92 protein-coding genes, 1 tRNA gene and 1 pseudogene are annotated in these 97,199 nt (G+C 64.8%); 17 read left to right on the top strand and 77 right to left on the bottom strand.

All coding sequences use genetic code 11. The features are described from left to right. The 6 genes from ACH2AT_RS00805 to asnB (ACH2AT_RS00780) form a co-directional block, all read right to left on the bottom strand. The coding region (locus tag ACH2AT_RS00805) for an FtsW/RodA/SpoVE family cell cycle protein (protein ID WP_394962694.1) at positions 1 to 1,028 on the bottom strand (1,028 nt) is incomplete at its 3' end. A 211-nt stretch (positions 1,029 to 1,239) separates the two neighbouring features. Continuing rightward, positions 1,240 to 3,483, bottom strand: a complete 2,244-nt coding sequence (locus tag ACH2AT_RS00800; protein WP_394962693.1) for a penicillin-binding transpeptidase domain-containing protein — start codon at positions 3,481 to 3,483, stop codon at positions 1,240 to 1,242. A gap of 59 nt (positions 3,484 to 3,542) precedes the next feature. Continuing rightward, a complete protein-coding gene (locus ACH2AT_RS00795) occupies positions 3,543 to 4,883 on the bottom strand; it encodes a hypothetical protein (protein ID WP_394962691.1) in 1,341 nt (446 codons plus the stop codon). Then, positions 4,880 to 6,622, bottom strand: a complete 1,743-nt coding sequence (locus ACH2AT_RS00790; protein ID WP_394962689.1) for an Hsp70 family protein — start codon at positions 6,620 to 6,622, stop codon at positions 4,880 to 4,882. Before ACH2AT_RS00790 ends, ACH2AT_RS00795 begins: the two co-directional genes overlap by 4 nt. Positions 6,623 to 6,664: 42 nt before the next feature. Beyond that, complete coding sequence (locus ACH2AT_RS00785; RefSeq protein ID WP_394962687.1) at positions 6,665 to 8,143, bottom strand: UDP-N-acetylmuramoyl-L-alanyl-D-glutamate--2,6-diaminopimelate ligase; 1,479 nt, start codon at positions 8,141 to 8,143, stop codon at positions 6,665 to 6,667. 32 nt (positions 8,144 to 8,175) lie between these two features. Next, on the bottom strand, positions 8,176 to 10,008 hold the full coding sequence (gene asnB, locus ACH2AT_RS00780; RefSeq protein WP_394962685.1) for an asparagine synthase (glutamine-hydrolyzing): 1,833 nt from the start codon (positions 10,006 to 10,008) through the stop codon (positions 8,176 to 8,178). 161 nt (positions 10,009 to 10,169) lie between these two features. Here asnB (ACH2AT_RS00780) and ACH2AT_RS00775 point away from each other — a divergent pair, with 161 nt between their 5' ends. Then, positions 10,170 to 11,390 carry an ATP-grasp domain-containing protein gene (locus tag ACH2AT_RS00775; protein WP_394962683.1) on the top strand — a complete coding sequence of 407 codons (1,221 nt, stop codon included), beginning with the start codon at positions 10,170 to 10,172 and terminating at the stop codon, positions 11,388 to 11,390. Positions 11,391 to 11,410: 20 nt separating this feature from the next. Next, entirely contained in the window at positions 11,411 to 13,261 is a 1,851-nt protein-coding gene (asnB, locus tag ACH2AT_RS00770; protein ID WP_394962681.1) for an asparagine synthase (glutamine-hydrolyzing), read from the top strand. Between the two features lie 54 nt (positions 13,262 to 13,315). On the opposite strand, the gene ACH2AT_RS00765 is transcribed toward asnB (ACH2AT_RS00770), so the two are convergent. The 20 genes from ACH2AT_RS00765 to ylxM all read right to left on the bottom strand — a co-directional run bounded on the left by ACH2AT_RS00765 (position 13,316) and on the right by ylxM (position 31,771). Next, positions 13,316 to 13,549, bottom strand: a complete 234-nt coding sequence (locus ACH2AT_RS00765) for a hypothetical protein (protein WP_394962679.1) — start codon at positions 13,547 to 13,549, stop codon at positions 13,316 to 13,318. An 87-nt stretch (positions 13,550 to 13,636) separates the two neighbouring features. Continuing rightward, on the bottom strand, positions 13,637 to 14,890 hold the full coding sequence (locus tag ACH2AT_RS00760) for a cell division protein FtsQ/DivIB (protein ID WP_394962677.1): 1,254 nt from the start codon (positions 14,888 to 14,890) through the stop codon (positions 13,637 to 13,639). Positions 14,891 to 14,924: 34 nt separating this feature from the next. After that, complete coding sequence (gene murG / locus ACH2AT_RS00755) at positions 14,925 to 16,043, bottom strand: undecaprenyldiphospho-muramoylpentapeptide beta-N-acetylglucosaminyltransferase (protein WP_394962675.1); 1,119 nt, start codon at positions 16,041 to 16,043, stop codon at positions 14,925 to 14,927. Between the two features lie 19 nt (positions 16,044 to 16,062). Next, positions 16,063 to 17,406: an FtsW/RodA/SpoVE family cell cycle protein gene (locus ACH2AT_RS00750; RefSeq protein ID WP_394962673.1), complete on the bottom strand. Its 1,344-nt coding sequence runs from the start codon at positions 17,404 to 17,406 to the stop codon at positions 16,063 to 16,065. Positions 17,407 to 17,438: 32 nt separating this feature from the next. Then, a complete protein-coding gene (mraY, locus tag ACH2AT_RS00745; protein WP_394962671.1) occupies positions 17,439 to 18,449 on the bottom strand; it encodes a phospho-N-acetylmuramoyl-pentapeptide-transferase in 1,011 nt (336 codons plus the stop codon). Positions 18,450 to 18,539: 90 nt separating this feature from the next. Beyond that, a complete protein-coding gene (gene murF / locus ACH2AT_RS00740) occupies positions 18,540 to 19,928 on the bottom strand; it encodes a UDP-N-acetylmuramoyl-tripeptide--D-alanyl-D-alanine ligase (RefSeq protein WP_394962669.1) in 1,389 nt (462 codons plus the stop codon). 93 nt (positions 19,929 to 20,021) lie between these two features. Beyond that, a complete protein-coding gene (locus tag ACH2AT_RS00735; RefSeq protein ID WP_394962667.1) occupies positions 20,022 to 22,364 on the bottom strand; it encodes a penicillin-binding transpeptidase domain-containing protein in 2,343 nt (780 codons plus the stop codon). Positions 22,365 to 22,461: 97 nt separating this feature from the next. After that, entirely contained in the window at positions 22,462 to 22,929 is a 468-nt protein-coding gene (locus ACH2AT_RS00730) for a cell division protein FtsL (protein ID WP_394962665.1), read from the bottom strand. A gap of 51 nt (positions 22,930 to 22,980) precedes the next feature. Then, positions 22,981 to 23,904, bottom strand: a complete 924-nt coding sequence (gene rsmH / locus ACH2AT_RS00725; protein ID WP_394962664.1) for a 16S rRNA (cytosine(1402)-N(4))-methyltransferase RsmH — start codon at positions 23,902 to 23,904, stop codon at positions 22,981 to 22,983. 33 nt (positions 23,905 to 23,937) lie between these two features. Continuing rightward, positions 23,938 to 24,357, bottom strand: coding sequence for a division/cell wall cluster transcriptional repressor MraZ (gene mraZ, locus ACH2AT_RS00720; protein WP_394962662.1), 420 nt, complete (start codon positions 24,355 to 24,357; stop codon positions 23,938 to 23,940). Positions 24,358 to 24,600: 243 nt separating this feature from the next. Further along, positions 24,601 to 25,059, bottom strand: coding sequence for an ATPase (locus ACH2AT_RS00715; RefSeq protein WP_394962660.1), 459 nt, complete (start codon positions 25,057 to 25,059; stop codon positions 24,601 to 24,603). After that, positions 25,056 to 25,604: a 16S rRNA (guanine(966)-N(2))-methyltransferase RsmD gene (gene rsmD / locus ACH2AT_RS00710; protein ID WP_394962658.1), complete on the bottom strand. Its 549-nt coding sequence runs from the start codon at positions 25,602 to 25,604 to the stop codon at positions 25,056 to 25,058. Before rsmD ends, ACH2AT_RS00715 begins: the two co-directional genes overlap by 4 nt. Before the next feature lie 48 nt (positions 25,605 to 25,652). Next, positions 25,653 to 27,518, bottom strand: a complete 1,866-nt coding sequence (uvrC, locus tag ACH2AT_RS00705) for an excinuclease ABC subunit UvrC (RefSeq protein WP_394962656.1) — start codon at positions 27,516 to 27,518, stop codon at positions 25,653 to 25,655. A gap of 119 nt (positions 27,519 to 27,637) precedes the next feature. Next, positions 27,638 to 27,901: an HPr family phosphocarrier protein gene (locus ACH2AT_RS00700; protein WP_177522168.1), complete on the bottom strand. Its 264-nt coding sequence runs from the start codon at positions 27,899 to 27,901 to the stop codon at positions 27,638 to 27,640. Positions 27,902 to 28,116: 215 nt separating this feature from the next. After that, complete coding sequence (gene trmD / locus ACH2AT_RS00695; RefSeq protein ID WP_394962654.1) at positions 28,117 to 28,839, bottom strand: tRNA (guanosine(37)-N1)-methyltransferase TrmD; 723 nt, start codon at positions 28,837 to 28,839, stop codon at positions 28,117 to 28,119. Further along, positions 28,836 to 29,366, bottom strand: a complete 531-nt coding sequence (gene rimM, locus ACH2AT_RS00690) for a ribosome maturation factor RimM (RefSeq protein ID WP_394962652.1) — start codon at positions 29,364 to 29,366, stop codon at positions 28,836 to 28,838. Before rimM ends, trmD begins: the two co-directional genes overlap by 4 nt. Before the next feature lie 78 nt (positions 29,367 to 29,444). Then, positions 29,445 to 29,678, bottom strand: coding sequence for a KH domain-containing protein (locus ACH2AT_RS00685; RefSeq protein ID WP_177522170.1), 234 nt, complete (start codon positions 29,676 to 29,678; stop codon positions 29,445 to 29,447). 21 nt (positions 29,679 to 29,699) lie between these two features. Continuing rightward, entirely contained in the window at positions 29,700 to 29,942 is a 243-nt protein-coding gene (rpsP, locus tag ACH2AT_RS00680) for a 30S ribosomal protein S16 (RefSeq protein WP_394962650.1), read from the bottom strand. 118 nt (positions 29,943 to 30,060) lie between these two features. Then, positions 30,061 to 31,386 (bottom strand): signal recognition particle protein, encoded by a 1,326-nt coding sequence (gene ffh, locus ACH2AT_RS00675; protein ID WP_394962648.1) that lies wholly within the window; start codon positions 31,384 to 31,386, stop codon positions 30,061 to 30,063. A 19-nt stretch (positions 31,387 to 31,405) separates the two neighbouring features. Continuing rightward, positions 31,406 to 31,771, bottom strand: a complete 366-nt coding sequence (gene ylxM, locus ACH2AT_RS00670) for a YlxM family DNA-binding protein (RefSeq protein WP_394962646.1) — start codon at positions 31,769 to 31,771, stop codon at positions 31,406 to 31,408. Positions 31,772 to 31,990: 219 nt separating this feature from the next. Between ylxM and ACH2AT_RS00665 the strand changes: the two genes are divergently transcribed. Continuing rightward, entirely contained in the window at positions 31,991 to 32,896 is a 906-nt protein-coding gene (locus ACH2AT_RS00665) for a PLP-dependent cysteine synthase family protein (RefSeq protein WP_394962644.1), read from the top strand. Between the two features lie 66 nt (positions 32,897 to 32,962). On the opposite strand, the gene ACH2AT_RS00660 is transcribed toward ACH2AT_RS00665, so the two are convergent. The 24 genes from ACH2AT_RS00660 to spoIVB all read right to left on the bottom strand — a co-directional run bounded on the left by ACH2AT_RS00660 (position 32,963) and on the right by spoIVB (position 57,315). Next, positions 32,963 to 34,072, bottom strand: coding sequence for a class I SAM-dependent RNA methyltransferase (locus ACH2AT_RS00660; protein WP_394962642.1), 1,110 nt, complete (start codon positions 34,070 to 34,072; stop codon positions 32,963 to 32,965). Positions 34,073 to 34,241: 169 nt separating this feature from the next. Continuing rightward, complete coding sequence (hpf, locus tag ACH2AT_RS00655; RefSeq protein ID WP_394962640.1) at positions 34,242 to 34,754, bottom strand: ribosome hibernation-promoting factor, HPF/YfiA family; 513 nt, start codon at positions 34,752 to 34,754, stop codon at positions 34,242 to 34,244. 216 nt (positions 34,755 to 34,970) lie between these two features. Next, positions 34,971 to 35,330 (bottom strand): cupin domain-containing protein, encoded by a 360-nt coding sequence (locus tag ACH2AT_RS00650; protein WP_394962638.1) that lies wholly within the window; start codon positions 35,328 to 35,330, stop codon positions 34,971 to 34,973. Between the two features lie 16 nt (positions 35,331 to 35,346). Then, the gene (locus ACH2AT_RS00645; RefSeq protein ID WP_394962636.1) at positions 35,347 to 37,044 is read right to left on the bottom strand and encodes an FAD-dependent oxidoreductase; all 1,698 of its coding nucleotides are present in this window, start codon (positions 37,042 to 37,044) and stop codon (positions 35,347 to 35,349) included. Between the two features lie 112 nt (positions 37,045 to 37,156). After that, positions 37,157 to 37,618 (bottom strand): S1 RNA-binding domain-containing protein, encoded by a 462-nt coding sequence (locus tag ACH2AT_RS00640; protein ID WP_394962634.1) that lies wholly within the window; start codon positions 37,616 to 37,618, stop codon positions 37,157 to 37,159. Between the two features lie 76 nt (positions 37,619 to 37,694). Next, positions 37,695 to 38,525: a septum formation initiator family protein gene (locus ACH2AT_RS00635; RefSeq protein ID WP_394962632.1), complete on the bottom strand. Its 831-nt coding sequence runs from the start codon at positions 38,523 to 38,525 to the stop codon at positions 37,695 to 37,697. A 6-nt stretch (positions 38,526 to 38,531) separates the two neighbouring features. Further along, on the bottom strand, positions 38,532 to 38,837 hold the full coding sequence (locus tag ACH2AT_RS00630) for a YabP/YqfC family sporulation protein (RefSeq protein WP_394962630.1): 306 nt from the start codon (positions 38,835 to 38,837) through the stop codon (positions 38,532 to 38,534). A 120-nt stretch (positions 38,838 to 38,957) separates the two neighbouring features. Next, positions 38,958 to 39,203 carry a S4 domain-containing protein gene (locus ACH2AT_RS00625; protein WP_177522595.1) on the bottom strand — a complete coding sequence of 82 codons (246 nt, stop codon included), beginning with the start codon at positions 39,201 to 39,203 and terminating at the stop codon, positions 38,958 to 38,960. A gap of 97 nt (positions 39,204 to 39,300) precedes the next feature. Continuing rightward, complete coding sequence (locus tag ACH2AT_RS00620; protein WP_177522596.1) at positions 39,301 to 39,576, bottom strand: HU family DNA-binding protein; 276 nt, start codon at positions 39,574 to 39,576, stop codon at positions 39,301 to 39,303. Positions 39,577 to 39,615: 39 nt separating this feature from the next. Continuing rightward, positions 39,616 to 40,422, bottom strand: coding sequence for a nucleoside triphosphate pyrophosphohydrolase (mazG, locus tag ACH2AT_RS00615; RefSeq protein ID WP_394962696.1), 807 nt, complete (start codon positions 40,420 to 40,422; stop codon positions 39,616 to 39,618). Positions 40,423 to 40,665: 243 nt separating this feature from the next. Next, positions 40,666 to 41,058 carry a zinc-ribbon domain-containing protein gene (locus tag ACH2AT_RS00610; RefSeq protein WP_394962627.1) on the bottom strand — a complete coding sequence of 131 codons (393 nt, stop codon included), beginning with the start codon at positions 41,056 to 41,058 and terminating at the stop codon, positions 40,666 to 40,668. A gap of 80 nt (positions 41,059 to 41,138) precedes the next feature. Continuing rightward, complete coding sequence (locus ACH2AT_RS00605; protein ID WP_394962625.1) at positions 41,139 to 42,065, bottom strand: nucleoside kinase; 927 nt, start codon at positions 42,063 to 42,065, stop codon at positions 41,139 to 41,141. Further along, a complete protein-coding gene (gene hemZ / locus ACH2AT_RS00600) occupies positions 42,031 to 43,476 on the bottom strand; it encodes a coproporphyrinogen dehydrogenase HemZ (protein WP_394962623.1) in 1,446 nt (481 codons plus the stop codon). The genes ACH2AT_RS00605 and hemZ overlap by 35 nt, the downstream gene beginning before the upstream one ends. A gap of 1 nt (position 43,477) precedes the next feature. Continuing rightward, positions 43,478 to 44,077, bottom strand: a complete 600-nt coding sequence (locus ACH2AT_RS00595) for an MBL fold metallo-hydrolase (RefSeq protein WP_394962621.1) — start codon at positions 44,075 to 44,077, stop codon at positions 43,478 to 43,480. A gap of 29 nt (positions 44,078 to 44,106) precedes the next feature. Beyond that, a complete protein-coding gene (dtd, locus tag ACH2AT_RS00590) occupies positions 44,107 to 44,556 on the bottom strand; it encodes a D-aminoacyl-tRNA deacylase (protein WP_177522601.1) in 450 nt (149 codons plus the stop codon). A gap of 26 nt (positions 44,557 to 44,582) precedes the next feature. Further along, entirely contained in the window at positions 44,583 to 46,748 is a 2,166-nt protein-coding gene (locus tag ACH2AT_RS00585; RefSeq protein WP_394962619.1) for a RelA/SpoT family protein, read from the bottom strand. Between the two features lie 3 nt (positions 46,749 to 46,751). Next, positions 46,752 to 48,785, bottom strand: a complete 2,034-nt coding sequence (recJ, locus tag ACH2AT_RS00580) for a single-stranded-DNA-specific exonuclease RecJ (RefSeq protein WP_394962617.1) — start codon at positions 48,783 to 48,785, stop codon at positions 46,752 to 46,754. 19 nt (positions 48,786 to 48,804) lie between these two features. Next, positions 48,805 to 50,070 carry a hypothetical protein gene (locus ACH2AT_RS00575; RefSeq protein WP_394962615.1) on the bottom strand — a complete coding sequence of 422 codons (1,266 nt, stop codon included), beginning with the start codon at positions 50,068 to 50,070 and terminating at the stop codon, positions 48,805 to 48,807. Positions 50,071 to 50,130: 60 nt separating this feature from the next. After that, positions 50,131 to 51,723 (bottom strand): NAD(P)/FAD-dependent oxidoreductase, encoded by a 1,593-nt coding sequence (locus tag ACH2AT_RS00570; protein ID WP_394962612.1) that lies wholly within the window; start codon positions 51,721 to 51,723, stop codon positions 50,131 to 50,133. Next, positions 51,723 to 53,003, bottom strand: a complete 1,281-nt coding sequence (locus ACH2AT_RS00565; RefSeq protein ID WP_394962610.1) for a YbbR-like domain-containing protein — start codon at positions 53,001 to 53,003, stop codon at positions 51,723 to 51,725. The genes ACH2AT_RS00570 and ACH2AT_RS00565 overlap by 1 nt, the downstream gene beginning before the upstream one ends. Further along, a complete protein-coding gene (gene cdaA, locus ACH2AT_RS00560) occupies positions 52,984 to 53,871 on the bottom strand; it encodes a diadenylate cyclase CdaA (RefSeq protein WP_394962608.1) in 888 nt (295 codons plus the stop codon). Before cdaA ends, ACH2AT_RS00565 begins: the two co-directional genes overlap by 20 nt. A gap of 114 nt (positions 53,872 to 53,985) precedes the next feature. Further along, on the bottom strand, positions 53,986 to 55,101 hold the full coding sequence (ispF, locus tag ACH2AT_RS00555) for a 2-C-methyl-D-erythritol 2,4-cyclodiphosphate synthase (RefSeq protein ID WP_394962606.1): 1,116 nt from the start codon (positions 55,099 to 55,101) through the stop codon (positions 53,986 to 53,988). Positions 55,102 to 55,209: 108 nt separating this feature from the next. Next, complete coding sequence (gene spo0A / locus ACH2AT_RS00550) at positions 55,210 to 55,956, bottom strand: sporulation transcription factor Spo0A (RefSeq protein ID WP_394962604.1); 747 nt, start codon at positions 55,954 to 55,956, stop codon at positions 55,210 to 55,212. A gap of 138 nt (positions 55,957 to 56,094) precedes the next feature. After that, positions 56,095 to 57,315 carry a SpoIVB peptidase gene (gene spoIVB / locus ACH2AT_RS00545; RefSeq protein ID WP_394962602.1) on the bottom strand — a complete coding sequence of 407 codons (1,221 nt, stop codon included), beginning with the start codon at positions 57,313 to 57,315 and terminating at the stop codon, positions 56,095 to 56,097. 170 nt (positions 57,316 to 57,485) lie between these two features. Here spoIVB and ACH2AT_RS00540 point away from each other — a divergent pair. Next, a tRNA-Leu gene (locus tag ACH2AT_RS00540) sits at positions 57,486 to 57,568 on the top strand. Between the two features lie 415 nt (positions 57,569 to 57,983). On the opposite strand, the gene ACH2AT_RS00535 is transcribed toward ACH2AT_RS00540, so the two are convergent. Next, on the bottom strand, positions 57,984 to 59,681 hold the full coding sequence (locus ACH2AT_RS00535; RefSeq protein ID WP_394962600.1) for an FMN-binding protein: 1,698 nt from the start codon (positions 59,679 to 59,681) through the stop codon (positions 57,984 to 57,986). A 165-nt stretch (positions 59,682 to 59,846) separates the two neighbouring features. Continuing rightward, on the bottom strand, positions 59,847 to 60,581 hold the full coding sequence (locus ACH2AT_RS00530) for a TraX family protein (RefSeq protein ID WP_394962599.1): 735 nt from the start codon (positions 60,579 to 60,581) through the stop codon (positions 59,847 to 59,849). Positions 60,582 to 60,757: 176 nt separating this feature from the next. Between ACH2AT_RS00530 and ACH2AT_RS00525 the strand changes: the two genes are divergently transcribed. The 3 genes from ACH2AT_RS00525 (at position 60,758) to ACH2AT_RS00515 (ending at position 62,741) form a co-directional block, all read left to right on the top strand. After that, entirely contained in the window at positions 60,758 to 60,919 is a 162-nt protein-coding gene (locus ACH2AT_RS00525) for a hypothetical protein (protein WP_394962597.1), read from the top strand. Positions 60,920 to 61,028: 109 nt separating this feature from the next. Next, on the top strand, positions 61,029 to 61,712 hold the full coding sequence (locus tag ACH2AT_RS00520; RefSeq protein ID WP_394962595.1) for a TIGR00266 family protein: 684 nt from the start codon (positions 61,029 to 61,031) through the stop codon (positions 61,710 to 61,712). A gap of 171 nt (positions 61,713 to 61,883) precedes the next feature. Then, complete coding sequence (locus tag ACH2AT_RS00515; protein ID WP_394962593.1) at positions 61,884 to 62,741, top strand: helix-turn-helix domain-containing protein; 858 nt, start codon at positions 61,884 to 61,886, stop codon at positions 62,739 to 62,741. Between the two features lie 67 nt (positions 62,742 to 62,808). Here ACH2AT_RS00515 and ACH2AT_RS00510 read toward each other — a convergent pair whose 3' ends face one another. Next, positions 62,809 to 63,666, bottom strand: a complete 858-nt coding sequence (locus ACH2AT_RS00510) for a DUF3737 family protein (protein ID WP_394962591.1) — start codon at positions 63,664 to 63,666, stop codon at positions 62,809 to 62,811. A 213-nt stretch (positions 63,667 to 63,879) separates the two neighbouring features. Further along, entirely contained in the window at positions 63,880 to 65,718 is a 1,839-nt protein-coding gene (gene glmS / locus ACH2AT_RS00505; RefSeq protein WP_394962589.1) for a glutamine--fructose-6-phosphate transaminase (isomerizing), read from the bottom strand. Between the two features lie 305 nt (positions 65,719 to 66,023). Between glmS and ACH2AT_RS00500 the strand changes: the two genes are divergently transcribed. The 3 genes from ACH2AT_RS00500 (at position 66,024) to ACH2AT_RS00490 (ending at position 68,404) form a co-directional block, all read left to right on the top strand. Beyond that, complete coding sequence (locus ACH2AT_RS00500) at positions 66,024 to 66,161, top strand: hypothetical protein (RefSeq protein ID WP_394962587.1); 138 nt, start codon at positions 66,024 to 66,026, stop codon at positions 66,159 to 66,161. A 431-nt stretch (positions 66,162 to 66,592) separates the two neighbouring features. Then, positions 66,593 to 67,612 (top strand): PLP-dependent cysteine synthase family protein, encoded by a 1,020-nt coding sequence (locus ACH2AT_RS00495; RefSeq protein ID WP_394962585.1) that lies wholly within the window; start codon positions 66,593 to 66,595, stop codon positions 67,610 to 67,612. 78 nt (positions 67,613 to 67,690) lie between these two features. Continuing rightward, on the top strand, positions 67,691 to 68,404 hold the full coding sequence (locus ACH2AT_RS00490) for a class B sortase (RefSeq protein WP_394962583.1): 714 nt from the start codon (positions 67,691 to 67,693) through the stop codon (positions 68,402 to 68,404). 197 nt (positions 68,405 to 68,601) lie between these two features. Here the strand turns inward: ACH2AT_RS00490 and ACH2AT_RS00485 are convergent, their stop codons facing one another. The 9 genes from ACH2AT_RS00485 to ACH2AT_RS00445 all read right to left on the bottom strand — a co-directional run bounded on the left by ACH2AT_RS00485 (position 68,602) and on the right by ACH2AT_RS00445 (position 78,263). After that, positions 68,602 to 69,612, bottom strand: coding sequence for a Gfo/Idh/MocA family protein (locus ACH2AT_RS00485; RefSeq protein WP_394962581.1), 1,011 nt, complete (start codon positions 69,610 to 69,612; stop codon positions 68,602 to 68,604). Next, the gene (locus ACH2AT_RS00480) at positions 69,609 to 70,637 is read right to left on the bottom strand and encodes an ROK family protein (RefSeq protein WP_394962579.1); all 1,029 of its coding nucleotides are present in this window, start codon (positions 70,635 to 70,637) and stop codon (positions 69,609 to 69,611) included. The genes ACH2AT_RS00485 and ACH2AT_RS00480 overlap by 4 nt, the downstream gene beginning before the upstream one ends. Positions 70,638 to 70,954: 317 nt before the next feature. Further along, positions 70,955 to 71,890 (bottom strand): type I phosphomannose isomerase catalytic subunit, encoded by a 936-nt coding sequence (locus tag ACH2AT_RS00475; RefSeq protein ID WP_394962577.1) that lies wholly within the window; start codon positions 71,888 to 71,890, stop codon positions 70,955 to 70,957. A gap of 82 nt (positions 71,891 to 71,972) precedes the next feature. Beyond that, positions 71,973 to 72,350, bottom strand: a complete 378-nt coding sequence (locus tag ACH2AT_RS00470; protein ID WP_394962575.1) for a DUF454 family protein — start codon at positions 72,348 to 72,350, stop codon at positions 71,973 to 71,975. Further along, positions 72,350 to 72,685, bottom strand: a complete 336-nt coding sequence (locus tag ACH2AT_RS00465; RefSeq protein ID WP_394962574.1) for a nitrous oxide-stimulated promoter family protein — start codon at positions 72,683 to 72,685, stop codon at positions 72,350 to 72,352. The genes ACH2AT_RS00470 and ACH2AT_RS00465 overlap by 1 nt, the downstream gene beginning before the upstream one ends. Continuing rightward, the gene (locus ACH2AT_RS00460; protein ID WP_394962572.1) at positions 72,685 to 74,346 is read right to left on the bottom strand and encodes an amino acid ABC transporter ATP-binding/permease protein; all 1,662 of its coding nucleotides are present in this window, start codon (positions 74,344 to 74,346) and stop codon (positions 72,685 to 72,687) included. Before ACH2AT_RS00460 ends, ACH2AT_RS00465 begins: the two co-directional genes overlap by 1 nt. Further along, positions 74,343 to 76,076, bottom strand: a complete 1,734-nt coding sequence (locus tag ACH2AT_RS00455) for an ABC transporter ATP-binding protein/permease (RefSeq protein WP_394962571.1) — start codon at positions 76,074 to 76,076, stop codon at positions 74,343 to 74,345. Before ACH2AT_RS00455 ends, ACH2AT_RS00460 begins: the two co-directional genes overlap by 4 nt. Positions 76,077 to 76,276: 200 nt before the next feature. Continuing rightward, on the bottom strand, positions 76,277 to 77,545 hold the full coding sequence (locus tag ACH2AT_RS00450; RefSeq protein WP_394962569.1) for a sensor histidine kinase: 1,269 nt from the start codon (positions 77,543 to 77,545) through the stop codon (positions 76,277 to 76,279). A gap of 4 nt (positions 77,546 to 77,549) precedes the next feature. Further along, positions 77,550 to 78,263, bottom strand: coding sequence for a LytR/AlgR family response regulator transcription factor (locus ACH2AT_RS00445; RefSeq protein ID WP_394962567.1), 714 nt, complete (start codon positions 78,261 to 78,263; stop codon positions 77,550 to 77,552). Positions 78,264 to 78,495: 232 nt separating this feature from the next. Here ACH2AT_RS00445 and ACH2AT_RS00440 point away from each other — a divergent pair, with 232 nt between their 5' ends. From ACH2AT_RS00440 to ACH2AT_RS00410, 7 genes are all read left to right on the top strand, one after another. After that, positions 78,496 to 79,239 carry an ABC transporter ATP-binding protein gene (locus ACH2AT_RS00440; RefSeq protein ID WP_394962565.1) on the top strand — a complete coding sequence of 248 codons (744 nt, stop codon included), beginning with the start codon at positions 78,496 to 78,498 and terminating at the stop codon, positions 79,237 to 79,239. A 6-nt stretch (positions 79,240 to 79,245) separates the two neighbouring features. Beyond that, positions 79,246 to 81,366: an ABC transporter permease gene (locus ACH2AT_RS00435; RefSeq protein WP_394962563.1), complete on the top strand. Its 2,121-nt coding sequence runs from the start codon at positions 79,246 to 79,248 to the stop codon at positions 81,364 to 81,366. A 76-nt stretch (positions 81,367 to 81,442) separates the two neighbouring features. Beyond that, positions 81,443 to 82,057: a DUF6553 family protein gene (locus ACH2AT_RS00430; RefSeq protein WP_394962561.1), complete on the top strand. Its 615-nt coding sequence runs from the start codon at positions 81,443 to 81,445 to the stop codon at positions 82,055 to 82,057. A gap of 276 nt (positions 82,058 to 82,333) precedes the next feature. Continuing rightward, positions 82,334 to 82,657 carry a thioredoxin family protein gene (locus ACH2AT_RS00425; RefSeq protein ID WP_394962559.1) on the top strand — a complete coding sequence of 108 codons (324 nt, stop codon included), beginning with the start codon at positions 82,334 to 82,336 and terminating at the stop codon, positions 82,655 to 82,657. Positions 82,658 to 82,670: 13 nt separating this feature from the next. Next, entirely contained in the window at positions 82,671 to 83,600 is a 930-nt protein-coding gene (trxB, locus tag ACH2AT_RS00420) for a thioredoxin-disulfide reductase (protein WP_394962557.1), read from the top strand. Positions 83,601 to 83,748: 148 nt separating this feature from the next. Further along, positions 83,749 to 84,255, top strand: a complete 507-nt coding sequence (locus ACH2AT_RS00415; RefSeq protein WP_394962555.1) for an AAA family ATPase — start codon at positions 83,749 to 83,751, stop codon at positions 84,253 to 84,255. Positions 84,256 to 84,270: 15 nt separating this feature from the next. Further along, entirely contained in the window at positions 84,271 to 84,621 is a 351-nt protein-coding gene (locus ACH2AT_RS00410; protein WP_394962553.1) for a DUF2200 domain-containing protein, read from the top strand. A gap of 53 nt (positions 84,622 to 84,674) precedes the next feature. On the opposite strand, the gene ACH2AT_RS00405 is transcribed toward ACH2AT_RS00410, so the two are convergent. The 14 genes and pseudogenes from ACH2AT_RS00405 to ACH2AT_RS00340 all read right to left on the bottom strand — a co-directional run bounded on the left by ACH2AT_RS00405 (position 84,675) and on the right by ACH2AT_RS00340 (position 96,952). Beyond that, positions 84,675 to 85,031, bottom strand: coding sequence for an arsenate reductase ArsC (locus ACH2AT_RS00405; RefSeq protein ID WP_394962695.1), 357 nt, complete (start codon positions 85,029 to 85,031; stop codon positions 84,675 to 84,677). Between the two features lie 75 nt (positions 85,032 to 85,106). Next, positions 85,107 to 85,619, bottom strand: a pseudogene (locus tag ACH2AT_RS00400) (DUF5714 domain-containing protein); the annotation flags it as partial. A 307-nt stretch (positions 85,620 to 85,926) separates the two neighbouring features. Beyond that, the gene (locus ACH2AT_RS00395) at positions 85,927 to 86,784 is read right to left on the bottom strand and encodes an AraC family transcriptional regulator (RefSeq protein ID WP_394962551.1); all 858 of its coding nucleotides are present in this window, start codon (positions 86,782 to 86,784) and stop codon (positions 85,927 to 85,929) included. Positions 86,785 to 86,849: 65 nt separating this feature from the next. After that, positions 86,850 to 87,332 (bottom strand): GNAT family N-acetyltransferase, encoded by a 483-nt coding sequence (locus ACH2AT_RS00390; protein ID WP_394962549.1) that lies wholly within the window; start codon positions 87,330 to 87,332, stop codon positions 86,850 to 86,852. A gap of 165 nt (positions 87,333 to 87,497) precedes the next feature. Then, positions 87,498 to 89,159, bottom strand: a complete 1,662-nt coding sequence (locus ACH2AT_RS00385) for a glycosidase (RefSeq protein WP_394962547.1) — start codon at positions 89,157 to 89,159, stop codon at positions 87,498 to 87,500. A 6-nt stretch (positions 89,160 to 89,165) separates the two neighbouring features. After that, positions 89,166 to 90,062 carry an adenylylsulfate kinase gene (locus tag ACH2AT_RS00380; RefSeq protein WP_394962545.1) on the bottom strand — a complete coding sequence of 299 codons (897 nt, stop codon included), beginning with the start codon at positions 90,060 to 90,062 and terminating at the stop codon, positions 89,166 to 89,168. Between the two features lie 105 nt (positions 90,063 to 90,167). Beyond that, positions 90,168 to 91,145, bottom strand: coding sequence for a LacI family DNA-binding transcriptional regulator (locus ACH2AT_RS00375; RefSeq protein WP_394962543.1), 978 nt, complete (start codon positions 91,143 to 91,145; stop codon positions 90,168 to 90,170). 72 nt (positions 91,146 to 91,217) lie between these two features. Beyond that, positions 91,218 to 92,054, bottom strand: a complete 837-nt coding sequence (locus tag ACH2AT_RS00370) for an MBL fold metallo-hydrolase (RefSeq protein ID WP_394962541.1) — start codon at positions 92,052 to 92,054, stop codon at positions 91,218 to 91,220. Then, entirely contained in the window at positions 92,051 to 92,905 is an 855-nt protein-coding gene (locus tag ACH2AT_RS00365; RefSeq protein WP_394962539.1) for a carbohydrate ABC transporter permease, read from the bottom strand. The genes ACH2AT_RS00370 and ACH2AT_RS00365 overlap by 4 nt, the downstream gene beginning before the upstream one ends. Positions 92,906 to 92,910: 5 nt before the next feature. Then, on the bottom strand, positions 92,911 to 93,813 hold the full coding sequence (locus tag ACH2AT_RS00360) for a carbohydrate ABC transporter permease (protein WP_394962537.1): 903 nt from the start codon (positions 93,811 to 93,813) through the stop codon (positions 92,911 to 92,913). Between the two features lie 69 nt (positions 93,814 to 93,882). Next, entirely contained in the window at positions 93,883 to 95,214 is a 1,332-nt protein-coding gene (locus ACH2AT_RS00355; RefSeq protein ID WP_394962535.1) for an extracellular solute-binding protein, read from the bottom strand. Beyond that, positions 95,211 to 95,372 carry a hypothetical protein gene (locus ACH2AT_RS00350; RefSeq protein ID WP_394962533.1) on the bottom strand — a complete coding sequence of 54 codons (162 nt, stop codon included), beginning with the start codon at positions 95,370 to 95,372 and terminating at the stop codon, positions 95,211 to 95,213. Before ACH2AT_RS00350 ends, ACH2AT_RS00355 begins: the two co-directional genes overlap by 4 nt. A gap of 99 nt (positions 95,373 to 95,471) precedes the next feature. Continuing rightward, on the bottom strand, positions 95,472 to 96,185 hold the full coding sequence (locus ACH2AT_RS00345; protein WP_394962531.1) for a tyrosine-protein phosphatase: 714 nt from the start codon (positions 96,183 to 96,185) through the stop codon (positions 95,472 to 95,474). Next, positions 96,182 to 96,952, bottom strand: coding sequence for a metallophosphoesterase family protein (locus tag ACH2AT_RS00340; protein WP_394962529.1), 771 nt, complete (start codon positions 96,950 to 96,952; stop codon positions 96,182 to 96,184). Before ACH2AT_RS00340 ends, ACH2AT_RS00345 begins: the two co-directional genes overlap by 4 nt. Positions 96,953 to 97,199 lie beyond the last annotated feature (247 nt).

Raw genomic sequence — 97,199 nt, 5'->3', positions numbered from 1 at the left:
ATCATCAGGCTGGTGCCGCCGGAGGAGAAAAAGGGCAGGCTGATGCCGGTGTTGGGGATGGTGTTGGTGACCACCGCCATGTTCAGCACCGCCTGCATCACCACCTGCACCGTGAAGCCCACGGTGAGCAGGGCGCCGAATTTGTCCGGCGCATTCACCGCGATGGTGATGCCCCGCAAAAGCAGCAGCACGAACAGCAGGATGACCAGGCAGGCCCCGATGAAACCCAGCTCCTCGCAGACGATGGAAAAGATGAAGTCGTTCTGGGGCTCGGGCACATAGAGGTACTTCTGGCGGCTGTTGCCCAGGCCCAGCCCGGTGGCGCCGCCGGAACCGATGGCATAGAGGCTCTGGATGGTCTGGTGGCCGTCGCCCAGAGGGTCGGCGAAGGGGTCCAGCCAGCTGTTCAGCCGGTCGGCGGCGTAGGGCACAAGGTCGGGCAGGAACACCAGCGCCGCCGCCACCGCCGCGATGCCGCCCCCCGCCGCCATGGCGAACCACCGCAGCCCCGTGCCCCCCACGAACATGAGCACCGCGCCGATGCCGAAGAGCAGCAGCGTGCCGGACAGGTGCGGCTCCAGCAGCATGAGCACCGCCAGCACCCCCAGGATGACGGCGAAGGGCAGCACCCCCACCGAGAACCGCTTCATGCGGGTGTGGTTGAGGGAGATGATGTGGCTGAACACCAGGATGACGGCGAACTTGGCGATCTCGCTGGGCTGCAGCGTGCCCACCGGCAGCACGATCCACCGCTTGCAGCCGTTGTATTCCGGCATGAAGAGCACCACCACCAGCAGCACCACCGAGAGGCCCAGAACCGGCCAGGCCAGCTTGTGGTAGATGTGGTAATCCACCCGGCTGGCGGCGTACATGGCCGCCAGGCCCACCGCCGCGAAGAGCAGCTGGGGCCGGATGTAGGCGTAGGGCGTGCCCCGGCGGTACATGGCCACCGCATAGCTGGCGCTGAACAGCATCACCAGCCCGAAGGCCACCAGTGCCAGCACCAGGATGAGGAAGGGCAGGTCCATGGAAGGCTGGCCCGCACCCAGCAGTTTTTCCAGCCAGGGCGGCAGGGGCCGTTTTTCCCGTTTTGGCCGGGCGCGGCGGCGCGCCGGCTTTGCGGCGGCCGCGGCGCGGGGGGCCGGTCTTTGCGCCCGGGGCGAATGGTTTGAAGCGAACAGGCTGACCGCCTCCTTGCGTTGAGCATTGCCCTAACAGTGTGCGCAGGCTCTGCCCGGTTTAGTCCATCTTCACGTCCTCGTCGGCGGGCACGGTGTAGTCGTAAGAGGTCAGGGTGACACGGCTGCCCCGGGGCAGCCGCTCCCCCGCCGGGCTGCGTTGGGCCACCGCCACCGCCCCCTCCATCTCCGCCGCCCCTTCCGCCTTGATGTTCAGCCCGGCGGCGTGGAGGGTCTCGGTGGCTTCATCCAGGGTCTGCCCCGCCGCGCTGGGCACGGTGGTGACCTGGCGGGCGGCGTTTTCCTCGGTGTAGAGCAGCACGGTGGAGCCCCGGGGCAGCGTCTCGCCCGCCGCGGGGTACTGGCTCTGCACCGTGCCGCCTTCGCCCACCACCCGGGCGGCAAAGCCCGCCTCCTGCAGTTTTGCCGCGGCGGCCTCCGCCGGGAGCTCGGTCACGGCGGGGACCTGGTTTTCCAGCCGCTGCTGTTCCTCGGGGGTGTACTGGGGCTGCACGCCGTAGTAGCGCAGGGTCTCCTCGATGACCTGCGCCGCCACCGGGGCCGCCAGCGCGCCGCCGCCGCTCGCGAAGGTGTGAGGCTCATCCAGGGCGATGAGCACCGCTATTTTGGGGTCGTCCGCCGGGGCGATGCCCACAAAACTGGCGATGCGGGCCTCTTCGTCCTGTGAGTCCAGCTTCTGGCTGGTGCCGGTCTTGCCGCCCACCCGGTAGCCCGCCACATAGGCGTTTTTTCCGCTGCCGCCGTCCACCACGCCCTCCATCATCTGGCACATCAGGGCGCTGGTCTCGGCTCGGATTACCTGGCGGCGCACCGTGGGCCCGGTGGTGCTGACCACGTTGCCGGAAGCGTCGGTGATCTTTTCCACCACATAGGGCTGCATCAAATTGCCCCCGTTCACCACCGCGCAGACGGCGGTGATCATCTGGATGGGGGTGATCTTGCTGGACTGGCCGAAGGCGCAGCTGGCCAGCTCCACCGGGCCCATGCGGCCCGCGGTGTAATACTCCGACTTCTTGGGCTCGGCGGGCAGGTCGATGCCGGTGGCCCCCTGCAGGCCGAAGGCCTCGAAATAATCGCAGAAGTCCTGCACGCCCAGCCGCTGGCCGATCTGGATGAAGCTCTGGTTGCAGCTGTTGGCCAGCGCCTGGGCCACCGTCTGGGCGCCGTGGCTCTTGTGGTTGGCGCAGTGGAAGGCGATGCCCGCCACCTTGTAGGCCTTGCCGCAGTAGAAGGTGCTGGAAGGGCTGACGGCGCCGGTGTCCAGCGCGGCGGCGCAGGTGATGAGCTTGAACACCGAGCCCGGCTCGTAGAGGTCGCTCACCGCCTTGTTGCGCCACTGGGTCTGCTGGGCCAGCTGCAAAGCGGCGGACCGCTCCTCGCCGGAGAGGCTGTCCACCAGGGCGCGGGCTTCCTCGTCCGCCAGCACACGGGGCTCGTTGGGGTCGTAGTCCGGCTTTGTGGAGATGGCCAGCACCCGGCCGGTGTCCACCTCCATCACGATGCCCACCGCCCGCTGGCTCACGTTGTAGGCCTTGACCGCGTAGCTGAGGTAGTTTTCGAGATAATGCTGCACGTTCACGTCGATGGTGAGCTGGAGGGTGTTGCCCTGCACCGGGGGGATATAGGTGTCGTAGCCGGTGGGCATGTCGTAGCCCCAGGCGTTTTTTGCGCTGAGCACCCGGCCGCTTTTGCCGGTGAGCTGCTCGTCGTACTCCAGTTCCAGCCCCGCCATGCCCGCATTGTCCACATTGGTGAAGCCCAGCAGGCTGGCGGCAAAGTCCCCTTCCGGGTACCAGCGCTTGGTGTCCTCCAAAAGCAGGATGCCCTCCCAGCCGTTTTCGGCGCAAAGCGCGCGCACCGCGTCGGCGGTCTGGCGGTCCGCCCGGCGCAGCAGCAGCGCATCGTTGCTGGACCGCTGGGACAATATCTCGTGAAGTTCTTCGTACTCCATGCCCACCAGCTCCGCCAGCGCCCGGCTGGCGGGCTCCACGTCCTCGTCGGCCATCTCCCGGGGCGAGGCGCGGATGGTCCAGCAGGTGGCGTTCACCGCCAGCGGCACGCCGTTCGCGTCCACGATGTCGCCCCGGGGCGCGGGGACCACCGTGTCCCGCAGCTGCTGGCCGCTGGCCCGCCCGGCATAGAAATCGTGATCGGTGATCTGGATGTGCCACAGCCGGGCGACCAGCCCGCCGAAGCACACCAGCGCGAAGAAGCCCGCCACCAGCCTTGTGCGCAGCTTCATGCCCCGGTCCTGGGCGGCCTTGAGCATCGGTTCCAACGCCATGAAAAAAGCCCCCTCTCCCCTGGCATTCTATGCGGGGAGAGGGGGCGGGTATGTGTTTGTCACAGCCCATAGCGGGCGGCCAGTTTGTAGAACCGGCAGTTGCTGACGATGCAGCGGATGAAGGCCAGGGGCAGCACGCACCAGCTGAAGATGGCGCAGAAGGCCACGTCGTCGGTGATGGACGGCATCACGACGAAGGAGACGGGCACCCAGATCACGCTGAGCACGGCGCAGGCAGCGGTGAGGGCAAAGCGCGTCTGCTTTGACTGGCGGAAGTACCATTTGCGGCCGGGCAGGGCGGCGGCCACAAAGCAGGCCAGCAGGCCGGCCGCGCTGGCCGGGCCGACGTTGAAGAAAAAGAGCGCCAGGAAAAACAGCTGGAAGGCCCGCAGTGCCAGGATGCGGTTGGGGGGCAGCCAGCCCCGGGCCTGCATGCGCTGCACCAGCATCACCGCCACCGTCCCCGCCGCGCCGCCCAGAAGGGCCAGCGGCAGGCGCAGGGCGAAATGCAGTTCGTCCAGCACGGCCAGCAGCGGCAGCACGACGGTCATGCCCACGATGAGGGCGACGATGTTGCCCGGACGGGCGGCCTCCTTCGCATTCTGTTCCCGTGCCTTCTGCCAGTGGGCCTGCCACAGCGGGCGCAGCAGGGCGAAAAGTTCCTCGTGGGCCGCGTCCGGGGCCGCGGCCGTTTTTTTTAAGTCGTAAGCATAGGCCAGGTCCACCGCCAGCTTTTCCAGGCAGGCGGGTTCCTTTTTCAGCAGAAGGGCCAGCGTTTCCAGAAATTCCGGGGTGTGCTGAAGCTCCCGGAACTCTTCGCTTTCCAGAACGTCTTTGGCCTGCCAGCGGTCCGCGTCGGGGCCGCAGGCCGCCCGCAGCTGCTCAGCCAGCGCCTGGGCGCGCTGGCGCCGCTGGCGGCTGACCTGCTGGGGCAGATGGTCAAAATCGAACTGCTGCGGCTCGGGCGGCGCCTGCGCCGCCGCGGGAGGCTGTTCTTCCTCGTCGCCCGGTTCCTTTGGCCGCGCGGGAGCGCGGCGGGGGCCGGCCTCCGCCGCGGAAAAATCGAAGGTGGTCTGCTCCCCCGCCTGGCGGGCGGCGGAGCCGTTTTTCTTCATCCAGGCAAGATACGCCGCCTGCTCGGCGGCAAGGCAGCTTTCCCGGGTGCCGGACACCGCCGGCGCCGCGGGCGCGGCGGGGCGTTTTTCCTCCTGCGGGGCCGCCGGCGCGGGGCGGCGGGAGCGCCGGGCGTACTGCGTCGCTTCCTGGAAGGCGGTGTGCAGCCTGTCAAATCCCTCCGGGTCGTCTTCGGGGTGGCAGGCACGGGTCTTTTCGGCATAGGCGTGCCGGATGGCCGCCAGGTCGGTGGTGGGCGAAATGCCCAGTATCTCCCAGAAATTCATTCTTCGTCCTCGCCGCCTTCGTCGTCAAAAAGGTCATCCCAGTTTTGCTCGTCCAGGCCGCTGCCGGCCTCCAGCCGGTCCAGCATCTCCTTGCAGCGGCTCCTGGCACGCAGGATGCGGGCGGGCTCCTGGCTGGCCAGTTCCTCCTGGAAGGCCTCCATCACCCGGCCCACCTGCTCGCGCACTTCGCCCAGGGTCTCTTTCCACAGGCGCTCGCCCCGGGCCAGCAGCAGGCGGTTTTCCTCCCGGTCGCGGGGGTGGATCTTCAGCTTTTGCAGCTGTTCCAGCCGCTTTTTCGCCTCCGCTTCGGAAAGGCCGCTGCCCGCCCCCACCAGCACCGCGCTGATGGCCTTGTCGGTGGAGAGGCTCTCGGCCTCCACTTCCAGGATGCCGTTGATGTCGTAGGTGAAGCGCACCGCCGCGCCCTCCTGCCCCGCGGGGCCGGGCGGCACCGGCAGATCCAGCTCGCCCAGCTTGCGGTTGTCGGCGCAGTACATCGCCTCGCCCTGAAAGATCTGGATGTGCAGCTTGGTCTGACCGGGGCTGACGGTATAATATTTTTCCACCTTGCTGGTGGGCAGGGCGCTGTTGCGCTCGATGATGGGGCTCATGATGAGGTTGTCCTCGTCCGCCGGGTTATGTACCCCCACGCCCAGCGTGAAGGGGCACAGGTCGGTGAGCACCATCTGGCGCAGTTCGGCTTTGCGCTCCTTCATGGCGGCGTAGAGCCCCGCGCCCTGAGCCACCACCGTGTCCGGGTGGCCGGAATCCAGCAGGGGGCGGCCCAGCAGATGGGAGAGGTACTGGCGCACCACCGGCATCTTGCAGCTGCCGCCCACCGGCACCACGCCGTGCAGCTCCCGGGGGGCAAGGCCGCTGTCCCGCAAAGCTTTTTGCAGCGGGGTGCGCATGCGCCCGAAGAGGGTGGCGGCGTTTTCGATGAGCTTTTGGCCGGTGAGGCTCATGGAGCCCTCAAGGCCCGGCAGGTCCAGCACCATCACCGCCATGGGGGCGGTGGTGAGGGTCTGCTTGCACTGCTCGGCCTGGGCCAGCAGGATAGCCCGGGAGCTTGCATCCAGCGCGTCGTAGTCGATGCTGTTCTCCTGGCAGTACATGTGGGCGATGGCCGCGTCCAGATCGCCCCCGCCCAGCTGGTTGTCGCCGCTGACGGCCAGGATGTTCACCACGTTTTCAAAGCAGTCCACCACCGAGACGTCCAGCGTGCCGCCGCCGAAGTCGTAGACCAGAAAGGCCGCGTCCCCCTGGTCGGGGTCGTAGCAGGCCAGAGCCGCGGCGCTGGGCTCGTTGATGAGGCGTTCCACCTTGAGGCCCGCCAGCTTGCCCGCCCGCTTGGTGGCGGCGCGCTGGGAGTCGGTGAAATAGGCGGGCACGCTGACCACGGCCTCCTCCACCGGCTGGCCGAGATAGGCCTCCGCGTCCTCTTTCAGGCGGCGCAGCACCAGGGCGGAAAGCTCCTCGGGCAGGAACGTGCGCCCGGCGAGGGAAAAGCTCCTGCCGGTGCCCATGGCCCGTTTGAAGGCGGCGGCGGTGCGCTCGGGGTGGGTGATGAGCCGCTCTCTGGCGGCCTTGCCCACCAGCACCTCGCCGTCCTCGTCGATGCTGACGGCGCTGGGGGTGAGATATTCGCCGAAGGCGTTGGGCACAAGGCGGCTTGCGCCGTCCTTGTACACCGCGGCCAGGCTGTTTGTGGTTCCAAGGTCAATTCCGATGATGGGCATGTCGTTCGTTCGCTTCCTCGTGTTTCGTTGATTTTCGGGGCTTTATTCCAGCCCGATCTTTTGCGCGTATTCCTCCAACAGCTCCCGCTCCAGGAAGGGGGTCTTTTTGCCCTTGCGGTCGCGGTAGGTCTCGTGGCCCTTGCCGATGACGGCGATCATGTCGCCGTCCTGGGCGTGGTCCAAAGCGTAGTGCAGCGCGTCCAGCCGGTCTGGGATCTCCACATAGGGCACGTCGGGGCGGCCCTGGGCGATGCCGATCTTGATGTCGTTCAGAATGTCCTCCACCTCTTCAAAGCGGTTGTTGTCCTCGGTGAGGATGAGAAAATCGGCCAGGCGGCTGGCCACCTCGCCCATGCCGTAGCGGCGCAGGCGGCTGCGGTCGCCGCCGCAGCCGAAAAGCACCACCAGCCGCTTTGGCTGGTAGGCCCGCAGGGTGGTGAGCAGGTTCTCGGCTCCCGCCTCGTTGTGGGCAAAGTCGATGAGCACGGTGAACCGCTTGCTCACCGGCACCAGCTCCACCCGGCCCTTGACGCTGACCTGCTCCAGGCCCCTGCACACGGCCTCGAGGGGCAGGCCCAGCACCCGGCCCACCGCCAGGGCGGCCAGCGAGTTGTAGACGCTGAATTCGCCGGGCATGTTCACCCGCACCCGGGCGCTGGCCGCGCCGCTGAGCTGGTAGGAGATGCCCAAAAAGTTTTCGCCCCGCTCCAGTTCAAGGCCGCTGCCCATGAAGTCCGCTTTTCTGTGCATGGCGTAACTCACCAGCCGGCAGGTGTGGCCCGCCAGCAGGGTGTTGCAGTTTTTATCGTCCACGTTCACCACGCCCACGTCGCAGCGGCGGAACAGCTGGCCCTTCCAGGCGCGGTATTCCTCAAAGCTCTGGTGCTCGCCGGGGCCGCCGATGTGGTCGGGGTAAAGGTTGGTGAACACGCCCACATCGAAGTGGATGCCGTCCACACGGCTCATCATCAGGCCCTGGCTGGAAACTTCCATCACCACGCTGTCGCACCCGGCGGCAAGCATCTCGGAAAAGAGCTTTTGCAGCTCGTAGCTTTCGGGGGTGGTGTTGACCAAGGCGTGGCGCTCGCCGGCAAAGGCGGTGCCGTTGGTGCCGATGATGCCGCATTTTTTGCCCGCGGCGTTCAGCGCCGCCTGGATCATGTGGGCGGTGGTGGTCTTTCCCTTGGTGCCGGTGACGCCGATCATCGTCATCTTGCGGGCGGGGTTGCCGAAGAGGTTGCAGCTCATGATGGCCAGGGCGTGGCGGCTGTTCTCCACCTGCACCACCGTGGCGCCGGCGGGCATTTCGTCCAGCTTGTGCTGGATGACCAGCACGCTGGCCCCGGCGGCGGCCACGTCTTCGGCGTAATCATGGCTGTCACGGTTGGTGCCCACCACGCAGACAAAGGCAAAGCCGGGCTGCACCTTGCGGGAGTCATAGGCAACGTCCGCCACTTCGGTCTCGGCGTCGCCCTGCAGGACCAGATAGTCCAGCCCTTCCATCAACTGGGAAAGTTTCATAAAATCAGCCTCCCTTTATGAATTGCGTATGCTCAGCGCTTCACAAAATATTCGTCGTACCACACAAGGAACATGAACACGCACCAGATCTGGCGCCAGTTGTCCCGCCTGCCGCAGACATGGTCGTCCAGCAGCTTTTTCAGTTCCTTCGTCTTAAAGAACCGGGCCGCGGCCTCGCTTTCGAAGGCCTTGCGCACCACGGCGGCGTACTGCTCGTCCCGCAGCCAGGCGCGCACCGGCACCGGGAAGCCCAGCTTTTTCTTGTCGGCGGTGCGTTCGGGGATGCTGCGGGCCGCCGCGCCCCGCATGGCCAGCTTTGTGCCCCCGGCGTTGGCGCGGTATTCCACCGGGATGCGCCGGGCCACCTCGAACACTTCTTTGTCCAAAAAAGGCACCCGCAGTTCCAGGCTGTTCGCCATGCTCATCTTGTCCGCTTTCAAAAGGATATCCCCCGCCAACCACAGGTGCAGGTCGGTGAACTGCATGCGGGCGACCGGGTCCAGCCCTTTGGTTTTTTCAAAGAGGGGGCGGGAGAGGTCGGTGGGCTTGACGCGGCCGGTGTAGTGTTTGAGCAGCTTTTTCTTCTGCCGCTCGCTCATCAGGTTGGTGTTGCCGATGTAGCGCTCTTCCAGGGGTTTTGCGCGCCGCACAAGGAAATTCACGCCATGCACCGGCGGCAGCAGCTCGGCCACCGCGCCCACAGCGCGGCGCAGGGGCAGAGGGAGCTTATCGTACCAGCTGACGGTGAAGGGCTCCTTGTAGATGTTGTAGCCGCCGAAGAACTCGTCCGCGCCCTCGCCGGAAAGGCACACCTTCACCTGTTTGGCGGCCTCCCGGTTCACGAAGTAGAGGGCGGCGCTGGCGGCGTCTGCCAGAGGCTCGTCCATGTGGTACTGGATGCGGCCGAGATTCGCCCAGTATTCCTCCGGCTCGATGCGGTAGGCGAAGTTCTTCACGCCCAGAAATTTGCTGAACTCGGCAGCGTATTCCGTCTCGTCGTACTGCTTGTTGGCAAAGCCCACGGTGAAGGTCTTGTCCACCTTGGCAAGGCAGGCCATATAGCTGGAGTCCACCCCGGAGGAGAGGAAGGAGCCCACCTCCACGTCGGCGATTTTGTGGGCGGCCACGCTCTCCTTCATGGCGGCTTCAATCTTATCTTCCCAGCCGGCCATGTCGGGGCCGCCGTCCGCTTCGAACTTCGGTTGCCAGTAGCGGCCGGTGGACACTTCGCCCGCTTGCCAGCGCAGCCAGTGGGCGGGCAGCAGTTTTTTGACGCCCTTGAAAAAGGTGTCCTCCCCCGGGGAATACTGGTAGGTGAGGTAAAGTTCCAGCCGCTCCTCGTTCAGTTCCTTGGCAAAGCCCGGATGGGGCAGAAAGCTTTTGATCTCGCTGCCGAAGAGCAGTTCGCCCCCGTCGTTTGCATAGTAATAGAAAGGCTTGATGCCAAAGGGGTCGCGGGCGCAGAAAAGGCTTTGGCCGGCCTCATCCCAGATGGCGAAGGCGAACATGCCCCGCAGCTTTTCCAGCATCCCCTCGCCCCACTCTTCATAGCCGTGGAGCAAAACCTCGGTGTCGGAATGGTCGGTGGCAAAGACATGGCCCGCCGCTTCCAGCTGGGCGCGCAGTTCCATGAAGTTGTAGATTTCGCCGTTGTACACCACAACAAGGTTTCCCGTCTCGTTGAACATGGGCTGGCGGCCGCCCTCGATGTCGATGATGGACAGCCGCCGGTGCCCCAGCGCCGCCCCGCCGCCAAAGTAGGTTCCCTCGCCATCCGGCCCGCGGTGGGCGATGGCGTCCATCATGGCTTTCAATATTTCCTCACGGCCGGCGCGCCGGCCGCAAAATCCCACGATCCCACACATACTGTTTTTGTTCCTTTCCCCAAAAAGGGCGCGACTGCCCAATATAGGGTTTATTATACTACAAACGGCGGCGGTTTAAAAGGGGGGCGCAAATTGACAAGGGCCCCATAAAAGAAGTAGAATATACGCGACACTGAATTTTCAAAAAAAGGTGATGGATCATGAAAGACCTTCTTCCCGTGCTTTTGGGCAGCGACGCCAACGTCTACGGCATGGCCCGCAGCTTTTACATGGAATACGGCGTAACGTGCCTTGCCATCGGCAAGGGGGCGCTGGCCGCCACCTCGAACTCGAAACTGGTGAAGATGGCGGTGGTGGAGCCGAACCTCGAGGACGACGGGGTGTTCGTGCGCACCCTGACGGAGTTCGCCAAGGCCCACCCCGGCAAAACGCTGGTGCTGGTGAGCTGCGGCGACAACTACACCGGCCTGATGGCCCGGGCCCGCCCGGCGCTGGAGCCTTATTACAAGTTCGCCTGCCCCACCCCCGAGCTGGTGGCGGAGCTGGACACCAAGGAGTTCTTCTACAAGGCCTGCGAGCGGCACGGCCTTTCCTACCCCCGCACCTATGGCTGCACCAGCGAGAACTACAAAACGGTGGAGCTGCCCTTCCCCTTCCCCTGCATCATCAAGGCCAGCAACAGCGTGGCCTACTGGAACTGCCGCTTCCCCCACAAGAAGAAAGTGTTCGTGGCCTACAACAAAGAGGAGTTCGACGCCATCACCGCCGCCATCTACTCTTCCAGCTACCAGGACAATCTGGTGCTGCAGGAGTACATCCCCGGCGACGACAACTGCATGCGGGTGCTGAACTGCTATTCCGGCCTTGACCACAAGGTGAAGCTGATGGCCCTGGGCCGCCCCCTTTTGGAGGAGCAGACCCCCGAGGGCATCGGCAACTACGCCGCCATCATCAACGTGCGGGACGACGAGCTGATGGAGAAGATGCGGGCCTTTTTGGAGGATGTGGGCTGGGAAGGCTTCTCCAACTTCGACATGAAGTACGACGTGCGGGACGGCAAGTACAAGCTGTTCGAGATGAACCCCCGCCAGGGCCGCAGCAGCTTTTTCGTGACCGCCAGCGGCTACAACCTGGCCAAGTGGCTGGTGGAGGACGTGGTGGAGCACAAGGAGCAGGGCCTGACCATCGCCGACGCGCATCATCTGTGGATGATCGCCCCGGCGGGTATTTTGAAGAAGTATCTGAAGGACGAGGCGCTGCTGGCGGAGGCGAAAGAACTGATGCGCCAGGGCAAGGTGAGCCACCAGCTGTTCTGCAAGGAGGATGCGGGGCTCAAGCGCCGCGTCTGGTACATCAAGAACCAGCTGAACAACTACCGCAAATACAAACGCTATTTCGGCAACAAGAGCCTGGTGGACTGACCGGGCAAAAGGAGCAGCCAATGTGTGGAATTACCGGCTTTGTTTGCGCAAAGCACGAGTTTGAAGAAGCAAAAAAGACCGTGAAGGCCATGGCCGACCTCATCGCCCACCGCGGGCCGGACGGCGAGGGCTTTTATGTGGACGGGCAGGCGGCGCTGGGGCACCGGCGGCTGTCCATCATCGACCTGGAGGGCGGCAGCCAGCCCATGTTCAACGAGGATAAGACCCTCGTGACGGTGTACAACGGCGAAATTTACAACTTCATGGAGCTGCGCGAGCAGCTCGCCGCGGCGGGCCATGTGTTCGCCACCCACTCCGACACCGAGGTGCTGCTGCACGGGTACGAGGAATGGGGCGAGGCGCTGCCGGAAAAGCTGCGGGGCATGTTCGCCTTCGTCATCTGGGACAAAGCGAACCGCACCCTCTTCGGCGCGCGGGACATCTTCGGCATCAAGCCCTTCTACTACTACCAGAACGAGGACCTTCTGCTCTTCGGCAGCGAGATCAAAAGCTTTCTGCCCCACCCCGGCTTTGTGAAGGAACTGAACGAGGAGCGGCTGCCGGAGTATCTCTCCATCGAGTACATCCCGAACGCCGAGACCATGTTCAAAAACGTCTACAAGCTGCCGGGGGCCCACCGCTTCACCTTCAAAGACGGCAAGCTGACGGTGAGCCGCTATTACGACATCGCCTACCATGTGGACCGAAGCAAAACGCTGGAAGACTGGAAAAAGGCCATTGCCGGCGCCTTCGCCGAAAGCGTGCGGGTGCACCAGATCGCCGACGTGGAGGTGGGGTGCTTCCTCTCCTCCGGCGTGGATTCCAGCTTCGTGGTAAACGAGGTGGCCAAGGGCACCCCCCACGTGAAGAGCTTCAGCGTGGGCTATGAGGAAGAAAAATACTCCGAGCTGCCCTATGCTCAAGGCTTCAGCAAGGAAATTGGCGTGCCCAGCATTGCCAACAAGGTGAACGCCGACGAGTTTTTCGAGGCAAACCAGACCATCCAGTGGTATCTGGACGAACCGATGCCCAACCCCAGCGAGGTGCCTCTCTACTTCCTGGCCAAAAACGCCGCCCGCTATGTGAAGGTGGTGCTCAGCGGCGAGGGCGCGGACGAGCTGTTCGGCGGCTATCCCCTCTACTGCGCGGCCCATCACTTTGAGGAATACGGCAAAATCCCCCGGCCCCTGCGCAAGGGCGCGGGCGCGGTGGCCAAAGCGCTGCCCCCGTTCAAGGGCCGCCACTTCCTTGTGCGGGGCGCGCAGGAGCCCTGGCAGCGGTGCATGCGGGCGAACTACGTGTTCGCCTCCCCCGCCGAGCGGGACGAATACCTGAAAAAGGACTACCACGCCAAGGCCCCCGAGGAGTATTTTAAGCCCTACTTCGACCATGTGAAGGACCTGGATGAGCCCACCCAGCTGCAGTGGGTGGACATCCACACCTGGATGCTCTACGACATCCTTTTGAAGGCGGACCGCATGAGCATGGCCAACAGCCTGGAACTGCGTGTGCCCTTTCTGGACCGGGAGATGCTGGAGCTGGCCCTCTCCATCCCGGTGGAGTACCGCTCCTCCAAGAGTGAAACGAAGATCGCCCTGCGGGCGGCAGCGCTGGCCGAGCTGCCCGAGAGCGTGGCCAAGCGGCGCAAGCTGGGCTTCCCGGTGCCGCTGAACGACTGGCTGCGCCAGGACAAATATTATCAGATGGTGCGGGAGAAGTTCGAGGGCCCGGTGGCCGAAAAGTTCTTCAACGTGCCCCGGCTTTTGAAGCTGCTGGACGAGCACAAAGCGGGCAAGAACGGCGGCATGACGAAGATCTGGAGTTTTTACAGCTTCATTCTGTGGTACGAGCTGTTTTTCGTGCAGCGGTGAGTGGTTTGCGAAAAGGAAAGGCCCGGGCGGCGTGCCCGGGCCTTTCCATGTTTTTTAATACAGCATCAGCAGGAACAGCACCAGGGTGACCGCCCCCGCCAGGGCCAGCAGGCCGCCCAGAACAGCCAGCAGCAAAAACAGGGTCTGGCGGTTTTCTCCCCTCTTTTTCGCGCCGCGCCACAAAAGGAGGAACACCACCCCCAGGACCAGCCCCAAAATGCCCAGGCCCATGAAGGCAAACATGGCCATCAGGACTGCGTTTAGAAACAAGATACCCATAAACGCCATGGGTTCACCCCCTTTTTTTCAGTATAGCACAAATCCCGCCGCACAGAAGGCCGCCGTCCGATAAAATCGGGCGGCGGCCTTCTGTGTTTATTCTTCCGGCTGGGCGGTACTTTGGGAAGTGCTGTCGGATGCGGACCCGGAAGCCGGCGCGGAAGAGGCCGGCGCGGAGTCGGAAGTGGGCTGCGAGGCGGATGCGGAGCCGGACGCCGCGCCGGAAGCCGAACCGGAGGCCGCGCTGCCGGAGGCGGAGCTGGCGCTGTCCGGCGGCGGAGGCTCGCTCTCCTCCTGCTCAAAGCTGCCGGGGGCGTAGGTGAAGCGGTGGACCGAATCGTCCAGCTGGCTGGAAACATCCAGCGTGCCCCGGTCGGTGGAGCTGAGGTACTCGCCACTCTCGTTTTTCAGCAGCAGGGCGGCCACGCTCAGTTTGTAATCCAGATTGTTGAAGGTGCCCAGCAGCACCTTGATGCGCCCGTCGTAGACAAAGTAGGCGTCGGTGCCAAGGCCCATGTCGATGCGGGTGCAGCTGCCGGCCAGATCCTGGGCGTAGAGCTGCTCCATCAGGCCGGCGATCTGCTCGCTCTGGGCCTGGGTGGTGGTGGAAAGGCGACGCCCGGCGGTGGGCTCGCTCACCCCCAGGCCGGTGATGGCCGGCAGGCCGGCGGGCTGGTCCGGCTGCACCTTCAGAACTTTCAGCCCGTCGCTGAGGATGGCCCAGCCCGCGTCGGTCTTGGCGCACCAGCTTTCGGTGGCGGGGGCCACCTGCACCACCACCGTGTCCGGCAGGCGGCGGCGCACCCGGATGGTCTCGAGATAGGGCAGCTGCAGTTCCATCTCCGCCTGCTTTTCCGCCGCCGAAAAGCCGAAGAGGTTTTCTTCCAGCGGCACAGCCAGCGCGCCGAGGATGGCGTTTTCGGTGTAGATGCCGGTGCTGGCGGGGGTGGTCTTGTCCAGGTTTTCCACCACGACGTGCTTGACCTTGAACAGCACCGTGACCGAGAGGATAAAGCCCACCGCCATCAGAAACACCACAAAGAGGAAGGCCAGCCAGCGCCGCCTTCTGCGGCGGCGGCGCATCTCGCCCCTTGTCATCTGCCGGCGGCGGGCGGGTCCGCTTTCGGGCCTTTTCCTGCCCCCCGCCTTTTTGCGCCGCCGGGGGGCGGGCTCCGGGGCTTGCAGCGGCTCCATGCCCGCCGCGCCCAAAGGCAGCGTCATCTGCTGCATCTCGCCCGCGCCGCGCCGGGGCTGCCTGGGGATGGGGGCGGTCTGCTGGTCAAAAAGCGGGGCCTGGGGCGCAGGCCGTTCGCCGGGGCGGCGCACCGTCCGTTTTTTCTTGTCGCTCACGGGCTGCGCCGCCTCCTTTTCTGCCGGGCGCTGCTCACTGTTCCATCAATTCGGCCAGCTTTGCCCAAATTTTTTCAAGGCTTTCCGGCTCGGCCAGGGCGCGGGCCATCTTGCCCATCACCGCCAGCTTGCCGTTTTCCTGCACCAGCTGCTGCACCGCCTGCACCAGCGCCGCGCCGGTGAGGTCCTTTTCCTCAATGACCACCGCCGCCCCGGCCTTTTGCAGTTCCAGGGCGTTGTAGTACTGGTGGTTTTCGGCCACGTTGGGGCTGGGGATGAGGATGGCCGCACGGCCCACCGCCTCCAGCTCCGCCAGGGTCAGCGCGCCGGCGCGGCTGATGACCAGGTCCGCCGCGGCCAGCAGCTCGGGCATGTTCTCGATGTATTCCTGCACCTGCAGGCGGCTGCCGGGCTGCACGCCCTTTTCCGCCAGCAGCCTGCGGAACAGCTCCACCCCCCGGCTGCCGGTGGCGTGGATGTGCAGGATGTTCCAGGGGCAGGTCTTTTCCCAGGCTGCCAGCTCGGCCACCACCTCGTTGATGCGCCGCGCGCCCAGGCTGCCGCCAAAGCTGAGGATGACGATGCGCTGGCCGGCGTCCAGTTTGGCGCGGGCCAGGTCGCGGTTCTGCATGAAAATTTCGGGCCGCACGGGGTTGCCCACCACGCTGGTCTTTTCCGGCGCGCCCAGCTTTTCCACCGCGGCGGGCACCGCGGCGAAGATGACGTCCACGTCCTTGGCCAGCAGCTTGTTGGTCACGCCGGGGAAGGCGTTCTGCTCATGGATGGCGGTGCGGATGCCCATTTTGGCGGCGCAGCGCACCACCGGCCCGCTGACGTAGCCGCCGCAGCCGATGACCAGGTCCGGCTTTAAGGCCCGCAGCATCTTTTTGGCCCGGGGCCCGGAGAGGGCCAGATGATACACCGCCTGCAGGTTGCGGGCGACGTTCTTGGGGGTCAGTTTCCGCTGGATGCCGTTGACCTCGATGTGGTGGAAGGGATAGCCCGCCTGGGTGACCAGACGGTATTCCATGCCCTCTTTGCGGCCCGCAAAATGTATCTCGGCGTCCGGCCGGTGGGCCTTGATGGCCCCCGCGATGGCCAGCGCCGGGTTGATGTGGCCGGCGGTGCCGCCGGCGGCGATGAGCACGCGCATATCGTTCTCTCCTTTGGAGTCAGGTTTTGTTTGCACGGAACACGTGGGCCTGGCGGGCGGCTTTTTCTTCAGCCTGGCGGGCCTTTCGTTCGGCCCTTGCCTTGTTTGCCGCCCGGCTGACGCTGAACACCACGCCCATCTCGCCCAGCAGCAGCAAAAGGCTGGTGCCGCCGGAGGAGAAGAAGGGCAGGCTGATGCCGGTGTTGGGGATGGTGTTGGTGACCACCGCCACGTTGAAAAAGAACTGGAAGCCGATCTGCGCCATGACGCCCACCACAAGAAGGCAGCCCGCCCGGTCAGGGGCGTTCACGGCCACATAGATGCCCTGGGCGATGAGCAGGGCAAAAAGGGCGATGCAGAGCAGCGCCCCCACAAACCCCAGTTCCTCGCCCAGGATGGCGAAGATGAAGTCGTTCTGCGCCTCGGAAAGCCACAAATGCTTCTGGGTGGAGTTGCCCAGGCCCACCCCGAACCAGCCGCCGGAGCCGATGGTGTAGAGGCCCTGGGCGGTCTGCATGGTGGAGTCCAGCACGTCGGAGAAGGGGTCCAGCCAGCCGGCAAGGCGCTCCTGCACATAGCCCTTGCTGGTGATGAGCAGCAGGGCGATGCCGCCTGCCGCCGCGCCGCCGCCCACGCCGAACCACATCAGGTTCGCCCCGCCCACGAACATCATCGTGGCGGTGATGCAGCACATCAGGATCATGGCGCTGTTGTGGGGCTCCAGGCGCAGCAGCACCAGGATGGGCAGCAGCAGCACGCCCGGCAGCAGGATGCCCTGGCGGAAGCTGCGCATGCGGCTGCGGTTCTGTTCAAACAGCGCCGCCAGCAGCAGCACGATGGAGAGCTTGGCGATCTCGCCCACCTGCACGGTGGGCAGGCCCTTGATGTTGATCCAGCGGTGCACGTCGTTGATGGGCGGCATGAACAGCACCGCCACCAGCAGCACCAGCGTGACCCAGTAGAGAGGCCAGGCCAGCCGAAGCAGCCAGCGGTAGTTCACCCGGCTGATGACAAGCATGGCCGCAAAGCCCGCCACCGCATAGATGGCCTGGCTGCGGATGTAGTGGTAGCTGTCGCCGAATTTGTAGTAGGCGATGGCGTAACTGGCGCTGAACAGCACGATAAGGCCGAACGCCAGCAGCACCACCAGGTTCGCCAGCAGGCCGCCGCTCAAAGGGCCGGGGTCCCTGGTGAACATGGCGGGCCAGGGCATTTTGCGGCGGGACGCGCCCACCGGGCGCATGCGGCCCGAACGCGCGGGCGCGGGCCGGGGCGCGGGCATGGGCCGCGCAGGGGCGGGGCGGGAGCTCCCGGACACAGGCGGGCGGCGCAGCGGACGGCCGGACATATCTCTTGTGGACACGGCGGCGCGCCCCCTTTCTCAACGTCCAGAGATCACAGGTAATAAACGTAGGCGAACAGCACGCCCAGCGCCGCGGCGCCGAAGGCGATGAAGCTGAACACGCAGTCGATCTTGACCTCGCTCCAGCCGCGCATCTCAAAGGCGTGGTGGATGGGGGTCATTTTGAAAAGGCGCTTGCCGTGGGTCAGCTTGAAGTAGGCGACCTGGATGACCACCGTGGCGGCCTCCCAGATATACACCGCGCCAAAGAAGAAGATGAGCTCCGGCCGGCCCATGGCATAAGCGATGCCCGCCACCGTGCCGCCCAGGAACATGCTGCCGGTGTCGCCCATGAAGGTCTTGGCCGGATAGAAGTTCCAGAACAGAAAGCCGGTGAGCGCGCCCGCCATGGCGGCGGCGAAGATGCTCAGGTTGAACTCGCCCAGAAGGCTTGTCAGGGTCAGAAAGCCCATCATGGACACAAAGGTCACGCAGCTGCACAGGCCGTCGATGCCGTCGGTGAGGTTCACCGCGTTGACGATGCCGATGATAAGGCCGTAGGACAGCGGGAAGTACAACAGCCCCAGGTCCACATAGCCCAGGCCCGGCAGGGTGACAAAGGTGGTGAGGGTGCCGTTCATGTGCAGCGCGAACAGCAGCGCGGTGGTGATGAGCAGCTGCGCCGCGATCTTCTGCATGGCGCGCAGGCCCAGGTTGCGTTTTTTGACCACCTTGATGAAATCGTCCAGAAAGCCCACCATGCCGAAGGCAAAGGCGGAGAACATGGCGATGTAGAGGCTGCGGGCGGTGGGGCTGCCCAGCAGTTCAGGGGCGCTGTGCAGAAGGCTCAGGGTCGCCAGAGCCACCGCCACGGTGGAGGCGAAGATGAAGCACAGGCCGCCCATGGTGGGAGTGCCCTGCTTTTTGTTATGCCAGGTGGGGCCTATCTCCTTGATGGTCTGCCCGAAGTGCAGCTTGTGCAAAAAGGGGACGATGACGATGCCGGACACCGCCGAAAGGACGAACCCGGCGAATGCCGCAAGGATGAGCGCATAGCGTGCCATACTTTAAAAACTCCCTCTCACTTTTTGCCGGGCTTGGGGCCCGGTGTGACGCCGCGGCGCACAGGCCGCCGGAAAGATACCCGTCTTATTTTATTGCAAAGTTTCCTCGCCGTAAAGGGCTTTCAGGATATTTTCCAGCTTCATGCCCCGGCTGGCCTTGGCCAGCAGCGCGTCGCCGGGCTTCAAAAGGCCCTTGAGGGCCGCAAGCGCCGCGGCGGGAGTGTCGCAGTGCACCGCCGCAAGGCCCGCCTTTTCGGCCTCCTCGGCCATGGCGCGGCTCTCGGGCCCCAGGGCCACCAGCCCCGCAAGGTGCGCTTCGGCGGCCCAGCGGCCCGCCTGGCGGTGGGCGTCTTCCGAGATGGCGCCAAGCTCCAGCATATCCCCCAGCAGGGCGTATTTTTTGCCGGAACCTGCGTCGAAGGCGCTGAACATGGCAAGGCTGGCCTTCATGCTGTCCGGGCTGGCGTTGTAGCAGTCCTCCACCACGGTGAGGCCCGCCTTTTTCACCACATGCTGGCGCATGCCGGTGGCTTCGTAGTTTGCCAGCGCCGCGGCGCATTTCGCCTTGTCCAGCCCAAGGCGGCTGGCGGCGGCATAGGCCGCCAGGGCGTTGTAGACGTTGTGCCGCCCCATGGCGGGGATGCGCACCGCAAAGTGCTCGCCGCCGTCCACAAGGGTGAACCGCTCGCCCTCGGGGCTGCTTTCGATCTCTTCGGCCCGCACGTCGGCCCAGGGGGCTTCGACGCCGTACCAGACAGGCGCGAGGCGGGCGGGGATGAGCCCCTGCTCCTTTGCCTTGCACAGGTATTCGTCGTCGGCGTTCAGGGCCAGGGGCGCGCCGTCCGGCAGGCCGGCGCAGATCTCCAGCTTGGCCTTGAGGATATTCTCACGGCTGCCCAGGCTCTCCATGTGGGACACGCCGATGCAGGTGATGATCCCCGCCGAGGGGCGCGCCGCGCGGCTGAGGCGCTCGATCTCGCCCAGCGCGCTCATGCCCATCTCCACCACGGCGTACTGGGTGGTGGGCAAAAGGCGGAACAGGGTGCCCGGCACGCCGATCTCGTTGTTCTGGTTGCCCTCGGTCTTGATGGTCTCGCCAAAGGCGGAGAGCACCGCATAGCAGAACTCCTTGGTGGTGGTTTTGCCCACGCTGCCGGTGACACCGATCATTTTGGGCGCAAAGAGCATGCGGTAGTTGGCCCCCATGCGCACCATCGCCCTGTGGCTGCTGGGCGAGAGCACCAGTTTTTGGGCCGGGACGCCCTCCACCGGGTGGTTCGCCACCACACACAGCGCCCCGCCCTCGATGGCGGCGGCGGCGTAGTCATGGCCGTCCACCCGCTGGCCGGGAAAGCAGACGAACACACAGCCCGGGGCCGCCTTGCGGCTGTCGGTGACCACGGCGGTGACGGGCTCGCCGCCCAGGCTGCCCGCCGGGGCAATACCCGCCAGAAGCTGATTCAATGGGATGGGATACATGGTGAAAGACCTCCCTTGCGGGGGCGCGGGGCGCCCTTCTTGTCCGTTTTTATTACTGTATGCGGCTGCCGGCCCAGGCATGTGTACAGGCCTTCAGCCTTCCGCGCCGGTGACGGTGAGGGTGATGACCGAGCCCATCCTGGCCTCGGTGTTCTCGGCCACGCTCTGGGCGGTGACGGTGCCCTCCTCGGCAGAAAGCGAAGCGTTCAGGCCCGCCGCGCTCAGGATCTGCCTGGCCAGCGCGGCGCTTTTGCCCACCACGCTGGGCACGGGCACGGTGGGGACGTCGGCGCTGTCGGTGAAGAGATAGACGGTGGAGCCCGCCGGCACCTTTTCACCCGCCGCGGGGCTCTGGGCCAGCACCAGCTCGCCGGTGCCCACTCTGCGGTGGGCAAAGCCCTTTTTGTTCAATTCCACCTGGGCCATGTCCCACTGCTGGTAGCTGGGATTGGAGGGATTGACCAGATTGGGCACGGTGACGCTGCCGGTGGGCAGCAGGCTGGGGTCGGTCTCGATGCCGAGGTACGGCGCGACCTCGCTGATGATGTTGCCCACCAGAGGGGCGGAAAGCATGGAGCCGAACTCGGTCTCGGCGTGGGGCTCGTCCACAAAGGCCAGCACCAAAATCTCCGGGTCGTCGATGGGCACCACGCCCACGAAGCTGGACACCTTCTCGTATTCGTCGGTGGTGCCCTCGCGGGGGCCCTGGTCCAGCTTTTCACTGGTGCCGGACTTGCCGCCGATGTGATAGCCCGCCACGTAGGCGTTGCGGCCCGCGGCGCCGTCCGCGCCGCCGCCCACCACGGCCTCCATCATCTGGCGCAGGGCGGCGCTGGTCTCCTCGCTGATGACCTGGCGCTTGGCGGTGGGCTCAAACTCCTCCACCACATTGCCGTCGTTGTCCACGATCTTGCTCACGATGTGGGGCTGCACCAGATAGCCGCCGTTCACCACCGCACAGACGGCGGTGGCCATCTGGATGGGGGTGACCTTCTGGGCCTGGCCGAAACTGCTGGACGCCAGATCCACCGCGGACATGGACTCTTCAGGATGGTAGGAGATGCCCTCGTAGGGGTACTGCTCCGCCGGCAGGTCGATGCCGGTGGTCTCGGTGAAGCCGAAGGCGGTGTAATAGTCGGAAAAGACCTCCTTGCCCATGAGCTGGGCCTCCTGGATGGTGGCGATGTTGCAGCTGTTTTGCAGCACATGGCTCAGGTCCTGCCAGCCGTGGACCCCCAGCACCCCGTAGCCGTTGTCGGCGCAGGAGTAGTCGGTGCCCATCACGGTGTAGCTGCCGGTGCAGTTGAAGGTGGTGTTCACGGTGGCGGTGCCGGAGTCCAGCAGGGCGCTGGTGGTGATGAGCTTGAACACCGAGCCGGGGGTGTAGAGGTCGGTGATGGTCTTGTTCTTCCACTGGCGCTGGCGCTCTTCGCCCTGCACCTTGGTGTATTCCTCCCCTTCCAGCCCTTCCAGCAGGGCAGCCCGCTCGGGGTCGTAGATGGTCATGGGGTCGTTGGGGTCAAAGTCCGGCTTGGTGGCCATGGCCAGGATGGCGCCGGTGTTCACGTCCATCACGATGACCACGCCCCGCTCGGAAACGTTGTTCACCTTGACCGAGTTTTCCAGGTATTTTTCGGCGATGGCCTGTATCTCGGTGTCCAGGGTGAGGATGAGATTATCGCCGTCCTTGGCCTCATAGAGCACCCGGTCGTCGTTGGCCACCTCGCCGCCGGTGGGGGTGCGCTGGCTCACCAGCCGGCCCGGCGTGCCGGCCAGCACGTCCTCGTAGTATTGTTCCAGGCCGTAGAAGCCGTATCCGTCGGCGTGCATGAAGCCCAGCACGCTGGCGGCGAAGGCCCCGAAGGGGTATTCCCGCTTGGTGTCCTGGGAGACGATGAGGCTGAGCTTGTTGTCGCTGGCATACAGGGAAATTTCATCCGCCACAGGCTTGTCCACCTGCTTTGCCAGCAGCACATACTGCTTGGAGGAGTCGATGAGCTTGTCGTAAATTTCCTGGGCGTCCATGCTCAGTATCTCCGCCAGGTCCTGGCTGACGGTCTGGATGCGGGTGGCCCGGCGCTGGGCTTTGGACTCGTCGGACTCGACGCCGCCCATGGCCTCCAGTTCCTCCTTGGAAAGGCCGGGCGCTTTGATCTGGCTTGGGTCGGCGGTGATGGTCCACACGATGCTGCTCTTGGCCAGCACCTTGCCGGTGGCGTCGTAGATCTGGCCCCGCTGGGGGGTAATGGTCATGTCCTTCATCTGCTGGCTGGCGGCGGCGTTCAGCATCTCGTCGTGGCGCACGATCTGCCAGGTGTAGAGCCGCCAGATGAGCAGCCCGCACCCCACGGCCAGGAACAGCCCCAGCAGCACATAGCTGCGCACCTTCAGCGAACGGTTCACCCCATTGGAGGGCTCGTTTGTGTGTTTGTTCATCCTCTTGCTTCCCTCTCGGGGCCCTCGCCCCAGCGTATAAATGCAAACTCGTGAGCCCTCCCCCGCCGCCCGCTGCGGGCAGGACGCTGGGGCTGGCTCACGGGTTCAGATACTCCATCAGGCTGAGCAGGCCGGTGTTCAAGAATTCGGTGATCTTCTGGGCGGCGGTCTCGGGCCGGTTGATCACGCTCTCGCTTTCCAGGGAGAAGTAGGTCACCTGGCTGCGGTCCACCTTCACGAGGCCCAGCTCGCCGGCGGCGATCTGCTCCACGCTGCGCAGGCTGGTCTTGGAGTCCAGCACGCCGGAGAGGTAGTTGTAGGTGCTCTGCTCGCTCACCAGGTCGCTCTGGACGTTCTGGATGTCCACCGTGAGCTCGGTGATGGTGGCCTGGCTGTAGAGGAAGCCCACCACCAGGGCGGCCATCACCACCGCCACCGCCACCGTTTTCACGGTCTGCAGGTTGAGGCGGGAGGCCCTTTTTTTGCCCCGGACGGCCCGGACCTTTGCGCGGGGCCGCTGGGCGCGGTTTTCAAACAGTTCAAGATCGTATGCGGGCTGCGCCACGGCGGCCACCTCCTTTCCGGGCAGGAAGGGCGGCGGCCCTGCCTGCGGTCTTTACAGTTTTTCGATGACCCGCAGCTTTGCAGAGCGGCTGCGGCGGTTCAACTCCAGCTCGTCGGGCGCGGCCTCGATGGGCTTGCGGGTGATGAGCTTTGCCTTCGCCCTGCCGCCGCACACGCACACCGGGTATTCCGGGGGACAGGTGCAGGCGGTGGCCCACTGGCGGAAGCGGTTCTTCACAAGCCGGTCTTCCAGCGAGTGGAAGGTGATGACGGCAAAGCGCCCGCCGGGGGCCAGCAGGTCGAATATCTCGTCCAGCCCTTCGCTCAAAGCCTCCATCTCGCCGTTGACAGCGATGCGAATGGCCTGGAAGCTGCGGCGGGAGGGGTTTTTATCCTTGCGGCGCACCGCCGGGGGCAGCGCCGAAGCGATGGCGTCCGCCAGTTCCAGGGTTGTGGCAAAGGGCTTTTGCTGGCGCTGGCGCACGATGCGCCCGGCGATGGCCCAGGCGTAGGGCTCCTCGCCGTACTCCCGCAAAATGCGGGCCAGCTCCTCCCTGCTTTCGCTGTTCACCAGGTCCGCGGCGGTGGGGCCGGACTGGCTCATGCGCATGTCCAGCGGCGCATCCTGCCGGTAGGAAAAGCCCCGCCCGCCGTCGTCCAGCTGATGGGAGGAAACGCCCAGATCCAAAAGTGCGCCGTTGAGGGAGGTCACGCCAAGGCCGGCCAGCGCGCGGCGGGCATCGCGGAAATTGGCCCTCACCACCGTGGCGGGCAGGCCCTTAAGTCTCTCGGTGGCGGCTGCCACCGCATCCGGGTCCTGGTCCAGGCTGATGAGGCGCCCGGTGACAAGACGCCGGGCGATCTCGCCCGAGTGCCCGCCGCCGCCGGCCGTACCGTCAAGATAGGTTCCCGCGGGGTCGATGGCAAGGCCCTCCAGGCACTCGTTCAAAAGCACCGGCACGTGACTGAATTCCACCTTGTCCTCCCCCTTTCCTGCGGGCCGCGTCGTTTAAAAATCCAGTTCCTCCATGGCCGCTTCGATGTCGGCCCCGGAGAGGCTGGCCTGTTTTTTCTGCCAGGCCGCGGTGTCCCAGATCTCGGCGTAGCTGCCCACGCCGATGACCGTGACCTCCTTTTGCAGCCCCGCGTGGCTGCGCAGCGCCGGCTCCAGCAGGATGCGGCCCTGCTTGTCCGGCGCCACTTCCTGGGCCGCCGCAAAGAGGAAGCGCTGGATGTCCCGCGTTTTGACCATGCTCTTGGAGCGCAGGATGTCGGTGATGCGCTGCCATTCTGTTTCGGGGAAAGCCACAAGACAGTCGTCCAGCCAGCGGGTGACCACGAAGGCGGCGCCCATCTTCTCGCGGAACTTGGCGGGGAAGTTCAGCCGGCCCTTGTCGTCGATGGTGTAGTTGTATTCGCCCATCAGCATCCCGGCCGCCCCCTTTGTTGAAAACATGTGGAGAACGGTTGAATTTCCCCACTTTGACCCACTCTTACCCACTTTTATTTCAATTATACGGGATGGACCTGTGAAGTTCAAGATACGGGATGTAGAAATCCGGGCTGTGGCTGACGGATTTTTTGACGCCGATTTGGCGAATGGCACAAAAAAGGGGCCGTGAACCAAAGTTCACGGCCCGATGGGCGATATTGGAAGGAAAAAGGCGGAAAATCAGCCGTTCTTGGCGCTCTGGCGCAGGTTGGCGCGCACGGTCTTGACCTCGGCGGCGCTGCGGGCCAGCTGCTCCTCGGTGGTGCGCAGCATATTCTCGCAGTAGTCGGTGACGGTGGTGCGCATGGTGCGGGCCTGGGTCTGGGCGGAGGAGACGATCTCGGCAGCGCGCTGCTGGGCGGCCTTGACCACCTCCTGCTCGCTGACCAGCACCCGGGCGCGGTCCTCGGCCTTCTTCACGATGGCTTCGGCCTCCCGCTTTGCATCAGCCACGATCTCGGCCCGGTCGTTCACGATGGCCTTGGCCTGGCGCACCTCGGTAGGAAGGTTGAGGCGCACCTCGTCGATGATGTCCTGCAGGCGGTCGGCGTCCACCACCCGCTTGCCCCCCGCGAAGGGCAGGCCGGTGGCCTCTTCCAGCATTTCTTCCATCATATTCAGCAACTCGTCGATGTTCATTCCGCTCGCTCCTTTTCGTAACGGGTCACCAGCACCTTGCCGTACCGGTACTGTTTTTTCTTGTGAAGGCCGCCGCACTCGTCCGGAAGATCGGCGGCAAGCTCGCTCTCGCAGAGCACGACGCCGCCGGGGGCGGTCACATCCGCCACCGCCGGCAGGATGGCCGCCAGCGTGCCCTGGTGATAAGGCGGGTCCAGCAGCACGATGTGGAAGGTGTCTTTGGTGGAGGCAAGGAAGCCTTCCGCCTCGCCCTGGGCCATGCGGCACCGGTCGAACACGCCCGCCGCTTTGCAGTTGCGTGTGATGATCTCCACCGCGCGGCGGTCGCGGTCCAGAAAAACGCAGCTGGCCGCGCCCCGGCTGACCGCCTCGATGCCCAGCTGGCCGCTGCCGGCGAACAGATCCAGCACCCGCGCGCCGGGAAGGTTGAACTGCAGGGCGCTGAACATGGCCTCCTTCACCCGGTCGATGGTGGGCCGGGTGACCTCCTCGCCGGGCAGTGTTTCCAGTTTTGTGCCCCGGGCCTCTCCGGCGATCACGCGCATGTTTCATTCCCGCCTTTCTGCCTGCGGCCGCCTGGGGCCGCGCTGAGTTTATGGTTCATTATCCCCTGTTTGACCGGCTTTGTCAAGGGCCGGCCCGCCGTGGAACCAGTCAAAAATGCGCCGGGCGGCGGCGCTGCCCACGCCCTTTGCCTGTTCCAGTTCCTCCAGGGAAGCCTCTCGCACCGCGCCCACCGTTTTGAACCGGGCCAGCAGCGCCCTGGCGGTGGCGGGCCCCACGCCGGGGATGGCGGTGAGGCTGGAAGCATAGGACTTTTTCTTCTGGCTGGCCCGCTGGTACTCGATGGAAAAGCGGTGCACCTCCTCCTGGATGTTGGACAGGAAGGTGAACACCCCCCGGTGCATGCTGACGGCGATCTCGCCGCCGTCGGCGGTGACGATGGCCCGGGTGCGGTGGCGGTCGTCCTTGACCATGCCGAAGAGGGGCACCGCCGCCAGGGCCGTGCCCGCCAGGGCGGCTTTCACCGCGCTCACCTGGCCCTTGCCGCCGTCCAGCAGGATGAGGTCCGGCAGAACGCCGAACTGGCCCGTCGCCCCCTTTTCATACTCGCCGGCCCGCCGGGAGAGGGCCTCGGCCATGCTGGCAAAGTCGTCGGTGCCCAGGACCGTGCGCATCTTAAAACGGCGGTAGCCGCTTTTCAGGGGTTTTCCATCCTGGAACACCACCATGCCGCAGACGCTGGTGCCCTCGCCCCAGTTGGAGATGTCGTAGCTTTCGATGACGTGGGGCGGCTTTGCAAGGCCCAGCAGGGCGGCGGTCTCGTCCAACAGGCGCTGGCCCCGGTCGGTGCGGCCGCTCTCCCGGGCAAGGCGTTCCACGGCGTTGGTGTAGGCCATGGTCACCAGCCGGGCCACATCCCCCCGCTGGGGCACATAGAGCTGCACTTTTGCGCCCCGCGTCTCGCTCAGCAGCCGCTCCAGGGCCTCGGCGGCCTCGGGCAGCGCGTCCACCGCGATGCGGCGGGGGATCTCGCCGCCGTAGAGGTAGTAGCGGGGCAGGAATTCCTCCCGCAGGGCCTCCAGGTCGGTGCTGCCCTTGAAGACGAACTCCCGCTTGTCCGCCAGGCGGCCTTTCCGGTAGCGCAGGATGGCGGCGCAGCTGCTGGCGCCGCTGGCCGCGAAGGACATCACGTCCATTTCCACCGCCTCGTCCACCACCACCTTCTGGCCGGCGGCGACTTTTTCCACCGCGGCGATCTGGTCCCGCAGAAGGGCGGCCTGCTCGAAGTCCAGCCGTTCGGCGGCCTCTTCCATCCGGCGGCGCATGGTGGTGAGGATGTCCTTTTTGCCGTGGCGGATGAGCTGGACGGCCCCCTTCACCGCCTCGTTATAGACCTCTTTGCTGATCTTGCCGCTGCACAGCGCCATGCACTTGCCGATGTGGGCGTTGAGGCAGGGGCGGCCCTTGCCGATGTCCTCGGGGAAGCGGCGGCCGCAGCGGGGCAGCAGGAAGGAATCCTGGGCCGTTTCCACCATCTGGCGCACCGCGAAGCTGCTGGTGAAGGGGCCGATGTAGTCGGCCTCGTCGTCGTCCTTCTGCAGCGCCGCCGAGATGCGGGGGTAGTCCCCTTTTGTTATCTTGACGTAGCTGTAGCCCTTGTCATCCTTGAGCAGGATGTTGTATTTCGGGGTGTGGGCCTTGATCTGGCTGGCCTCCAGCACCAGGGCCTCGAACTCGCTCTGGCAGACGATGACGTCAAAGGCAAAGGCGTGCCCGATCATCTGGGTGACCTTCGCGTCGTGGGGCACGCCCTCCCGGAAATACTGGCTGACCCGGGTGCGCAGCCGCTTGGCCTTGCCGATGTAGATGATTTCGTCCCGCTTGTCCCGGATGATGTAGACCCCCGGCAGCAGCGGCAGCATTTTTGCTTTTTCGTACAGTTCGGCCTTGGTCACGGCGGCGCCCCCTTTCGTCCGGCCTTATTATATCCCGCCGCCGCCCCCATTACAAGGCGTGGCGGGAAAGGAAAAAGGGCGGAATGCTCCGCCCTTTTGTTTATGAATGAAAAAAGAAATTACTCGGCAAAACCGGAGTTGACCAGCGCGATCAGGCCTTCCACAGCGTCCTGCTCGTCGGCGCCGTCGGCGATGATGCGGATGGTGGTGCCGCCCACGATGCCCAGGCTCAGAACGCCCAGCAGGCTCTTCGCGTTGACGCGGCGTTCCTCCTTCTCGACCCAGATGGAGGACTTGTATTCGTTGGCCTTCTGGATGAAGAAAGTAGCCGGACGGGCATGCAGGCCAACCTGATTCTCAACGGTAACTTCTTTCACAAACATGGTTCATACACTCCTACTCAAAAAGAATTTTGAACGGGTTTGATATTATAATATCCTATTCATTGCCGGTTGTCGATAGCGTTCGGGAAATTTTGTCAGTTTGGCAAAAGCCGAAAATGCCGGAAACGTTTCTTTGTGCATTTCCGCCATTAAGTTTTCAACAATATGATGGGTTTGTTCCAAAAGTTTTAAACTTAAATGGCATCAATTCCCACTTAAAGCTTTTTGAGCGCATCGGGCAGCTTTTCATACAAATCCGGGCGGCGCTGTTTCGTGCGCTCCAGGCTCATCTTCGCACGCCATGCGTCGATGTTGCCGTGGTGGCCGCTGAGCAGCACCCCGGGCACCTTGCGGCCCCGCCATTCTTCTGGGCGGGTGTACTGGGGATATTCCAGCAGGCCGTTCCAGTGGCTCTCTTCCTGATAGCCCTGGGGCTCGGCCAGAACGCCCGGCTGCAGGCGCAGCACGCTGTCCGCCACCACAAGGGCCGCCAGCTCGCCGCCGGTGAGCACATAGTCGCCGATGGAGATCTCCCGGTCGGCCAGTTCTTCGATGACCCGCTCGTCCATTCCCTCGTAGTGGCCGCAGACCAGGATGAGGCCGTCTTCGGCGGCCAGCTCCCTGGCCACCTGCTCGGTGTAGGGCTGGCCGGCGGCGGTCATGAACACGATATGCGGACGTGGGCGGCCCTGCTCCTCGAACTGGGCCAGGATGGCCTGGCAGCAGTCGTAGATGGGCTGGGCATTCATCACCATGCCGCAGCCACCGCCGTAGGGGTAGTCGTCCACCTGCTTCTGGCGGTTGAGGGTGTAGTCCCGGATCTGGTGGCAGTGGGTCTCGATGAGGCCCTTGCGGGCCGCCCGCCCCAGAATGCTCTCGTCCAGCACCTGCCGGCACATGTCCGGAAAGAGGGTGGCGATGTCGATGCGCATGCTCATGGGCGGTCTCCGTTCTCGGCCTCGGTGAACATGCCGGGGATGGGCTCCACCAGCACGCGGCCGTTTTCCAGGTCCACCTGCTTCAAAAAAGGCTTCACCGCCGGGAACAGGGTCTCGGCGCCGGTTTCGTCCCGCACGGTGTAGATGTCCTGGGCGGCGGGACGGGTGACGGAGGCGATGGTGCCGTAAACGCAGCCGCTGGCGGCGTCCACCACCGGCAGGCCCAACAGATCCGCCTTGAAATAATGCCCCTTGGGCAGTTTCGCCTCGGCGCGGGCGATGTAGAACACGGTGCCCACCAGCTCGCGGGCGGCCTCGGGATCGTGGACGCCCTCCAGCGTGAGCAGGGCCATATTCTTGTGAGGCCGCACCTTCACAAGGCCGATGGGGTTCTGGCCCTGGGGCCCGCGGTAAAGGCGGGAAAAGCCCGACAAAAAGGCGGCGCTGTCGCACCAGAGTTCCACCTTCACCTCGCCGGAGACGCCGTGGGTGGTGACCGCCTTGCAGGCTTCGAGATATTCTTGCATGAGGATCCCCCCTTGAAATGGGAGCAGGGCCCTTTGGGACAAAGGGCCCTGTCGGTCTTGTGCCTGGGCGGCAAAAGGTCAGTCGATCTCGACCAGGACCTTCTGCCCCTTGCGGACGGCGGCGGCGCGCATCACAACGCGGATCGCCTTTGCAATACGCCCCTGTTTGCCGATCACACGGCCCATGTCGCCTTCGGCCACGCTCAGGTGGTAGACGATGGTGCCGTCCTCACGGGGATCGTCCACGGTGACGGTCACCGCATCCGGCTCATCCACCAGTCCCCGGGCCACAGCAAGCAGCAACTCCTGCATTTTGACGTCCTCCATTGCCTGTTACAGAATCTCGGACTTCTTCAGCAGAGCGCGCACCGTGTCGGTGGGCTGAGCGCCGTTGGCGATCCACTTCTTAGCCTTCTCGGCGTCGATGTTGATCACAGAGGGCTCTTTGGTGGGGTCGTAGTAGCCGATCTCCTCGATAAAGCGGCCATCGCGGGGGAAGCGGCTATCCGCCACCACAACACGATAGAACGGAGCCTTCTTGGCGCCCATGCGGCGCAGTCTGATCTTGACAGCCATTCCTGTCACCTCCTGTTAAAATTGGGGCCCATTGGCTGGGCGTTTATTCTATAAAACCCCGGCCCCGGGCAAAACGCCCGCTGGGCCCCAGAGGTTTTATCAAGTTGGAGAGGGCCTCTTAAAAGCCCATGTTCATGCGCCGGCCAAAGGCGCGGGGGTTCTTCTTGACCTGCTTCATCAGCTTCTGCATGGCCTCGAACTGGCGCAAGAGGCGGTTGACCTCCTCCACAGAGGTGCCGCTGCCGGCGGCGATGCGCCGCTTGCGCTTGGGGTTGATGATGGCGGGCTTTGCCCGCTCGGCGGGGGTCATGCTGAGGATGATGGCCTCCACCCGGACGAAGGCTTTTTCGTCCACCTCGTCGGGGTTGACCTTCGCGCCGCCCGGCAGCATGGAGAGCATGGCGGAAACGCCGCCCATCTTTTTCATCTGGGCAAGCTGGTCCAGCATGTCGTTCATGTCGAACTTGCTGTCCATCATGCGCTTGGCGGTCTCGGCGGCCTTTTTCTGGTCCTGGGTCTCCTGGGCCTTCTCGATGAGGGTGAGCACGTCGCCCATGCCCAGGATGCGGCTGGCCATGCGGGCGGGGTGGAAGACCTCCAGGTCGTCCAGCTTTTCGCCGGTGCCCTGGAACTTGATGGGCTTGCCGGTGACCGCCTTCACGCTGAGGGCCGCGCCGCCGCGGGTGTCGCCGTCGGTCTTGGTGAGGATGATGCCGTCCACGGCCACCGCCTCATTGAAGGCCTTGGCCACGTTCACCGCGTCCTGGCCGGCCATGGCGTCCACCACCAGCAGAACTTCGTCCACCGTCACCGCTTCGCGGATGCGGGAGAGCTCTGCCATCAGGGCTTCGTCCACATGCAGGCGGCCGGCGGTATCCAGAATGACGATGTCGTTGCCGTAGTCTTTGGCGTGGGCCACCGCCGCCTTTGCAATGGCTTCCGGCTTTTCGGTGCCCTGGGTGAACACCGGCACGCCCGCCTGTTTGCCCACCACCTGCAGCTGCTCGATGGCCGCCGGGCGGTAAACGTCGCAGGCCACCAGCAGAGGCCGGTGCCCGGCCTTTAAAAACCACTTGCCCAGCTTGGCGGCATGGGTGGTCTTGCCGTTGCCCTGCAAACCGCAGAGCATAATGACCGTGGGCGGCTTGGACTTGATGTGGATGCGGGCGGCCTCTTCGCCGCCCATGAGCCGGGTGAGTTCCTCGTTGACGATCTTGATGACCTGCTGGGCGGGGGTGAGGCTTTCCATGACTTCCTGGCCCATGGCCCGCTCGGTGACCTGGGCGATGAAGCTTTTGGCCACCGTGTAGTTGACGTCGGCTTCCAGCAGGGCCATGCGCACTTCCCGCATGGCGGCCTTGATGTCCGCCTCGGTGAGCTTGCCTTTGCCCCGCAGGCGCTTGAACACGCCGCCCAGGCGCTGGGAAAGGGATTCAAATGCCATCGTGTTTCAAGCCCCCTTCTCAGTCGGTGATGCGCCGGATCTCCTCCAGCATCTGCTCTGTGTCCCGCTCGATCTCCGGGTTGGGCGAGTAGGAGTTGGAGTTGGCAAAGCGGATGGAGCGGGCCAGGCTTTCCAGCTGGGCCACGCCCTGCTGCACCGCCCGGTAGCGGGCCGCGAAGCCCACCTTCTGCTCCAGGTCGAGGATGATGCCCTCGCCGCGCTTGATGGAGTCGCGCACGCCCTGGCGGGTGATGCCGAAGTTATCGGCGATCTCGGCCAGCGACAGATCGTCGTTGTAGTACTGCTCCATCACCTCGCGCTGGCGCTCGGTGAGCACGTCGCCGTAAAAATCCAGCAGAAAAGAGATCTCCAGGTTCTTTGCCACGGGGCAGCCCATCCTTTCGCGAGGTTTGTAAAGGCTTTTGCTTTACAGCCAACATTATAGCAAAATAGCCGCCGTCTGTCAAGAGGCATTGAACAAAAAGAAGAGCCGTATTTTGTGAAAAAGTGCAGAAAACCGGGCCGCGAAGGGAGGCGGCGCATTGACGGGAGGGGCGCATTTGCTATAATAAAAGTAATTTATGGCAAAAGGGGGCGGCGGGCCGTGGCGGTGTTCAAGAACTACTACCAGTACCTCTACGCCTGCCCGGTGGTGGAGCTCACCGGCTACACCGCCCGCTTTGAGGTGCCGGGGCGCATTTTCGCCTATCTGGACTTTGCCGGCCCCACCGGCAGCGCCAAGGACGGCCTTGCGGAAGGCATGCTGGCGCTGGCGGCCCAGCGTGGGGATCTGAAAAAGGGCCAGCCGGTGGTGGAGGCCAGCGGCGGCACCTTTGCGGCGGCGCTGTGCATCGCGGCGAGGCGCAGCGGCCACCCGGTGTATCTGGTGGTCTCCCCCACCCTGCCGGGCGAGCGGCAGAAACTGCTGCAGCGGCTGGGGGCCCAGCTGGTGCTGTGCCCGGAGGGGATGTCCCGCCGGAAGGCCGCCCGGGAAATGGCCCTGCGCACCGCCGGGGAGAAGGGCGGCTATTACCTGGACTACTTCAACAACGACGACAACCCGGAATACCACCGGCGCATCACCGGCCCGGCCATCCTGAAGGCCACCCACGGCGGCGAGGACATCGACACCATCGTGGCGGGGGTGGGCAGCGGCGGCACGGTGACCGGCGTGGGCGAGCACGTGAAGGCCTGGACCAATCACATCCGCATGGTGGCGGTGGAGCCCTACGAGAGCCAGGCCATCGGTGGCGGTTTTATTGGACGCCACGGCATTCCGGGCCTCGGGGCCGGCTTTGTGCCCCAGAACTACAACCCCTACATCGTGGACCGGGTGGTGGCGGTGGCCAGCGGCGAAGCCCAGCGGGCCGCCCGGGACGTGCTTCGCACCGACGCCATCCCCGCCGCGCCCAGCGCAGGGGCGGCCCTCTTTGCCGCCCGCTCATTGCTGGAGCAGGGCAAGGCCAAAAGCGCCCTGTGCGTGTTCAGCGGCAGGCAGCTGTATGAATAAGGAAAGGACCGCCGCCCCGGCCGGGGCGGCGGTCCTTTTTTGCTTTTTCGCCTGCGGGGCGGCGCGTCAATAATACATGTACACCTGGCAGGGGATCATGCCGTTGTAGAGTTTGCGGCGGCGGGAGGCCTTTTTGCCAAAATGCTTTTCAAAATCGGCGTCGGCGGTGATGACGTAGGCGCCCTTCACGGGATGAGCGGCAAGGCGCGCGCCCAGCACGCCCGCCAGTCGGGCAGCCTCGGAAAGATCCCCCAGCCGCTCGCCGTAAGGCGGGTTGGTGAGCACCGTCTGCTCCGGGGCGGGGGCGAAATCCGCCGCGTCGGCCACGGCGAAGCGGCAGCGCTCGCCCACGCCCGCCAGCTTTGCGTTGTGGGCCGCCAGTTCCACGGCGGCGGGGTCGATGTCAAAGCCGCAGCCCTCGAAGGCGGCGTCCCTGCGGATCTCCGACAGGGCCTTCTCCCGCTGGGCAGCCCAGACGGCGGGCGGGCAGAAGCTGTACTGCTCGGCGGCAAAGCGGCGGCGCAGGCCCGGGGCGATGTTCATCGCCTTCTGCGCGGCCTCGATGACCAGCGTGCCGCTGCCGCAGAAGGGGTCGGCCACCAGGGTGTCCCGCCGCACGCGGCCCAGGTCGGCGATGGCGGCGGCCAGCGTCTCCTTGATGGGCGCGCCGGTGGCGCTGCGCCGGTAGCCCCGCTTGTGCAGGCCGTCGCCGCTGGTGTCCAGCATCAGCTCCGCCTGGTTTTTGCGGATGGAGAAGCGGATCTTATACTGCACGCCGGTCTCGGGCAGAAACAGGGTCTTGTGGCCCTTTTTCAGCCGCTCCACCACCGCCTTTTTCACGATGCTCTGGCAGGCGGGCACGCTGGACAGGGTGCTGGACAGGCTGGACCCCTTCACCGGGAAGGCGGCGTCGGCGGGCAGCAGCTCCTCCCAGGGCACGGAAAACGCCCCGTCGAACAGTTCGTCAAAGGTGTTTGCGGGAAAGCGCCTCAGCAGGATGAGCACCCGCTCGGCGCAGCGCAGATTGAGGTTGGCGGCGGCGATCATGCCCTCGTCCCCCGAAAAGGCGATGCGCCCGTCGGTGACCTGCACGTCCTGGGCCCCCAGCCGCCGCACCTCAAAGGCGGCGGTGCTCTCGGCGCCGAAGTAGCAGGGCGCGATCAGTTCAAATTTCATAAAGGCAACTCCTTTTTCTGCGGCCCGCCCCAAAGCGGCGGGTCGGTGTTTGGCGGTTTTCGCCGGGATACTATCATAGCATCCTCCGCCCCGGCGCGCAAGATGATTTTATCGCTGCCCGGCAAAAAAAGCCGCCCCGGCCTTTTGCAGCCGGGGCGGCTTTGGTGGGTCAGTTCAGGGGGATGAGCACGCCGTAGCCGCCGTCTGCGCGGCGGTAGACCACCTGGATCTGGTCGTTCTCCATGCTGCGGTACACAAAGAAGCTGTGGCCCAGCAGGTTCATCTGCAGGATAGCCTCGTCGGTGGTGCAGGGCTTGACGGCAAAGCGCTTTTCGCGGATGACCTCGAAGCTCTCCTCCGGCTCGGGGTCGGCGGGCCACTCCGCGGCGCGGGTCATCCTGGTGCTCAGGCGCTTGCGGTTCTTCACCAGGCGGCGGGTCAAAAGGTCCGCCGCATCCTCCAGCGCGGCTTCCATCTGGTCGGCGGTCTTTTCGGCCCGCACGGTGATGCCGTTGTCATAGACGGTGATCTCCACCGTCTGGCGGCTTTTTTCCACCGTGACCGTGACCTGCGCCTGGGCCTCCTCGGGGAAGAACTTATCCAGCTTTGCCAGGCGCTTCTCCGCTTTCTCGATGAACGAGGGTTTCAGGGAAACTCTGCGGCCAGTGCATGTGACCTTCATAAACCTATGCCTCCTTTTGGCGTATGACCGCCGCCGGGCCTTCGCCCTTTGCACAGCCTCCGCCGCTTTGATACTATTATTATAGCAATATTGCACAAAAAACGCCAGAGGAAAGGGGTGTACAGTCTGTAAAGTTTTTGTGGCAAAGGTGTGTGAAAATGCACAAAACCCGCCGCTGCCTGCAAAGGAGCGGCGGGCCGCCGGCCAGCGAAAAATTCAGGCCGGGTCGCGCACATTGATGATGAGCGCCAGAAAGCGCAGGGGTTTGTCGGAGCGGTTCTCGATGGAGTGGGAGGAGCCGTCCCGGCACTGCATCATGTCGCCGGCGGCCAGGTCGTACTCCACGCCGTCCTCCACCACATGGCCCACGCCCTCCAGGATATAGTAGACTTCATACTCGCCCTGGTGCTTGTGATAGCCGATGGAATTGCCGGGTTCGAGGGTGTTCACGGCGAACAGCCGCCCGGAGCCATAGGCGCGATCGGCGGGCAGGATGTGGTGCACGGTGCACTCCCCCTCGCCCCCCGCCATCCTGGGGCGCACTTCTTCCAGCTGGTCTTTGCGGAGGATCTTCATTGTTTTTTCCCTCGTTTCAATTGAAGTTATAGGCCGTGACGATGGGCTCCCGGCCCAGGGTGCGGTCGTTAAAATACTCGTAGAGGCAGATGCCCAGGAAGGAGCCGCTGATGTTGTAAACATTGGCGTAGCCGCTGCCCAGCAGCTCGCACAGGGCATAGTAGCTGCGCTGGCTGGTGCGGCAGTGGAGGTAGACCGGCACGTCTTTGGGCACCTCGTCCATCCGCTCCCGGAACTGGGACAGGGGGATGTTCACCGCGCCCTTGAGGTGGCCGGCGTTGAATTCCCGCTCCTCCCGCACGTCGATGATGCAGGCCCCCTGTTCCACCAGGCCGCGCACGGCGCTCACCGGCACCTGCTTCACCCGGCCTTCCAGCACGTTCAGGCCCACCAGCGCCGCCAGGTTCACCACGTCCTTGGCGGTGCCGTAGACCGGCGAGTAGCACAGCTCCAGCTCCTTCAGGTCTGCCAGGGCGCCGTTCATGGAGATGAGGGCGGCGATGACGTCGATGCGGCGCACCGCGTCGCCCCGGCCGATGGCCTGGGCGCCCAGGATGCGTCCGGTGGGGGTCTCGAACACCAGCTTGAAGGCCATCCAGGCCGCGTCGGGCATGAGGCCGACTTTGTCGGTGGGATAGAGCAGCACCGACCGGCAGGGGATGCCCGCTTTGCAGGCCGCCTTTTCGGAAAGGCCGGTGGCGGCGGCGTTCTGGTCGAACACCCGCACGCAGGCCGAGCCGATGAAGCCCCGGTTGTCCGCCGGGCGGCCGCAGATGTGGTCCGCCGCCGCGCGGGCCTGCCGCTGGGCCGGGCCCGCCAGGGCCAGCCGCCCGGGCCGCCGGGCCAGCCGGTCAAAGCTCTCCACCGCGTCGCCCACGGCGTAGATGTCCTCGTCCTCGGTGCGCCAATTGGCGTCCACCTTGACGCCCCGGGTCTCGCCGATGGCAAGGCCCGCGTCTTTGGCGAGGGCGGTCTCCGGCGAAACGCCGATGGCCAGCACCACCATCTGAGCGGGCAGGTCATGGGCCTCGCCGTGGCGGGTGACGGTGATGCGGTCCGGGTGCACGGCGGCGAGCAGGCTGTTCAGCTCCACCTGCACGCCGTTGTCCATCAGTTCCTTGTGCAGTATCTGGGCCATGTCGTGATCGAAGGGGGCCAAGACCTGGTCCGCACCTTCCACCAGCGTGACCAGCAGGCCGGCGCAGGCCAGGTTTTCCGCCACCTCCACGCCGATGAAGCCGCCGCCCACCACCGCCGCGCATGTCACGCCGTGTTCGTCAATGTAGGCCTTGATGGCCTTCACGTCGGTGACGCTGCGCAGGGTGAACACGTGGGGGCTGCGCACGCCGGGGATGGAGCCGGGCACGATGGGCGCGGCGCCGGGGGCGAGGATGAGCTTGTCATAGCTTTCGGTATAAGCGGTTCCGCCACCCGGCTGCACCGTCACGGTTTTGGCCTTGCGGTCGATGGCCGTGACCCGGCTGTTCACCCGCACATCGATGTTGTGGCGCGCCTTGAAGGCGCGGGGCGTCATCAGCACCAGGTCGTCCGCGTCCGGGATGGTGCCGCCCAGGTGATAGGGCAGGCCGCAGTTGGAGAAGGAGACGTGCTCGCCCTGCTCAAAGATGACGATCTCGGCCTTTTCGTCCAGCCGGCGCAGACGCGCCGCTGCGCTGGCCCCGGCGGCGACGCCGCCTATTACGATCACTTTCATCGCTCTGACTTCCTTTCCCCGGCGGCGCAAGCGCCGCCGTTTTTCTGTGGTAAACAAAAGCGGACTGCCGCCGCAGTCCGCCCTTTTGCCTTGTTCTTCCGCGGGCCGATGCTCAGCGCCGGCGGGAATAGCCGCCTCCGCGGCGGTTCTCGGTGACCCGCTTGAGGTCGGAGATCTTCTCCTCGCTCTGGCTCTTGAACCTGGCCATCATGTCCTCAAAGCTCATCTCTCCCTGGGGCGCGGCAGCCTTGGGCTGCCAGACCCGGGGCGCATCGGAGCGGCCCCGCTGGCCGCCGCGCTGGCCGCCGTGGGCGCCGCCCCGGTTCGGGCGCGGCTCGGGAGGAAGGGTGCGCTTGATGGAGAGGGCGATCTTGCCGTCCTCCGCGATGCTGAGCACCTTGACCTTGACCTCCTGCCCCTCACTGAGCACGGTGGACAGGTCCTCGATAAAGCTGTTGGACACTTCGGAAATGTGCACCATGCCGGTCTTTCCGCCGGGCAGCGCAACAAAGGCGCCGAACTTCTTGACGCCGGTGATCTTTCCTTCCAGAATGGCCCCTACCTCTAACTGCAACGCGATATAACCCCTTTATGTTTATTCTGCAAAAGGCCCGCAACGCGGCGGTGTGCCGCGGCCTTTGTGCCGTCGTTTACTGGCCGGTGACGTCGATGAACACCCGCTCGTTGGGCTTGGCGTAACCCAGTTTGTCCCGCGCGACCCGCTCGATGATCTCGGCGTCGCTGCCGGATTCCAGCACCCGCTCCAGCTCGTCGTTCTGCTGGCGCTGCTGTTCCAGCTGATTCTCCAGGTCCTGCAGCTCCTTCTGCTTGGCGGCGATGTCCACCTGGTTGAACACAAGGCCCGCCACCAGATAGCCGCCGATCAGCACGAGGCCCGCCCGCAGGAAAAAGCGGGGCAGCAGCGGCGCGCGCTTTTGCCTTTTTTTCATGCCGCCGGCCTCCTTTGCCGAAAAATGAGCGCATTGCCCCCGTGGAGTTGCCAACGGGTTATCTGAATTATACAACACACGCCCTTTGTTTTTCAACTGTTTTTTGCGGCGTTTTTGGGCCGCTGCGCGCAATTTGTCCACCGCTGCGCCTCCTGCCCGCCCGCAAAGGCGTGCGAGGGGCCGCACCGCCAGCAGCCACAAAAGCACAAAGGGCCGGGCGATGGTCCATTTTACCAGCCGCTGGGCCGCGGCGCACCCCGGCGCCAGCACAAAAAAGTACCCTGCCAGCCCCAGAACAAGGCCCGCGGCCATGTACCAGCGCACCACGCCGCTGTAGCTGCGGGAGGCGGCAAAGCCGCAGGCCAGCACCGCGGCGGCAAAGGCGGCGGCAACGTCCAGCACAAAGCACACCGGGCGGCTGCCGCCCAAAAAGAAGCGGGCCAGGTCGTAGCACACCGCAAGGAAAAAGCCCAGGCCCAGGCAGCACAGCGTGTCCGCCAGGACGTAGGGCGGGGCGGCAAGGGCCACCATGGGCCTTCAGCGCAGCAGGCGGCGCCACAGGCCGCCCGCCGGCGCAGGCTCGGTGTACTGCATGGACTCGATGCGCCCGAAAATTTTCACCTCGCCCGTCTGGATGGACAGTTCGCTCACCGACAGGCCCTCGCCCCCCACCAGCAGCGTGCCCTGCTGGGTCTCGAGGGTGGCGCCGGTCTCGTCGCAGCTCACCACCCGCGTCACGCCGGTGGCGGTGAGGGCGCTGCGGTCCTCCACGATGAGATGGTGGGGAAGCTTTGCCGCCGGCGCTTCGGCGGGCCGTGCGGCGGGAGTCTTTTTTTCCTGCATGGTCTGCACCTGCCTTTTCGCCTATGTATATGCCAAGGCGGCGGGCGGTTATGACCGGCGGCGCAAAGAAGCCGCCCCGAAGGCGGAGCCTTTGGGGCGGTCGTTCTCAAAAAGGCGAAATCACCCTTCGATGACCTCGTACATCTCCCGGGCCACGTCCTTGCCGGCGGGGGCCAGGGTGGACAGCACCCGCACCTTGACCGGCTTGTTGCCGAAGGTGATCTCGATGACGTCCCCCTCCTTGACGGCGTAGCTGGCCTTGGCGGGCTTGCCGTTCACCAGGATGCGGCCCGCGTCGGCCACCTCGTTGGCCACGGTGCGCCGCTTGATGAGGCGGCTGACCTTCAGGTATTTGTCGATGCGCATAACGCTCGCTCCTTTCCCGCCGGGCGCCCGGCGAACGAAAAAACGGCCCTGCCCCGCGGCGCGGCGGCAGAGCCGTTGAAGATCGGGTCCGCTGTGATTACTTGGACACCGCGTCCTTCAGGGCCTTGCCGGCCTTGAAAGCGGGAGCGGTGGTAGCGGCGATCTGGATGGTCTCCTTGGTGCGGGGGTTGATGCCGGTGCGGGCGGCGCGCTTGTGGGTCTCGAAGGTGCCGAAGCCAACCAGAGAGACCTTATCGCCGTCGGCCAGGGCCTTGGTGATGACTTCCACAGTGGCGTTGACAGCCTTCTCGGCGTCCTTCTTGGTCAGCTCGGCAGCCTCAGCGACAGCCGCGATCAGTTCAACTTTGGTCATGATGTTTTACCTCCAAAAATTTATGCCAGCACAAAGGGGTCAGCCCTTTGATGTCTGTTCAGTCTGCTTGGCCGCTTTCCAGTAGCGGTCAAGGTCGGCGGGAGAGACCTCCTCCAGGGCTTTGCCCTCGGCGGCGGCCTGCTCCTCGCAGGAGATGACCCGGTCCTGGAAGCGGGCGGTGGCCCGGCCGAGGGCCTGCTCGCTGTCCTGCCCGAGCATGCGGCCCAGGTTGGCGGCGGCAAAGAGCACGTCGCCCAGCTCCCATTCGACGCCCTGGCCCGAGGCCATGGCCTCTTTCAGCTCGGCCAGCTCGCTCTCCAAGTCCGCCAGCGCGGCGGCGGCGTCCGGGTAGGCAAAGCCGTAGGCCCCGGCGCGCTTTTGCACCTTGGCCGCCCGCATCAGCGCGGGAAAGGCCGCGGGCACGCTTTCCAGCCGGCTTTTGGCGGTGGTGCGCGCCTTCTCGGCGTTTTTCAGCGCCTCCCAGTTGGAGAGCACCTCGCCGGCGGTCTCGGCCACCGTGTCGCCGAAGACGTGGGGGTGGCGGTAGATGAGCTTTTTGCAGATGCCGTCGCACACGGAATCGAAGTCAAAGACGCCTTTTTCGGCCTCCATCTGGCAGTGGAGCGCCACCTGCAAAAGCACGTCGCCCAGTTCCTCTTCCAGAAGATGGGCGTCGGCCAGGTCGATGGCTTCCAGCGCCTCGTAGGTCTCCTCGATGAAGTTTGCGCGGATGGACTGGTGGGTCTGTTCTTTATCCCAGGGGCAGCCGTTCACAGGGTCCCGCAGAAGGGCGACGATGCGCACCAGGTCCTGGGCGGTATAGCGCTCTTTTCGCTCAAATTCCACCAAACGGCACACCTCCTTGATCGCTTTTTCATTTTACTCCACGCAAAAGGCCTTTTCAAGCCCCTTTGCCCCTATTTTTGCCCCATCCGGGCGGTTTTCATACTTCTGAACAAAATTCGATACAAATAGAACGGCGGAATGTGTGCAAAGCCCCATCCGCCGTTCATTTTTGTGTTTTATTGCTGTTTTTCGCCGCGGCTCACGGCGAGCACCACCGCGCCGCCGCTTCCCTTCCGGCCCAGCTTACAGCTGTGCCCCGCAGCCAGGACAAAACAGGGCATCCTCTTCCACCTCGCAGCCGCACTGAGGGCAGGCCCTGGTGGGGGCCTCGGGCGCGTCGATGGGCGCTTCGCCCTCGGCGGCGGACTGGTTTTTCAGCTCGTGGATCTTGTCGTCCAGCGCGCCGATGGCGGCGATGTATTTTTCCACCAGGGGGCGGTTCTCCTCGCCGTTTTTGGCCAGGCTGTAGACCAGCGCGCCCAGCTGGCGCTCGGCCTTGGCCTTCTTGCCCTGCAGCGCCAGCAGATCGGTCTGGCGCTTGCCCTCGCGGGCCAGGTCGGCGGCGGTCTTCTTGGCAGTGTCCACGGCTTTGGCGCCGGCCTCCAGAATGCGGTCGATGTCGATGTTCACGTTCATTGCAGTGCACCTCTTTCTGCCGGCAGACGCCGGATGTTTCTGTGTTCATTATACTGCGCCGTGTTCTGCGGCGCAACCGTTCAGCCCAAAAACTCCCGCAGCATGGAGGTGGCCGGCACAAGGCTCTCGTCCAGCGCGTCCACCAGCGCAAAGCGCCCGGCAAGGCTGTTCAGCGTTTCGCACAAGGGATGCTCCGGGGGCAGGCTGCCCGCCAGCGACGCCACAAAGGGCGCCAGCAGGCAGATCTCATAGCTGAAGGAGGTGTCCATCAAAAGGTCCGCCTCGGGCTTGAACACCTTGATGAACTTGTCCTCGCCGGCGCACACGCCGCCCCACATGCCCAGGGTCTTTTCGATGCTGTGGCCGCGGAACTTGCAGTCCCGCAGCATGCGGCGGGCAAGGCGGATGTCCCTCGTGGGCAGCACCCGCTGGCCCCGGTGGCTGTATTCCTCCCGCAGGCCGGCGTAAATTTTGTAGGCGCTGCCGGCGGGCAGCGGCGCGGTGAGCTCCGGGTTCAGGGCATGGATGCCCTCGATGATGCACACCCCGCCGGGAACCGACAGGGGGATCTTTTCCTCCTTGCGGGTCTCGGTGACAAAGTCGAACTCCGGCAGGAGGGTCTCGCCGGTGGCCAGAATTTCTTTCAGGCACCGGTGGATCTCCTTCATGTCCAGGGCGGTGACGTTCTCATAGTCCTTGCTGCCGTCCGGCAGGCGGGGGTATTCGTCCAGATTTTTATAAAAATTGTCCAGGCTGACCACCTGGGAAGGGCAGCCCCGCACCCGCAGCGCCGCCGCCAGCTTGTTCGCCGTGGTGGTCTTGCCGGAGGCGGAGGGCCCGGTGAGCATGACGATGCGGCAGCCGCTGGCCAGCACCTCGCTGGCCGCCGCGTGGATGCGGCCCTCGTACTCCATTTCGCAGTGGCGCACAAAGCTCTCGGCGCTCTCGGCCGCGGTGTTGATGAGGCTTATCTCAACGAGACGTTTGGGGATCCAGATAGCGGGCATAAAATTCGCTCACTCCTTCCTTGCGCTGGAGGATGGTGTCAAATCCGCTGATGTACTCGGCGGGATACTTGTAGTTGAAGATGCGCTGGATGCGGTCGCCGCCGGGCTGCACCAGCTTGGTGGAGCCGCCCGCGCCCGCCGACAGGATGGAGTGCACTTCCTCCATGATATAGATATTATAGTACCCTTCCCTGCCCGGTTTGCACCAGCCGGTGTTTTCCAGGTTCTGCAGGGTGCCTTTCTGGCGGTAGAGATAATAGGGCCGGTAGCCCGCATCGCTCAGCGCGCCGCACTTTTCCAGCATGGCGGCCACGTCGCCGTAGTCGGCGGCGGCGCTGCCGATGACCAGGTTGGAGGCGCGCTTCAGGGTGAGGGTGTGGACGGTGATATTTTCCGGGGAAAGGGCGATGGCGGTGGAAAGGCTCTTTTCAAAGCCTTCCACCGTGTCGCCGGGCAGGCCGGCGATGAGGTCCATGTTGATGTTGTCGTGGCCGGCGGCCCGCGCCTCCTCAAAGCAGCGCAGGATGTCCGCCGCCGAGTGCCTGCGGCCGATGCGCGCCAGCACTTCGTCGCTGAAGGTCTGGGGGTTGATGGAGATGCGGGTGGCGCCGTATTCTTTGAGCACCGCCAGCTTTTCCGCATCGGTGCAGTCGGGGCGGCCCGCCTCCACGGTATACTCTTCCAGCCTGGAAAGGTCGAAGCACTCTGCCACCGTGCCCATCAGCTTGCGCAGGCCGTCGGCCGAAAGGGCCGTGGGGGTGCCGCCGCCGATGTAGACGGTCTTGAGCGCAAGGCCGCAGTGTTCCGCCTGGTTTCGGATGGCGCGCACCTCGTTGCAAAGGGCGTCCAGATAGGGCTCCATCAGCCTGCCCTCCCGCTGGGTGGAGAGGGACACAAAGCTGCAATAGCTGCACCGGGAGGGGCAGAAGGGGATGCCGATGTAGAGGCTGTAGTCCCGCGCCCCGCGGCCCGCCAGGATGGGCTTTTGCAGGTCGGCGATGGACTTTGCCAGCCGGAATTTTTCCTCGGTGCAGTCGTATTTTTCCACAAAAAGGCGGCGGATGTCCTCTTCGGAAAGGCCGGCGGCGCGGCGGTCGTGGATGATGCGCACCGGGCGCACGCCGGTGAGCTTGCCCCAGGGCGGGCGCACGCCGGTGACCTGTTTGAGAAGTTCATACACAAGGCTGGCCAGCTCGTACTCCGCCTGTTTTTCGCCGGCGGGCCGGGGGGCGTACAGCACCGTGCGCCTGCCGCCCAGGCGCACCCCCGCCATAAGGCGGCGGCCCGCCCGGGCCAGCACCGCGTCCTCCTTCCGAGGCAGGCGGCGCACCAGCGAAGCGTCTGCAAAGAACAGCCGGGCCACGTTTTCCGGCTCATAGACCGAGGCGAGGCCCCGGACACAGATGTTCATGTCAGTTCTCCTTGACGTTGAGATAGGGGTTGGAAGCCTTTTCCTCCCCCAGGGTGGAGAAGGGGCCGTGGCCGGGCAGCACCCGGGTGTCGTCCGGCAGGGGCAGCGCCCGCAGCTTCGCAAGGCTCCGGCACATCTCCTGCCAGCTGCCGCCGGCAAGGTCGGTGCGGCCCACATCGCCGGCAAAGAGGGTGTCGCCGGTGAAAAGCAGGCCCTCGCAGTAAAGCACCCAGCTGCCCCTGCTGTGGCCGGGGGTGTGCCAGGTGGTGATGGAAAGGCCCGCCAGGGTGAGCGTGCCGCCGTCGGCATAGCCCAGGGCGCCGGGTCCGGCGGGCATCAGCTGGGTGCCGCGCGCATCCGCCGGGTCGAGATACACCGGGCAGCTCCACCGCTTTTGCAGCGCGGGCAGGCCGGTCATGTGGTCGTAGTGGCCGTGGGTGAGCAGGATAGCCTCCAGCGAGGCCCCCTCCCCTTCCAGCAGCTTGTCAAAGGCGGCAAGGCTAGGCGCGGGGTCGATGACCACGGCCTTGTTCCCTTCCCCCACCAGCACGAAGCTGTTGGTCTCGAGGGGGGCGGGGCCGTTGAGATGGAATACTTTCATGGGTGGCTCCTTTTTTGACGTGGGGCGTTTCACCACTGGTCGGTGTCGATGACGATGGTCACCGGGCCGTCGTTGGCGATGTTCACCAGCATATCCGCGCCGAACTCGCCGTGCTTGACCTCCTTGAGGCCCTGCTTTTCCATCTCGGCCAGGAACAGGTCGTAGGCGTCGATGGAGAGGGGCGGTTTTGCCGCGGTGATATAGCTGGGGCGCTTGCCCTTTTTGGTGTCGCCGTAGAGGGTGAAGTTGCTCACCACCAGGGCGGAATAGCCCAGGTCCACGGCGCTTTTGTTCAGCTTGCCCTCCTCGTCCGGGAAGACGCGCAGGTTGGCGCACTTTTCGGCGAGTTTCGGCACGATGTCCAGGGTGTCGGTGTCCTTGACGCCCAGCAGGATGACGATGCCGGGGCCGATGGCTCTCGGCTCGCCCCCGTTCACCGACACGTCCGCTTTGCGCACGCACTGAATGACTGCCCGCATGGGTCCTTTCCTCCTTCGCGCCGGCCTTAGATGCGGATGACCTGGATGACGTCCCGCACCTTGCGAAGCTTCGCCAGCACGCTGTTGAGATGTTCGGTGTTGGAGATGCCCAGGGTGATGCTCATGGAGGCGCGGCCGTTGTCCACCGCGCGGGCGCTCATGGCATAGATGGGCACCCGCAGCTCGCCCAGGGCCACCGCCACGTCCCCCACCAGGCCGTCCCGGTTCATGGAGATGAGCTCCAGGGTGGCCTGGTAGTTCTCCTGCTCGCCCCCCTCCCAGTGGGCGGGCACCCAGCGGCCCCGGTTCTCGGGGTTCGCCAGGCTGGCCTGCACGTTCTGGCAGCTCTTTTTGTGGATGGACACGCCGAAGCCCCGGGTGATGAAGCCCACGATCTCGTCGCCGGGCAGCGGGGTGCAGCACTTGGCGAACTTGACGGGGCAGTTGTCGATGCCCTCCACCACCACGCCGTCGGTGCTCTTGGTGGTCTTGATGGGGATGTCCGCCAGGGCGGCGGCCTTCGGCTGGGCGGCCTTGAGCTTGGCGTATTCGTCCTTCACCTTGCCCATCAGGCGGCTGAGCTGCAGGCCGCCATACCCAAGGGCGGCGTACATCTCCTCCACCGAGTTGAGCCGCTGGCGGCGGGCGATCTCGGCCATGAAGTCGTCCCACTGGTCGTCGGGCACGTTGATGAGGTTGCGGCGCATCTCCTTTTCCAGGGCCTCGCGGCCCTCCTGGATGTTCTCCTCCCGCCGCTCCTTCTTGAACCAGTTGCGGATCTTGTTGCGGGCCTCGCTGGTGGTGACGATCTTCAGCCAGTCGCGGCTGGGGCCCTTGTCCGCCGGGCCGGTGAGGATCTCGATGATCTCGCCGGTGGCCACCTTGTGGTCGATGGGCACGATGCGCCCGTTCACCTTGGCGCCTATCATACGGTTGCCCACCGCCGAATGGATGGCATAGGCAAAGTCGATGGCGGTGGCGCCGGCGGGCAGGTTGATCACGTCGCCCCGGGGGGTGAAGGCAAAGACCTCCTCGGGCAAAAGGTCGCCCTTGATGTCCTGGAGCAGGCTGCCCGCGTCGTCGCTCTCCCGCTGGCTCTCCAGCAGCTGGCGCACCCAGGCCAGGCGCTCGTCCAGCCGGTCGGAGCCCTGCACGCCCGCTTTGTACTTCCAGTGGGCGGCCACGCCGTACTCCGCCATCTGGTCCATCTCGCGGGTGCGGATCTGCACCTCGAAGGGGATGCCCTCGTGGCCGATGACGGTGGTGTGCAGCGACTGGTACCCGTTGGGCTTGGGGGTGGAGATATAGTCCTTGAAGCGGTTGGGGATGGGGTGGTACATGTCGTGGATGATGCCCAGGGCGTTGTAGCACTCGGCCACCGTGTCCAGGATGATGCGCACCGCGTAGACGTCGTAGATTTCCGCGAAGTCCCGGTCCTGGATGAACATCTTGCGGTAGATGCCGTAGACGCTCTTCACCCGGCTCTTCATGGCGGCGTTTTCCATGCCGTTCTCCGCCAGGCGCTGCTGGATGACGCGGCTGGTCTCGGCCACGAAGGCCTCGCCGCCCGCCCCCGCCAGCAGGTCCTTTATCTCCTGGTAGCCCACCGGGTCGAGGTAGCGCAGGCTGCGGTCCTCCAGCTCTTCCTTGATGTTGCTGATGCCAAGGCGGTGGGCGATGGGGGCGTAGACCTCCATGGTCTCCAGGGCCTTGTCCCGCCGCTTCTGCTCAGGCCAGGCGTCGCCGGTGCGCATGTTGTGCAGCCGGTCGCACAGCTTGATGATCATCACCCGCACGTCCTGGCTCATGGCCAGCAGCATCTTGCGCAGGTTTTCCGCCTGCTGCTCCTCCACGCTGGAGAACTGAATTTTGGTCAGTTTGGTGACGCCGTCCACCAGGCGGGCCACATCCGGCCCGAACTGGGACTGGATGTCCTCCAGGGCGGTGGCGGTGTCCTCCACCACGTCGTGCATCAAAGCGGCGGCCAGGCTCTCGGTGTCCATGCCCAGCTCCACCAGCAGCAGCGCCACGTTCAGCGGGTGGCAGATGTAGGGCTCGCCGGAGCGGCGCAGCTGCCCCGCGTGGGCGGCGTTTGCCAGGGCGAAGGCCTTATCCAGCATTTGCAGGTCGTAGGGACGGCCGGTGTCGGTGACCGCCTTTTTCAAATCAGCATAGGTGATGTAGTCTGCCATGGGTCATGCCTCCAGAGCTTTGAGAATGGGCGCGGCGGAAAGGTCCTTTTTGCCTTCCACCGGCGCCGGGGCCAGCCGGCGGGCGCCGTTTTCCCGCCGCACCTGCACCAGGCCCAGCTGGCGCAGGGCTTTGAGGCCCACAAGGGTGCGCCCGGTGTTCTGCGCCCCCATGCGCGCCAGCAGGGGCAGCAGGTCGTCCACCGAGGCACCCTCCTGCCGGATGAGCCGGTAAAGGGTCGCGATGTGGGCCCGGTCCGGCAAAAGCAGGCGCTTTTCCTCGCTTGCGAGGGACGCGCCGCAGTTGAACGCTTCGTAAAGGGCCGCCTGCCGCACGGCTTCGTCGGCAAAGCCCGCCGGGCGCAGCGCCCGCACCCGGGCGGAGAGCTGGGGCCCGTTTTTGCCCTCGTAGACCGAGAGGCTCAAAGCCGCGTCCACCCGGTCCCCCGGCTGATAGGCCAGCTGGGCGGGGGCGGTGCCGAAGCAGGCGGCAAAGATGCTGCCGCTGCCCTGCCGCAGGCGCAGCCGGGTGTGCTTGCCGTCGCTCACCGGGAAGACGCCGTCCACCACCGCGTCCTGCAAAAAGAAGACGGGGGCGGGGTTTTCGTGGCCGCAGGGGGCCAGATAGGAAAGGCTCTCCACGTCCGCCACGGTGAGGGAGTCCAGCCGCACGGCTGCGTCCAGGCGCAGGGGCGGGGTCTCCAGCACGGGATACTCTTTGGCGGCGAACTCGTTGATGGCCCGGCGCAGAGCGGGGATGTCCTCCTCCTTCACCGACAGGCCCGCCGCCATGGCGTGGCCGCCGAAGCGGATGAGCACCGGCGCGCAGGCGCTGATGGCCCCGTGAAGGTTGAAGCCGGGCACGCTGCGCCCGGAGCCCTTGCCCTCGCCGTTCTGCACGCTGATGACCAGCACGGGCCGGGCGTATTTTTCCACCAGGCGGCTGGCCACGATGCCGATGACGCCGGGGTGGAAGCCCTCGCCCCAGACCAGCAGCACCCGGTCCCGCAGGCGGGCGGGGTCGGCGGCGATCTGGGCCTCGGCCTCGGAGAGGATGGTCTGTTCGGCGGCCTGCCGGTCAGCGTTTGCCTGGCACAGGCGGGCCGTGAGGGCCTGGGCTTTTTCAAAATCTTCGCACAGCAGCAGCTGCAGCGCGGTGGAGGCGGAGTCCATCCGGCCGGCGGCGTTGAGGCGCGGGGCAAGCGCGAAGCTGATGTTCTCGGAGGTGACGGGCTTGCCGGCCAGACCGCAGCCCTCCAGCAGCGCCACAAGGCCGGGCCGCTCGCAGTTTTCCAGCAAAGCAAGGCCGCGCTTGACGATGGTGCGGTTCTCGCCGGTGAGGGGCATCACGTCCGCCACCGTGCCGATGGCCGCCAGGTCCCCGCACTGCTCCAGCAGCTCCTCGGCAGGGCAGCCGTCCAGCGCGGCGCACAGCTTGAAGGCCACCCCCGCGCCGGAAAGGCACTTGAAGGGGCTTTCGTCGTCGGCGCGGGCGGGGTCCACCACCGCCGCCGCCTCGGGCAGTGCCGCGCCGGGCAGGTGGTGGTCGGTGACCACCACGTCCACCCCCAGCTCGGCGGCGCGCCTGACCTCCCGCACCGCCGAGATGCCGTTGTCCACCGTGATGATGAGCTTGAATCCCTTTTCCGCAAGGCTTTCCACGATGGGCACGGTGAGGCCGTAGCCCTCCTCGTCCCGGCTGGGCAGCTTGCAGCGCGCGCTGGCGCCCATGCCCCGCAGGTGCTCGAACAGCAGGGCGGTGGCGGTGACGCCGTCCACGTCGTAATCGCCGAAGATGACGATGGCTTCGCCCGCATCCACTGCTTTTAAAATACGCGCCACGGCCTTGTCCATATCCTTCAGCGCGAAGGGGTCGCTCAGGGGAGCATCCTCCGTGAGGAAGGCCATGGCCTTTTCGGGGCTTTCCAGCCCGCGGGCCACAAGGATGCGCGCCAGCAGGCCGGGCGCGCCGATGGCCGAGGCCAGTCTGGCCACGGTTTTTTCGTCGGGCGTTGGTACCTGCCAGGTGCGGAAATTCATGGGTCAGAGCTCCTTATGGTCAAGATTGGTATTCCGCCAGCCCATCCTGGGCCAGCATGGTCTGCATGGCGCTGATCTCGCTGGAGATGTCCAGCGCGGTGTCGGAAAGCAGGTCGTTTCGCAGGTTGTCGAAGGCGGTGTTCAGGGTGGCGAGGATGCCGCCGATCTCCTGGCGGATGCTGCCTGCGGCCTCGCCCTGCTGGTCCTTCACGTCGGCGTAGGTGCGCAGCAGCTTGAGGGTGGTGGGCATGTAGTAGCGGGCGAACTTGCGCACCTTGCCCGCGCTGGCGGGATGGGCCTTCACCCAGTTCTGGATGTCGGCGGTGGTGACCCGCATGTGGAGCAGGCTGTCCCGCAGTTCGGGCTGGTCGGTCATGGAGGCGATGTGCTCGCCAAGCAGAAAATCGAAGTCGGTGCACTGCTGCATCAGTTCCGCCAGCTCGTTCGCGCCGGAAGGCGCCGCCTCGGCCCGGGCGGCAGCCTCCTGCCGGCGCTGCAGGTTGCGGTACTCGGCGGCGCTGATGAAGAACACCCCGTCGTCGTCATCCAAAAAGGCGTCGGGCAGCCAGCCCTGGCGGATCATGCGGTCCAGGTCTTTTTTGACGTAGTTCACCGGTCGGCGGACGGCTTCGGCCATGCGCTGCAGCGGCGCCGAGCGGTCGCTGCCCATGGCGGCCAGATACCGCCGCATACGCCCGCGGCGGGCGGGCTGGCTGAAGGCCCAGCGGGCGGCGAAAGCGAAAGCGGCGGTGACGCCCAGCAGGAACACCAGAGAGATGAGGACGATCACATCAAAGAAAAAAGCGAGGCTGAGGAGCGCCGTCAGTGCCATGAGGCCGGCGACCACCGCGCAGATGACCGCCAGGGTGCCGCCGAAGATGCAAAGCCCGTCGCGCAGGCCGGAGGAAAGGCTCGAACCGGCCTGGTTCATCCGGGAGGCCAGGGCGTCTCCCGCCCGCCGGGCGGCCTGCTGGGCCTGGCTCTGGTGTTTTTGCTGGGCGGCGGTCTTGCGCACGTCCCGGGCCGCGCCGCTCAAAGCGCTGCCCATCTCGCGGGTGGCGTCGCCCAAAGCGCCGCCCACCTCCTGGGCGATGACCCGGCCCAGTTCATGGATGCTCTGGGCCAGCTCCTGGGCAGAGTCCCGCACCGGGGGCGGCGGCGCTGCGCCGCCCTGCCCATCGGCCGGCTTTCCGGCGTTTTTCTGCTCGTTGAATGTCTGCTGCACCTTCTGGCGCAGGATGCGCTCGTATTGATAGGGGTCTCTGGGTTTCTGGTTCTCGGCCATAACGGCCACCTGCCTTTCCAAGGGGTATCTTTGCGCCCGCAAAGGGGCGAAAAAACAGTTTTACTTTGCGGGGGCGCTGCCTTCGATGATGGCCCGGGCCACCCGCAAGCCGTCCACCGCGGCGCTCATGATGCCGCCGGCGTAGCCCGCGCCTTCGCCGCAGGGGTAAAGCCCGGGCAGCGCGGCGCACTGGAAGTCCGCCCCCCGCTCCAGCCGCACGGGGCTGGAGGTGCGGGTCTCGAGGCCGGTGAGCACCGCCGACGGCCCGGCATAGCCCGGCAGCCTGCGGTCAAAGGCGGCAAGGCCGGCGCGCAGGCCGGCGGCCAGTTCGCCGGGCAGCAGGCTGCCCAGGTCGAAGGCGCGCACGCCCCGGTCATAGGTGGGCCGTACCGCGCCAAGGCGCAGGGCTCCCTCCCCGTTCAAAAAGCTCTGCACGGTCTCGGCGGGGGCGGTGTAGTCGCTGCCGCCCGCCTTGAAGGCCGCCTGCTCCAGCTGCCGCTGGAAGGCCACCGCCTTCATGGCGTCGCCCCCGAAATCGGAGCCGTCCACGCTGATGCCCACCGCCGCGTCGGCGTTCCTGCCCGCCCGGGCGTGGGAACTCATGCCGTTGGTCAGAACGCCGCCCTCCTCGCTGGCGGCGGCCACCACCTGCCCGCCGGGGCACATGCAGAAGGTGTAGACGCACCGCTTGCCCACATGATGGCTCAGCTGGTACTCCCCCGGCGGCAGCGCCGGGTGGCCGGCGGCGGCGTGGTAGAGGCCGCGGTCGATGTCCGTTTGCAGATGCTCGGCCCGAAAGCCCACCGAAAAGGGCTTTGCGGTCAGGGGCAGGCCGTTTTCGGCCAGCATGGCGAAGGTGTCCCGGGCGGAGTGGCCCACCGCCAGCACCAGGCGCTGGCAGGGGATGGGCCCCGCCGTGGTGTCTGCGGCGGTCAGCCGCCCGTTCTTTTCTTCCAGCCCGGTGAGGGCGGTCTCAAAGAGCACCCGCCCGCCCAGGGCCTCGATCTCGGCGCGGATGGAGGCGATGACCCCCCGCAAAAGGTCGGTGCCCACATGGGGCTTCTGCTGCCAGGCGATCGCGGCGGGCGCGCCGTGGGCCAGCAGGGTGTCGGTGACAAAGCCGCACAGCTCGTCCCCGATGCGGGTGGTGAGCTTGCCGTCGGAGAAGGTGCCCGCGCCCCCCTCGCCGAACTGGATGTTGGCGTTTGGTTCCAGCGCGCCGCCGGCGAAAAAGCGCTCCACCGCGGCCACCCGCTTTTCGAGGGCCGGGCCCCGCTCCAGCACCAGGGGGCGGTAGCCCGCCCGGGCCAGCGCCAGCGCGGCGAACAGGCCCGCGGGCCCAAGGCCCGCCACCACCGGCGGGTCGTTCAGCGGCGCGCCGCCGGGCAGCGGGCGGTACTCGGCATGGCGGGCCAATGCAACACAAGGCGCGGAACCGGCCAAAGCCAGTTCCGCACCTTCGTCTTTGAGGCGCACGCCGATGGTATACACCAGCGAGGGCCGGCCGTGGCGGGCGTCCACCGAAAGGCGGGCCACGCCTGCGCCGGCCGCATCGCCGGGGCGTATCTTCAAAATCTTCATCGCCCGGCCCGCCGCCTCGGCCTCGGGCCGGGGCGTATCCAGGGGCAGGCGAACGCCGCGCACCAGCAGCATCAGTCCTGCGCGCCGCTGGCGCTGACCTGGCACTCCACCGAGTAGCTGCCGGTGGCGAAGATGGTGGTGGAAGCCGGGATCTGGATGCTGGCGGCCAGCTTTTCGCGGCCTTCGGCGATCTGGATGTCGGAGGCGTCCACCACCGCCACCACGCTGTTGGGGCTGAGGGCTTCCAACTCCTCCTCGGGGCCCACCAGCGTCACGCTGCTGATGCGGGAATCCAGGGCCTTGATCTCCATGTTGGCCGGCTGGTTGATGACCCGGATCTGGCTGACGTTGATGGTCTTGGCGGCGTAGCCTTGGGTGTTGAAGGTGAGGTTGACCGTGGTGATGTTGTCGCGGCTTTCCACCCCCCTGGGCAGGTTCACCTGCAGCTGGTAGACCTTGTCCAGCTGGAAGCTGGACAGGTCAAAGTCGCTGACGGTGATCTCGGTGAGGTTCTGGATGACCGACGAGCGGCCGGAGACCGCCATGGTCTCCTGGCTGAGGGTGTAGTCCAGAGACTCCAGGTCGAAGTTGGGCGGATAGTTGATGAAGTTGACGCTCAGGGGAAGTTCAGCGTTCTGGTAGACGGTGAGGTTCACGTCCACGATGGAATTGTCCAGGCTGGAGAATTCCAGGTCCATGGGCTGGTTGTTCACATCCCGCACTTCCAGTGTGACGGTGGCGATCTTGCTGGTGGACAGGTTCTCCAGGTCGGTGCTGGCGGGCACCTTGGCCACGATGCTGCCGATCTTCTCCACCTCGCTCTCCGGCCCGCGCACCGTCACGATGGAAGGCGCGGCGGTGGTGCTGTGGAGCACGTATCCGTCGGCGATGGTGATCTGCTGGTCCATCTCCACCTGCACGGTGAACTCCTTGCTCTCGATGGTGTCGAACACCACGGTCACGGTGTCGGAGGTGGCGGCGGTGACCCGGGAGGCGCTGTTGCCCAGCACCCGCACCAGCAGGTTCAGTTCCCAGGTGCCCGCGCCCTTGACCACCGAGTAGTCGGGGTAGACCAGCACATTGTCCGCGGTGAGGCCGTAGACGTCGGTGCCGTTGCCCGCCAGCTCCACCGTGGCCTGGGCCTGGGGTTCGTTGATGATGTCCAGCCCGAGGCTGGTGTACATCTGGCTGTCCTGCTCAAAGTTCACCGGCACGCCCTTGAGCCTGTTGGTCTGATCCGGGTCAACGTAGACGGTGACGATGGTCCAGATCAGCAGGGCGATGCCCAGCGAGAGCAGGATGTTCACGCCCCGGTTGTTCAAAAAGGAACGGTCAATCTTTCTTTTTTTCATTTTTCCCTCTCCAGAACAGCGCCTTCTTGGATTCCTTCTCCTCGGGAGGCACCAGTTCCTCCTGCAGCAGGTTGAACAGATTCTGCCGGTCCAGACGGCGGATCAGCACGCCGTTTTTGGCCATGGAGATGATGCCGGTCTCTTCGCTGACCACCACCACCACCGCGTCGGAGTTTTCGCTCATGCCCAAAGCCGCCCGGTGGCGGGTGCCCATGTCCTTGCCGATCTCCAGATTGTCGGAAAGGGGCAGAACGCATCCCGCGGCCTTGAGGGTGCCGTCCCGCACCACCACCGCGCCGTCGTGCAAGGGGGTGCCCTCATAAAAGATGGTGCCCAGGATCTCCGGGTTCACGTCGGCGTTGATGGCGGTGCCGGTGCGGATGATCTCCGAGAGGTTGGAGCCGCGCTCCAGCACGATCAGCGCGCCGGTGTTGGTGTCGCTGAGCTGTTCGGCGGCGTCACAGATGGCAAGGCAGGCGTTCTGCCATTTGCCCCGCAGGCTGGGGTCTGTCCGCCGGCTGTGGAACAGGTTCGACGCCCATTTGTCGGTGCGGCCCACCTGCTCCAGCGCCCGGCGCAGCTCCGGCTGGAACAGCACGATGAGCGCCAGAAAGCCGATCTGCAGCACCGCGTTCATCAGATAGGTCACGGTGCGCAGCTCCAGCGCGTAGGCCACGGCGTAGCCCACCAGCAGCACCACCGCGCCCTTGGCCACCTGCGCCGCCCGGGTCTTGCGCACCAGGGCGATCACCTCGTAGACGACGAAGGCGACGATCAGGATGTCCAGGATGTTGCGCGGGTCCTGGGTGATGGCACGGAAATTGTTGAATACCATGGTCAGCGTTCCGCTTTCGAACCAGTCTGCCAAGCCAAGCCCTCCCTGTCAGGCGCCCCGGTTCAGCCGGGCGCCGAAAATCTCAACTTTTAGTATAACATACCGTTGTTTTCTTGCAAAGTTTTTTTCGCGGCACGCCGCTATATTTTATATTTTGCCGCCTTCCAGCAGGGCCACCGCGTGGGCGGCGATGCCCAGGCCCTGGCCGGTGAAGCCCAGATGCTCCTCGGTGGTGGCCTTCACGCTCACCGCGCCCGGCTCCAGCCCCAGGGCCGCGGCAAGGTTTTGGGCCATGGCGGGGATGTGGGGCGCGAGCTTGGGCGCCTGGCAGAGGATGGTGGCATCCACGTTCACGGGGCGGTATCCCTGTTCGGCCAGCAGCGCCGCCACGCGGCGGGCCAGGGCCAGGCTGTCCGCCCCTTTGTAGGCGGGGTCCGAGTCCGGGAAGTGCCTGCCGATGTCCCCCAGGGCTGCCGCGCCCAGCAGCGCGTCCATCACCGCGTGGGTGAGCACGTCCGCGTCGGAATGGCCCAGGAGGCCCTTTTCACAGGGGATCTTCACCCCGCCCAGGATAAGGTCCCTGCCCTCCACCAGTCTATGTACGTCGTAGCCGTGGCCGATGCGCATGGTCTTTTCTCCTTTCAGGTCGTCGGGGGTGGTGATCTTGTAGTTTTCGTACTCGCCCGCCACCAGCTGCACCGGCCGGCCCGCCTGCTCGAACAGCTGGCAGTCGTCGGTGACCGCCTCGTCGCCGGCCAGCGAAAGATACGCCGCCCGGTCAAAGCACTGGGGCGTCTGCATGGCAAAGAGCTTCTGGCGGGGCGGGGTGCCCTGCACAAGGCCCGCGTCGTCCGCCAGCTTGATGGTGTCCTTCACCGGCACCGCCGGGGCAGCCGCGCCCGTTTTTTCCGCCGCTTCCAGCACACGGGTGATGACCTCTTCGCTCACGAAGGGCCGGGCCGCGTCGTGGATGGCCACCAGCTCCCCCTTCGCCGCCCGCACCCCCGCCAGAGCGCTGGCCGCGCGGGTAGCGCCGCCCTTTGCCAGCGTCACCGGCTTTTGGCAGCGGGCCGCCGCGGCGCGGGCCGCGGTCTCGTCCGCCCCGGTGACCAGCACCAGGTCGGTGACGAGGGGATGGCTGTCGAAGGCCGCCGCGCTGGCAGACAGCACCGTGCCGCCGCCCAGCGGGGCCGAGAGTTTGTCGAACCCCATCCGGCGGGACGAACCCGCCGCCACCAGCACCGCCGTGACCGTTTTTTCCATCGCGCAGCCCTCCGTTTTTTGGCGCACCGCCGTTTTTGTATATTATTATAAAGGATATACGCAAAAAAATCCACCGGCGAAAGCCGGTGGATGGGACGCTTCGCCCCCTCAGGCGCGGCGCTGCTTTTTGTCCAGGCGCATCTTGTCGGCGATCATGGCGATGAACTCCGAGTTGGTGGGCTTGCCCCGCAGGTTGTGGATGGTGTAGCCGAAATAGCTGTTCAGCACCTCCACGTCGCCCCGGTCCCAGGCCACCTCGATGGCGTGGCGGATGGCCCGCTCCACCCGGCTGGCGGTGGTGCCGTTCTGCTTGGCGATCTGGGGGTAAAGGCGCTTGGTCACCGCGTTGATATAGTCCGGGTCGGCGGCGGTGAGCAGGATGGCGTCCCGCAAAAACTGGTAGCCCTTGATGTGGGCGGGCACCCCGATCTGGTGCAGGATCTCGGTGACGGTGACCTCGTCGCTGGACGCGCCGCGGCTCTGGGCCGGCGCGCCGGAGGCCCGGGTGACCCGGCTGACCAGGCTGGTCTCGTCGAAGGGTTTGAGAAAGTAGAAGGCAAAGCCGCTGTCCAGCAGTTCCTGCTCCAGCTGCTCGTTCTGGAACGCCCCCGTGACGTAGAACTGGGCGCGGCCGCCCTCCTGCTCGTAGCGCTGCTTCACCGAGATGGCGTCCAGCTCGGGCATGAAGGCGTCCAGCAGCACCGCCTGGGGCCGCTGGGCGCGCAGGGCTTCCAGCGCCGCCGCGCCGTTCTTCTCGCACACGTGCACCTCCACGCCCTTGGCCTCCAGGGCCGCCTTGCAGGCGGCGGTGCAGCCCGCGCCGGTATCCGTCATCAGGAATTTGATCGGTTCCATTTTTCTTCTCCTCCAAATTGTGTATTTCCCTTAACGGAACCAATTTTACCATATATTACCAATTTATGCAAGACTTTTTTCGGCTCTGCGCCACCATGCGCGCCGCTTTGCATGCTTCAACCCCCGCAAAGCGGCTTTTTATGCGGCTTTGCGCGCGGCGGCCGCGTCGGCGCTGGACAGCATGTTCTCGGCAAAAATGCCAAAGCCCCGGGTGGGGTCGTTCACCAGAACGTGGGTCACGGCCCCCACCAGCCGGTCGTTCTGCACGATGGGGCTGCCGCTCATGCCCTGCACGATGCCGCCGGTGGCGGCCAGCAGTTCGGGGTCGGTGATGCGGATGACCATGTTGCGGTTGGGGTCCTCCTCGGTGAGGGAGATCCGCTCGATCACCGCGTCGTACCAGGCGGGCTCGTCGCCGCCGATGGTGGTGAGGATGCGGGCGGGGCCTTCGCAGACCTCCTGAACCTGAGCCACCACCATGTCCTGGCCGTCCATCACCCGGCGGATGGAACCATAGACGCCGGAAGCCCCGTTGATGAGGATGTCTCCCATGGCCGCCTCGCCGGTGAAACGGCCCTTCAGCTCGCCCGGGGCCCCAGCCGCCCCCGCCACATAGCCGGTGATGGTGACCGGGGCCACCTCGCCGCTGAGCAGGGCGATGGACTGGCCGGTGTCCGCGTCGCTGATGGAATGGCCGAGGCCGCCGTAGATGCCGGTGGAGTTGTCCACAAAGGTGAGGGTGCCGATGCCGGCGGAGGAATCCCGCACCCACATGCCCGCCCGCCAGCGCTCAGAGTCGGCGTCCCGCACGGGCTGGAGGGAGGTGGTGTGCTCGGCGCCGTCCCGGGTGTAGACCAGCTGCACCGGGCGGCCTTCCGCGGCCTGGATGGCGGCGCTGACGTCGTCGTTGTCCACGGTCTTGCGCCCGTCGATGCTGACGATCACGTCCCCCATCTTCAGCCCCGCCGCCTTGGCGGGGTTGGCGGAGCCGGAGGCGGTGCGGATGTCGGTGAAGGCCACCACCATCGCGCCGTCGGAGAACATCTTGATGCCGAAGGGGGTGCCGCAGACGGTGACGGCGCGGCGGTCCACCACCACGGCGCGCACCGTTTTGACCGGGATGCCGCCCAGCACCGAAAGCGTCACGTTGTAGCTGCCGCCGGTGGGCACCGCCTGAACGGCGGCGGCCCCCGTGGGCTCCAGCGGCACCAGCCAGGGCATCTGGGCCAGGGTGAGCGCCTGCCCCTGGGGCACCATGAAGGTGTCCGGCAATTGGGTGTAAAGATAGGTAAGGCAGCCCAGAGCCAGCGCGGCGGCGCCCGCCGCCAGCGTCAGGCAGCGCCTGAGGAACGTGAGCATAGAAAATCGACCTCCCCGCCGGGGCAAAGCGCGCCCCGGGTGCTCGGCCCGGCGGCATCAGCCGCCGGGCCCTGGTGATTAGTATGCTCCGTTTCGGCAGGATTATAGCGGGGGCGGCTCTCCCTTCCCGATTGACAAACCCCGCCGCGGCTGGTACACTGAGTTCATATGCGGGTATGGCGGAATTGGCAGACGCGCCAGACTTAGGATCTGGTACTTCGGTGTGCAGGTTCGACCCCTGTTACCCGCACCAGGCTCCCGAACGCTTCGGCGTTCGGGAGTTTTTTGTGCAAAGCAAAGGGAGGGGCCCCGGCCGGCACCTGCCGGAGCCCCTCCTCATTTTTGACTCGGATGTTCAGGCCCTTTTTGCAGAACACGCCCCCCCCCCGGCCCCGGTATTTTTCCAGAAAGCGCAGGGATCCCTCGCCGGTCATGCCGTCAAAAAAGGCGATCTCGCCGGGGATGCAGCCCCGGTCCCGCCGGATGTGCGCCCGATCGCGCCAGCAGCCCATGCCGTCGATGCGGCAGCCGCCCGCCTCCCTTTGACCGGTTTGCTTTGGCTCACAGCATAGAGGATCAACTCGGATTTCCAAGGGGCGCACGGTTTTTCGCCGCGCAGGCGCCGCCCAAAAAGGCCCCCGCTGAGCGGGGGCCTTTTTCCATTCAAATCAGCCGATGGTGATGTCCACCGCGCTCTTTGATTCCAGAGCCGCCTGGATGGCGCCCAGGATGTTGCCGTGGGAGTCGTTCAGAGACATGGTGGCGCTGGCGGTCACGTCGGCCAGCATGGTCTGTTCATCGGCGGTCAGCGCCTCGTACTTGGCCTTGTCCTCCTCCTTGGAGTCCTCGGTGGGGGCCTTCAGCGGGCGGCCGTTGGCGTCGGAGCAGTACTTGGCGAACCACTCGTTCGCCTCGTCCACGGTCATGCCCACGAACAGGGCTTCAAAGGCGTCCGCCTGGTCGGCCCAGGTGCCCACGCCCATCTTGTAGCCGTCGCCCCGCTCCCGCTTGGTCTGCCAGGCGGCAACAGCCTCCAGGAAGCTGTCGTCGTCATAGGTCAGGGTACCGTCCACAACAGCGTCGTGGTCTTCATCGTAGTTGTAGCTCTGGCCGGGGAAGCCCGCGAAGTGGGGCATGCCGTCGCCGTCGTAGTTGGGGGTGGCGACCTCCACCTGATCCAGATAGATGCCGGTGATCACGTCGTTCTCGTCAAAGAGGACGGCGGCCACCACATTGTTGAAGGAGTAAACAGGGGTTTCGGTGTCGTCGGAGCCGGGTCCCAGTCGGCCCATGAAATCCAGGCCCAGGCCAAAGCCGGTGGCGGCCATGGCCTCCAGGGGCTTGCGGTTCTCATAGGCCTTGCGAATGGCGGAGAGGATATCGCCGTGGGAATCGTTCAGAGACATGGTGGCGCTGGCGGTCACGTCGGCCAGCATCGCCTGCTCGTCGGCGGACAGCGCCTCATACTTGGCCTTGTCCTCCTCTTTTGAGTCCTCGGTGGGGGCCTTCAGCGGGCGGCCGTTGACGTCGGAGCAGTACTTGGCGAACCACGCCTCCACCTCGTCCACAGTCATGCCCACGAACAGGGCTTCAAAGGCGTCCGCCTGGTCGGCCCAGGTGCCCACGCCCATCTTGTAGCTGTCGCCCCGCTCCCGCTTGGTCTGCCAGGCGGCGATGGCTTCCAGGTAAGAGTCGTCATCGTATGCCAGGGTGCCGTCCACAACGGCGTCGTGGTCTTCATCGTAGTTGTAGCTCTGGCCGGGGAAGCCCGCAAAGTGGGGCATGCCGTCGCCGTCGTAGTTGGGGGTGGCGACCTCCAGCTGGTCCAGCTTCATGGAAAGGATCTTGCCTTCCTGGTCAAACACCACCGCGGCGTAGACTTGGTTGAAAGAATAGACCGGGGTCTCGGTGTCGTCGGAACCGGGTCCAAGGCGGCCGGTGCTGACCACGCCCAGGCCCATGGCAGCCTCGGCGGAGCTGACACTGTCGGCTTCGGAACCGGCGCTTTCAACGGGATAGGGATAGGCTTCCGGGTCAAGGGCGTTGTTCACCGCGTAGATGGCGCCGTTGCTGCTCCAAGTGGCGCTAGCCACAGCGTCCACGCCTTCCACGGAACCCTTTTCCAGAATGGCGGCGGTGATGGTTTCGATGGCTTTGTCGCCAATGCCAGCGGTCTCGTCGGGGCCTGCGATCTCCAACGCCACGATTTTTCCGTTCTCATCGGTGGAAACAGTGGCGGTGATGGCGCCGCCGTAGCCGTCGCCGGTGCCGGTGTGCTGGGTGGTTTGCGTCTGTGTTTGGCCGCAAGCTGAGAAAAGCGTGAGTGACAGCGCTGCCGAAAGGGTGAGTGCGATCAGTTTTTTCATGTTTTCCTCCATTTTCCCCGGCCCTCCCCGGCCGGAGTTTCAGTTTGCAGTCCGCAGGTGATCCGCCCCGCAGATTGATAATATTTTAACATGCATTGGCGCAACAAAGTGTACTTTTTGTGAATATATTATTAACTTTTTGTGAATAGGTGGCGCATCCCACCGTCACCGAAAGCAAAGCAGCCACCTCGATCCCGCCAGCACCAGAAGGTGGGCGGGATAGAAGCCGTAGAAGAACCGGCGCACCGCCCGCCCGTGGGGTCCCTGCCGCCCCCGGTAGAGCCAGATAAAGGGCAGCGCCAGCACCGCGAAGGCCTGGATGGGCAGGGCATAGCCGCCCAGCGGGATGGTTGGGCCCGCCAGCAGCCATCCGTTCAACAGCAGCAGGCACGCCAGCTGGCCCAGCCGCTGCCGCCAGCCGCCGCCCCGGAAAAAGTAAAACGCCAGCACCGTCCAGACGCCGGGGCCGAAATAGTCCGCCATGAGCGCCGTGCCCGCCAGATAGCCGCCCAGCACCGCCCCGGCGCTCAACGCGAAGCGGGCCGCGGGCCGGGGGTCAGCCTTGGCCCATTCCAGCAGCTGCATACAGCCCAGGGCGATGAGGAAGGTCCAGAGCACGTTCTGGTGGAGGGGATAAACCGGGCTGCCCGCCGCCAGCAGGTCGAAGGGCACTTCGGAAAGAAGGGCAAAGACCAGCAGCCGCCGGGCATAGCGGGCGCGGCTGCGGGTGCGGGCAAAGCCCTCCGCCGCCAGAAACGCAAAGACGGGAAAGGCCAGCCGCCCCACGCAGGTCATCCAAAGCCGGTCCGGCATGAAGGCAAGGCAGATGTGGTCGCACAGCATCAGCCCCATGGCCAGCAGGTGCAGGCCGAAGGAGGTGAGTTCCGGCCGCTTTTTCATCTTCTTCCCTCCCCTTTTTCGCCAGCGCTTGCCCCGATGGGCGGCGGGCGTTATGATCAGAGTATAACACACGTCTTTGAAGCGCAAAAGGGAGGCCGGCGTGAAAAGCTGCCGGGCTGGATCAACGGCTGCATCCGCCGCCGGGCTGGAAGGACGTTGCGCTGCTGAAATTCTGCATGCTGGCGCTGGGAGTGCTGGCGGGCCTTGCCATGCCACACCGGGGCCGCCGCCTGGCAAAGCAGATCTGCGCCGAGGTGTTTTTGATGGCCTGGGCCGCTTTGATGGCGGGCTGTTTTCGCATGACACTGCCGAAGGGCAGCGCCGATTCGGCAGAATGACCAGCAAAGCCGCAAAATGCTTGTGCACCCGGCCCTCTTGACGAAGGCCGGGCGCGGCCTTTATATTGGTAGTGGCACTACCTCAGTAAGATACAAGGAGGAATGACGGATGCAATACCAGATCGCGGGCGAGCCGCTGCCGGTGGTGACCTGCCAGCTGGCCGCGGGTGAAACGATGATCACCGAGCGGGGCAGCATGAGCTGGATGACCCCCAACATGAGGATGGAGACCACCACGAACGGAGGGCTGGGCAAAGCCTTTGGCCGCCTGCTGGCCGGCGAGGCACTGTTCCAGAACCGCTACACCGCCCAGGGCGGGCCGGGCCTCATCGCCTTTGCCTCCAGCTTCCCGGGCAGCATCCGCGCCTTTGAGATCGGCCCCGGCAAGGAACTGGTGGTGCAGAAAAGCGGATTCCTGGCCGCGGAAGCGGACGTGGAGCTCTCGGTCTTTTTCCAGAAAAAGCTGGGCTCCGGCTTTTTCGGCGGCGAGGGCTTCATCATGCAGAAACTCTCCGGCCAGGGCATCGCCTTTGCCGAATTTGACGGCCATGTGGTGGAATACGAACTGGCCGCCGGCCAGTCGCTGGTGGTGGACACCGGCTACCTCGCCGCCATGGACGCCACCTGCTCCATGGACATCGTCACCGTTCCCGGCGTGAAAAACGCATTTTTCGGCGGCGAGGGCCTGTTCAACACGGTGGTGTCCGGCCCGGGCCACATCTGGCTGCAGACCATGCCCATCAGCAGTGTGGCCGCCGTGCTGCGGCCCTTCTTCCCCTCCGGCAGCAACTGAGCCGAAAGAAAGCAAGTCAAAGCCGCCGCGCGCTTTGCCCAAAAGCGTGCGGCGGCCTTTCTGCACCGGGCGCAACCGCCGGTTGCGCAGTTTCCAAGGCGGCTTGGTGGACTTGCAGGGGCCGGGCTGTTATGCTTTTACCACAAAAGCCAAAAAAGGAGGAACCATCCCATGAGCCTTGGGGAGAACATCGCCCGGCTGCGGGCGCAGAAGAACTGGTCGCAGGAGGAGCTGGCTCAGGCGCTGGACGTGTCGCGCCAGTCGGTGTCCAAATGGGAGACCGACGCATCGGTGCCGGACCTGGACAAGCTGGTGAAGCTGGGCGAAGTGTTCGGCGTTTCGCTGGACGAACTGGTGCATGGCCGGTCTGCCGCGCCGGCGGCCTTCCCTGCCCCCGAACCCGCACCTCTGCCCACCATGCCCATCCCGATGCAAAGACAAGGCGTGAGCACCGGGCAAAAGATAGTGGCGCTGGTGCTGTTTTTGTGCGGGCTGATGGTGTTTTTTGTGTTTCTGGTTTTGGGGGGCGGGCTGTCGAGCCTTCTGTTTGCCTCCCCCTTCTGGCTTTGCGCGGGCATCTGCGCCGTGTGCCGCAAAAACGCGGGGCTCTGGTGCGCCTGGGCGGCGTATTTCTGCGCCGCGCTCTACCTGCGGCTGGCCACCGGCATCTCCTGGAGCCTTGTTCGGCTGACCCGCATCTACGAACCCAGCTGGAACTACGCCCGCCTCGCCGCGGCCTGGGCGGAGCTGGCGGTCATTCTCATACTGCTGGCCGTCACGGTGCTGCGTTTTCGCCGCCTGCCGCTGGCCACGGGTCGGGACGCCCTCATCGCGCTGGCTGCCGGGTGGCTTGGCTTTTGGCTGGTGCGGGCCGTGGGCGAGTATATCTTTGACACCTTTTTCCGATTCACCGCGGTTGTTGGCCCTCTGGGGCTTTTATACAGCCTGTTCGACTTTGCCCAGCTGGCGGCGCTGGCGGCATTGCTCTGCTTCTCCGCGCGGTACATCCACAGCCTGCGGCACAAATAACGCTTTGAACAAAAATCCGCCGGGCCTCTCTTCTTGGGAGGGGCCCGGCGGCTCTTTTTGATGTTTTTCAGGCGCAGCGCCCGGCGGGGCGGCCGGCGCAGACCACTTCGCCCTTGGCGGCGGGGTCGTCCCGGATGACTTCGCCCACGGCGGGGGCCTCGATGCGGCCCGCCTTGGGGTTCTTGACGCTGTCGATGGGGGTGGTGACGGTGGCCTGCACCTCACTCTTTTCAAAGGCCAGGTCGGTGTGCTCCATGCGGCAGTTCACCAGCTTCAGGCCCTTGCAGTAGCAAAGGGGCTGGGTGCCCCGGATGACACAGTTTTCAAAGGTGAGGTTCCGGCTGTACCACCCCAGATACTCCCCTTCCACCACGCTGTTTTTCACCACCACGTTGCGGGCGTGCCAGAAGGCGTCCTTGGTGGTCAGGCGGCAGTTTTCCAGCACCGCGTCGTGAATGTATTGGAAGGAGTATTTGCCGGTGAAGGTCACATCCCGAAAGCGCAGGCCCGAGGCGCGCATCATGAAATACTCGCTCTCGGCGGTGCAGTCCTCCATGGTCACCTGTTTGGAGGACCAGCCGAATTCCGGCGAGCGGATGTCGCAATGTTTCAGTTCCACATCACTGCACTCCCGCAGGGCCTTGATGCCGTGGAGGCGGGTGTCCTCCAGGCGGATGCGCCGGGAATACCACAGGGCTGCCCGGCAGTTCTCGGTGAGCTCGCACCCCTTCACTTCAAGGCCCCGGTCGTGCCAGAAGGGGTAGCGCAGGTTCAAAAAGCAGTTTTCGGCGGCGATGCCGGCGCACTCCTTGAAAGCGCTCTCGCCGTCGGCGGGGCCGTCAAAGCGGCAGTTCACCGCTTTCACATTGCGCGCCCCGTAGAGCGCGCGCTCCTGGTCAAACGTCTGATTCTCAATGATCTTCATGCTTGCCTCTCCGTTTTCACTGAACGCGGCGTTTCCCGCCGCCCTTTTCTTCCTCCTCAGTATACGCCCCGTGCCTGAAAAGCACAAATGCTTATATTTTATGGTCTGTCATAGCTTTTGGGCATAGAACAGGCAGGCTATGCTCCAAAAGCAGAAAACGGCGAGGCGAGCCTTTTACCGCACGCCCCGCCGAAGGGAGGATATGATTTTTGGTCACTCCACCGTGACGCTCTTGGCCAGATTGCGGGGTTTATCCACATCCAGGCCCTTGCCCACCGCCACATAGTAGCTCAGCAGCTGCAGGGGCACCACCGCCAGCGAGGCGGCGAACAGCGGGTCGGTGCGGGGCACATAGACCGCAAAGTCCACCGTGTCCTCAATGCCATAGTTGCCGCTGCAGGTCAGGCCCATCAGGTAGGCGCCCCGGCTTTTGCACTCCACCAGATTGCTCACCGTCTTTTCGTAGAGCTCAGCCTGGGTTGCAAGGCCCACCACCAACGTGCCCTCCTCGATGAGGCTGATGGTGCCGTGCTTGAGCTCGCCCGCAGCATAGGCCTCGGAGTGGATGTAGCTTATCTCCTTGAGCTTGAGGCTGCCTTCCAGGCTGATGGCGTAGTCGATGCCCCGGCCGATGAAGAAGCAGTCGTGCATGGCCACCTGCTTGGAGGCGAACCACTGCAGGCGCTCCTTATCTTCCAGTACCTTCTCGATTTTTGCGGGCAGGGCCTCCAGTTCCTGCATCAGCCGTGCACAGCGGTCGGCGTCGATGCTGCCCTTCGCCAGCGCCATGCGGATGGCCAGCAGATACACTGCCACCAGCTGGGCGCTGTAGGCCTTGGTGGTGGCCACGGCGATCTCCGGGCCGGCCAGGGTGTACATCACGTTATCCGCCTCGCGGGCGATGGAGGAGCCCACCACGTTCACGATGCCCAGGGTGCGGGCCCCCAGCCGCTTTGCCTCCCGCAGGGCGGCGAGGCTGTCCGCCGTTTCGCCGGACTGGCTGATGACCACCACCAGCGCGCCCGCCTCCAGCAGGGGCTGGCGGTAGCGGAATTCCGACGCCAGTTCCACCCGCACCGGCACCCGGGCCAGCTGCTCCAGCACATACTGGGCGGTCATGCCCACATGCCAGGCCGACCCGCAGGCCACCACGCAGACGCTGTTCACGGCCTGGAGGTCCCCGTCGGAAAGGCCGGTGGCGGAAAGGTCCGGCGCACCGCCGCCCGCAAAGGCGTGGAGGGTGTCCGCCACCGCCTTGGGCTGCTCGTGGATCTCCTTCATCATAAAGTATTCATAGCCGGATTTTTCGGCGGCCTCCGGGTCCCACTGGATGGTGGTGAGGGGCTTTTCAATGATGTCGCCGTCCAGGTTGTAGAAGGTCACCTTGCCCGGTTCCAGGCAGCCCAGCTCCATGTTGCCGATGTAATAAACATCCCGGGTGAACTTGAGGATGGCCGGGGCGTCGGAGGCCAGGAAGGTCTCCCCTTTGCCCACGCCAATGATCATGGGGCTGTCTTTCCGGGCGGCCCAGATTTGGCCGGGGTACTCCTTAAACATTACCGCCAGCGCGTAGGAGCCGCGGATGCGCACCATGGCGTGGTTGATGGCGTCCACCGGGGTGCCCTCGTATTTCTTGTAGTAATAGTCGATGAGCTTCACCGCCACCTCGGTGTCGGTGGTGGAATAAAAGCGGTAGCCCTTTTTGGCCAGCTTGTCTTTCAGCTGCTGGTAGTTCTCGATGATGCCGTTGTGCACCGCCACCACGTTCATGTCGTCGCTGCAGTGGGGGTGGGCGTTGGTCTCGCTGGGCTCGCCGTGGGTGGCCCAGCGGGTGTGGCCAATGCCGCAGCTGCCCGGCAGGGCCAGGCCCCCGTTTATCTTTTCCGAAAGGGCCTTCAGCCGGCCCTTGGCCTTCACCAGCTGCACCGGGGCGCCTCCGTCCCGGGTGGCGACCCCCGCCGAGTCATAGCCCCGGTACTCCAGTTTGGAAAGCCCCTCCAAAAGAAGGGGCGCGGCCTGCTTTGCGCCCGTGTATCCCACGATCCCGCACATTGGTCATCGCCTCCTGTTATACTCCGTTTTCCGCGAAAACCGCCTTTCCCGTTGCGGTTTTCACCTCTTTTTCATTTCATGCAGCGCGGGCCATTCCCGTGAGGAAAAGCCTTTTGTGCAAAAAATACGGATATAAGTATAACAGATTTTTCTCCGATTGCAATCCCTGTTTTCAGCCGGGCGGCCCGCCAAGCCCCTGACAGCGCCGCTGCGCGGGGAAAAAATTTATTTTTCCTGAGGGCCCTGGAGCAGTTTTTGCAGGCAAGGCCCATGCCCAGCGCCGGTATGCTGGCGCTGGGTGGCAGATGCAGCTGGCGGCGGTGGGCTCCATGTTCGGCGAGGCGAAGGTGAGCGATGCAGATTTTGCGTCCGTCCGGGCCAGGCGCCGGGTGGAAAAGGGCGCCATTGGGCAGAATGGCCGGCAGCTGCGGGGCCGCTGCTGAAGGCGGCCCCGCAGCTGCCGTGACCAAAGGCGCCGTCTTCTTTACGCTGGCGGCGCGGGTCAAAAAACTTTCTCTTGACAATCTCCCGGCCCAATGGTATGGTATCTGCAAGGTGATTTTTATGGATCTTGTCTATCTTGTCTCTGTGAAAGAGAACATCTGTTGTTGCCGCTGTTGAGGGACGGCTGCTTTTTCGCGTCGGGCCAGTGAGGCCTTTGAGGGCGCGGCGGGCAGACGGCCCTGCTGGTGCTGTCTGCCGCCCCCTTCAACCGCGGTCCCGACGAAAAGCAGGGCAAAGCCCCGGGCTTTGCGCTTTTGTTGGCAGGATCCTTTTGCAAGGCTGTGTGCGCAGGCACACAGCCCTTTTTGTTTGCCTGCCGCCCCCTTTCACGGGACATACCGCACACAGAACATGCAAAAGGAGAACCAGCATGAAAGCTTACGAGACCCTTTCCGGCAACACGCCGCTCATCCGCATCGACTACCGGCTGGACGGCCGCCCCGGCGCGGTGTACGCCAAGCTGGAAAGTTTCAATCTCTCCGGCAGCATCAAGGACCGGGTGGCCGCCCGCATCGTGGCCCGCGCCGAGGAGACCGGCGCACTCGTGCCCGGCCAGCCCATCGTGGAGGTGACCAGCGGCAACACCGGCATCGCCTTCGCCGCCCTGGGGGCGCTCACCGGCCACCCGGTGCACATCTTCATGCCCGAGCGCATGAGCCGGGAGCGCCAGCAGCTGCTGAAGATGTACGGCGCGCAGCTGCATCTGGTGAGCGATGCCGGCGGCGGCTTTGAGGGGGCGCTGGCCCAGGCGCGGCGGGCCGCCGGGGAGCTGGGCGCCTTTCAGCCCCTGCAGTTCGACAGCGAGGAGAACGTGCTGGCCCACTACCACGCCACCGGCGCGGAACTGCTGGCCGCCCTGCCCGGCGTGAGGGCCTTTGCGGCGGGGGTGGGCACCGGCGGCACCCTGATGGGCGCTGCCCGCCGCCTGAAACCCCGGGGCGCTTTCATCGCCGCGCTGGAGCCGGACGCCGCGCCCCTTCTGAGCGGCGGCACCGTCACCGGCCCCCACAAAATCGAGGGCATCGGCGACGACTTCATCCCCTCCATCGTGGACCGCCGCCTCATCGACACGGTGCTGCCGGTGAACGACGACGACGCGGTGCTCATGGCCGCGCGCCTTGCAAAGGAGCTGGGCCTGGGGGTGGGCATCTCCTCGGGGGCGAACCTGCTTGGCGCCATCGAGCTCACCCGCCGGGGCCTGGGGCCCGCCGCCACCGTTTTTGCCGACGACAACAAAAAATACCTCACCACGGCGCTGGCCGCCCCCGCCCCGGCCCGGGAGGGCTTCCTCTCGCCCCGGGTGGAACTGCTGGGCTGGAGCCGGGCGGACGCGCCCCGGGGAGGGCGTGGAGCGGATGCGGCGCGCCTTGCGCCGCCCTGCGTTGTGTGATACACTTTTTTACAGCATTGCACCGCAGAGGAGGGATGGCCCCTGAAAAAGAAAACGCGCCGCTGGCGGGCGCTGCTGTTGCCGGTGCAGCTGGCGCTGGGCGCGGTGATGCTGGTGAGCGCATTCAACCTTGGCCGCATCCTCTGGGGCCACCGCGAGAGCGCCGGCCGCTACGAAGCCATCCGCCAGAGCGTGGCCGCCTCCGCGGCGTCCGGCGCATCCTCCGCGGAGGAACGGCCCCGGGTGGACATGGAGCGTCTGGTGGAGCAGTATCCCGATGCGGTGGGCTGGCTTTACTGCGAAGGCACCCCCATCGATCACCCCGTGATGCAGGCGGAGGACAATGACTATTACCTGCGCCGCCTGCCGGACGGCGCCCACAGCGCCGGCGGCTCGCTGTTTCTGGACTGGCGCTGCCCCGGCGATTTTTCCGGCGGGCTGTCCGTCCTCTACGGCCACAACATGCGCGACGGCTCCATGTTCGCCTGCCTTGCCCGCTATATGGACCAGGAATGGTGCGACGCCCATCCCCTGCTGGAGCTTCAAACGCCGGAAAGCGGCCTGACGCTTCAGGTGGCCTACGCCTTCACCATCGCCGCCGGGGAATGGGTGGACCGGGGGTTCGGCAGCGCCGAAAACCGTTCGCAGCTGGTGGAATACGCCGCGGCCCACTCGCCCGTTTCCGGCGTGAGCCTCACCGGCGAAGAGCCCCTCGCCGCCCTGCTCACCTGCACCAGCCGCTCGGACGAAGAGCGGTATGTAGTGCTGTGCGCCCTGCGCCGGCCTTTATGAAAAAGGCAAAAGGCCGCTGTTCCGGCCGCAGCGCGCCATACTTACGGGCAGGCCCCTGCGCTGCCGCGGATGCAGAAAAATGCAAACCGCCGCGCTTTTGTTTCCATAACAGTTTTAGCGCAATCTGCCGCCTCTTTCAGACCGTTCACGCCTCGTTCATGGAGCGCGCAGGATGCACGGGCTGCGTCCCGGCGCGATCATACAAAATCCCTTGTTTCTTCCGGGCGCGGGGCATGCGGCCGGTAATCGATCCCCGCCTGGCTGCGGGCTTCGTCCAGGAGTTTCGCCGCCATCCCGGACCAGTGCCGCCAGGGCGACGGGTCCAGTTCGCCCCGCACCATGGCGATAAAATCTTCTATTTCATAGCACATATCCCTGTCGCAAATCGAAAGCCTTATCGTTTCCCACTCCTCGCCCCGTTTTTTCCAGCGCGCCCACCGGGGCGCGCCCACCGGGCCGAACTGGATGGCCCCGTTTTCGCCGGCCACCTCGCAGGGGCAGTGGCTCTCATGGAGTTTGCTGTAGGTCAGGCAGGCGTTGAAGCCGGGGTAACGGGCGATGAGGTCGCCCATTGCGTCGATGGAGCCGGGCAGGAAGTCGGCGTGGGCGCGGATGCTGCGGGGCTCTCCCAGCAGCATGACCATCATGTGCACGCAATATACGCCCAGGTCGGTGAGCACGCCGCCGCCCATGACGGGGTCAAAGGCGTTCTCCACGACGCCCGCTTTCCATTTGTCGTAGCGGGAGGAATACTGGCAGTAGGAAAAAGAGGCGCTGCGGATGGGGCCGATCTGCTTCATGACGCTGCGCAAAGCGGGCACCACAGGGCCGTGGGCGCTGCGCATGGCCTCCAGCAGCACCACGCCGCCGGCTTCGGCCGCCGCTTCCATCCGCGCCAGCTGCCCGGCGTCGGTGGCCATTGGCTTTTCGCACAGCACGTGTTTGCCCGCTTCCATCATTTGGATGGCCTGCCCGGCGTGGCAGACGTTGGGGCTGGCGATGTACACCGCGTCCACCGTCTCGTCCGCTGCAAGGCTCTCCAGCGTGTGGTGGGCATGGGGCACGCCCCACTCCCGCGCCAGCATCTCCGCCCGCTCTTTGGTGCGGGAATACACTGCGGTCAGCTCACAGCCCGGGCAGAGGGCCGCGGCCTGACGGAACCAGTCCACGATAAAATTGCTGCCGATGATGCCAAAACGCACCTTCATCTTGATCCCCCTCTCTTTTGTGAAAAAGGCCCCCGCCTGAGCGCGTGGGGGCCTTTGCCTGCGGATGCCGGCGTTACGCGCCCAGCAGCGCGGCGCCGATGATGCCCGCGTCGTTGCCCCAGAGCGGCCTTGAGGATCGCGGGCGGGTCCATCAGGTTGGAGGCATACACCGTCTCGCCCACCCGGCGGCGCACCGGCCCCAGAAGGTATTCGCCCTCGTTGCTCAGGCCTCCGCCCAGGATGACCACGGTGGGCCGGAAGGCGGTGACCAGGCTGCCGATGCCCGCGGCCAGATACTCCACATAGTTGTGGACCACCTGCAGGGCGGCTTCGTCTCCCTGTTTGGCCGCGTCGAAGGCGGTGCGGCCGCTGACGCGGCTCATGTTGCCGCCGCACATCTCGCACATCAGGCTGGCGGGGCAGGCGGCCATCATCTCGATGGTCTCGCGGATGAGGGCCGTCACCGAGGCATAGGCTTCCAGGCAGCCCCTGCGGCCGCAGGTGCACTGCACGCCGTTGTAGACCAGGGTGGAATGGCCCGGCTCGCAGCCGTAGCCGTTGCCACCCAGATAAATTTTCCTGTTCATCACGAAGCTGCCGCCCACGCCGGTGCCGAGGGTCAGCATCAGCACGTTGTCATAGCCCTTCGCGGCGCCCGCGACGGACTCTGCCAGGGCGGCGCAGTCCGCGTCGTTGGCGATGTGCACAGGAACGTCCCAGTGCTTTTTGAACTCGCCCACAAAATCGGCCTTCTTCCAGCCGAGGTTGTTGGCGAACACGACGCGCTGGGTGCCGGGCTCGATGGTGCTGGGCGCTCCGATGCCCGCATACCCGATGTCCTTCTCCGTCAGGCCGGCCTGTTTCACCACCGCGCGGGCGGCGGCGGCGATGTCGCGCACCACCGCCTCAAAGGGACGGGCGCCCCTGGTGGGCACGCTGTGGCGGGCAACGAACCGATAGTTCTCATCAATGACGCCGGTGGCGATGTTGGTGCCGCCGAGGTCGATGCCGAGGTAATGCTTCATAAATGTTCCTGCCTCTCGTTGCGTTGTTTCCTGTATGTTTTCGCCTTTCCGAAGGGGGCTTTGCGCCCGCTGCATCCATTTTTGGGCCGTTTTTTTGCCCTTCCCGGGCGGCAAAAATGCGCCGCTCGAACCGTTTATCCGGCGGCCTTAAAAATCCCTGGTACTAATTATACAATAACCGTGTGCAACGTCAACGCATTGCCGCCAAGTTTGCATCAAAACGCAGTGTTAAAAATCTTTGCGCAACCCCCAGTTTGTGATATCTTTTGCAAAATCTGAAAAGCCTCTGCGCATTTGCGCAGAGGCTTTTCAGATGGTCAGTTCTGTGCGGCAGGCACGCGGCACAGCAGCGCCGAGGCGCTGCCGGTCAGCTTCCAATCGCCGCTGCCGGCGGGCAGAAAGAGGCTGTCGCCCTTGCGCACCGCCAGTTCCTCGCCGCCGCAGGAAAGAACGCCCTCCCCGCCGGTGATGAGCAGGCTGGTGAAGGAGCTGTCGTCGCACATGCCTTCGGCGCCGCCCTGCACCGCGTCCGCCACAAAATACCGGCAGGCCGCCAGATGCCCGCCGAAGTCCTGCGGGCGGGGCGGCACGCGCTGGGTCACCTCCAGCGCCTGGGCCACATGCAGCTGCCGGGGCTTGCCGTCCGCGCCCGTGCGGCCGTAGTCGCAGACCCGGTAGGTGACGTTGGAGTTCTGCTGAATCTCCGCGATCACGATGCCTTTGCAGATGGCGTGCAGCGTGCCCGCCGGGATAAAGAACACGTCGCCCTTCTTCAACGGGGCGGCGTTCAGCACCTCGGTGAGGGTGTTGCTGGCGATGCGCTCTTTGTATTCCTCTTTGGCGATGGGGCGCTTGAAGCCGTAATAAAGGAAGGCGCCCGGCTCCGCTTCCAGCACATACCACATCTCGGTCTTGCCGTACTGGCCCTCGTGCTCCAGGGCGTAGGCGTTGTCCGGGTGCACCTGAATGGACAGGTCGTTCTTGGCGTCGATGAACTTGGCGAGGATGGGGAAATCCTCGAACCGGGCGCAATTTCTGCCCAGCGCCCCCCTGCCGTGCTTTTCGATGTACTGGGGCAGGGTCAGCCCCGCGTCGGGGCCGTTTTCCACCACGCTGGGCCCGTCCGGGTGGCAGGAGAGCACCCAGGCCTCCGCCAGAGGATGCAGGTCCGAGGAGATGTTGTACTCCTCCCGCAGCCTGCTGCCGCCCCACAGGTAATCCTTGCAGGCGGGCTTCAGCTTCAGAATGGGCATGGGGGCATCGCTCCTTTTCCGCCGTTGGTTTTCTGCCCCCTATTGTAGCACACCGCCGCCCGAAATCAATCCCGGTGCAAAATCACTCGGCGGGGATGGTGCGCACCCCAAAGGTGAAATAGAGGATGTGGAACACCCACACTGCCCCCAGGATGATGCGCCCGACGAGCACGGCGTGCATCATGGCAAAACCCACCGCCATGAGCAGGGTCACGGTGACCATGATGCGTATCTTGGTCCTGCGGGTCATGCCTTTGCCCGCCACATAGTCCGCCAGATTCTCGCGGTAAAGGCGGGTGTTTTTGAACCAGGTGTTCAGCTTTTCGCTGCTTTTGCCAAAGCCGAAGGCCGCCAGCAAAAGGAAGGGGAAGGCGGGCAGCAGGGGCAGCACCGCGCCCACGGCGCCCAGCGCCAGGCCCAAAAAGCCCAGGGCGAGATACATCGCTTTTTTCAGTTTCATCAAACACTCTCCTGTCGTTTTTTCTCCCGGCGGCTCTCGATGAGATGCCGCACCGCCAGCACCGGGTGGACCAGCAGCATCCGCGGGCCGGAAAACCGCATCACTTCCCGTATTTTCCGGCGCATCTCGGGGCGGTAGCAGTGGACCTTGCAGTTGGAGCAGAAGGTCTTGGTCTCCATGAAGGGGCAGCGGTCGCTGCGCTGGCAGGCATAGCCCAGAAGGGCCGTGCACTCGGGGCAGAGGTCCTTTCGGCCGCCGTGTTTTTTGCGGCAGTAGAGGCGGATCATGGCCTCCACCACCCGCTTTTCCCGCCGGCGTTTGCTTTGCAGGTCCATCAGCTCAGCCGCCCCCGCTCCACGCTCACCACCCGGTCGGCGATGCGCAGGGTGCTGCGCCGGTGGCTCACCAGCACCACCGTGCGGCCGGCGCTGGCATGCCCCAGCGAGCGCAGGATGACCGCCTCATTCAGGCTGTCCAGATTGCTGGTGGGCTCATCCAGCAGCAGGAAGGGCGCGTCGTGAAGAAAGGCCCGGGCAAGGCCCAGCCGCTGGCGCTCGCCGCCGGAGAGGGTCTCGCCCAGCTCCCCCACCGGGGTGTCGTAGCCCTGGGGCAGGCTTTGGATGAAGTCGTGCACCGCCGCCTTTTTGCAGGCCGCTTCAATTTCCCCGTCGGTGGCGCCGGGCTTCGCAAGCCGCAGGTTGGCCCGGATGGAATCCCGGAAGAGGTGGGTCTCCTGGGTGACATATGCCTCCATGGCCCGCAGGTCGGCGGTGTTCACTTCGTCGATGGGCCTGCCTGAGATCTCCACATTTCCCTGCCCCGCCTGCCAGAAGCGCATCAGCAGCTTGAGCAGGGTGGATTTGCCGCTGCCGCTGCGGCCCGCCACGCCGATGACGCTGTGCCGGGGGATGTCCAGGGAAAGGCCGTCCAGAATGAGCTCGCCGCCGTAGGAGAAGGTCACGTTTTCCACCTTCGCGCCAAAAAAGCCGGTGGCCGGGCGGCCTTCCACCTCCGCCGCGACGGGGGTCTCCTCCAGAATGTCCAGCACCCGGTTGCCGGCGGCAAAGGTATTCTGCAGCCCCGCGCCCAGGCTGGCCAGGGCCACCACCGGGCCGAAGGAGCTCATCAGCGCCACGGTGGCCACCGCCGCGCCGGCAAACCCAAGCCGGCCCGCCATGCACAGCGCCGCCGCCGCGAAGAGCATCGCCAGGTCGAACGCCAGGATGAGGGTGTTGGTGACGGCGGCGTTGAAGGCCGCGGTGCGCTTCATGCGCCCTTCGTGTTCCGCCAGCTCGGCGGTGCGGCGCTCCATCTCCGCCAGGCGGCGCGCCCCCGCGCCGTACTGCAGGATCTCCGGCAAGCCCCGCAGGCTGTCCAGCACGAAGGCGGACAGTTCCCCCGCGCGGCGGCGGAACTCCATGCCCGCCCCGCCGGCGGCCTTGCTGGTGGCCAGCGGCACCAGCACCCCCACCGTGAGGTAGGCGGCCAGGGCGATGGCCCCCAGCAGCGGGTGCGCCGCGCCGATGAACACCGTCATGCCCGCCGAGAAAAGCAGCGCGATGGCGGCGGGCGAGATGGTGTGGGCATAGAACACCTCCAGCAGCTCGATGTCGCTGGTGATGACCGAAATCAGGTCACCCTTGTCCCGCCCTTCCAGCTTGGCGGGGGCCAGCCGCCGCAGGGCGGCAAACACCTTGTCCCGCAGAAGGGCCAGCAGCTTGAAGGCGATGAAGTGGTTGCAGGCCTGCTCGCCGTAGCGCAGCAGCCCCCGGGCCAGGGCCATGGCCGCCGCAGCGGCAAAGAGGGCGGGCAGGGGCAGCGCCCCGCCCAGGCCCAGCACCCGCAGCAGGCCGAAGGCCCCGAAGATGGTGATGAAAGAGGCGCACAGGTGCCCCGCCAGCCCCATCAGGACGGCCAGCGCCATGTAGCCCGCCAGAGGTTTTACCAGCCCGATGAGCCGGGCCATCACGGCAAAACCGCTTCGCTCTTTTTTCATACCGCGTCCCCCCTTTTATACTGTTCCAGTTCCTGCTGGGCGCTCCACAGGCGGGCGTAAACCCCGCCCCGGGCCAGCAGTTCGGCGTGGCCGCCCTCTTCCGCCACCCGGCCGTTCTCCATCACATAGAGCCTGTCCGCCCCGGCCACGTTGGCCAGCCGGTGGGAGATGAGGATGACCGTCTTTGCCTTTGCCAGCTCGGTGATGCGGGCCATGATGTCGTTTTCGCTTTCCACGTCGATGTTGGAGGTGGCCTCGTCGAAGATGTAGACCGGGCTGTCGTGCAGCAGCGCCCGGGCCAGGGCAAGGCGCTGGCACTGGCCGCCGGAAAGGTTCGACCCCTTCTCCGCCACCGGGGCGTCCAGGCCCCCTTCCCCCCGCACAAAATCCGCCAGGTTCACCTGCTCCAGCGCCCGCCAGAGAGCCTCGTCCGGCGCGTCCGGCCGGGCCATGCGCAGGTTTTCCGCCACGGTTCCCTTGAACAGGTAGCTGTTGTGGGAGATATAGGTGATGTGCCGGGCCAGGGCCGCTTCGTCGATGTCCGAAAGGCTGCGCCCGCCCACCGTGACACTGCCGCCCTGGGGGCGGCGGCGGCCGGTGAGCAGCGAGGCCACGGTGGACTTGCCGCAGCCGGATTCGCCCACCACCGCGGTGAAGCTGCCGGCAGGGAACTCCATGGTCACGCCCCGCAGCACCGGGCGGCCCGCCTCATAGGCAAAGGCCGCGCCCCGCAGAGCGAGGCCGCCCTCTTCGGGCGCCTGCCCGCCGGCCGCGGGCGCTTCGGGCAGGTCCAGCAGGCGGAAGATGCGCTCCGCCGCGGCCATGCCGTTCATGGCCACATGGAAGAAGCTGCCCAGAAGGCGCATGGGCAGAAAGAACTCCGCCGCCAGCAGGATGATGAACAGCGCCCCCGCCAGGTCCACCCGGCCGGCGGCAAAACGGCTCACCGCCAGGGCCATGCCCGCCGCCGCGCCGCCGTAGGCGATGAGGTCCATGATGGTGATGGAGTTCAGCTGCATGGTGAGCACCTTCATAGTGATGCGGCGGAACTGCTCGGCCTGCCGGTTCATCTCGGCGTGTTTTTGCTCGTCCGCGCCATAAATTTTCAGGGTGGTCAGGCCCTGCAGGTTTTCCAGGAAGGTGTCGCCCAGGGCGGTGTACTGCCCCCAGTAGCGGCCCAGCAGCTTTTTGGCCCAGGTCTGCACCGCCGCGATGGACACTGGAATGAGCGGCACGCACACCAGCAGCGCCACGGCGCTCATCACATCCACCGGGGCCAGCACCGCGAACAGGGTGAGCGGCGCCAGCATGGCGTAGAAGAACTGGGGCAGGTACTGGCCGAAGTAGACCTCCAGCTGATCCACCCCTTCCACCGCCACCTGCACGGCCTCGCTGGTGCGCACCTGCTGCCGGCCCGCCGCGCCCAGCCGCAGCAGCTTTTCATAGATAAGGCGGCGCAGTTTTGCCTTTACCGCCCGGCTGGACCGCCAGCTCATCTCCGCCGAGGCCAGGGTGCAGCCGAAGCGCACCGCCAGCGCGGCGGCGGCCAGCGCACCCAGCCGGAGCAGGCCGGACGGGCCGGCCGTGCCCGCCCACAGCGCCGCCAGCAGGCGGCAGACCGCGCCGGTGAGCAGGATATTCGCCGCCAGCGACACCCACTGGAACGCCACCGACGCCGCGATGGTTTTTTTGCTCTCGCTGACCATCCCGATCAGCCGTGTGTTGATCATCGTTCCTCTCCCCCGCGCCCTCGGGCGCAAATGTTAGTTTTCGCTAACTCAACATCCAAAAAATAAGTTAGCCTATGCTAACCACGATACAGGATACCACATCCTTCTCCTCCTTGTCAAGGGAAAACGCGGGGGGCGGCCCGGCGCAAACAGGCAGAGGCCGTGCACAGCCCCCCCTCAGAGGGCACGGAACGGGCGGTTCAGCTTCGGCCTGCGGGCAGGCTGACCAGCAGGCAGAAGCGGCCCTGCCGGGCCCCGGCCTGCAATGTTCCGCCGCACCGCTGGGCGATCTCCCGCATGCCGGGGATGCCGAAGCCGTGGGCGGCGCGGTCCGCCTTGGTGGTGGCAAGGTCCGGGTCCACCGGGCCGGGAACGGGGTTTTCCACCCGCAGCATGAACAGGCCCTTGTCCTGCCGGCAGCGCAGGCGCACCCAGGGGTCGGGGCATTGGGCCGCGCTTTCCCGGGCATTGTCCAGCGCGTTGCCCAAAAGGGCGCACAGGTCGGTGTCCGCCAGAGGCAGCGACGGGGGCAGCTGGGCCTTGAAATCCGCCCGCACCCCCGCCTGCTCCAGTTCCGCCGCCTTCACCGCCAGCACCACGTTGGCCGCCTCGTTCTCGCAAAAGCGCACGGGGCTCCGCAGCCCCTCCTGGCGGCCCAGCCCGTCCAGGTAGGCGCAGGCCTCCGCCCAGCGCTTTTGTTCCATCAGCCCGCCCAGCACCGAAAGGTGGTTGCGCAGGTCGTGGCGCAGCTGGCGCACCTGGCTCTCCCGGGCGCGCAGGGCCTGGTAATAGGCCTCCCGCAGGGAGGCCAGCCGCCGGGCCTGCTCCAGGGTCTCGTGCTCGGCCAGCACGGTGATGGAAAAAAGCAGCAGCACCGAGGTGGCCAGCGCCACCGGCAGCACCGCGAGGCCCAGCTTCAGGGCAATGCTGTTCACCTGGGGCGGGCGCTCCACCCCGCCGGTGAGCAGCACCACTGCCGCCAGCGAGCACAGAGGCATGGCCGCAAGGCCCAGCACCAGCCGCCACAGCCGGGGCGAAAGGCTGACCGGCTGGTCCGGCAGGCGTCTTTTCAGCGCCAGCCATATCCCTGCCAGCGCCGCGGCGCGCAGCAAGAGGGAGAACGCGTCGCGGGTGAAGCCGCCCCGGAGCGCCTCCGCCGCGTAGTTATCAATGAGTGCGCTCAGCGACATGATGAGGCAGAAGAGGATAGCCCCCACCGCCAGCCGCCCCGCAGGGTCGCCCCGGGTGCACAGCAGAAACGCCGCCAGAAACACCGGCAGCGCGTAGAGCAGGTTCGGGTCGCCCACCCAGATGGGCAGGCTGCCCATGTAGCCCAGGCCCGCCAGCATCAGCGCCCTTTGCCACCGGCCGCCCCGCAGGACGGCAAAGGGGCGGCACAGCAGGAAGGCGGGCGCGCCGATGCAGGCGGAGCAGGCAAGGCTCAGAAAAATCAGAAGCAGTTCATCCATCGCGTCAGTCCCCCAGTTCCGCCCGGGCCATGGCCAGCAGCGCCGCCTGCCGGCAGGAGCGGCTCACCGGCAGCGAAACGCCGCCCGCGAGATACACCTCCGCGCCTTCCAGCCGCTCCACCGCCGCCGCCCGCACCAGATACCGCTGGTGCACCCGCACAAAGGCAGGCCCCAGCTGGGCGGCCACGTCGTCCAGCTTGCCATAAAAGGCATAACGGCGGCCCTGCGTCACGCAGGTCACCTGCCGCCGGTCGGAGGAAAAGTAGAGGATCGTTTGCAGCGGGATGCGGTAATACGCCTCGCCTCTGCGGCAGACGAAGGCCCGCTCCAGCTCGCGGCACAGCGCCGCGCCGGCCCGGTCCAGCATCTCTTCCAGCGCCTCGGGGGCCGGCGGCTTGAGCAGGTAGCCCAGCGCCCCCACGCCGTAACCGTCGAACACCCGGTCGGCGTGGCCGGTGACAAACACGATCTGCAGCCCTTCGTCCGCCGCGCGCAGCCGCCGGGCGGTCTCGATGCCGTCCACCTCGCCCATCTCCAGGTCCAGAAACACCAGGTCCAGCTCCCCCGCGTGGCCTTCCAGCCAGCGCAGCAGGTTCTCCCCGGCGGAAAACTCGAAAAACGCGGCGGCTGTGCGGCGTTTTTCCCCCGCGCCCCCCACCCCGCCCCGCACCCCCAGCCGGGCGCCGTATACGTCGTCGCAGATACCGATGCGAAGCACGGCGCTCCCCTCCTTTCGGCCTTTCTGGGGGTATTGTACCACGGCGGGGCCCTGTGCGCCAAACCAAACTTGACGGCAAAGCCGCCAGATTTTACATACCCCGGCTTCTTTGTGCAAAAGCTGCCCCCTTGCCTGCCGAATGTGGCCGGTCCGTTTGCCACGGCGGCCCCCGAACGATACCCTTGAAGCAGGGGCCGGGCGTTTTCCGGCCCCGGAAAGGGAGGAACACGACATGCTCACGGTGAAAGACCTTTACAAATCCTATCGGGTGGGCGGTTCCACCTGCGAGGTGCTGGGCGGGGTAAGCCTGACAGTGGAAAAGGGGGAGTTCGTGGCGGTGATGGGGCCCTCCGGCTCCGGCAAGACCACCCTGCTCAACTGCATCTCCTGCTACACCCCCGCCGACTCCGGCAGCATCCTGCTGGACGGGGTGGAGCTGGCCCGCCTGAAAGAAGACGAACTGGCCGGGGTGCGCAACCAGAAGCTTGGTTTCGTTTTTCAGGATTTCCTTTTGCTGGACGGCCTTTCGGTGCGGGAGAACATCCTGCTGCCGGCCATCCTGGGCGGGAACATCAACAGCACCGCCGAGGCCCGGGCGGACCAATTGTGCGATGTGTTCGGCATCGCCGGCATCCGAAACAAATACCCCGCCGAGATCTCCGGCGGCGAAAAGCAGCGCACGGCGGTGGCCCGGGCGCTCATCAACCACCCGCTGCTGGTGCTGGCGGACGAACCCACCGGCAACCTGGACTCCAAGTCCGCCCGGGCGGTCATCCGCACCTTTGAGCGGGCCCGGCAGGCGCTGGGGGCCGCCATCTTCATGGTGACCCACGACTCCTACGCCGCCTCCCACTGCGACCGGGTGGTCATTTTGCAGGACGGCCGGGTGCGCCGCACGCTGGAAAAGGGCGGCATGGAGCGGGGTGCGTTCCAGGACCTGCTGCTGGACGCCATCCGTGAAATGGGAAAGGAGTGAGCGGGTGTGAACAGCTTTGCTTCCGTGTGGGCGCGGCTGCGCTGCCGCGGCCGCAGCCGCTATGCCCTTTTGGCCGGGTGCTGCTTTTTCTCTGCGCTGCTCATCACCGCCTACGCCCTGATGATGCGCGCGCCCACCATCCTTGAGGTGCTGCCCGAGGGGGGCGACAGCCGCAAGCAGGTCATCATGGTCTTTGCGCTGGCGGTGCTGGGCTGCGGGGTGTTCACCGCCTACGCTGCCGGGCTGTTTTTCCGCCAGCGCTCCCGGGAGACGGGGGTGTTTCTGGCGCTGGGGGCCAGCCGGGGGCAGGTGCAGGCGCTGCTGCTGCCGGAGGTGTGCGTGCTGGGGCTGACCGCCTGCGGGGCAGGGGCCGTGCTGGGCGTGCCGCTGGCCTTCGGGCTGTGGCAGCTGTTCCGCGCCTTTGTGGTGGACAGCGGCGAGATGCCCCTGCGCTTTGACTTCGGCGCGCTGGCCTGGCCGCTGGCCTTTGCCGCCTATGCGGCGCTCATGCTGCTGTGGTTGGGCCGGCGCTCGGTGTGCAGGGCCAGCGTCATGGAAGTGGTGCGCCAGAGCCACACCGCCGAGCCGGTGCGGGCGGTGCCCCGCCGCTATGGCTGGCAGGGCATCCTGCTGACGTTGGCGGGCTGCCTTTGCGGCTACCTTGTGCCCACCGTCTGCGTGCGGTGGCTGCACTGGTATGCCCCCGCCCTTTTTACCGCGCCTTTTTATCTTCCGGCGCTGGCGGGGCTGTATATGGTGCTGCTGCACACGGTGGCCAACGGCTGGGGCCGCAAAGCCGCCTGGCACCGGGACATCCTCTCGGTGTCCATGATGCGCTTCGAAGGCCGCCAGACGGTGCGCAACATGCTGGTGATGACGGTGCTCATCGGCGGGGCGTGCTTCGCGGGCTTCTACGCGCCCATGCTGGGCACCGGCTCCATGATGCGCTACGACGCCCGCCCGGTGGACTTTGCCTATCATTACCGGGCCGACCAGGATATGCCCTGGCAGGACGAAGTGCTGGCGCTGGCCGAAGAATACGGCGTAAAGGTGACCCGCTGGGCCCAGGCGCCCATGGCGCGCCTGGGGGTGGACGGCGAGCATCAGGTGGAGACCGAGGGCCCGCTGGGCGCCACCTGGGAGGCAGTGTACAGCGAGCTGGATTCCTCGGCGCTGTTTTTGCCCGAGAGCGCCTGGAACGCCCTCACCGGCGGGAGCGTGGACGTTGCGCCGGGGCAGGCCGCGGCGGTGCTGGACGCTTCCGGCAGCAGCCAGGGCAGGTTCGAGCCCTCCATCCGCCTGGTGACCAACACCGCCACCGGCGAACGCTGGCCCGTCAGCGCCGCCGCGCCGCTGCGCCACGACATGCTGTTCGGGCATTTCGTGCTGGACGACGGCGACTGGGCCGCGATGTCCGCCGGCCTGCCCGGCAGCTGGCGCGAGCAGATGGTCTTTTTTGACGTGGCGGAGGGCGGCGATGAATACGCCTTTGCCAAGGCGCTTTTCAACGAGATCGTGGACCGTTCCGGCCCGGAGGTGGCCCTGCACAGCGGCTGGGACCCGGTGGTGCGCCAGCGCTATATCGAGGAGGAGGGCTCCTATTTCCTGGACCGGGAGACCCTTCTGGCAAACGGCGAAAGCGCCATCGACTATGCCCGGCGCGACAGCTCCGAATTCCGCCTGTTCTGGCAGTACATGCCCCAATTCCGGGTGCTGGACAAGGCCGACTTTGTGCGCACGCTGGCGGTATATCTGATGCTGTTCCTCTTTATCTGCATCGTGTGCTTTGCCGCGGCGGCGGTCATCGGCTTCGTGCGCAGCCTCACCATCGCTTTGGAAAACCGCCGTGTCTACGAAGACCTGCGCTGCCTGGGCGCGTCAAACGCCTGGATGCGCCGCTCGGCCCGCAGCCAGGTGCGGCGGGTGTTCGCCGTGCCCGCCGCCGCCGGCATCGGCCTGATGTACGTCTTTTACGGCATGATCCTGTTTTTCAACGACAACCGTTTCTCCGCCGGGGAGCTGGCGGGCCTCGGCAGCTGCCTTGCGCTCGCGGCGGCGGTGGCTGCGGCGCTCTGGTGCGTGTACCGGCTGGCGGCGCGCAGCGCTGTTCGGGTGCTGGGGCTTTGACGCGCCGTTGACATCCGGCCCGCCGCGTGGGATACTGATAGCAGATCAGCGCCTGCGCGCGAAGGGAGGCCCCATCATGACACAGCCCCAAATTTCCTGGCCCGAGCGGTATTATGAAGAATTTGACCCGGAAAGGCGGCGCAGGCTGCTGAACGAAGCCATGGCCGCAGGCGATGGCACCGCGGCGGAAAACGAGATCCGCCGCAGGCTGTGGGAGCTGCGCTATGTGCAGCCCCGGAAAAACGCCCCCCTGGCGGACCGTTACATCGCCCTTTGGCTGGCGCTGGACCGCTGGCGCAAGGCGGGGCTTGCCCCCCGCAAAGCGCGCGCCGCCCGCAAGGAGCTGGAAAAGATGGCCTTTCTTTTGCATCCGGAGGGCGACGCCGGCCTTGTGCAGCCGCTGCTGCACGCCGAGCTGGTACACACAGTGCGGCTGTATCTGAGCACCTGCACCCAAAGCAATTACGGCACCATGCTGATGAGCATGATGCGCATGCGGGACGATCAGATCGTCGGCAAGGCGGCAAAGGAAGTGGCGGAGGTGACCCTGGCGGTGCCCCGCTGGGCGGGCTTGGACGAGGCCTTCGCGCCCCTTGCCCCCGCCGCCCGGGACGCCTTCGCCCTGGTGTTCCCCGCCGGGGCCGAAACGCTGGACCGGGCTTTCGCCCAGTATGACCAAACCACCCTGTGAGCGCTCAGAAAAAACAGAGCAGGCCCCTCTTTCGGGGGCCCTGCTTTTTTATTCCGCCGCAGCGTCCCGCCGACGGAGGACCGCCGGCGCGGCGGCAAGGCGGGATGTTTCAGCGGGCCGCCCTTCTCGAACTGTGGCTGCCCGCGCTGAAATCCCCCCGCCGCCGTCCGGTACTGCTGTGCCGGACGGCGGTTTTTCCTTTGGGTGACGTCGTCACTGTAAAGCCTCCCTTTTGCGGGTATACTAAAATTAAACAAAGGAAAGGAGCTGACCGGTATGGCAGCCATGAACATAAACGCAGAACAATTCAAACAGAGCGCAGCGGGAGACAAGCCCCTTCTGGTGGACTTCTGGGCCCCCTGGTGCGGCTACTGCCGGCGCATCGGGCCCGCCTACGACCAGATCGCCGCGGAATATTCCGACCGGCTGACGGTGGCCAAGGTGAACATTGACGAGGACGGCCAGCTGGCAAAGGACGCGGGGGTGGAGGTCATCCCCACCCTGGTGCTCTACCGGGACGGCAAGATCCTGGGCTCCATCGTCGCCCCCGACTCCAAGGCGGCCATCGACCGGTTCATCCGGGAAACACTGGAACAGTGAGGAGGCACAGGCCATGAGCGGGACCCATGTTTACGACATGATCGTGGTGGGCGGCGGCCCCGGCGGCTATACCGCCGCCCTCTACGCCGCCCGGGCCGGACTGGACACACTGGTGCTGGAAAAGCTTTCGGCGGGCGGGCAGATGGCCCTGACCGACGTCATCGACAACTACCCCGGCTATGAGGAGGGCATCGACGGCTTCACCCTGGGGGAAAGGATGCAGCAGCAGGCCCAGCGGTTCGGCGCAAAGACCGAATACGCCCAGGTTGAGCGGGCGGAACTGACCGCCAGCCCCAAGGTACTGCACACCAGCGAGGGCGATTTTTACGCCCGCACCGTGGTGGTGGCCACCGGGGCCGACCCCCGGCAGCTGGGGCTGGAAAACGAGGCGGCCCTCACCGGGCGGGGCGTGGCTTACTGCGCCGCCTGCGACGGCATGCGCTACAAGGGCAAGACCGTCGTGGTGGTGGGCGGCGGCAACTCCGCCGCAGAGGACGCCCTGCTGCTGAGCCGCATTGCCGAAAAGGTCATTTTGGTCCACCGCAGAGACACCCTGCGGGCAGAGAAGGTCTATCACCAGCCGCTGATGCAGGCCGCAAATGTGGAGTTCCGCTGGAACAGCACCGTCGCCGAGCTGCTCCACGACGGCAAGCTCACCGGCGTGAAGCTGCGGGACGTGAACACCGGCGAAGAGACCCTTCTGCCCTGCGACGGGCTGTTCGTCAGCGTGGGCCGCAAGCCCGCCACACAGCTGGCCGAAGGCCAGCTGGAGCTGGACGGGAGCGGCTACATCGCAGCGGACGAGACCACAAAGACCAGCGTGCCCGGCGTTTACGCCGTGGGGGACGTGCGCACAAAACCTCTGCGTCAGGTGGTCACCGCGGTGGCCGACGGGGCCGTGGCGGTGCGCATGGCCGAGGAATATCTGGCGGGCGGCGCGTGAGCGGCCCCAGAGCCAAAAAGCACACCCCGGACTGCCCGCGGTGTGCTTTTTCATTTTGTTCCGATTGCCAGACGGTGCCGCCCGTGCTATGATGAAGCTGCGGGCGGCAAAGCCGCTCCCGCTAAAACACGCCGGGGGAGGGAGCCGAATGGTCATTCTCATCGCGGGGGCGTCCCACACGGGAAAGACCGCCCTTGCCCAAAGGCTGGTGAAGCGGTACGGATGCTTCTGCCTTTCCCTCGACCACCTGAAAATGGGCCTTATCCGCAGCGGGCACACGCACCTGACCGCTTTGAGCAGTGACCGGGAGCTGACAAACCTGCTTTGGCCGGTGGCGCGGGAGATGGTCAAGACCGCGATCGAAAACGGACAGGACCTCATCGTGGAAGGGTGCTACATCCCCTTCGACTGGGCAAAGGACTTTTCGGCGGAATACCTCGTCCACATCCAATACCGCTGCCTTGTGATGAGCGAAAGCTATATCCGCGCCCATTACGGGGATATCCTGGCCCACGCCTGCGACGCGGAGCACAGAAAAGAGGACGGCTGCGCCCTGGAAGACCTGGTCCGGGACAACGCTCTGGCGCTGGAGGCCTGCCGCCGGTACGGCGCCGAATACATTCTCATTGACAAGGACTACCATGTTGATTTTTAAAAAGGAGGCGGTTTCATGCCCCGCGCTGACGTGACGCAGATGCCCTTTGCAAAGCTCTATCCCCTGCTGGTGGACAAGGCCGTGAAGAAGGGCCGCACCCGGGAGGAAGTGGACCGGGTGACCGTCTGGCTCACCGGCTATACGCCCGGGGACCTGGCCCGGATGGAGCAGGACGGCACCAGCTACGGCGACTTTTTCCGCAGCGCCCCTGCCATGAATCCCGCCCGCGCCCTCATCACCGGCAAGGTGTGCGGCGTGAAGGTGGAGGACATTCAGGACCCGCTGATGCAGGAGATCCGCCGTCTGGACAAGCTGGTGGACGAACTGGCCAAAGGCCGCCCCATGGAAAAGATCCTGCGGGGCTGAGCGACGTCTTTTTTGCATAAAAAGGCCGCCCGAAAACCGGGCGGCCTTTTTCTTTATTTCAGCTCTCCTGCCTGGATGCGGTGCTTGAGGTCCAGCACCTTTTCCTCGATGCGGGCCATCACGTCCAGAAACGCGCCGTCCTCCCGGCCGGTGGGGTCGTCGAGGCCCCAGTCCTCCCGGTGGGTGCAGGGCAGGAACGGGCAATTGACCCCGCAGCCCATGGTGACCGCGATGTCCACCGCGGGCAGTTCCAAGAGGGGTTTGTTGTGCTGGGTCAGCTCCATGTCCACGCCGTGGACATGCTTCATCAGCCGCACAGCGTCGGGGTTTATCCTCGCGCCGGGTTCAGTGCCGGCGGAAAAGCTCTCGAACACGTCTCCCGCCAGCTTTTTGCCCAACGCTTCCGCCATCTGGCTGCGGCAGGAATTGTGCACGCACAGGAAGGCCACTTTCGGCTTTTTGCGGGCCGCCGAGAAGGGGCAGCGGCTGCCGATGCACTGGGCGTTGCGGGGGCTGAAGGAGCAGACGGGCACGTTCCGCTCCATCTCCACCCCCAGATGCTCCCGCACGAAGTCCACGGCGGCGAGGGTGGCGAGGAAGGAGTCCCGCTTGCAGCAGCGGGGGCCGCCCGCACTGCCGATGGCCTCCAGCGCCCGGGCGGTCATGCGGTTGCTCAGGCCCCAAGGCTCCCGGGCCAGCGGGGTGGAATCGCTGACGATGGCCAGAAACTGCCCTGTGCTGACGCCTGCCCCGCAGGCGCCCCAGAAACCGCAGGCTCCGCCGGGAACAGCTTTGCCCCGGCTGTACATCTCTCGCAGCGCCGCCTCCAGGTCCAGCGCGCCGCCGGCGTTTTTGTAGGCAGTGAGCAGAGCCGCGCCCACCATCACATGGTGTTCCGGCCCATGCATGTGGCAAAAGGGCAGTTCCATCATCCGCCGCAGAATGGCGATGGGGTCATCGGAGCTCTCGGCAAGGCACAAGCCGAAAACACTGTCCATCCCCTGTGTGTGGCAATCGCTGCACACATAGTGTCCCTTTACACAGCGGGCCTTGCTGGGCTCTTTCTTGTGGCAGACAGCGCACTCCATCATTTCGTCCCGGGTCAGATACTCCAGCGGCGATTTACAAATCAGGCATTCTTCCCGCTCCAATGTCTCTCTTCCCTTCGTTTAACGGTACAGCCGGCGCGGGTCCGTGCGGGCCGGCCTCAAATTACTTTATCATACCGTTCTTTCCGCCTTTCTGTCAATCTATGGCGAAACGAAATGTCCGGTCCCGGCAAAGCGCCGGGGCCGGACACATCTTTTATTTCTTTTCCACCGGGAGCCAGACCTCGCAGTAATACTCCTGGTCCTGCGTGCCGTTTTCAAATTTGCTTGCGTCGCTGTACAGCTCCACGTTGATGCCCGCGGCGATCTTGTAGTCCGGGTTCTCCGGCAGCCAGCGGGAAAAGATCTGCCGGTTCAGCTCCTGCAGCGCCTGAGGCATCCGCCCGGTGCAGGGGAACACCGCCCAGGTGTGGGCCGGGATGGTGCGGGTGACAAACCCCTCCGGCACCTGGGCGGCGGGGTCGTAGTTGTCAGCGATGAGGTATTCGAACTCGCTGCCGCCCATGCTCTCGTCCAGGTTGATGCCGTAGACGCCGCGCACCACTTCGCCGCCGCCCGAGGCAAAGTGCGAGGCCCAGAACCGGGGCACTTCCGCCGCGCCGTCCTCATATCTGAAAGTTTTTGCTCTGCACAGGACGGTAAACGCCTCTTTTTTCATGATCCTGCAATCCATGTTTTGACCACCTTCCAATGTCACTTTGATCCGAAGCGGAGCAAAGGAACGGACCGCGCCTCCGCTTTTTCTCAGTGCGGCGGGTGTGAGGCCGTGGAAGCGGGCAAAGGCTTTGGTGAAGCTGTCCGGCGAGTCGTAGCCGAACTCCAGCGCGATGTCGATGATCTTCCGGTCCGTCGTGAGGACCTCCAGTCCGGCGGCGGAAAGCCGGCGCTGGCGGATATAGTCGCCCACCGTCATGCCGCACAGCATGGCAAAGCCCTTTTGAAAATAAAACGGAGAAAGGGCCGCCTGCCTCGCGATATCCCCGATGGTCAGCTCCTCCCGGAGATGCTCTTCAATGTACCGGACCGCTCTGTGGATGCTTTCTACCCAATCCATTGGTCACACCGTCCTTCTGGTCCCAGCATACCGCAAAGCGGCGGCCGCCGCCCGACATTCCGTGCTCATGTTTGTCCGGCGCGCGCCCGCCGGAGGATGAACTGCTGCACGGGGCAGCCGAACTCTTCCCCCATCTCGCCTTCCGAAAAGCCCATGCGCTTATAAAACGCCCGGGCGGCGGCGCCCCGCGGGTCGCCCTCCCGGTAAGTGGTCACAGCAACGTCCCGGTCCTCGTCCATTCGCGCCAGCATCAAGGATACCAGCTCCCGCGCGATATGCTGCCGGCGGCTGTCCGGGTCCACCGCCAGGAAGCAGAGCGTGCCGCTTTCCTTTGAGAACAGCAGCGCGCCCACGATGCGCCCGTTTTTCTCGGCGCAGACAGCGGATGAATTCTGAATAAAGTCCAGAACGGCGGCCCTGTGCTCCGCCACAGCCCCGGCCGTTTCCAATCCGGGAAACTCCGCTTTCACCCGCTCCACCAGTTCCATCCAGCCCTCAATGTCCCGGGGGCGGGCCAAACGGACCGCTCCGCCCTGCTTCTGTTCCATGCACTGTCCCCTCCTTGCGGCTTTTCATTCAGTATAGCACAGGCGAGGTGCGCTGACATCGTTTTCCCAAAAAGGAAAAGCGGGCCGGTATCCCCCGCTTGTTCTTCAAAAAGAAAGCCGCGCTGCGGTGGACAGATGTCCGCCGCGGCGCGGCCGGTTAGCTATTTACAGTGAAGTGCCGGTGATGGAATATTTCGCCTTGTCCAGGTCGGCGTGGAGGGAGACCCACTCGCCGCCCTTGTGCCAGGTGAGCTCCAGCTCGCTGCCCTCGCCGCCGATCTCCAGCTCGCTGTCGAAGCCGAAGGCCGGATGGGTGCTGCGCAGACGCAGCAGATCCAGCTGCTCGAGCACACAGGGGTTTTGCAGCAGGCCGTCGATGGCCTCGGGCGGGATGTTGGTGCGGTTGATCTCCTTGTGGCCGCCGGGGCCGGCGCGGTGCACCGCCTCGTGGTCGTTCTTGCCGCAGAAGAGGTCCAGATACCACACCTGGGGCTTGCCGGGCATGAACATCTGGATGGCCCGGGCCAGCGCCATTTTGGCGTCGTCCTCGCCCAGAGCGCTGTAGTAGGTGGCGTTCACCTGATAATACATGTTCTTGGCGCCGTGCAGGTCCTTGACGTAGCCGCCCCGGGCCACCACCGCGTCGATGAGGCCCTGGATGCGCTCGTCCGGCATCAGGCCCTTCAGGTCCAGCAGAGGGATGCCGTCGTGGCAGCCCAGCATGTTCACCACCCGCAGGCCGCCGGCCTGGATTTCGCCCGCCCAGCGGCGCAGATAATCGGCGTTCTTGTGCTCAAAAGCGTCGATCAGAAGGCCCGGCAGGAAGAAGTCGTAGGTCATGTAGCCCTTCCCGGCGATCTTTTCGTAGATCTTTTCGCCGTAGCTGGCGTGTATCTCAGGCAGAAGATCCAGGTCATATTTCTTCGCCAGTTCGTCCACCCGGGCCAGCAGGTCCCAGGTGCCGGGCTCGTTGAGGAAATTCTTCTCCCCCACCGCCTTGGGGGCGTAGGCGAAGGCGTCCAGCCGGACGATGCGCGCGCCGTAGCCCGCCAGCGTTTTGAGGGTGTCGTCGTAGAACTGCCACACCAGCGGCGAGCGGATGTTCAGGTCCATCTGGCCCAGATACTCCCGGTGGGCCTCCAGCCAGCCGCACACCGCCTCTTTGGCCCCCTCGAAGCCGGTGAAGTCCAGCTGTGCGGGAGTCTTGCCCTCCGCCAGGGCCGGAGCAATGCGCTCATGCAGGCGCAGTGCACGGGTATACTGCAGGCCGCAGGCATGCATCAGCTGCTGCACCGTGGGCACCTGATAATCCACCTGCTGGTAGAAGGTGTTCCAATAGGGCACGTCCCGCCCGTCGGGCATACGCACCATCAGAATGGGCAGTCCCGGCTTGCGGAAGAACATCCGGTCCAGGTGTTTTTTGTCCGGGAGGATATATCCCTCTTCGGTCATCTCACCTTCGCCCTTCCAGAACTCGTTCCAGTCGATGAAAAAGTCCCGATACGGAGAGTCCGGGTCATGGACCATGCTCTGGAACTGGGGGCTGAGCACAGATGCGTGGTTCAGCACGAAGTCCAGTTTGAGGTCCAGCCCCAACGCCCGCAGCGCGTCCAGATCCTCCCGCCGGGCCAGGTCCTCGCTGAGGGAGTAGTCCACCACCGAAAAGCCCCGATCCAGGTCGGTGTTGAAGACGCTGGGCAGGATGTAAAAGGAAGAAAAAACGTCCTTGAGTTCATCGCGGCTCAGAAAGGCCACAATGTCCGCCAGTTGACCGCCGATGCTGTCCGGGTAGGCGTTGAGCATCGGCCCGCTCGACAATTCTTTCATCGCCGCTCACCCCCGTGCCATCTGTTCCCGGTACTGCTCATAGCTGAGCAGGTCACCGTTTTTTGCCACAATGATGGCCGCCTTGTGGGCCGCGGATTCAAGCAGGCGCTGCTCGATCTCCAGCACCATGGTGGTGAAGGGATGGTCCACGCCGCCGTCCCGGTTGCGGCTGCGGCGGTGTTCCAGGGTCTCCTGGGGGGTGCTGTTCAGCAGGATGGGCAGATCCACCCCGGAAAAGCCGTCGCTGTTGCCGTGGGTCCACTCGATGATGAGCACCTTTTTGTCAGAAAAATCCACCTTATCGTACCACAGGTCCAGAGGCGTGCGGCCCATGCGTTTGAGATAGATGCTGCCGGCGCCGTTTTTGAACCGGGCGATGATATCGCTGAGCTGTGCGAAGTCCTGCTCTTTGTCGCTGCCCAGATACCCGGCCAGCGTCTTTTTGCCTTCCCGCTGATAGACTTCCAGCCAGGGGCGGCCGGCGGTCTGGGCGGGGTCGCAGTCCACGTCCTGCCGCTGCAGCTCCAGAAGCTCGTTTTTGACCTGTTCGGTGTACAGGCCGCTGCCCACCAGGCCCTTCAGCGCCCCGCAGCGGAACACACGCAGCCGCTCGGCGTCGTTCTGGGCGGGGATGCGGTGAGGGTAGTTGTCGCCGCTGAGCACATAGCTGCCCAGCCCGCTGTCCTGCAGGGCCTGACCCAGCAGGCTGGCGATCTCGCTCTTACCCACGCCGCTGCCGCCGCACACGCAGACGACCGCACGGCCATGGGGATTGGCGGCCCGGATGGGCTCCAGCTTTTCCTGCAGCAGAGGCAGGATCCGCTGTGCCTTCATGCGGTGTCCGTCGTTGATCTCGATCTTGTCGCCCGGCATATCGCCGTGCATGATGGTATTCGTGTTCATACTCTTCTCCTTATGAGCGTGCCCGCCCCGCTGAGCGCAGGATCGGGATGCGTCACAAGCGCGCGGCGGAACACACCGCCGCGCCCGAAGAGCACAGGCGATGTCTTACACCGATTCCCGATCCACCCGCGAAACAGGCAGGATGGTCTTTACGGGCACGGTTTCTCCCCTCAATTTGCGCAGAATGCCGTCCACTGCATACTCGCACATTTGTTCCAGAGGCTGATGGATGGTGGTCAGCGGAGGGCAGGTCAGACTGGCGATGTCCACATCGTCAAAGCCCACCAGACTGACGTCCTTCGGGATGCTGCGGTGCATCTTGGCGCACTCCTGGATGACCTGGGCCGCCATAACGTCGCTGGTAGCGAACACGCCGTCGATCTCCGGGTGTACACGCAGCGCCGCCCGGATGGTGCCGCGGTAGTCACGCGCTGCGAACTGACTTTCATCGGTGGTCACCACGATGGGTTCCACGCCCGCCTGGCGGCAGGTATCCAGAAAACCGGTGACCCGCAATTCGCCCGGCAGCTGCACCTTGGGCTGGCCGGGAAATACGGCGATGCCCTTGCGCCCCCGGTCCAGCAGGCTCTGGGCGGCCAGTACGCCGCCCTGGTAGTTGTCACACATGATGGCCGGTATCTTGTCGGAGATGGAACGCTCCAGCGTCACCACCGGCAGCGAATCGTCCAGGATGTCGGCCAGCTCGCCGGTGCGGGTGCAGAGCACAATGCCTGCCACCTTGTTGGACTTGAGCATCTCGATGTATTCGATCTCGCTTTTACGCTCCCGCTTGGAGTTGCACACCATGATCTTGTATCCTTGGCGTGCGGCGTATTTTTCCAGATAGTGGACGCAAGCGGAAAAATACGGATGCAGCAGCGAGGGCACCACCACCCCCACGACCTTGCTCTGCTTTTTGTACAGCGCCCGCGCAAGTTCGTTGGGTTGGTAGTTCAGCTCCCGCATGGCCTCATACACCTTCCGGCGGGTCTTTTCACTGATGTAGCCCCGGTTGTTCAGAACACGGGAGACCGTGGCCACGGTGACGCCGGCATGCAGCGCCACATCTTTGATCGTCGCCATACTGCAATCACTCCTGCCTTGCGTAGATGGTTTGCCATTATTATACAGCGCAAAGCGGCAGGAGGGAAGGGCTCAGACCGTCAGTATCATGCCGTCCCGGGCGAGAGTGAAGCTCTGTTCACCGGCAATGGCTTCCATCTCATCCGGCAGAAGGCCGCACATGTGTGAAAAATGGTTCAGATAGTACCGCGTCGTCTCCTTCACGCAGCCGCTTTGCCGCAAGAAATCCCGCAGCGCGATGTTTTCTCCAAGGCCCATGTGGCCGTCACCGGGCAGAATGCCCCGTGCGCAGTCCATGCTGACCACGTCGAATACCGCGCCCAGCCGGCGGATCGCTTCCAGGCTTTTCTGCGGCAGCTCGCCGGTATCGTTGGCGTAGAGAAGCCAGCTTTGCCCTTCGCGCACAGCAAATATGAAGCACTGCTCGTCCGGCTTGTGATTCGCCTCAATGGGATGGAACTCCACGTCTTTCACCCGGAAGGGGCTGCCTGCCCGGATGGCATGCAGCTCCAGCCGCGCCCGGTTGGCGTGGGGTTGATTATCCAGTTCAGCCCGGATGGTCTCCAGCACCCGCTCACCGCCGTAAACCGGCAGCCGGTTTTCTTCTTCAGAAAGATCAGGCCGCTGGCTTGCACCGTCCCGCGCGCGAAGGCAGACCCCGAAGGGGTCCAGATGGTCCCGGTGGGAATGCGTCACCACCAGCGCGCGTACCGCCGTCAGATCCACATCGAACCTCAGGCTTTGCATATACAGGTCCGGCGAGAGATCGATAAGGATGGAATCGTTGAGCAGCGAACAGCTGCGGGCCTTGTATTGCTTTTCCGCTCTTGCACGGCGGCAGGCCCGGCAGCCGCAAAACATGCCGGGGAACCCTTCGGCGCCGCCTGTGCCCAGATATTGCAGTTTCATCCCTTGATGCCGCTCATGGCCAGCGATTGGATGAACTGCTTCTGGAACAGCAGGAAGATCACAAAGACCGGAATGGTCATCAAGGTGGCAAAGGCGAAAATCTGGCCCCAGAAGATGTACACATCGGTGGAGAGGGCACGCAGTGCCAGGGGCAGGGTGCGATAGGTCTCGTCACGGGTGACCAGGGTAGGCCAGAGCAAATCGCCCCAGGAGCGGATAAAGCCCATGATAGCCACGGTGGCGATAATAGGTTTGGACAGCGGGAACATGATGTGCCAGAAGATACCGGCGTAGCTGTCGCCGTCCACGATGGCGGCCTCCATCAGCTCCTTGGGCATGCCTTTGAAGTGGTTGTAGTAGAGAAACATGAACATGGGATAGGCCACCGTGGGGATGGCGAGGCCGATGTAGGAGTTCAGGATGCCCAGCTCGTTGGCCACCAGGAAGCGATTGATGATGACCGCCTCGGTGGGGATGACCGACAGCGCGATCACCAGCGAGATGACCAGCCGTTTGCCCTTGAACTCCAACATGCCCAGAGAATAGCCGATCATGCCGTTGATGATCGTGGACACGCCCACATAGATCACAGCCACCACCGCAGAGTTCTTGAAGAATTTCATGAAGTCTACTTTTTGGATCACAGTGACGTAGTTTTCCAGCGAGAGCTCGCCCACAGGAAGGAACGCCTTGAAGGTGGACATATCCGCCACGATCTGGGTATCATTCTTCAGCGAGGATACCGCCAGATACACGATGGGTGCGATAAAGAGGAAGGTCAGTGCCAAATAGCCCGCATAGTGGGCTAGGAGCGAGAGGATCTTTCTCTGTTTGCTTGCTGCTGTTGTCATCCCGCTCACTCCTTTCCGATGATATGGTTCTGAATTTCAGAGATCAGGAACACGATGAGGAAGAACACCACCGCGATCGCGGAAGAATAGCCCACTTGCTGGTTGATGAAGCCGGACTTGTACAGCAGATACACCACCGACGTTGTGGAATTCTGCGGCCCGCCATTGGTCAGAACATAGACCTGGGTGAACAGCTTCAGGGTGTTGATGGTGGTGGAAATGAGCACATAGACCAGGGTGTTTTTCAGCATGGGCACGGTGATGCGCCAGAATTTCTGGAAGGAATTGCAGCCGTCCAGATAGGCGGCTTCATACAGTTCTTCCGGAATGTACTGCAGGCCGCCCAGCACGATGAGCATCTGCAGACCCAGAGACTGCCAGATGTACATCACCGCGATGCAGAACATGGCCCAGTGGGTGTCCTGCAGCCAGCGCTGAGGCTCCAGACCGAACAGTTTCAGTGCGGAGTTCATCAGGCCGGATTCGCTGGAGGAGAAAATGAAGGACCACACCACCGCCACAACGGTCATGGTGACCACCTGGGGGCTGAAATAGATGGTGCGGAAGATCTTCACGCCCCGCAGCTTGCTGTTGACGAACACCGCCAGCAGGGTGCCCAGCAGGATGGTGGCGGGCACCACCATCACGGCGTAGAGCAGGGTGTTCATAAATGCCTGGTGAGCCAGATCGTTGGTGAACAGCTTGATGTAGTTGTCAAAAAAAGTGAAGTGCAGCGGCTCGCCGGGCTTTTGCACCAGCATCTTGTTGGTGAACGAAAAGACCACCGACATGCAGAAGGGCACGATCATGAAAATGGACACACCGATCAGTGCCGGCGCGCTGAACAGCCAGCCGGTAAGCGCCTCCTGTGTGCGGGTGCTCATGCTTTTTATGCGGAATTTTTTCAACCGGTTTCACATCCTTTATGATGAAGAAGAAAAAGGGGGAGGCGCTGGTGCGCGCTCCCCCTTTCGGCGTTACTCGATGTTCCAGCCGTTTTCGATGATGATCTCGTCGATGGACTGCGCAGCCGCGCTCAGGGCTTCGGCAGCGTCCGCACCGGCGATGACGTCGGCCATCACAGACTCCATGGCGCTGTAGATGGTCATATGAGCGGGGGTCAGAGGACGCAGAACAACGATGTTGGCCTCCAGCTGCTCACGGTACAGGTACAGGCGGCCGCCCTCCTGCAGCTCGGGATCCGCTTCCATAACGGTGTAGCGGGAAGGAATGGCGCCGTTGAAGTCGGTCACGAGGGTGATGTACTCGGGGTCCATGCTCTTTTCCATCACGCTCCAAACGGCATCCGCCACGCCGTTGTCCACAGCGGCAGTGGTCATAGCCCAAACGGTGGAGCCGGTGCAGGTGAACACGCCATGGCCGAAGTCAGGGATGGGGATGATGATGGCATCGTCGCCCAGCGCGTCCACATGCTCGGTGTACTTCCAGTGGCCCAGCAGAGCGATGGCGCTCTCCTTGCGGCCGTAGAAACCATCTTCGTAGTCGCAGGCGGGGTTCATGTAGCCCTGGTCGCACAGCCAGCTGATGTAATCGTACGCCGCAATGGTCTCAGGGCTGTCCAGCGTGCCGGTGGCCAGCATGGTGTCACGGTTCACATAGTCACCGCCAAAGCTGGCGATCACAGGCATGTAGGTGTAGTACAGAGAAGAGGGCTTGTTCTGCCGGATGTACAGGGGGTACTCCACACCGTTGGCCTTCAGCTTGGCCAGGGCGTCCTCAAACTCCTCCTTGGTCCAGGCGTCGGTGTAGCTGGTGGGGATGCGGATGCCCGCGTCTTCCAGCATCGACTTGTTGGCCCACATGGCCATGCCGGAGTCAAACTGAGCGGTCGAGATCATCTTGCCGTCGTAGGTGGACTCGTCGATCACAGACTGCAGCAGGTCGCTCTTCAGGTCCTCGCTGATGTATTCGTCCACGGGCTGGATCATGCCGGCCTCATAGTAAGCGGGCATCTGCAGGTAGTCGGCCACGATCAGATCGGGAGAGTCGCCCACCACGGGAGCGACCTGCAGCTTGCTGTCCAGCTCGTCCTTGGGATAGTATTCGTCGTTGATGGTGATGCCCAGTTCGCTTTCCATCTTTTCAAAGGTCTCGCGGTAGACGTCGTCTTCCGCGCCGGAGCTCACCCACACCTTGATGGTGGCAGCGCTGGCGGTGCTGCCGCTGGAAGGCTGGGCGGCGGAACCGGAGGACACTGTGGACTCTCCGGAGCCTCCGCAAGCCGCCATCAGCATCGTCATGGACAGCGCCAGAGCACCGGCCACGACCCGTTTCATTGTTTTTTTCATTTTGATACTTCTCCTTTCAAAGCAACATCCGTCATTTTTTCGGTCAAGCGATTGACATATTTTCGAAGAAAAAGCCGCCAAAACAGAAGTCTGGCGAACGCGGCAAGTCCCTCCCGTTCCGCCTTTCTTCTGTTCAGATGTCGATTTCGCTTTTCCATTGAGCCTGTCTCCATTATAAAACCTCAAGCAAAAATGTCAACCGGTGGACATAAATTTCAGTGTATCGTCCAAAGCCGGCACATCCCCTTTGTGCGTTATCACCAACAGCTCTGTTGCGTGTCCCCCTCAGAACAGACGAAACGGCGCCGAAATGCCTCCAGCTCTCCTTCGGATGCGCCCAGGCCCAGCAGATACTCTCGCGGTGAGCCGTATTCCTTTTCCAAAAAGCTGCGGAGCATGCGCATGTTATGCACGTTGGAGCCGGAGATGTCGGCGGTATATCCTTCCAGATACAGTTCGCTCACCGTGTAGTCTGCCAGGATATCGACCCAATCCACACCCGCCAGACTCAGCAGCAGCATTGTGAAGATGCCGGTGCGGTCCTTTCCGGCAGCGCAATGGAACAAAACAGCGCCATCGCACGCCAGCAGCGCTCGAACCGCCCCCAGGATGCCTTCACCTCCGTGGCGCAGGACCAGCCGGTACATGCGGTGCAGGCTCTTTGTGCTTCTGACCGTATCGTTGACGGGTATCCTGTCCAAAGGGTAGTCGCCCAGTAAAGGGAAATTGAGGTTTTGCGCCCCGGGTATGAGCGTGTCCGGCCGGGCCCGGACCTCTTGCGGGTTACGCAGGTCCAGCACCAGTTTCACGCCCCGGAGGCGCAGTTTCTCCACATCGCCGGGCGTGGCGCTGTTCAGGGCGGCGCTGCGGTAAATGCAGCCCCACCGGGTACATCCGCCCGGGCAGGCAAAGCCTCCCAGATCGCGGAGGTTCATCACCCCCTCCATGGGGATGCGCCGAATCATGCTCATTCGCCCCTCTCCTTTCGAACCAGCGGGTCGCGGGATGTTTTCGCGCTGCCGAAAAAGAAAAAGAAATCCTGCAGTTCCGTCTCCATCATCGCGTCCTTTTCCAGATACTCCTTCGCCGCCGCCAGCTGGGCGGAAGCGTCGTAGGGCACCTGGCGCAGGGAGATCTCACCGTTTTCGATCACGGCGTACTGGGCCGTTTTTTCCGGGTCGTCCGGCCGGCGATAGGACACGCTGCCCGGGTTCAGCCACAGACGGTCGCCCGAAAGCCAGTGGACTGCCTGCCGGTGGGAATGGCCAAAGATCATGCAGCGGCGTGCGCCGTCCGGCACCGCGGGCGCGTGTTCGGTCCAAAACTGATCGAACTGGAAGCGGCACTCCACGGTGGAGTAATCATTTTTATACTGGTGCTGGACCATGTAATACACACCATCCGCCTCAAAGCTTTTGTGGATGGGCAGTGCCCGCAAAAAGTCCACATCACCGTCGCTCATCTTCAGGCAGTTATCGTGAGACCACTTGAAATCATGCCCTTTCTTGGTGCGGTATTCACTGCTCTCATAGATTTCGGTGAGCAGCTTATCGTGATTGCCCCGCACCAGCACCGCGCCGGGGATCGAGCGGACCAGTGCGATGGTCTCGCAGGGTGCGACCCCGTAATCCACATAATCTCCTGCGCACACCAGAAGGTCAAATCCTTTTTCTGCCCGAAGCACTTCCCGCAAAGCCCAAACGTTGCTGTGGATGTCCGAGATGACCAAAACTTTCATTTTTCTATCCCCTTCTGTTAACCGGATGTCCGATTTGCCTACACGCTTTTCTGCTGCGGGTAAGCTGCAGTTGTAATTTTAACCTGCACGCATCAAAAGCGCAAGGGGTGCTTCGTCTCTCCAAAAGGCGATTTTCTTCCTTTTCCCTCTTTGGTAAAGCCCAAAACCACAAAAAAAGCAGCGTTCTTTGAAGCAAACCGCTCAAAGAACGCTGATGGGAACGGCAAAGAGCCATCCTCAAAACAGT

Source organism: Candidatus Allofournierella excrementigallinarum (genome assembly GCF_944388085.1).
GTDB classification, from domain to species: domain Bacteria; phylum Bacillota; class Clostridia; order Oscillospirales; family Ruminococcaceae; genus Allofournierella_A; species Allofournierella_A excrementigallinarum.
This window is presented reverse-complemented; position numbering and strand designations above follow the sequence as displayed.

Coding starts and splice junctions, on each gene's coding strand:
- ACH2AT_RS00510 (WP_394962591.1), bottom strand. CDS start 63,666: ATGAAGATCATTGAGAATCAGACGTTTGACCAGGAGCGCGCGCTCTAC.
- ACH2AT_RS00570 (WP_394962612.1), bottom strand. CDS start 51,723: ATGCTGCTGGTGCGCGGCGTTCGCCTGCCCCTGGATACGCCCCGGCCC.
- ACH2AT_RS00390 (WP_394962549.1), bottom strand. CDS start 87,332: ATGGAACAGAAGCAGGGCGGAGCGGTCCGTTTGGCCCGCCCCCGGGAC.
- ACH2AT_RS00700 (WP_177522168.1), bottom strand. CDS start 27,901: ATGTTTGTGAAAGAAGTTACCGTTGAGAATCAGGTTGGCCTGCATGCC.
- ACH2AT_RS00415 (WP_394962555.1), top strand. CDS start 83,749: ATGGTCATTCTCATCGCGGGGGCGTCCCACACGGGAAAGACCGCCCTT.
- ACH2AT_RS00685 (WP_177522170.1), bottom strand. CDS start 29,678: ATGCAGGAGTTGCTGCTTGCTGTGGCCCGGGGACTGGTGGATGAGCCG.
- ACH2AT_RS00350 (WP_394962533.1), bottom strand. CDS start 95,372: ATGGAAAAGCGAAATCGACATCTGAACAGAAGAAAGGCGGAACGGGAG.
- ACH2AT_RS00375 (WP_394962543.1), bottom strand. CDS start 91,145: ATGGCGACGATCAAAGATGTGGCGCTGCATGCCGGCGTCACCGTGGCC.
- rsmD (WP_394962658.1), bottom strand. CDS start 25,604: ATGCGCGTGATCGCCGGAGAGGCCCGGGGCACAAAACTGGAAACACTG.
- spo0A (WP_394962604.1), bottom strand. CDS start 55,956: ATGGAACCGATCAAATTCCTGATGACGGATACCGGCGCGGGCTGCACC.
- rpsP (WP_394962650.1), bottom strand. CDS start 29,942: ATGGCTGTCAAGATCAGACTGCGCCGCATGGGCGCCAAGAAGGCTCCG.
- ACH2AT_RS00405 (WP_394962695.1), bottom strand. CDS start 85,031: ATGGCGGAAGCGTTGGGCAAAAAGCTGGCGGGAGACGTGTTCGAGAGC.
- ACH2AT_RS00455 (WP_394962571.1), bottom strand. CDS start 76,076: ATGATCAACACACGGCTGATCGGGATGGTCAGCGAGAGCAAAAAAACC.
- ACH2AT_RS00605 (WP_394962625.1), bottom strand. CDS start 42,065: ATGCCCGCTATCTGGATCCCCAAACGTCTCGTTGAGATAAGCCTCATC.
- ACH2AT_RS00765 (WP_394962679.1), bottom strand. CDS start 13,549: ATGGCGTTTATGGGTATCTTGTTTCTAAACGCAGTCCTGATGGCCATG.
- dtd (WP_177522601.1), bottom strand. CDS start 44,556: ATGCGGGCAGTCATTCAGTGCGTGCGCAAAGCGGACGTGTCGGTGAAC.
- trxB (WP_394962557.1), top strand. CDS start 82,671: ATGAGCGGGACCCATGTTTACGACATGATCGTGGTGGGCGGCGGCCCC.
- ACH2AT_RS00380 (WP_394962545.1), bottom strand. CDS start 90,062: ATGAACACGAATACCATCATGCACGGCGATATGCCGGGCGACAAGATC.
- asnB (WP_394962685.1), bottom strand. CDS start 10,008: ATGTGTGGGATCGTGGGATTTTGCGGCCGGCGCGCCGGCCGTGAGGAA.
- ACH2AT_RS00715 (WP_394962660.1), bottom strand. CDS start 25,059: ATGAACATCGACGAGTTGCTGAATATGATGGAAGAAATGCTGGAAGAG.
- ACH2AT_RS00515 (WP_394962593.1), top strand. CDS start 61,884: ATGAGCCTTGGGGAGAACATCGCCCGGCTGCGGGCGCAGAAGAACTGG.
- ACH2AT_RS00355 (WP_394962535.1), bottom strand. CDS start 95,214: ATGAAAAAAACAATGAAACGGGTCGTGGCCGGTGCTCTGGCGCTGTCC.
- trmD (WP_394962654.1), bottom strand. CDS start 28,839: ATGAGCATGCGCATCGACATCGCCACCCTCTTTCCGGACATGTGCCGG.
- ACH2AT_RS00485 (WP_394962581.1), bottom strand. CDS start 69,612: ATGAAGGTGCGTTTTGGCATCATCGGCAGCAATTTTATCGTGGACTGG.
- ACH2AT_RS00530 (WP_394962599.1), bottom strand. CDS start 60,581: ATGAAAAAGCGGCCGGAACTCACCTCCTTCGGCCTGCACCTGCTGGCC.
- ACH2AT_RS00385 (WP_394962547.1), bottom strand. CDS start 89,159: ATGAAAGAATTGTCGAGCGGGCCGATGCTCAACGCCTACCCGGACAGC.
- ACH2AT_RS00625 (WP_177522595.1), bottom strand. CDS start 39,203: ATGCGCATCGACAAATACCTGAAGGTCAGCCGCCTCATCAAGCGGCGC.
- ACH2AT_RS00785 (WP_394962687.1), bottom strand. CDS start 8,143: ATGAAACTTTCCCAGTTGATGGAAGGGCTGGACTATCTGGTCCTGCAG.
- ACH2AT_RS00565 (WP_394962610.1), bottom strand. CDS start 53,003: ATGAAAAAAAGAAAGATTGACCGTTCCTTTTTGAACAACCGGGGCGTG.
- rimM (WP_394962652.1), bottom strand. CDS start 29,366: ATGCAAGAATATCTCGAAGCCTGCAAGGCGGTCACCACCCACGGCGTC.
- ACH2AT_RS00465 (WP_394962574.1), bottom strand. CDS start 72,685: ATGGACCTGCAAAGCAAACGCCGGCGGGAAAAGCGGGTGGTGGAGGCC.
- ACH2AT_RS00630 (WP_394962630.1), bottom strand. CDS start 38,837: ATGCAGGAAAAAAAGACTCCCGCCGCACGGCCCGCCGAAGCGCCGGCG.
- ACH2AT_RS00735 (WP_394962667.1), bottom strand. CDS start 22,364: ATGAACAAACACACAAACGAGCCCTCCAATGGGGTGAACCGTTCGCTG.
- mraZ (WP_394962662.1), bottom strand. CDS start 24,357: ATGCTGATGGGCGAATACAACTACACCATCGACGACAAGGGCCGGCTG.
- ACH2AT_RS00410 (WP_394962553.1), top strand. CDS start 84,271: ATGCCCCGCGCTGACGTGACGCAGATGCCCTTTGCAAAGCTCTATCCC.
- ACH2AT_RS00430 (WP_394962561.1), top strand. CDS start 81,443: ATGACACAGCCCCAAATTTCCTGGCCCGAGCGGTATTATGAAGAATTT.
- ACH2AT_RS00450 (WP_394962569.1), bottom strand. CDS start 77,545: ATGGATGAACTGCTTCTGATTTTTCTGAGCCTTGCCTGCTCCGCCTGC.
- ACH2AT_RS00645 (WP_394962636.1), bottom strand. CDS start 37,044: ATGAAAGTGATCGTAATAGGCGGCGTCGCCGCCGGGGCCAGCGCAGCG.
- ACH2AT_RS00440 (WP_394962565.1), top strand. CDS start 78,496: ATGCTCACGGTGAAAGACCTTTACAAATCCTATCGGGTGGGCGGTTCC.
- ACH2AT_RS00500 (WP_394962587.1), top strand. CDS start 66,024: ATGCAGCTGGCGGCGGTGGGCTCCATGTTCGGCGAGGCGAAGGTGAGC.
- ACH2AT_RS00795 (WP_394962691.1), bottom strand. CDS start 4,883: ATGAATTTCTGGGAGATACTGGGCATTTCGCCCACCACCGACCTGGCG.
- ACH2AT_RS00460 (WP_394962572.1), bottom strand. CDS start 74,346: ATGAAAAAAGAGCGAAGCGGTTTTGCCGTGATGGCCCGGCTCATCGGG.
- ACH2AT_RS00480 (WP_394962579.1), bottom strand. CDS start 70,637: ATGAAGCATTACCTCGGCATCGACCTCGGCGGCACCAACATCGCCACC.
- ACH2AT_RS00495 (WP_394962585.1), top strand. CDS start 66,593: ATGAAAGCTTACGAGACCCTTTCCGGCAACACGCCGCTCATCCGCATC.
- ACH2AT_RS00650 (WP_394962638.1), bottom strand. CDS start 35,330: ATGAAGATCCTCCGCAAAGACCAGCTGGAAGAAGTGCGCCCCAGGATG.
- ACH2AT_RS00575 (WP_394962615.1), bottom strand. CDS start 50,070: ATGGCCGAGAACCAGAAACCCAGAGACCCCTATCAATACGAGCGCATC.
- ACH2AT_RS00790 (WP_394962689.1), bottom strand. CDS start 6,622: ATGCCCATCATCGGAATTGACCTTGGAACCACAAACAGCCTGGCCGCG.
- ACH2AT_RS00620 (WP_177522596.1), bottom strand. CDS start 39,576: ATGACCAAAGTTGAACTGATCGCGGCTGTCGCTGAGGCTGCCGAGCTG.
- ACH2AT_RS00475 (WP_394962577.1), bottom strand. CDS start 71,890: ATGCCCATTCTGAAGCTGAAGCCCGCCTGCAAGGATTACCTGTGGGGC.
- glmS (WP_394962589.1), bottom strand. CDS start 65,718: ATGTGCGGGATCGTGGGATACACGGGCGCAAAGCAGGCCGCGCCCCTT.
- ACH2AT_RS00610 (WP_394962627.1), bottom strand. CDS start 41,058: ATGAACGTGAACATCGACATCGACCGCATTCTGGAGGCCGGCGCCAAA.
- ACH2AT_RS00365 (WP_394962539.1), bottom strand. CDS start 92,905: ATGACAACAGCAGCAAGCAAACAGAGAAAGATCCTCTCGCTCCTAGCC.
- ACH2AT_RS00660 (WP_394962642.1), bottom strand. CDS start 34,072: ATGAAATTTGAACTGATCGCGCCCTGCTACTTCGGCGCCGAGAGCACC.
- ACH2AT_RS00425 (WP_394962559.1), top strand. CDS start 82,334: ATGGCAGCCATGAACATAAACGCAGAACAATTCAAACAGAGCGCAGCG.
- ACH2AT_RS00345 (WP_394962531.1), bottom strand. CDS start 96,185: ATGAGCATGATTCGGCGCATCCCCATGGAGGGGGTGATGAACCTCCGC.
- ACH2AT_RS00775 (WP_394962683.1), top strand. CDS start 10,170: ATGAAAGACCTTCTTCCCGTGCTTTTGGGCAGCGACGCCAACGTCTAC.
- murF (WP_394962669.1), bottom strand. CDS start 19,928: ATGTATCCCATCCCATTGAATCAGCTTCTGGCGGGTATTGCCCCGGCG.
- ACH2AT_RS00395 (WP_394962551.1), bottom strand. CDS start 86,784: ATGGATTGGGTAGAAAGCATCCACAGAGCGGTCCGGTACATTGAAGAG.
- ACH2AT_RS00520 (WP_394962595.1), top strand. CDS start 61,029: ATGCAATACCAGATCGCGGGCGAGCCGCTGCCGGTGGTGACCTGCCAG.
- mraY (WP_394962671.1), bottom strand. CDS start 18,449: ATGGCACGCTATGCGCTCATCCTTGCGGCATTCGCCGGGTTCGTCCTT.
- ACH2AT_RS00585 (WP_394962619.1), bottom strand. CDS start 46,748: ATGGCAGACTACATCACCTATGCTGATTTGAAAAAGGCGGTCACCGAC.
- ffh (WP_394962648.1), bottom strand. CDS start 31,386: ATGGCATTTGAATCCCTTTCCCAGCGCCTGGGCGGCGTGTTCAAGCGC.
- hpf (WP_394962640.1), bottom strand. CDS start 34,754: ATGAAGGTCACATGCACTGGCCGCAGAGTTTCCCTGAAACCCTCGTTC.
- spoIVB (WP_394962602.1), bottom strand. CDS start 57,315: ATGCTCACGTTCCTCAGGCGCTGCCTGACGCTGGCGGCGGGCGCCGCC.
- ACH2AT_RS00800 (WP_394962693.1), bottom strand. CDS start 3,483: ATGGCGTTGGAACCGATGCTCAAGGCCGCCCAGGACCGGGGCATGAAG.
- hemZ (WP_394962623.1), bottom strand. CDS start 43,476: ATGAACATCTGTGTCCGGGGCCTCGCCTCGGTCTATGAGCCGGAAAAC.
- ACH2AT_RS00340 (WP_394962529.1), bottom strand. CDS start 96,952: ATGAAAGTTTTGGTCATCTCGGACATCCACAGCAACGTTTGGGCTTTG.
- asnB (WP_394962681.1), top strand. CDS start 11,411: ATGTGTGGAATTACCGGCTTTGTTTGCGCAAAGCACGAGTTTGAAGAA.
- ACH2AT_RS00525 (WP_394962597.1), top strand. CDS start 60,758: ATGCTGGCGCTGGGAGTGCTGGCGGGCCTTGCCATGCCACACCGGGGC.
- ACH2AT_RS00535 (WP_394962600.1), bottom strand. CDS start 59,681: ATGAAAAAACTGATCGCACTCACCCTTTCGGCAGCGCTGTCACTCACG.
- ACH2AT_RS00595 (WP_394962621.1), bottom strand. CDS start 44,077: ATGAAAGTATTCCATCTCAACGGCCCCGCCCCCCTCGAGACCAACAGC.
- ispF (WP_394962606.1), bottom strand. CDS start 55,101: ATGGAAAAAACGGTCACGGCGGTGCTGGTGGCGGCGGGTTCGTCCCGC.
- ACH2AT_RS00470 (WP_394962575.1), bottom strand. CDS start 72,350: ATGAAACTGAAAAAAGCGATGTATCTCGCCCTGGGCTTTTTGGGCCTG.
- ACH2AT_RS00635 (WP_394962632.1), bottom strand. CDS start 38,525: ATGGTGGCCCTTGCCGCCCCGCCCTACGTCCTGGCGGACACGCTGTGC.
- murG (WP_394962675.1), bottom strand. CDS start 16,043: ATGCGCGTGCTCATCGCCGCCGGCGGCACCGCCGGCCACATCAACCCG.
- ACH2AT_RS00370 (WP_394962541.1), bottom strand. CDS start 92,054: ATGAAACTGCAATATCTGGGCACAGGCGGCGCCGAAGGGTTCCCCGGC.
- recJ (WP_394962617.1), bottom strand. CDS start 48,785: ATGAATTTCCGCACCTGGCAGGTACCAACGCCCGACGAAAAAACCGTG.